This is a genomic window from Shewanella sp. 10B (assembly GCF_023475885.1).
GTDB classification, from domain to species: Bacteria; Pseudomonadota; Gammaproteobacteria; order Enterobacterales; family Shewanellaceae; genus Shewanella; species Shewanella mangrovisoli.
On sequence record NZ_JAMDJO010000002.1, the window covers coordinates 173,015 to 288,357 of the forward strand.

Genomic DNA, 115,343 nt, shown 5'->3' on the forward strand with positions numbered 1-115,343 from the left:
ACCCCTGAACCCGCCGATTTTGATAACTATGGCGTATACCCAGCGATGGATGCCGTAGTTGCTCTGTCTACCTTACTCGGTGCGATTCAAACCGATCTTGAAGAAGATATCACCAATATAAGCAAGTTATCCTCAAGCACTGTGGCGAACTACATTGAGACCATCAGCGATGTAGATTTAACCGATGATGCCTTAGATGACTATGTCTTCGCCCATGAAGTGATGGAAGAAGAGCGCGAACTGCAAAATACGCTGCTGGAAATCATCGAAGAGAATCCTAAGATCACCGCAGAATTGGTGAAAGGTTTACGCAAAGAGATTATCGAAGCGGGTGTATCGAATATCGGTATTAGCGTCGCGTAAGTGAGCCCTGCTACCTAAGAGTGGTTCACTATTAGGTAGCATCTTATACCAATCGTATTAAATATCTGTTCATTCAGCGGGAGTTAAACGGGCTTTAGACAAGGCGAAGGCTTGAAGGCATAGTGGCGCTCTGTCGAAAGCCTTAAACGCAGTATAAAGCCCGTTCAACCCCGCCCTTCGGGAGCCTCACAGGCGTCTCACTCCCGTGTTACATTGACTTAAAAGGGAATAACCATTTCTTCGTCAATGCGCCTTGGATTGAGACGCCTGTGAGGCTCTGAACTGATTAGATATTTAATGTGATTGGTATTAGCCAAGGGATAACACTGCGAGGGATAGGATTAAGCCAAGTATCCATTCAATATGAAAAAACTAGTTTATCAAGGATTTATCTTAACCAATAGCGAAGGCCGCACCGATACCTGGAAACTCACCATAGGTCATCAAAGCCGTATTGGTTCCTTGTTTGAACTGCGCCGTTTAGTCAATTACTACCTTGAACTGGGTATCGTGCCCGCCACCCGCGCCAGCCTGCAAGAAGCGAAGCAGACCCAAAACTCCATGAGTAAAAATCCGCTAAAGCCTCGCAAACGCTAACAGCTTACGCCATCGAAAACAGCTCGGGCGCCTTAGACTGCATAAACTCGATAAACACCCTCACCTTCTGCGGCTGCTGACTCCGCTGGTGATACAGAATCGATATTCTGCGCTGCTCACCAATCCATTCGGGCAAGAGTACTTTTAACTGCCCCTCTTTAATTTGCTGTTTTACAAATAATTCTGGGCCATAGAGTATGCCACCGTGATCGAGTGTCGCCTGAATCGCCCCGTGCAGATCCGTGAGCGTAAGCTTTGTTGGGCCATTAAAATAAAATGACTCGCCATTAGGGTGCTTTAAGTGCCAATTAAACAGTGGCCACACTTTAATTAACTGGTGGGCTTCAAGATCATCGGGATGGGTTAACTTTGGCGCCGAGGCTAAATATTCCGGCGTCGCAAACAGGCGGTAATCGAGTTCACCTAAGGTGCTCGACACCCAAGAGGAGTCGGGCTGGGCACCGCCCACAATCGCTACATCGATCCCTTTATCAATTAAATCGACTAACTCATTGCTTTGGGAAATATGTAAGCGGATATCGGGATATAAACGCCCAAACTCGTTCAATGCGCGGATAAAGATGATAGAAATAATCGAAATCGGCGCCGCAATCCGCAATGTCCCTTCGGGCTTATCACTGCCGACACCGCTCAGTTCATCAAATTGGGCAATGACGCTCTGATAACGTTGGAATAATGCTAGGCCTTCTTCGGTTAACCGCAGCTTACGGGTGCTACGCATAAACAATTGCTTATCGAGCTTCTCCTCAAGTTTGGCCAGCTTACGGCTCACGGTGGCGATGGGCATATCGAGCTCTTTAGCTGCTTGGGAAAAACTCCCCGCATTCACTAAATGCACAAACAGGTAAATTAACTGCAGCTCGCCGCCTATATCATCAGCCATTTTCAATCCCAATCGTTTATGTGAGTGCCTGCATCCATAACGCGCACTAACTAATTGTGTTTTAAACGTAGAATTATTCACTTCTACGACCATAGCGCAATAGCCTCCAAGGGGAATGCTATGCTATTTTGCCGATAAATTTACTGCGCTAGCGCCGATTATCGTCAATTGGCTGAGAGAATATCCCGAGACTCGTTTACGGGATAAGCAACACAAAAGGATGAGTGAGGGACATGACCATTTTAACCCCTCTGTTTGCCGTCTTCGGGATCATGCTACTGGGCACACTAGTGCAAAAGCTGCGCTTTCTTCCAGTAGAAACAGACCAAGTTCTCAATCAATATGTTTATTATATTGCGTTTCCGGCCATCCTCTTGATAGCACTGGCGCAACAGCCCATTGAAGAGATCCTGCAGTGGGGATTTATCGCCGGGTACAGCGCAGCCATGCTGGTGATTTACCTCGTTTGTATCGGCATCTCCCTGCTGGTGAATCCTAAACAGCCTGCGATAGCCGCCGTGCGCGCCTTAAATGCCACTTTTGGTAATACCGCATTTATCGGTATTCCACTCCTTGTCATCTTATTCCCCCAGCAACAAAGCGCCTTAGTTGCCGCTGCGATTGCCAGTTTATTGTCCGTACTCATGTTTGCCGTGGCCTTGGTCTCGTTAGAACTCGCCACCAATAAACAGCGACAACATCACGCCGCGGTGATCATGCTGTTAGCCGTGGTGAAAAACCCGATTGTGATAGGTTGTTTTATTGGCGTGGCCATTTCGGCATTAGGGATAACCTTACCAGCAGGCTTGGCAATGATGATCCAGCAGATAGGCAATACCTCCAGCCCCTGCGCCCTCTTTGCTGTCGGCATGGTACTGGCGAAAGCCATGCGCTATCAAAAAGATAGCAAGGTATTTAGCCTGACAAACTTTATCGAACTGAGCCTTATCAACCTGTTTAAACTTATCCTGCAACCCGCCTTGGTTTACTTCATGTTAAAAGGCGTAGGTGTCACGGGCGACTACCTCGTTATGGGCGTCATTCTTAGTGCCTTGCCCACGGCGGCAAGCGTCTATCTGTTGGCGCAGCGCTATAACACTCAGGCCTCCACCAGTGCTCAAGGGATACTCTTTGGCACTATAGTGACCTTTTTCAGCTTACCCATTCTGGAGCAGCTCGTTAAAACCTATTCATAAACAAATAATTAGGCTTTAGGCTATCGCGACATGTCGAATATTCACCCAAAGTCACTTTACTGTATATAAATTCAGTATATACTGTTTATCAATACAGTGATTTGGTAAGTTTTTCGACAGGAACTCACTATGCTTTGCCAACTCAGCATCAACAATTTCGCTATCGTACGTTTCCTTGAACTGGACTTTCGCCCCGGTATGACCAGCATTACTGGTGAGACTGGCGCGGGAAAATCCATCGCCATTGACGCGCTAGGCTTATGCCTAGGTAACCGTGCCGATGCCAGCAGTGTTCGCCCTGGCGCGAGCAAAACCGAAGTCAGTGCCCGATTTTCGCTCGAGGATGTGCCTCTGGCAAAACGCTGGCTCGAAGATAACGATCTCGAACTCGATGATGAGTGCATTCTGCGTCGAACCATTGGCAGTGACGGCCGCTCACGCGCCTATATCAATGGCAATCCCGTCCCTTTGACTCAGTTAAAATTACTGGGGCAATTGCTTGTAGGGATCCATGGCCAGCACGCCCACCATGCCATGTTAAAGAGTGAACATCAGCTCACCTTGCTCGATAGCTACGCCAATCACAGACTACTGATAGACACAGTCGCGGCAAGCTATCAGCGCAGTAAACAAATTGAAGCCGAACTCAAACAATTAGAAGCCTCCCAGCAGGAACGTATCGCCCGTAAACAGCTGGTGCAATATCAAGTTGAAGAGTTAGATGAGTTTGATCTCAAGGTCGGTGAATTTGAAGAGATTGAACAGGAACATAAACGCCTCGCTAATGGCACCGAGTTGGTAGATAGCTGCCAAGCCAGCCTGTTTTTGCTCACGGATGGTGAAGAGAGCAATATCGAATCACTGCTGAACAAAGCCGTCGGCCTTGCCGAAAATCTGCAAAGTTATGACCCCGCACTAACCAATGTCAGCACTATGCTGAACGAGGCGCTTATTCAAGTGCAAGAGAGCGCGGGCGAATTGCAGCACTACCTGAGTAAACTTGAGCTCGATCCCGCGCATTTTGCCTATTTAGAGGAAAGGCTCTCTAAAGCCATGCAACTGGCCCGTAAGCACCATGTTAGCCCAGACAAATTAGCCGAGCATCATCTCGCCCTCAGAGCCGAACTCACGACCCTCGATGATGATGAAAATAAGCTAGAAGATATTCAACGCCAAGTGGAGGCCAGTAAAGTCGCCTACCTCGCTAACGCGCAAAAGTTGAGTCAGAGCCGCGCCCGTTATGCAAAAGAGCTGGATAAGTTGGTGACTCAATCCATTCATGAGCTCAACATGCCCAAGGGCAAGTTCACCATTGAAGTGAATTTCAATCCAGAAATCATGTCGATCAACGGCAGCGATAACATAGAGTTTATGGTTACCACCAACCCAGGCCAACCGTTACAACCTATATCAAGGGTTGCCTCAGGCGGCGAATTGTCACGTATTGGCTTAGGTATCCAAGTCATTACCGCGAAAAAGGTTGCTACACCGACACTCATTTTCGACGAGGTGGATGTTGGGATCTCAGGCCCCACTGCAGCCGTGGTTGGACGTATGCTGCGTAGCCTTGGCGAATCGACCCAAGTACTGTGTGTAACCCATTTGCCGCAAGTTGCCGGTAATGGCCATCAACATATGTTTGTGAATAAATTCAACAAGGCTGGAAGCACTGAAACCACTATGACGCCTTTAGATAGAGAACAACGTATCCAAGAACTCGCCAGATTACTCGGTGGCGATACTATTACTACCAACACCTTAGCCAATGCGCGGGAGTTATTGCAGTAGGGAGCTATTGCACTAGGTAATTATTGCAGTAGTCACTCACGCTACCCCGCTGTAAATAAAGACGTACACAAATTAAAGGCTCCAAGGGAGCCTTTAATTTTATTTGCAAGGGATAAACCTAAGCAGAAGCATTCACAATATTAGACATTTTAAGACGTTAGAATATTGATATCCCCAGATACTGACTAGCGGAATGCAAAATAACCGATAACGATAACAATCGCCCTCCGTGAAGGATGAATGAATAATTTTTTATATTAATCGTCATATTTATAAAAAAATAATCAATAGTCCTGTCACCCTTTTCAACAACCTAATGAAATTTAAATATTAATTTCAGTTAGATTATTATTGGCTAGATTGCAAATTTGATAGTGATATTTAATATTATCGAATAACGGCAGCTCTCCTAGACTTAATTACCTCTCTGGTCAATAGGAGTTGATCATGCCTTTCCAGCACATTCTCGCAGCAGTAGATGATTCAGTTCCGCCCAATGCCGTACTCAAAAAGTCCGTTGTCTTGGCTAGAAAATGCCATGCGTCCTTAACCGTTCTCAAGGTAAAACGTACCCACAATTTTAATCTCAATCTTTTATTTCATAGAGATAAATCTAAGCTGATGCCAGATGAAAGACGAAAGCCCATCTTGGCTTATCCAGATAAACAATATCCAATCCACATAAAAGAATGCCTATCCCACTCAATACACAATGCTATCGTCAACGAATGTAATCAGTTTGACTATGATCTCATCATAGTCAGTCACAAATTCTATCCACCTTTCTTCAATGAATTTTTAATTGCAGATGAATGGCAATTGCTACGATTACCCCATATTCCAGTGATGTTTGTGGATCTTGAGGATTGGCATGAGAACGGCCATGTTCTTACCGCATTGGAACTCGACAATGAAAATATGACTCACCTCGAGTTTAATGAAACCCTAATAGAAGAAAGTAAGCGGATAGCGAGCTTGCTCTCAAACGATTTGCATTTAATTAATAGCTACTTACCCGATCCCTTTTACATGAGCTTTAATCATCAGCCACAAGAACCCGTTTCAGAGCGGGAAAAATATAAAGCGAAGCTCACCACAGTGGCACGGCAGCACAATCTCAATACCCGCAACCTACACGTAGAAGAAGGCTTACCCGAAGATACGATTTCCAATGAGGCCCGTAGACTCAACGTCAATATGCTGGTGATGGGCAGCGCCGAACGCAAAGGCATCTTTAGCGCATTCAAAGGTAATGCGGCGCGAAATATTATTAACAAGCTACGAACTGATCTCTTTATTGTTAAACCGCGACATCCGCACTAATCACTAAGCGCTAATCACTCTCCACTCAGCAATCTTACAAATAAAAACAGCCTTTAGAATTCACTAAAGGCTGCTTGAATATCACAAATCGGTTTCGTTAATGAATAAAAGCCGCGAGAGCCTGCACACCAATAAGCGCGAAAATGCCTGCTAATACATCGTCGATCATAATTCCAAAGCCACCTTCGACCTTGGCATCGAGCCAACGGATTGGCCAAGGCTTGATAATGTCAAAGAGACGAAACAGCACAAAACCAACGACTAACCAGAGCACTCCGGCAGGCGCGGCAATCATTGTGATTAATAGGCCTGCCACTTCATCCCAAACGATTGCACCATGATCATGTACACCCATATCCCTAGCAGCTTTATCGCAGATATAAATCCCCGCGAGTACGCATACTAAGGTTACAGCTAAGTACCAACTCAAGGGCAATTGCGCCAATAACAAATAGAGCGGCACAGCCGCCAAGGTGCCAAAGGTGCCGGGCGCCTTAGCCGCTAAACCACTGCCAAAGCCTAATGCTAAAAAATGGACTGGATTTTTAAGAGACAGGCGCGACAGCGCCTGATCTTGGGATAACAACTTCATTAAAAGTGCTCAAAACCATGATATGGCGGCGTAAACGGCTCACCATTGAGTTGCAACTTAAGTTTACTGCCCGCACAGATTTGTCCAACCCGCACAAACTTAGTCCCCGCGTGGCTCAGTGCTGTTTCTAACGCACCTTTTTGCGCCTCAGGCACGGTAAAGAGCAGCTCATAATCCTCGCCCCCCGTTAGCGCATAACCTAAGGCATGCTCTTCGCTCACGGTATCCTGCATGGCGCGGGACAACGGAATCGAGCCTACATCCACAACCGCGCCTACCTGCGATGCTTTGAGGATATGGCCAATGTCCGAGATAAAACCGTCGGATAAGTCGATAGCACTGGATGCTAAAGACCGTAACGACTGACCCGCTAACACTCGAGGTGTTGGACGATAATGGCGATTGATTAAGAACTCTTTATGCTCCGCACGCGCATGCTGCACGCCGCGGATCAAATCCAGCCCTAATGCTGAATCGCCTAGCGTACCGGTCACATAAATCCAGTCACCTGCTTTTGCACCGTGACGCGTCAATGCCTTACCCTGCGGCACTTGTCCATGCACGGTAATGTTAATGGCTCTAGGGCCACGGGTAGTATCGCCGCCAATGAGGGCAATACCATAGTATTCAGCCGCTTCGAAGAGTCCCTCACTAAACCCACTCAGCCAGGCTTCGTTCACCTCAGGTAAGGTAAGCGCAAGCGTCATCCACGCAGGCTCTGCCCCCATAGCAGCTAAATCCGACAGATTCACGGCTAAGGCTTTGTAACCTAAGGCTTGAGGGGGAATATCAGGGAAGAAGTGAACGTTTTCGACTAAGGTATCGCAGGAGATGGCGATCGACTTGTTTTCGGCGGGCTGCACTAGGGCGCAATCGTCGCCAATACTCAGTTTGACATCACGGCGCGTGGGGCCGCGGTGATTGAAATAACATTCAATAAGTTGGAATTCTTTCACTGTACAGTTTGGCGCGACTCACATCGGCCACCTTTGTTAGCAATGAAAAACGGTATCCTAAGATACCGTTTGTCCTTATTACTTACGTGCAACCAGTTTGTCGAGTAATCCATTAACAAACTTATGGCTTTCATCCGCACCGAAAGCTTTAGCCAGTTCAATCGCCTCGTTAATCGCGACTTTGAACGGCACATCTTTACGGAAAGTCAGCTCATAGGCCGCTAAGCGAACTATGGCTTTCTCCACTGGCGACACCTCATCAATGGGGCGGTCTAAGTGTGGAATGAACAACTCATCCAGTTGGGTTTTCTTAGTTGCTACGCCTGCAAATAGCTCACGAAAATAAGCTACATCAACACCGTCGAGGCTCTGTTCAGTTAAAAACTCGTGCTCGACATCGGCAATATTATTCCCGCTTAGTTGCCATGAATAAATGGCTTGTACGGCTAAACGGCGGGCCTTGCGGCGCTCAGAAGGCTTCATTATTTTTCCTACTATTACAACTGTTGTTCTAGCTGTTGCAGAACATTGACCATTTCAAGCAAGCTTAGTGCAGCTTCGCCGCCCTTGTTGCCTGCTTTAGTACCTGAACGCTCAATGGCTTGTTCAATGGTATCTGTCGTCAATACACCGAAGGCAACGGGCAGATCGAACTCTAATGCGATTTGAGCTAGACCTTTGTTACATTCACCTGCAACAAAATCAAAATGAGGGGTACCACCACGGATCACAGCACCAAGTGCGATGATACCGTCAAACTTACCACTTGCGGCAACACGACGTGCAGCCAGCGGTAACTCAACCGCACCAGGTACACGGACGACAGTGATGTTTTCATCACTGACTTGGCCAAAACGTTTCAGCGTGTCAAGTGCACCTTCAAGCAGGCTCTCAACTAAAAAGCTGTTAAAACGCGAAATTACAATCGCAACTTTGGCATTCTTCGCTTCGATATTACCTTGAACTACGTTCATTTTCTTACCTAATTTAGCTAAAGCACCCGGCTTGGGCGAAAAGTGGCGACATGATACCACAGTCAATCGCCCACAGCCCTATGCAAATTATACAAATGATTAATTTTACCTTAGTGCAACGTCTAACAAGCTCAGCCTGTTACTCCGCCACATATTCAGTCACTTCAAGACCAAAGCCCGAGAGCGAATGATAACGCTTAGGCGAGCTCAAGAGGCGCATTTTGGTCACCCCAAGGCTGGCAAGGATTTGCGAGCCCACACCCACGCGCCGTGAAGTACCTTGCCATTTTGCAGAGACAGGCGCTTGACCTTGATCTTCTGCCTCAAAGGCTTTGACTTTAGAGAGGATTTCACAGGGATGCTCTTGATTGCCCAGCAACACCAACACACCACCTTCGGCAGAAATACGCTCCATGGCTTTTTCAAGCGGCCAGCTACGCTGCTGATCGCGCTCTGAGTGGAGTAAATCGTTGAAGGTATTTTGTAAGTGTACGCGTACTAAACAATCTGGCTTCACTTCGCCCTTCACTAAGGCAAAGTGCAGTTGATTGTCGATAGTGTCCCTAAAGGTCACCATGTCGAACTCGCCAAAGCGGGTTGGCAGTTTACACTTGGCTTCGCGCACGACTGTGGTTTCTTTGGTGTTGCGGTATTCGATAAGCGCCGCAATAGTGCCGATTTTAATCCCATGTAATTCAGAGAAAATCTCTAAATCTGGGCGACGAGCCATAGTGCCGTCTTCATTGAGGATCTCCACAATCACGCCCGATGGCTCAAGCCCTGCTAAACGAGCTAAATCACAACCCGCTTCCGTGTGACCTGCGCGGGTTAACACGCCGCCGTCCTGCGCCATTAATGGGAAGATATGACCCGGCTGAACTAAATCCGATGTCTTGGCATCTTTAGCCACGGCTGCTTTTACCGTTACGGCGCGATCGTGGGCCGAAATCCCAGTGGTTACGCCTTCTGCCGCTTCAATCGATACCGTAAAGTTAGTCGAGAACTGCGCATTGTTATTAGTCACCATCAAGGGCAGGTTTAACTGCTGGCAACGGGCCTTAGTCATCGTTTGGCAGATGAGTCCACGACCGTATTTCGCCATAAAGTTAATCGCTTCAGGCGTGACCAGCTCGGCCGCCATAATCAGGTCGCCTTCGTTTTCTCTGTCTTCGTCATCCATCAAAATAACCATTTTGCCTTGACGAATATCCTCGATGATCTCTTCTATACTGTGCAGCGCCATTGTAGGACCTTTATGATTTTACTGTTGTTATGAAATTCTATACCTAAGTGAGCTAAGTGCCAGTGCCCTAACGCACAAAGCCAGCACGGGCTAACATTTCCATAGTCACCCCACCGCCTTGGGTTTCTTTAGTATCAAAGCGCATTAAACGCTCTAAATAGCGGGCGATTAAATCCACTTCAATATTCACCTTATCGCCAGCTTTCAAATCCACCAACGTGGTTTCACCCGCGGTATGGGGCACTATGGTTAATCGGAAACGGTGTCCATCGACTTCGTTTACCGTCAGACTCACGCCATCGATGGTGATAGAACCTTTATGGGCAATATAGCGAGCCAGCTCCGCAGGCGCCGCTAACCAAAATTCGATTGCTTGCCCACGAGCAAGACGCTGCTCTACGGTGGCAATGCCATCCACATGGCCGCTGACCATATGTCCGCCGAGGCGAGTTGTCGGGGTAACGGCTTTTTCAAGATTAACCTTAGTGCCGACTTTATAGTTAGCAAAGCCTGTGAGACTGACTGTTTCAGCCGACACATCCGCCACATAGCCATCGGCTAATTGCTGAACCACAGTCAAACACACACCATTGGTGGCGATACTGTCGCCTAAACGCACATCGCTTAAATCCAGTTTGCCACTGGCAACCGTCAAACGAATATCATCGCCTTTACGTTCAAGCTTTCGCAGCGTGCCAACGGCCTCAATAATCCCAGTAAACATGGTTAACTCACTTATTCGCTAAAGATGGATTGGACGTGAGCCTCAAGGTGAAACGCGTATCCGCGCCTACTTTACGCTCATCGACCAGTTTGATGGTCGGAATATCGGCCATCATTTGATAATCGGGTAATTCGAGTAGATTACGTCCCTGTGCGCCAAGGATTTTCATCGCTTGATACAGCACTAACTCATCGGCTAATCCCGCACCGATAAAGGCGCCGGCTAAGGTCGCGCCCGCTTCGATAAGCACCTGATTACAGCTTTTGCCTAAATAGCTTAAGAGTGCTGGCAGCGAGATTCGACCATCAATCGCCGGTAATTGAAGACAAGTCACATGGGCAGGCAACTGCGCCACAAAGGCTGGCGAGTAAGGCACTGTTGAAACTAATAACATCGGCGATTCAATCGCAAGCAAGGCTGCCGTAATCGGCATCCGGCAACGACTGTCTAATATCACCCGCAGCGGTTGTAAAATCTGCGCTTCACTCAATTGCGAGCTCAGACTGCCAAGCTCTGAGTAACGCACATTAAGCGAAGGGTCATCGGCTAGCACAGTGTCAATCCCTGTCACTAGCGCGCAGGCGCGTAAACGTAAGCGCTGCACATCGCGGCGAGCTTCGGGGCCTGTGATCCATTTGGACACACCGTTTGATAAGGCGGTTTTACCATCGAGGCTCGCGGCAAGCTTTACCGTCACCCAAGGTAGGCCTGATTCCATGCGCTTCATAAAACCAAGATTTAAAGCGTAAGCTTCGTCGCGGTGCAAACCTACATCCACTTGAATGCCCGCATCGCGCAGCATTTGAATACCACGGCCACCGACCTGAGGATTGGGATCTTCAACCGCCACCACCACTCGTTTTACACCTATGTTGATCAACGCCAAGGCACACGGCGGTGTGCGGCCATAATGGCTGCAAGGTTCTAAGGTGACATAGGCGGTCGCGCCACGGGCAAGCTCGCCAGCCATGCGCAGTGCATGCACCTCGGCGTGGGGCTCACCGGCTTTTTGATGATAACCTTCACCGACAATCTGACTATCTTTTACGATAACGCAGCCCACACTAGGATTGGGGCGAGTGGTATAAAATCCTTTGCGAGCCAGTTGTATGGCTCGGCTCATCATCTGGTTATCGAGTTCTGACCAATTCATATAAACCCTATGAAATCTTGAGAAAGCGTACCCGAATGCGGGGCATAACGAGGCGCTAACCTAAGCACTAACCTAAGCACTAACTTAAGATAACCCACATTACTTTTGCAGTTTCGCAATCGCCTCCCCAAATTCGGAGACGTCTTCAAAGGCGCGATAAACCGAGGCAAAACGAATATAGGCAACCTTATCTAGGCTCATTAACTGTTCCATCATCAAGTTACCTATCATCTCGGATGGCACTTCGCGCTCGCCGGTAGCCCGCAGCGTTGACTTGATTTTACTTAAGGCCTGCTCGATTTCATCCATGGACACGGGGCGCTTTTCGACCGCGCGTAACATACCTGCTTGCAGCTTTTCTTCATCGAAGGGTTGGCGCGTGCCATCGCGTTTAATCACCCGTGGCATGACTAATTCAGCCCCTTCGAAGGTAGTAAATCTTTCGTGGCATTCGGTGCATTCTCGGCGACGACGCACTTGATGGCCTTCCGCCACTAATCGGGAATCGATTACTTTAGTATCTGTCGCGCTGCAAAATGGACAATGCATTGAGCCTCCTGCCGTGAATGGAATAAAGCCTATGGCTTTCGCTGTTTCTCGCTTAAACCGAGCGGGTTTAAGTCTAAGATTTTAGCAATAAAAATGGCCGCTTAATGCGGCCATGGGATTTTATCCTATTTATCGGCTGAGGTTAACCACCTGAGAGTAACACCCTAAACAGTTGTGAACTCAGCCTTCATATTCAGATAAATTAACGAATTAACCGTAAACAGGGAAACGGGCGCACAGTGCCAATACTTGGCCTTTTACGCGCTCGATAACCGCAGGGTTGTGGGCATCGTCGAGGATGTCACAGATCCAACCGGTTAACTCTTTCGCTTCAGCTTCTTTAAAGCCACGACGAGTGATCGCAGGCGTACCGATACGCACACCAGAGGTCACGAAAGGTGAACGAGGATCGTTTGGCACAGAGTTTTTGTTTACTGTGATGTTCGCGCTACCTAAAGCAGCATCAGCTTCTTTACCCGTCAGGTCGCGACCGATTAGGTCCACCAGCATTAAGTGGTTGTCAGTACCGCCAGAAACGATCTTGTAACCGCGCTCTAAGAACACTTCAACCATGGCTTTAGCGTTCTTAACCACTTGTTGTTGGTAAGCTTTGAACTCTGGCTCTAAAGCTTCTTTGAAGGCAACCGCTTTACCCGCGATAACGTGCATCAAAGGACCACCTTGACCGCCTGGGAATACCGCAGAGTTCAGCTTTTTGTATAGCTCTTCATCATCGGCAGCAGACAGAATGATACCGCCACGAGGACCGGCTAAGGTCTTGTGAGTGGTTGACGTCACAACGTGCGCGTGTGGCACTGGGTTTGGATACACACCAGCGGCGATAAGACCCGCAACGTGCGCCATGTCGACAAACAGGTAAGCACCGATTTTGTCTGCGATTTCGCGCATTCTTGCCCAGTCAACGATACCTGAGTAAGCAGAGAAACCACCGATCATCATCTTAGGCTTATGTTCAACCGCCAGACGTTCCATTTCGTCATAGTCGATTTTGCCTGATTCATCGATGCCGTAAGGAATGATGTTGTACAGTCTACCGGAGAAGTTTACAGGTGAACCGTGGGTCAAGTGACCACCGTGAGCGAGGTTCATACCTAAAACGGTATCGCCTGGTTTTAACAATGCCATGTAAACGGCGCTGTTTGCTTGAGAACCTGAGTGAGGTTGTACGTTTGCGTAGGTCGCACCAAACAGTTGTTTTGCACGCTCAATCGCTAAGGTTTCAACTACGTCCACATACTCACAACCACCGTAATAACGCTTGCCAGGATAACCTTCGGCGTACTTGTTGGTTAATTGTGAACCTTGCGCTTGCATCACGCGTGGACTGGTGTAGTTTTCAGAAGCAATCAGCTCAATATGCTCTTCTTGACGCAGAGTTTCGTTCTGAATTGCGTTGAACAGTTCCGGATCATAATCTGCGATATTCATATCTTTTTTCAGCATTGCTTACTCCAGCTGCCAATTCTTGTAGGTAGGGTTGCGCGGTATTCTACTCGTAACTAGCCGACAATCCCAGTCTCTGAAACATGAAAATCCTACAGTTTTACCTTGAACTCGCCTCAATGCCGAGTTGAGTTCGGCGCGCAATCGAGTAGAATTAGCCGCATCATTAGTCACTTATAGATGCAGAAAAATGGCTCAGTTTGTTTACAGCATGCTGCGGGTGGGCAAGGTTGTTCCTCCTAAGAAGCAGATCCTTAAAGACATTTCCTTAAGCTTTTTCCCCGGCGCTAAGATCGGTGTGTTAGGTCTTAACGGTTCAGGTAAATCCACCCTACTGCGCATCATGGCCGGTATCGATACCGAGATTGAGGGCGAAGCGCGTCCAATGCCGGGGCTGAAGATTGGTTACCTGCCGCAAGAGCCGAAACTCGACCCAACGCAAACCGTACGTGAGGCGATTGAAGAAGCGGTTTCTGAAGCCAAAAAAGCCCTCAAACGCTTAGACGAAGTCTATGCGGCTTACGCGGATCCCGATGCAGACTTCGACGCGCTTGCCAAAGAGCAAGGCGAACTCGAAGCCATCATTCAGGCACAGGACGCCCACAATCTGGACAACATCCTTGAGCGTGCAGCGAACGCCCTGCGTCTGCCTGATTGGGATGAAAAGATTGAAGTGTTATCGGGTGGTGAGCGCCGCCGTGTGGCGATTTGTCGTCTGCTGCTGGAAAAACCAGAGATGCTGCTGCTCGACGAGCCAACCAACCACTTGGACGCCGAATCAGTCGCTTGGCTCGAACACTTCCTGCAGGAATACTCGGGCACCGTGGTGGCGATTACCCACGACCGTTACTTCCTCGATAATGCCGCTGGCTGGATTTTAGAGCTTGACCGTGGTGAGGGTATCCCATGGGAAGGCAACTACTCTTCATGGCTTGAGCAAAAAGATGCCCGCTTAAAGCAGGAATCTGCCGCAGAAAGCGCGCGTCAAAAGACCATTGCGAAAGAATTAGAATGGGTTCGCCAAGGCGCGAAAGGCCGTCAGTCTAAGGGCAAAGCCCGTATGGCGCGCTTCGAAGAGCTGAACACCTCTGATTACCAAAAACGTAATGAAACCAACGAGCTGTTTATTCCGCCCGGACCACGTTTAGGTGACAAAGTGATTGAGGTTAACAACTTAACCAAATCCTACGGTGACCGCGTGCTGATCGACAACCTGTCGTTCTCCATTCCTAAGGGCGCGATCGTCGGTATTATCGGTGCTAACGGCGCGGGTAAATCGACCCTGTTCCGCATGCTGTCAGGCAGCGAGCAGCCAGATAGCGGCACCATCGAGTTAGGTGAAACCGTACAACTGGCATCGGTTGAACAGTTCCGCGACTCAATGAATGACAAGAACACCATTTGGCAAGAAATTTCCGGTGGTCAAGACATCATGCGCATCAACAACATGGAAATCCCAAGCCGCGCCTATGTGGGCCGCTTCAACTTCCGTGGTGCGGATCAACAGAAAGTTATCGGCACATTGTCGGGTGGTGAGCGCAACCGTGTTCACTTAGCTAAGCTGCTGCAAGCTGGCGGTAACGTACTGCTCCTCGATGAACCTACCAACGACTTAGACGTTGAAACCCTGCGCGCACTGGAGGAAGCCATCCTCGAATTCCCAGGTTGCGCTATGGTGATTTCGCATGACCGTTGGTTCTTAGACCGTATCGCGACCCACATTCTGGACTACCGCGACGAAGGCCAAGTGAACTTCTACGAAGGTAACTACACCGAATACTCTGCGTGGTTGAAGAACACCTATGGTGCCGATGTGGTTGAGCCACACCGCTTAAAATACAAGCGTATGACCAAGTAAGCGCGATGCGTTTATAGCTACATAAAAAGCCCCGCAATTGCGGGGTTTTTCTTTTATGCACAAAAGGTTATGCCGACTAATCCTGTTCCTGAATCGCTTTCACATCACCATCGCGGTCAATCACATCGACCTGAAAGTAACGTACGCGCACGGTCGCCGGTTTTACTTGGCCCGTCTGCGTCAACTCACTCTCCAGTAGTCGTACAAAGCTGGCATCTGGTTTTTTAATGCCGCCAACGGTGACCCGCACTATCCATTGACTCGCCTCTTCCTCAATCCCAACTTTAATCAACCGCATATTGGGGAACTTGAGTAGCTGCTCGCTCACAATGCGAGTCACTTTGCTCTCATACAATTGCCTTGCCACCACATTATGCAGATTCACGCTGAGGGCAATGACTAAAATAACCAGCAGTATCAATGTAATGAAGTTGCGTTTCAGCAACTCCCACAGTGAGCTTTTTTGCCAAAAATAAAATCCATGAAAAACGTTCAACCAGAGCACTACGGAGGACACAAATTGGATGGCGACTATGTTGGTAAACGTCAGTAAGAAGGCTCCTCGGGCGAGTTCAAAATTCCCATGGCCTAGCAATATCGCCGAGGCACACAGGGGCGGCACTAATGCGGTGGCAATCGCCACCCCCACAAAGGAAGTACTTAACCGCGGCGAAATAGTCGCATAGGCGCCCGCCGCACCGCCCGCAAACGCGACCATTAAATCGAGAAAGTTTGGCGCCGTTCTTGCCATGATCTCCGGCGTGATAGGAATATCGGAATGCAGAAAGCCAATTAAAAAAGCGGTGAAATAAACCAGAATACTCCCCACGATTAAACTCTTAATAGCATGGCGAACTAAGAGTTTTTCCCCTTCGACCAGCCCTAATGCCAAGCCTAAAATGGGGGAAAACAGCATAGCGACAATCATGGCGCCGATGACCACGGCGGCGCTGTTGGCCAAGAGTCCGTAGCTGGCGATGATAGCCGCTAGGGTGTTCATCGCCAAAAAGGGCACATCGAGCTGGGCATTGACGCGAATATTCGCGCGGGTGATTTCTTTGTGATCTTTAATATCTTCGCTCATATCGTCTGCTCAGCAAGGGAGGTGGGAACCTAAGTTGCACATTTAAAACAAAAATATCCCAACCAATATAGCTGAACAGAAAATTGCCGCAATGGGGTTTAAGCGTCTGATGCAAAATATAAATCGAAGGAAGGAGTTGAGGCTGAATAGCCGTTTCGAAGCGACTTTATCTTGGCGCTGAGTCGTGCAAGATCACGCCCTTAAATTGTCCCGTTAAAATGCTCCACTAACATATCCATCATCACCCTTAATGCGGGCTGCATATGCTTGCGGGATTGATACACCCCGTACACGCCTAAGGATTGAGGTTTAAACTCCCGCAGCAATGGCACTAACGCCCCAGAATCGAGGTGTGGTTTTGCCGCCCACAGAGGCTGCATGGCAATTCCCTCCCCCGCCAAGGTGGCGTTTAACACCACCATAGAGTCATTGGCACTTAGGTTGCCCTTCACGGGAATATTGAATATCTGCCCAGCTTCCTGCGTTAGCGTCGCCCTCGCGGTGGCAGGCGTTTGAGTGAATCGCCACATCACATCGCCAAAATAAGAATAGGTCAGGCAGTTATGCCGGGTTAAATCCTCGGGATGCGTGATGGCCGAATGGCTGGCAAGATAACTCGGTGCAGCGCACACCACAGACTCACACTCGCCTAAACGTCTTGCGATAAGCGTAGGATCGAGTTCGTTGGTGATACGAATGGCAAGATCGATTCGTTCAGCCACTAAATCAACGGTTTGACTCGTCACATGAAAATTCACACTCGCCTGTGGGTATTGGGCCAAATATGGACGCACGACGGTGGGAAGGAGCAAATGCGCCATAAATTGCGAGCAACTGATCCGCAGTAGCCCTCGGGGCTGGGCACTCTGAGCATGACTGACAGCAGGGACTTCCTGCGCCAGCTCAAGCAAGCGCTGACAATAATCGAGCACTTGCTCACCCGCACTGGTCAAGCTCAAACGTCTCGTCGAGCGGTGCAATAAACGGGCGCCCGACCATTCTTCCATCTCAGCCAAATAACGGGTCACCATGGAGCGTGACATATCTAACGCCTCGGCGGCGCCAATCAGGCTCCCCCGCTCGACAATAGTCACAAACACCTTTGCCGCTTCGAGTCTATCCATGGTTATTCTCCCTTGTGGATTAGCTTGCACTAGATATTGGGCTTTTAACGCCAATTCAACCGAATTATGCAACAAATAAGCGCAATTTTCCGTGTTTATCTAACGTTTTTTGCAACCTAAACTAAGCTCACTTTTGCAGCAGTGCAAATCACCGAATGCCTATTTGAATGAATAAGTGAGAACTGAAATGACACTATTGAATAACCTAAGCTTGGCCAGCTTCAAACCCCAATTAGCCGCTGCAATGCTGGTGGCGGGAATGGCTACGGCGCAAGCCGCACCTTTGCAAGTGAGCCATTTTAATCCGGGTGAAAACAGCATCTTTGCCGTGTCTTCCAGCTTTATCAGTGGCGAGCATGAAATGATGTTGGTCGATGCTCAGTTCCAAAAAAATGATGCCCAGACCCTAGTGAATACCATTAAGGCCAGCGGTAAAAAACTCACCTTGGTTTATATCAGCCACAGCGATCCAGACTTTTACTTTGGATTGGATGTGATTAAGCAAAACTTCCCCGAGGTAGAAATCGTCGCTACCCAAACCACGGTCGATGATATTAAAGCCTCGATGGAAGGTAAACTCGCCTACTGGGGACCGATTTTAAAGGACAATGCGCCGAGCCAATTAGTGCTGCCAAAGGTGGTGACAACCAATAGCTTTAGTATCGACGGTGAACAAGTGCTGATTGAAGGTCTAGAGGATACTCACCCTAAGCATACCTTCCTGTGGGTACCTTCGGCGAAGACCATCACTGGCGGCGTTGAAGTATTTGATAACACGCACGTTTGGATAGCTGATACCCAGAGTATCGAGTCTCGCCAGGCTTGGTTAGCCCATTTGGATAAAATGAGCGCCCTCTCCCCCGAAACGGTGATCCCAGGACATTATCTTGGCAGGGCGAGATTTGATCAGCGCGCGATTAGCTTTACCCGCGACTATATTCATGCCTTTGAAAATGCGGCTAAAACAGCAAAAAATTCTGCGGACTTAATCGCCAAGATGCTCGCACTCTACCCGCAAATCCCTAGCGATGTGGGCCTTGAGATCAGCGCTAAAGTGATTATGGGTGAAATGCGCTGGCCCATGTAAGCGCATCGGGGCATGGTACTCCTTGCCCCATTCATTCTGATGTAAGCCTCGGTTAGCACTCAAGCAAAAACCAAAGTTCAGTTCAGCTCGTTTTATAGGAAGTCCCATGAATACCACTGAAAATCCACCGGCCGTTTTACATGCCATTATCGACCCTCTGTGCGGTTGGTGTTATGCGGCCGCACCGCTGTTTGATGCCGCAGCCGCTGCCGGATTTAGCATCAAACTCCACGCGGGCGGCATACTCACAGGCCCAAGACGCAAACAGATTGATAATCAATGGCGCGACTATGTAATGCCCCATGATCAACGTATTGCCGCGCTAACCGGACAAGCCTTTGGTGAAAATTACTATGAAGGCCTATTGCGTGACACCAGTATCCTATTGGATTCGGCGCCGCCCATCAGGGCGTTACTCGCTGTGGCCGCCTTAGGTGGCGATGATTTAGCCTACTTACATGCGGTGCAGCTCGCCCATTATCGCGATGGCAAGTGCGCGAGCGATGAAAACAACCTGCATCTTTTAGCGGAAAAATTGGGAATAGATGGCGCCGCCTTCGCCCGAGAATACGCAGCAAATGAAGAAGCCCTTTATCAACATATCGTCGCTTCGCGGGCATTAATGAATCAGCTCGGCGCCCAAGGATTTCCCTCCGTGGCGCTAGAGACCAGTGAAGGCCACTTAAAGCTTATCAATCACAGCCGCTTTTACGGTCAACCTTCTGAGTGGCTTGAACATCTGAATAAGCAGCTATCCTAATCGGCAGCGTTCTTATCAAGTTGGTGATTAAAAGCATACGCCTTAGGAAGTTTACTACCTAAGGCGTCATATTTTAGTCCTGAGCACAAAGCAATTATCTAAGTCTTTTTAAAGACTTAGCTAATCGGTTAACCTTGATTTTCAGGAGCAAGCTCGGCTTGCTTGGCCTCTTCGAGGGTAAAACTCTCCGTCTTTTTCACACATTCCAGCACCGTCTTAACATAGAGCGCTATCGGCTTATCCTGCGGTAAACGGGGCAATTTTGTTCCGGGTAAAGACAGCTGATACTGCTCGACTTTAGATTCAAACCAGGAGAAACGCATCAATTTAACTCCTTGATTCGTTTCTAAATAGCATTTGTAATCCTGTCGTTTCTCTTTTTCTGCCGCCATCGCAGGCCATTGAAGCCCCCACAACAGTAACAGACAAATGGCACCATATTTCATCATCAAGCTATCACTCATATTGATTTATTAAGGCTTTGCATCATTGATCTACGTAGTAGTAAATCTTGTTTGCCTTAGGACCACTGCCAATACACTTAGGATTACCACTCTCACAGGTCGCTTCCTCGGGCACCGCCTTACCAATCCCAATCAAAAACATATCTGGAGTGGGAGCCTTAGCATTGGGGTCATCGGGCTGCGCAGCTGGGGGGATAACCAATTGCGGCGTATCCAAAACCAGTTCACCGGCATACAAGAAATCGGTTCTGTAGCCATTTGTGCCCTTGTGTAAGTTCTTTTTATAGAGGTAGCCCTTACCCGAACTCAAACATTGGTTCACCGAAGCATCACTGCCTGGCACAAAACTGGTGAAATACACCTCGCCCTGTACTATGGTCGCGGAGGATAGACTCTTTTCACCTTTGCGGGAGAAGTTATAGTACCAGCCTCGCTTTTGACCAAAAGCGATTTCGCTGGCTTTATCGTTTGGCGCCGCCGTAGTCACATCGTATAAGTCACTTAAGGTTAAGGCGCTCGGCACTGGCTTTTGATTAGGTTTACCTTGGAACGATTGAGTCACTATGTTCCTATCTTGCAAGGCAAAAAACATATCCGAACGGGACGCATCGCTAGGCTTCGCCCTGTGACCGCTGCCTACAACCACTGCATCGTATGGAATATTCTGCTTAGTCACCGTCTTGGTCGATTTCCCATTCACCACCTGAGTCAACTCGAAAGTATTGGTGACCATGGTCTGTGCAACTGTCGGTCCAGAGAAGAATCGCCGATCCCCAGCCACCGAACTCCTGTCCCCTAATGCGGCAAATTTAAATCCAGACCAAGTCGAAGTATTTGCCGAAGGCATGTCCATTCGCCACACATTCCCTTGGGTGTCTGTGGCATAGATCCTATCCGTTCTACCATCGCCATTACCGTCTAACACGGCAACACTGCTCGGAATACTGTTCGCAATCCCCGGCAATTGGGTATTTGCGCCACTGCCACCAAATTGATGAATTAATGCGCCCGTTTCGGCATCGACAATAAACACACCTCGGCCTTGGCTATCGTCACTGCCAATCTCGGCGCCATCCTTAGTCGCAGGGGTATATCCTGCACCGAAGATCAGCACAGGTTTATCGCCAGTGGAACTCGGAATCGTGGTGACGACAGGCGTCGACCAGGATTGACCTAACTCACCCATTCCCGGTGAGCTGGCATCAATCCTCCACATAAAACTAGGATTATCGGGGGAGGTGATATCGAGGGCATAATAAGCATTTCCCCCACGGCGCATCCCCACAAACACCCACGCTTTTTCAATACGTTTACCCTGCATTTTGGTGTAGGCGACTGGCGAGCCATCAATACCGTATACCGAGTGCACGCCCGTTGGCGCGTTCGCCTTCAAATCGCGAAAATTCGGCAGCAACTCATAGGGGATAAAACCCCAAGTCTCAGACACGCTATCGCCTTCATCCTTGAACATATGCAGGAACCCATGGTTAGTCCCCACGATAATCCGAATGTCGGGCTTGTCTTCAGAGCCAAAATTGAGTGCTAAGGGTTTGGAATGTAAAGCATCCCCCATAATATCGGCGCGCCAATTGGGGGTTGCGCCACTATCGCCACTAGCGGCACTGAGGTCCTGATTCTTATCGTTATCGACATCGATTCCCTTGGCCCAATCAAAATGCTCGCTAAGCTCAGTTTCATCGACCCCCATATACAAGGCCAAACGTACATCGCCCCCCGCTTTGCGAGAAGCATTCGACTGGGTAAACGGGCTTAATCCCGAGCCTAAATTACTGTACAAGGTGCGACTACTCGCCTGCTGCATTGCACCTAGCACGCCCCCCCGCTTCACATCGTTACCATCACCACTCGCACCACACTCTTCGGCCGAGGTCCAATAGGAGCAGGCCTCGGCTTTGATGTTGCCATCTTCGCCTATCGCATTGTTACCTTTGCTATCGACAACATCACCACTGCTGGTCACCTTAAATTTCTTGATATTGCCTAACCATCTCGGCCCTTTGTTCGGCAAGAACATAGAGTAATAAGCAGAATCAAAGGTTTGCGTTCGGTTAAAGTTATTACTTGCTACCGAGGGCGAGGTAAAGCTGGAATTTTTTTCGAGGATATTGTTTAAAGCCGTTTGTAATGAAGAGCGTAATTTACTGGCATCGGTCGCATCGAAATACTTACCTCCGCCATTTTCGGCGGTCTGCTTCAGCAAATGTTCGGCACTGGCCGCACCTTCACTAAAGCCGATGGTAAAGGTTCTAACGGTTTGTTTACCCGCAGAATTAGGATTGACGTCTTCGTTTCTCATCCAGCCCGACAGCGCACTAAGGTAACTGACGGGGCTTGAGGTATGTTTTCCCACACCTTTAGTTAACTGTTCAACCAAACCATCGGCCGCATTATCCAAGGTGGGTTCACCGTCGGTGATATAGATGATATAGGCTTCGTTTTGGCAACGTTTGAAGGGCGAGTTATAGTTATTGGTCCCCACGACTAATGCTTCGGGATCGGTAAAAGGGTTTCTTTTCGCTTGGTAAGTCCCTTGATAGCGCCCCCACTGATCGTAATAATGGTAATCGCTATCGTCGTCACCAAAATACTGACTCTGCCCGCCAAAATAGCGGTACGCCTCATAGAGGGTTTCGCATAAGGGGGTATTTTGAGCGTAGTTAATATCATTGATCCCTTTGAGCAAATCAATTTTAGCTGCAGCGGACATCGGCTTAATCCCAGAGATAATCCGTCCACCATCACGCTGGCCATCATAGGGGCCATTCATATTAAAAATCGCTAGGCCAAAATCCACACCCGGCGTGGTTAGAATCACACTTTCAATCGCATCTTTAGCCAAGGCTAGGCGTGTTTTATTGACCTTAGTTTTCGGGCCATGCAGCCAGTTTAAGTAATCTTCGGTATAGACGGTAACCACTTTACCAGTACCAAACGCGGTTTTTTCGGCCTTGGCCTTAGCCGCAGACTTTGCACTGTCTGACGAGCTAGTACTGGCCTTTGTGTAACGAACCGGTTTGCTTGCCGTCCCTAGGCTATCCACGGGTAAACCTTGAGCTTCACCTACTGCGTTACCGAACTTGTTTTCCTGAATATCCTCAAAACAATCGACAGCGGAAATGGAACTGCCGTTAAGCTCTGAAAACTCTCTCCAAGACCCCGAGCTTCCCGAAAAACCATATTCCCTAAAGAACCCCGTAAAGGTGCCGTAACGATTCAGATATTCCCATGAGCTTTCGCAGCCATTGAGCGCCCCTTTGAACTTACGTTTTTCCCTCCGAGAATTAGGATTGGGCGCTGCCGCGTTTTCCGATGAGCCTCGGCGATAGAATAAATTTCCCGATTGGGCATAGTTTACTGCGCGCTTATTCTCGTAGGGCGCCTCGACATCATAGGCAAGACTGCTCATGCTGCCCGAGTTATCGAAAATAATCAGCACCTGCGGACGTGAGCCATTACGGGCCGACGCCTCGAAAACATAAAGCTCAGTATCATCGGCGTGAGTCGGCGCCATAAATAAGCTGGCCGCACTCACAATTACACTCGACAGAATAAGAGAAATGACGGACGTTAACGTATGGCGAACGTTTTGAGGTCGAGTGTTAAGGGATATCAGTGAAGAAGCACGAGCAATAGAGGATACCAACCGATTATGTGGCTGGCATTTAAATAAAAACGGAATCATACGGTATGCATATCTGTTATTTAGATAAAAATAAAAACACTTTCACCTAGGATTTAATAATTTAAATCGCACTATTTAAAATAGAAAAGCAAAAATTACCGAATGAAGCACAGTAAAATCATACCATTAGGTGATACTCGTAACTTTTACCACTATCAACACTTATTTGGCAATAAATAAACAAAAATATTTAAACCTCAACACAAATATCCACATATCAGCGTTAATCAAACATTGTCACTCAATCAAATAAGTGAAATAACGCGGTATAAACAGATTTAAAAATAACCGTATACAGCACGATTAAAATAACGATATAAATTTAAATAGAATACTTATTTAAATGGTTTGATAAAAATAAATTCACTCTCATTTTAAACGCAGTATTCAATATAAACTCTCAAGTTATGTATGAGATAAGCATGACTTTCAATCGCTTGCCCATCAACAGATCCCCTCTTGATGACTCTTGCCGCATTCAATTATTAACATTATGCTAACCAGCCCTAAATAGGTGACGTAAAACAATAATAAGGAACATCGAATGCGCATACTCTTCGAATCAGGCCTATCCCATGCCAACAGCCCATCGCGGGATGCGTGTTCGTCCGTATTAACCCCAAAGCGCCGCACGCTCGCCGCTCAGGGAGTTTTATTCTCACTGCTCAGTTTATTTTCCGTTGCCAGTTACAGTGCACAACCAATCCTTACGGAATCGTCCGTCACCGATGGCCCCTATGTGTTTCTCGACCAAGGAAAAGAAAACACTGCCTACTGGATCTGCCAGAGTGAGTTAAAACAGACACCTATCGCAAACAATCAATTGGCTCGCCCAAACGATTGCGGCAACTTGCCACAGCCTGTACGCCATAACGCAGCGCCTCAAGTTGAAGCCGATACTTACACCCATGCGGGTAAAATTGTGGCCTTAAGCGATGTGCATGGCCAATTTGACGTGATGATTAATTTACTTAAAGCCCACAAGATTATTGATGAAAATAATCATTGGGCCTTTGGTGATGGCCATATGGTGATGACAGGCGATATGTTCGACCGCGGTCACCAAGTCAACGAAGTTCTGTGGTTTTTATATGAGTTAGATAAGGAGGCGCAAGCCGCGGGTGGCCGTTTACATTTACTTATGGGCAACCACGAGCAAATGGTGTTTCGCGGCGACTTACGCTATATCAATGAGCGTTACAAAACCTCAGCCGAATTGCTTAATCGCAGCTATGATGCACTCTACAATAAAGACACCGAAATTGGCCGTTGGCTTCGCAGTAAAAACACGCTAGTGAAGATCAACAATCTGCTATTTATGCACGGTGGAATAAGCCCTGAGTGGGTCGAACGTAAACTCAATATCAGCGATGCCAACCAGTTATTTCGCCAACATTTAGACGATAAAAAAGAAGAGCTAAAACAAAACGATCTGCTGAACTTTCTGTTTTTCACCAACGGCCCGACTTGGTACCGAGGCTACTTTAAAGACGCACTTAGCGAGCAAGAGATTGACCAGATCCTTAACTACTTTAAGGTTGACCACATCATAGTCGGCCACACCTCGCAGGATCGGGTTCTTGGGCTTTACCATAATAAAATCATTGCGATAGATAGCAGCATTAAGAATGGTCAATCTGGCGAGCTATTGCTGATAGACAAAGATAAACTTACCCGCGGCCTCTATCGGGGTGAGCAAGTACAACTTTAAGCCATGGGTAAACATTAAAGGATTAAGGGCTTATGGCATTTTCCCATAAGCCCTATTTTTTCGAGGCGATGATTCGACTAGATATCCATTTTTCGCTGTAGTTATAGATAGGTGTCACCATAGTTATCGCCACTGCCGTTGTCATAGCTCTCACCACAATAACAACCACACAAAATTCCCACTCAAGGTTCAAACAGCCCCTATACTCAGCAAAGTGACGCTTTATTTTAAGGGACGAGTATGAACCTCAAGTCGCTAATCAAGATTAGCCTTGTATTGCAGCTCTTAGGATTCTCCGCACCCAGTTTAGCGGGACGAGAGTTAACACTGGTCGCGACTAACTACCCTCCCTTTTATACCAGTGAGTTACCCGACCAAGGCGGCGTCGCACTTGTGGTCAAAGAAGCCTTTAAACGTCGCGGCTACCATGCCAGTGTCAAATTCTATCCCTTCGCGCGGGCAGCATTGCTTGTTAAAACCGGCCAAGCCGATGGCATTATTGGCCTTTGGTATCGCAAAGAACGTGAGCAATGGGCACACTATTCCGATCCCATCCAGGCAGTCCAAATTGTGTTCTATAAACGCAAGGATAATCCGTTAAGTTTTAGTCAATTAACTGAACTAAAGCCCTTCACCATAGGCATTGGCCGCGGCTATGCCAATCCGCCCGAGATAGCTGGTGCGGGACTCACGACAGAGGAAGGTAATTCAGATGAGATGAATCTTAAGAAATTATTTCTAAAACGCATCGACTTAGTCTTAATAGGTCACAACCTTGCTGAGTATTTAATCAAACAACATGGCGATGAATATACCGATGCCTTCGAGCAGGTTGGCGAGCCTATCGCGACTGAAGTATTTCATTTAGGGATTTCCTTGGCCGTTAGCGATCAAACAACCTTAGTGGCAGAGTTTAACAAAGGCCTTGAATCAATGAAGAAAGATGGCCGTTTAGCCGCGATTTTAAGCCGATTCCCCCAACTTCTATCTACTTCAGATCCGATAGAAAAAATACGAACACAAGCACATCCTTAGCCCGATAACTAGGCTATTTTAGCCACGCCCACACAGCCTGAAAAAATTGTTGGCCGTCTTTTCGACAAAAACACAATTTCTTTCACTTTCGTGCGCTTAACTTTACAAAGTTTTACTCACCTGATGACGGTTATTCACTAGAATAGCGCCATTAGTGCGATCGCCTCTTAACCGTCTTTGTGCGAGATAATTATTCCAATGAAAAAAACCATAATAGCCATTGCCTTAATTGCTGCGGTTGCCACCGCTGTGAGTTTTAGTGATGTACTGCAGGCGGCCAAACCCGAAAGCGCGCCCCATTTAATGCGCACTGTACCTGTGGTCACAGGAGAAGTGGTTGAACATCCGCTGGCACAATCGATTTCACTCATAGGTAAACTCGCCGCCGATCGCGCCGTGGTTATCGCGCCGCAAGTCACTGGTAAAATTAAGCAAATCGCCGTTACCTCGAATCAGGCGGTCAAAAAAGGCCAACTGCTGATCGAACTCGATGATATGAAAGCCCAAGCCGCGGTAGCCGAAGCCAATGCCTTTTTAAATGATGAAACCCGTAAACTCAGGGAATTTGAAAAACTCATCAGCCGCAACGCCATCACCCAAACCGAAATCGATGCGCAAAAGGCCAGCGTCGATATCGCCAGAGCCAGACTCGCCTCAGCGCAGGCAGATTTACATTACCATTCGCTAATCGCTCCCTTTGCTGGCAAAACCGGCTTGATTAACTTCAGCGAAGGTAAAATGGTGAGTATTGGCACAGAGCTGATGACCTTGGATGACTTATCCAGCATGCGACTCGACCTACAGGTGCCCGAACATTTTCTGTCACAGCTCAGCATTGGCATGCCCGTCTCGGCGACCAGCCGCGCCTGGCCGGGGGAAACCTTTATCGGCAAAGTGGTCGCCATCGATCCCCGCGTCAATGAAGAAACCTTAAACCTGAAGATCCGCGTGCAATTTGAAAACGCGAAAAACCGTTTAAAGCCCGGTATGATGATGTCATCGACCATCACCTTCCCGCCGATTTCCGCCCCGATTGTGCCAGTACAGGCCTTAGAATATTCAGGCACTAAACGCTATGTGTATGTGGTGGGTGAGGACCATATCGCCCATCGCACCGAAGTGATTTTAGGCGCCCGCGTGGGTGACCAAGTGCTTATCGATTCAGGCCTTAAGATTGGCGACAAAGTGGTAGTGCAAGGGCTAGTGAATATGCGCGATGGCTTAAAGATCAATGAAGTGGTGCTCGAAGCCAAGAACGATGCTAACCGTCCAGCAGCCAAGTCAGACGTCAACACTGCGGAGACGAAATAATGTGGCTGTCCGATGTATCCGTTAAGCGCCCCGTCGTCGCGATCGTTTTAAGCTTATTGCTGTGCGTCTTTGGTTTAGTGTCCTTCACTAAACTGTCGGTGCGGGAAATGCCCGATGTCGAAAGCCCTGTAGTGACCGTCAGTACCAGCTACTCCGGCGCTTCCGCCGCGATTATGGAAAGCCAGATCACTAAGACCCTCGAAGATGAACTCACGGGGATCAGCGGCATCGATGAAATCACCTCAACCACCCGTAATGGCAGCTCGCGGATCACAGTGAAATTCCTGCTCGGTTGGAACCTAACCGAAGGCGTGAGTGATGTGCGTGACGCCGTGGCCCGCGCCCAGCGCCGCCTGCCCGAAGATGCAAACGATCCTGTGGTCTCTAAGGACAATGGCTCTGGCGAGCCGTCCGTCTATGTCAACTTAAGCTCCAGCGTGATGGACAGAACTCAGCTGACCGATTACGCCCAGCGCGTATTAGAAGACAGATTCAGCCTGATCAGCGGCGTGAGTTCCATCAGCATCTCGGGCGGTCTGTACAAGGTGATGTACGTTAAGCTCAGACCCGAGCAAATGGCGGGACGCAATGTCACAGTCACCGACATTATTAACGCACTGCGTAAAGAAAACGTCGAAACCCCGGGCGGTCAAGTACGTAACGATACCACTGTGATGTCGGTGCGCACCAAGCGACTCTATTACACCCCGAAGGACTTTGACTATTTAGTGGTTCGCACCGCCAGCGATGGCACGCCTATTTATCTGAAGGATGTGGCGGATGTGGCCGTTGGCGCCCAGAACGAAAACTCCACCTTTAAGAGCGATGGTATCGTTAACTTAAGCTTGGGCGTTATCACTCAGTCCGATGCAAACCCTTTGATTGTGGCGCAGGAAGTCCATAAAGAAGTCGATAGAATTCAAGACTTTCTCCCCGAAGGCACAAGCCTAGTGGTGGACTTTGACTCGACCGTCTTTATCGACCGCTCAATTAACGAGGTATACAACACCCTCTATGTCACCGGCGCCCTTGTAGTATTAGTGCTGTATATCTTTATCGGCCAAGCTAGAGCGACCCTCATCCCAGCAGTTACAGTACCTGTGTCGTTGATCTCGGCCTTTATTGCCGCCAATATGTTTGGCTATTCGATTAACCTATTGACTCTGATGGCATTAATTCTCGCCATCGGTCTTGTCGTCGACGATGCCATCGTCGTGGTAGAGAACATCTTCCACCATATTGAGCGCGGCGAAGAGCCACTACTCGCCGCTTACAAGGGCACGCGGGAAGTAGGCTTTGCGGTTGTGGCCACCACCGCCGTGTTAGTCATGGTGTTCCTGCCGATTTCCTTTATGGAAGGTATGGTCGGTTTACTCTTTACCGAGTTCTCCGTGATGTTGGCAGTATCCGTGCTGTTTTCATCACTTATTGCACTCACCCTCACGCCAGTACTGAGTAGCAAACTGCTCAAGGCCAATGTTAAACCGAACCGTTTCAATCGTTTTGTCGACAGTGGTTTTGCCCGCATGGAAAAGGTTTACCGTGTTGGCGTGACTCAGGCGATCCGTTTTAAATGGTTGGCGCCACTGGTGATCCTCGCCTGCGTTGGCGGCAGTGCCTGGTTAATGCAACAAGTGCCCTCACAGTTAGCACCACAGGAAGACCGCGGCGTACTGTTCGCCTTCGTAAAAGGCGCCGAAGGCACCAGCTATAACCGTATGACGGCAAACATGGACATAGTCGAAGACCGACTAATGCCCCTGCTCGGTCAAGGTGTGTTACGTTCTTTTAGCGTGCAAGCCCCCGCCTTCGGTGGCCGCGCTGGCGATCAAACCGGCTTTGTGATCATGCAGTTAGAGGACTGGGAGCATCGCCATGTCACGGCGCAGCAAGCCCTTGGCATTATCAGTAACGCCTTAAAAGACATTCCCGACGTGATGGTTCGCCCTATGATGCCAGGCTTTAGGGGTCAATCGAGTGAGCCAGTACAATTCGTGCTGGGCGGCTCAGATTATGCTGAGCTGTTTAAATGGGCGCAGGTATTAAAAGAAGAAGCTAACGCCAGCCCTATGATGGAAGGGGCGGATTTAGACTATGCCGAAACCACGCCTGAGCTTATCGTTACCGTCGATAAAGAGCGGGCAGCAGAGCTTGGGATCAGTGTCGATGAAGTCTCGCAAACCTTAGAAGTGATGCTCGGCGGTCGTAAAGAAACCACCTATGTCGACCGAGGCGAAGAGTACGATGTGTATCTGCGCGGCGATGAAAACAGCTTTAACAACGTCGGCGATCTGAGCCAAATCTATATGCGCTCGGCCAAGGGCGAATTAGTGACGCTCGATACCCTAACCCATATAGAAGAAGTCGCATCGGCACAAAAACTTAGCCATACCAATAAACAAAAATCCATCACCCTTAAGGCCAACATCAGTAAAGGCTACACTTTGGGCGAAGCCTTGAAGTTTTTGGACAATAAGGCCATTGAGTTATTACCTAAGGATATTTCCATCGGTTATACCGGCGAATCTAAGGACTTTAAAGAAAACCAGAGCAGCATCTTAATCGTGTTCGGTTTAGCACTCCTAGTGGCTTATCTGGTACTGGCGGCGCAATTTGAAAGTTTTATCAATCCCTTAGTGGTGATGTTTACCGTGCCTATGGGGGTATTCGGTGGCTTCCTCGGCCTGTTGGTCACCAGTCAAGGCATTAACATCTATAGCCAGATTGGGATGATCATGTTGATTGGTATGGTGACTAAAAACGGTATCTTAATCGTCGAGTTTGCCAACCAATTGCGTGACCGAGGTTTAGCCCTAGACAAAGCCATTATCGACGCCTCGACTCGTCGCTTACGCCCAATTCTGATGACAGCCTTCACTACCTTAGTGGGTGCTGTGCCGCTGATCTTCTCATCGGGAGCGGGCTCTGAGAGTCGGATTGCCGTGGGTACTGTGGTGTTCTTCGGCATGGCCTTCGCCACCTTTGTGACCCTGTTCGTGATCCCGGCTATGTACCGTTTAATCTCGGCCGCAACCCATTCACCGGGTTATGTTGAGGCGAAACTCGAAGCGGCCATCAAAGCTCAAGAATTAGCGGCTCAAGAATTAGCAGCGCAAGAGGCGGCCAAACAACAGGAACACACTGCCAAAGCCTAGCACGAGACAGTAAAGCGAAACGGCATAAGGTTTGTTAAAACCATAAAGCCAAGGGAATCACCCTTGGCTTTTTATTTACGCTCGAGACGACTTCCCTCTTAGCACTGTCCTGCCTGCCAAACCCGCATATCCAAGCCCAACACATAGCAGCGCCGCGAAGGTAATAACGCCCCCAAGATGGCTTACCATGCCCGCAGCGCCTAAACCTAGCCCCAACAGAATGTAATAAAACAGTCCAAACAGCGCCCCCGCGGAACCTGCATAAGCGCGGTAGTTTGCCAGCGCCGAGCTCAGGATATTAGGAATCGCGATCCCATAAGCAATCACAATCAACAGCATGGGTAGTAAGAAATAAACATTATTCAAGCCAATATTAGTCGATTGGAACAGCCAAATACCGAGTCCTCCGAATAGTGCCATAAGGCTTGCTAACCGCACTAATAGCGCACAGGAATAGCCTCTACCCAGCAATAGTTTATTAAAATAACTGCCAAGGAATGCGCCAAAGCCTAATAACAACCCACTGGCACCGAAGGCAAGCGTCGACAATCCTCGCGCCTCAAACATAAATGGCGCCAGCGAAAAGTAGCTAAACCACATCAAGTTAAATGAGGCCACCAGCAAAGTATTTTTAATTATCCCAATGTCGGTAAGCATCTTGATAGCTAATTCAACTATCGCGATTTTTTGAGTGTGTTCAGGCTTGGTTTCGGGCAAAGATTTTACCGACAAAAACAACAACACAATGGCAGAAACCATCAGGGCGACAAATACCCCTTGATATCCCCAATAAGCACTGAGGATGCTCCCCAATAGCAATCCGATAATGGGACTAATCCCGAGAGACATGCCCATCACCGAAAAGACTTTCGCGAGTTCCTCCCCGCTGTAACTGTCACGCATCATGGTTTGAGTGATGACAGAACCCACTGCTGCACCAAAGGCCGATAATACCCGAGCGAACAACAACAGGGTAAAGTCGCTAATCATCAACGCGCATGCGGAACCAATGGCATAACAGAGTAAGCCCGCAAGCATGGCATTGCGGCGACCAATGATGTCGGCTAAACGACCCCAGCAAAATACGCCTACAGCAAAAGCGATAAAGTACACAGATAAAGTCTGCGAGGCGCTGGTAACAGACACCGCAAAGTTTTCTGCAATATTAGGCAACGCCGGGCTATAGATGGTTTCCATAATTTGCGGAAACATCATCAAGAGTACGCACAGCCAGAGTGGTGGTTTTATTTTCATGATTTTTATCTACGTTTTAGCTTTCAGGGTTAACCGATAAACCAAAACGGCGCTCCATACTTGTCAAAGAGGGCGCAGTATAGATAGGATCCCCAAGTGACAATTAACGACACTTAGACAAAAAACATCAAAAATAAGACAACATGGCCTTTATTCAACCCGAGCAGCAATTTAATCCCGATGCCTTAGACAACCTAGTGATAGGCATTGCCGCCGAAATGGGCGAGCATGACTCAGGCGTACATCAGCATCGCAAGGCTCAGCTGCTCTACTCATCGGCGGGATGTATGCGGTTTAACTTAGCCGACACTCAAGTCGTGTTGCCACCAACCCGTGCTGCTTGGCTGCCTGCAGGCGTGGTACACCAAGTCACAATGCGCAATGTTGTAGCCTATCGTTCACTCTACTTTGAGCCTGAAACCGTGGCGTCTTTGCCGGATAACGTTACGATTTTCCATGTGGATCCGTTACTCAAGGCGTTAATCGACACTATGTCCTTCTGGCCTTGGGACAAGCCCAGACACAGCCAGCACAATGCCTTTGCCCTGCTGATTGAAGAATTAGTCAATGCGGATGCAGAGAATTTAAGCTTACCCCTGCCCAAGGACAAACGGCTACAGAGCTGGCTTAAGCAATTGCAGCAACAGCAAAAAATCCCCGCCAGCTTGCAGGATATGGCCATTGAAATCGGCGCCAGCGAACGCACCATCAGCCGTATCTTTAGCAACGAAACGGGCATGGCTTATCAGGCGTGGCGGCAGCAATGGCGCTTACTATCAGCTATTGAGCAGTTAGCCGCGGGCGCCTCGGTGGCGCAGGTAGGATTTAACTTACAGTTTTCCAGTGACAGCGCCTTTATCAGCTTTTTTAAACAATATACCGGCACCACACCAGCGCAATATTTTAGATAATCAATCCTTTAACCTAACTAAATCCGTTAAGTGCAGCGACACACGGCAACTCCCTTTTAGACCCATTGCCGTTTTGTCTGCCCGCGCCATTAGCCGCCTTGCTGTGCTATAGTGCGAACAGTCTTCCAGCTGATAGCCATAACTTATCCCTTGAAAAGAATCGCCCTCTTTGTCGACGTGCAAAACATCTACTACACCTGCCGCGAGGCTTATCAGCGCCAGTTTAACTATCGCAAACTCTGGCAACAGTTAAGCGCGCAGGGTGAGATTGTCAGCGCCATTGCCTACGCCATTCATCGCGGGGACGATGGCCAGTTAAAGTTTCAAGATGCGCTCAGACATATAGGTTTTGAGCTAAAGCTTAAGCCCTTTATTCAGCGCAGTGATGGTTCGGCGAAGGGTGATTGGGATGTGGGCATCACCATAGATGTTCTGGAAATGGCGCCCGAGGTGGATACTGTAATACTGCTGTCTGGCGATGGGGACTTTGCGCTCTTGCTCGATAAGATAAGGCAAAAATACGCCGTCGAGGCAGAGGTCTATGGCGTGCCCTCCCTCACGGCCAAATCCTTGATGGATGCTGCCACAAGGTTTACACCAATCACTCCCGATTTGCTGCTCTAACCTTTTACGCTAGTGAGCCACTAAGCCTCATACTCTTGTGTCGATAGTTGGTAAAAATTATCGGCATCGGCTAGCAACACATCATAAACGTTCGAGTCCAACTTACCTTGTTGAACCATAGGCAACATAATCTCCAGCACCTCACTTAAGGACATTGAACCTCGATAAGGCCGCTTTTGGGTTAAGGCTTGAAACACATCGACGAGTGCAAGGATCCGCGAAGGTAAATCTAATTGTTCTGGTCCTTTTCTAAAGGGGTAGCCCGAACCATCGAGACGCTCATGGTGGTTTGAGGCCCACTCACCAATCACAGACTTAGGAAAAAAGCTCTTTAAGGTGTGGTCGGTATCGACGGTGTGGCGCTTCATAATTGAGTATTCCTCCCTAGTCAGCTTGCCTTCCTTATGGAGTAATAAATCAGGGGTTTTGAGCTTACCAACATCGTGTAATAGCCCGGCCACATACAATAACTCGGCATCGGTATCCGATATGCCACAATCCTTAGCGACCAGTTTTGCCAGCAGTGCGACCTTGTCCGAATGATGAAAAGTAAAGGGACTTTTGGCATCGACAATCCGCGCCAGAAATCTTGATATCTGCTTAACGCCTTCGAGATCCAGCTGTTTGTCGTATAGTTGATTCGCTTCAAACTCGAGGGCCATTTGCTCTATATGGGCAGCCTCCATGTTGTACCAAAAACCGTCTTTGCTGACTAATTGGCACATGGCCGCCACCATATTCGGCTCAAACAGCACGCCACTGTGGGCTAGCAAATTATCCGCCACTAATCCCTCGTGGAGGGTGATTAGCTCTTGATGACAACCATGGGTATAGCGTGCCCGCAGAAAATCGGTCCGATCGGCCAGAAACACCAATGCAGCAAGGTCACGATCAAACTCTGAGATTGCCGTGGTTTGCAACTCTAGCCAAGGGGTATGGTGATAAAGCACTGTGAGGGCAAAGACATCTAAGATAGGACACTTCATTAATGCCTCATACCCACGGCGGCTGTGGGAAGTGGCATCTTCTGGCTGCATTAATTTGAGTAGGCGGAGATGTTCCTCTGAGGAAGACACGCCGCAGTCATGGATAAGCCCAGCAAAATAGGCAAACTGCTTCTTTTCATCTGACCAACCCAGCACATTAGCGCATTCGTAGGCCATATAGGCCACTCTATGACCGTGGTGTAAATCATCCACACCAACAAAATCCAATGCCGTCGCCACGGCTAACAGCGCATGCCGCACATCAATTTTGATGCTGATTTCCTGGGGCTGAAAAGCATTCATCGCATTTTCCTAATTTAACGCACTGATCTAACTATAGTTACTTCGTCGATATTTACCCGCAAAAATAAAAAAAGACCTGCATTTGCAGGTCTTTTAAGGAGATAACAGATTGAACTGGCTTAATTATTGTGCCGTTAGCGCTTCCGCTTTACGGCGACCGCGTTTAGCGAGGGCATAGTAAAATAGCGGCGTCAGGATTAACCCAAACAGTGTCACCCCTATCATGCCGGCAAATACCGCAACCCCCATGGCCTGGCGCATCTCGGCGCCCGCGCCCGTTGAAAACACCATGGGTACCACCCCCATGATAAAGGCGATAGAGGTCATCAAGATGGGGCGTAAGCGTAAGCGTGCCGCCTCAAGAATCGACTCCATGACTTCCATGCCATGGTCTTGTTTTTCTTTGGCAAATTCGACAATCAGAATCGCGTTCTTGGTCGCTAAGCCCACGAGGACGATAAGACCAATCTGGGTGAAAATATTATTATCGCCGCCATAGATAAGCACACCACTGAGCGCTGAGAGTAAGGTCATTGGGATAATTAAAATAATCGCCAATGGTAAACTCAAACTCTCGTACTGCGCCGCCAGCACCATAAACACCAGCAGGATCACCAGAGGGAACACTAACAAGCCTGTGTTACCGGCGAGGATCTGCTGATAGGTCAGCTCTGTCCACTCGTAGGTCATGCCTATCGGCAAAGTCTCGGCGAGGATTTTCTCAATCGCTGCCTGCGCTTGGCCCGAACTTACACCGGGTGCTGGGCCACCGTTAATCTCAGCCGTGGTGAAACCGTTATAGTGCATTACACGATCGGGCCCCGCGCTCTGACTCACATTAATAAAGGAGCCGAGTGGGATCATATCACCATTCACATTAGGCACTTTTAGCTGGCTAATTTGCTGCGGGCTTTGACGGAATGCTTCGTCTGCCTGCATATTCACCTGATAGGTTCGACCGAAACGATTGAAGTCGTTGACATAGGTCGAGCCCATATAGGTTTGTAATGTCTGGAAAATTTGATCGAGCGACACTGCCTGCTGTTTCGCTTTAGTCCGATCGATATCCAGTTCAAGTTGTGGCACGTTCACTTGATAGCTAGAGAAAATCCCCGCTAATTGTGGATCGGCCCACGCCTTGTACATCACTTGTTGGGTCACCTGATACAAGGCCTCATAACCAAGGTTGGCTCTGTCTTGAATTTGCAGACGGAACCCTCCAATAGTGCCGAGGCCTTGCACAGGTGGCGGCGGGAAGATGGCAATAAACGCATCCTGAATACCAGCAAATTGCTGATTTAATTGGCCGGCAATCGCATTCGCCGACAGTTCAGGACTCTTACGTAACTCAAAATCATCTAGGGCAACAAACACCACGCCCGAGTTAGGACTATTGGTAAAACCGTTGATACTCAGACCGGGGAAGGCAATAGAGTGCGCCACACCGGGGTGATTCAAGGCGATGTCGGACATTTTCTTGATCACCGCATCGGTACGCTCGAGTGAGGCCGCATCCGGTAATTGGGCAAATGCCACTAAATACTGCTTATCCTGCCCTGGCACATAGCCCGTTGGGGTATTTACAAATTGCACGCCCGTCAGCGCAACCATACCCAGATACACCAGTCCGATTATGCCGCCAAAACGGATCACCTTACGCACTAAATAGCCATAACCTTCTGATGCACGGTTGAATAAGCGATTGAATGGCGTAAATAACCAGCCACCAAACAGCCTATCCATTAACCGAGTGAGCGCATCTTTAGGCGCATCATGGCCCTTGAGCAACAGTGCCGATAACGCAGGGCTCAAAGTGAGCGAGTTAATGGCCGAAATAAAGGTCGAAATCGTGATAGTCAGCGCGAACTGCTTATAAAACTGCCCCGTTAATCCGCTCATAAAGGCGGTCGGAATAAACACCGCGGCCAACACTAAGGTGGTTGCCACAATCGGCCCAGTCACTTCCTTCATGGCTTTTTGTGTTGCAGCAATGGGGCTTAAACCCGAAGCGATATTTCGCTCCACGTTTTCTACCACTACGATGGCATCGTCCACCACAATCCCGATGGCCAGCACCAGACCAAACAGTGACAGCGCATTGAGCGAGAAGCCCATCAAGTGCATAAAGGCGAAGGTGCCCACCAAAGACACCGGCACGGCCACCAGCGGAATGATCGAGGCGCGCCAAGTCTGCAGGAACAGCACCACCACGAGCACCACTAAGAGCACGGCTTCGAGCAGGGTTTTCACCACCGCATGGATAGAGCCACGCACAAACACAGTCGGGTCGTAGACAATCTCGTATTGCAGCCCTTCTGGGAAAGACTTCGCCAGTCTTGCCATTTCGGCGCGCACATCATCGGAGATTTGAATCGCATTCGAGCCTGATGCTTGGAACACTGGAATAGCTACCGCGTCCTTGTTATCCAGCAATGAACGCAGCGCATAGCTCGTTGCACCGAGTTCGACACGTGCCACATCCTTAAGACGGATCACCTCACCGTTTTGACCAACCTTGATGATAATGTCTTCGAATTCTGACAGTTCAGTCAGACGACCCTTAACGTTGATCAAGAGTTGAAAGTCGGCATTACCACTAGGCTGCGCCCCTAAACTGCCCGCTGCCGCTTGCTGATTTTGCTCACGTACCGCGGCGATAATTTCAGCTGGTGACATGCCAAGCGCCGAGACTTTATTGGGGTCAAGCCAGATCCGCAGACTATATTCGCCCGCACCGAATAAACGCACCGCGCCCACGCCTTTGATACGCGCTAACTCATCTTTTACGTTGAGCGCCGCGTAGTTAGACAAATACAGCATGTCATAACGGTTATCCGGCGACAGTAAATGCACCACCATGGTTAAATCGGGTGAGGACTTTTCGGTCACAATCCCGAGGCGTTGCACCTCCTGCGGCAAACGTGGCATAGCACGGTCAACCCGGCTCTGCACTTGAGTTTGCGCCCTGTCCACATCGGTGCCAATGGCAAAGGTGATGGTCAAGGTCATGCGTCCATCGGATGTCGCCTGCGATGACATATACAGCATGTCTTCGACGCCGTTGATTTCCTGCTCTAAGGGCGAGGCAACCGTTTCGGCAATGACTTTAGGGTTCGCGCCAGGGTAGTTGGCGGTCACCACGACTGTCGGTGGCACCACTTCAGGGTATTCGGTAATAGGTAATTGCCAGACGGCAATCGCCCCTGTGATAAAAAATAGCAGCGAGAGTACGGCTGCAAATATCGGTCTTTTAATAAAAAACTGCGACAACATTCTGTTGGATTCCTTAACCGCGGCTCGCTACTTCAACGTCTGGGGTGGTGATATTTTCTTGATGTTTATCAAGCAGTAATTGAGCTTGACGAAGCGCATCTAGCTGCTCGCTATCGGCCATATCGACTATATGTGGCTCAATTTGCATCTTAGGACGAACCCTTTGCATACCATTGACGACGATTTTGTCGTTTGCCGCTAAACCTTGCTTAACAATGCGTAAACCTTGAACTTTTTCACCTAGGGTGACGCCGCGATACTCCACAGTGCCATCGTTTGCCACCACTAAGACGAACTTATTGTTCAGATCCGTGCCCACTGCTTTATCGTCGATTAAGATGCCGTCGTAGGCGCCGCTACCAGCGGTGCGTAATCTGGCGAATAGACCTGGGAGCAAACTGTTGTCTTCATTGCTAAAAGTGGCACGTACTCGAATAGTGCCCGTCTGTCTGTCCATCGAATTATCGACAAAATCCACTAGGCCTATGTGTTGGTATTCGCGCTCGTTAGCCAGCGCCATATACACGGGATTGTCGCCAGCACGAGGGTCTTTACGCTTTTTCTCGGCGGTTAACTTGACGTATTTCAGATAGGTTTGCTCATCCACATCGAAGTAGGCATACATGCTGGCGGTCGACACTAAGCTAGTTAATACACTCTGTCCCGCAGACACATAGTTACCCGCAGTGACATTGGCGTAGGAGGCACGACCATCAATCGGCGCGCGCACTTGGGTGTAATCTAAGTCCAGCTCGGCGCGCAGCAACGCCGCTTTCACAGAGGCTACGGCCGCCGTGGTTTGGCGTTTGTTAGACTCGCGGGTATCGAGTAATTCTGCCGATACCGCCTTTTGGGCAAAGAGTTTGCGGGCACGTTCTAAGTCGTTAGTGGCCAGTTGCTCAGCAGAAAGCGCGCTAGCAAGATCTGCTCTTAACCGGGCCACTTCCGCTTCGAACACACTCGCATCGATATGGAATAGCACATCGCCTTTTTTCACTAAGGCGCCTTCTTTAAAGTTTACCGACGCGATATAGCCAGACACGCGTGGCACCAAGGTCACACTCTCTGGCGCCTGCAAACGACCAGTAAATTCATCCCACTCGGTAACGCGCTCATGCAATACCTGCGCAACATCGACCTTAGGTGCACCCGGTGCTTGCCCCTGCTGGGCTTCGGGTTCACCACAGGCAGAAAGGACAAAAGCCGCCACGGCAGTCAACATCAATATCCGTAAAGGTTGGTTACTTTTCATCTTACAATCCTCATGTGGCAGGCATTTATCTCGTTTAAGACAGAATCAGTGATGGGCACTCGATCAAAACCAATAAATACCGACTGGTAAAAAATATTATGTACTGGACGGTAATATATAGTGTAAAATGACCCTGTCAACAGATTTTTGTACCGATGAGTATTTAATTTTTTGTGACAGCATGATAAACATGTAGTTAAGCCTTTGAGGTAATTAGCCACGGCGAACGTGCTATGTGGGCTTGAATGGACGATATATTTTGGTGAGTTACTCACCTAACCCGCAGACAGCAGGCAAGAGTGGCTGGACATGAACTAAACCCATGTCTATCCTAGGGGCAATTGAGAATTGAGGAGCCTAATGATGTCAACCGTCACCCAGACGCCCTGCGTAGGTCGCCCACGAGCCTTCGACGCCGACGATGCATTGGCCAAAGCCTTGGAAGTCTTCTGGCAAAAAGGTTTTGAAGGTACATCGTTAACCGATCTAACTCAGGCAATGGGCATCAACAAACCCAGCCTTTATGCCGCCTTTGGTAATAAAGAGCAGCTGTTTCTAAAAGCGATCGAGTTATACGAGCAGCGCCCCTGTGCGTTTTTCTATCCTTCGCTTGAAAAAGAAACCGCCTATCAAGTGGTTGAGGCCATGCTCTATGGTGCTGCATCCTCCTTAGTGGATGAGAGTCACCCCCAAGGTTGCTTGATAGTACAAGGCGCCCTCGCCTGTAGCGAAGCCGGACAAGCGATTAAAGATACTCTGATTACCCGCCGTCGTGATGGTGAGCAGGCTTTATGCGAACGTCTACAAAGGGCAAAGGATGAAGGCGATCTTCCCGCAGATGCCGATCCACTGCTGCTGTCCCGATACATAGGCACAGTGCTGCAAGGCATGGCTGTGCAAGCCACTAATGGCATTTGTCCGGGAGAGCTTCGTAAAGTCGCCGAGCTAGTGCTGGCCAACTTCCCGAAAAATAACGCCTGATAGGCAATTAGCATATGACCATTAACATAAACCCCAGCAAAAACTGGGGTTTATGCTTTTAAGCCGCCCTAAAATCCAGATGAGAATCGAGATGAATATTGTGATTAATGCTGAACTTGGTGGGTGACTAAACTTGGACGCAGCAGATTGTCGTGGACGGGGCAACGGTTACACACTGTATCTAAAAACTCGTTCTTTTCTGCGTCGGTTAAGCCGGCGTCTATGCTGGCGTTGATGGCAATTTCCTTAAAGCCTACAGGATCGTCCGAGGGCTGACCTAATAATCCCGCCGAATTCATCACAGCCCTCACATGTACATCAAACTGGCGAATGGTGATATTACGTTCACGCGCAACCATCTTGGCAATCGCCGAAATACAGCCACCAAGCGAAAATAAGAACGTTTCTAAAGGGTTAGCTCCCTCATTACTGGCACTGGGTTGGTCGATGACCAGCAAATGCTCACGTACCTGCGCCGTAACCTTCCAACCGCTTCCCATATGTGTGGTGATCTCAACGACTTTATCCGCCATGACTTACTCCATTAGTTTTTTTTCAATCAGATTATTCTAATAATTAAAAAACCAAAAGTCACAACTTAAGATCACAGTTTTATGGCCTAACTCGTTTTGTCATAAACAATCTCGGCCACATCACAAATCGCAAAATCATTAGGTTCGTTATAGGCACTTATGATATAAATTTCCGATTAGGAATAGGATGATACGGAAATAAGATGCGTGTTTGCAGCCCAACAAGGAATGAATTTCAGCGAGTAATAAATAACCCGCTGACGTTGTTGACTGCGGCTTGCTTATTTTTATTCTCTGCCACAACCCACTCCTCCTTTGCTCAAGACAGCCAAAGTAGCCCACAAGCCGCAGGCCATAGCATCACCTTAGCCGCCGAAGACAGCTGGCCACCATTTGCCAATCAGTTTGGCCAAGGGATCTCCCATCGTCTTATCGCGGCGGCATTCAAACAATCTCAAGTGGAAGTCAACAGCCTAGTCGTGCCCTATAGCCGCGCCCTTATGATGGCCGAAAAAGGTGCCGTCGATGGAGTCTTTAACGTGACCCGCGAGGCGAGTACCGAGCAACGGTTTGTGTTTGGTAACACGCCGCTATTTGTGGCGAAAGCCTCTTTTTATCAACGCAAACAACGCCCGCTCATCGCCGCCAATAAATGGGAAATTCCCAAAGGCAGCATAGTCGGGGTCATAAAAAGTTATGAGTATGGCGATGAGTTTCCCGAACTGGTGAAACAGCGCCAACTGAATGTCATCACGGTCGCTAACCAACAGCAACTGATTAATCTGTTGATGATTGGCCGAGTCGATGCGGCGGTCATGTTCGATTTAGTCGCACAGGAAAACCTGCAAAAAATGGGCGTCAGTGACGATGTGATCCCCGCCTTTAACAACCACAGCAGCGAGATTTATCTGGCCTTTTCGAAGGAAAACCCCAAAGCCGCACAACTCGCTAAAGAGCTAGATCTGGGCTTAACCCAGTTAAAAGCCAATGGACAGTATCAACAATTGCTTAGCACTAAGTAACCTTTCAAACCGCCATTAGCTGCCTTGAGTACGGATAATCTCTTGATTCACCCAATGTAGCAGCTGCTTAATCGCTTTCGAGAGGATCTGATTCTGCCGCACTATGTAACCCAAACTGGTGCTCGGGAACTGTGGTAATGGCGTGACTTTACTCTTTAAATGCGTCTTAGTGTAAATCGAGAACTCAGGCACAATCGCCACCCCAAAGCCCGCCTCGGCCCAATCGATTTGCGCATCCACACTGCCGACTTCCATGATCCGATAACGGGGTAAATTTAAGGTCGGTAATGCGGGATCGAGCAACTCGCGGGTACGAGTATCATGCCCGAGCAGAATCAAAGTCGGCCGCTCCGCATGGGGCATATCATGGCTGGCTTGGCTTTGCTGCCACAGCTGCAAATTATCCCCAAGGGCACACCATTTGATTTGCTGTAACTCGGTAAAATGCAGCGGTTGACTCTCCTTTTGCGCGATCACAAAGCCTAAATCCGCCTCGGCATTAGTCACCAATTCTGAGGCTTGGGAAGACGTGGTATTGAGCAGGGAAAAATCAATCCCGGGGAATTCCGCTTTAAATAACTGAAATGGCTGAATAAGCAGCAAACGCGAAATGATATCGCTGGCCGCTATGGTCAAGGTACCTTGACTGAGATCGTTGATGGCATTGAGATCCGCCTGACACACTTGCAGTTCCATCAAGGTCTTCTGGCTGCTCTCGAGCAAACGAAACCCCGCCTGAGTTAGCCTAAACGGATTGCGCTCAATCAACTTAACTCGAGTATTCTGCTCCAGTTGTTTGATGTGCAAGCTGACATTAGGCTGCGTCATATGCAGCGCCGCTGCCGCCTTTCCGAAGTGCTTACACTCGGCTAAGGTCACGAAGGTCTTTAACCAATGAAGTTCGAGCATCGCATTCATCTCCATCCATTCAGCTCGCCCTATGATATATGATTTTCTTATCACGACGATAACTATAATTAATTTCTCTTATTCATTAAGCAGGTCTAGCATAATCGCTTAATTCCTGTGGAGATGATGTTATGCCGTCTATCGTAGTTGTTGGTGCAAATTGGGGTGATGAAGGCAAAGGCCGAATCGTAGATTATTTAGCCGCAGATGCTGCAGCGAGTGTCCGCTTCCAAGGCGGTAACAACGCAGGCCATACGGTCGTTAACGACTTTGGCACCTTTAAATTACACCAATTACCTAGCGGTATTTTCAATCCAAACTGCGTTGCAGTACTTGGCCCTGGCATGGTGATCAGCCCAGAAAAACTCAGTGTTGAAATCGACGAAGTCGAAGCGGCAGGCATTGAAGTTAAACTGTGCATTTCTGACCGTGCGACCCTGTGCTTACCTATCCATGCACTCGAAGATACCTTAGAAGAACAACGTTTAGGCGATCTGGCCTATGGTTCAACCCGTCAAGGGATTGCCCCAGCCTATGGCGACCGCGTAATGAAGAAAGGTATTCTGGTTGGCTGGTTAAACCAACCCGAAGTGCTGCAAGAACGCATACAATTTATGCTCGACTGGAAACTGCCCCAGTTAAAAGCACTGTACCCAAGCTGTGACTTTAGCCAAACGGCCGCCGAAATGACCCAATGGTTGTTGGATGTGACCGCCCCATGGCGTCCATTTATTTGCAACGTGACAGAGCCATTAAAAGCCTTACAAAAACAAGATGCTAACTTGTTATTTGAAGCGCAATTAGGCGCGGGTCGTGACTTGATTTACGGTGAGTATCCCTACACTACCTCTTCTAACGTGACGGCGGCTTTCGCAGGTCTGGGTAGTGGTTTACCAGCACTGCGCCCAGAGCGTGTGATTGCGGTAGCGAAAGCCTTCAGCTCATCTGTCGGTACTGGCACCTTAGTGACTGCAATGGAAGAGCAGGATGATTTCCGTAAAAACGCCAACGAGTTTGGTGCAACTACGGGTCGTCCACGTGATATGGGTTACTTCGATGCGGTTGCAACGCGTAACGGTGTTGAACTGCAAGCAGCGACTGAAATCGCCCTGACTAAGATTGACTGCCTGACTGGCATGAAAGATCTTAAGATTTGTGTAGCCTACGAAGGCGAGCACACTGAAAACCCAATTTGGCCACAGACGGCGGCATTAAGCCCAGTGTATGAGCAAATGGAAAGCTGGAGCGAAGACATCACTGGCTGTCGCACCTTCGAAAGCCTGCCAAAGGCAGCACAACATTATGTTGAGCGCATCGAAGCCCTGATGGGCGTACGTGTGAGCATGGTGTCAGTAGGACCTGAACGCGATCAGATGATCATTCGCTAAGCGATACTCGCTTAAGCCACCGATTACCCTACAAAAAAGCCATATCCGTTTCGGCGGATATGGCTTTTTACTTATATCACCTTGAACATCTCAACCCTAACCATCGTATTTACCCACATCTTGGGTTTTGTTTAGCCCGATAAACCGCTAGACTGCGCTCAACCCAAATACTCCATCTCGAAAACGCCATGCCGCAATTTAGCCCAAGTTATTCTTTCCCTGTGCAAATTTATTATGAAGATACGGATTTTTCTGGCGTGGTGTATCACCCGAACTTTTTGAAATACTTCGAGCGCGCCCGTGAGCATGTGATTGGCGCCGAGCGCTTACGCGACCTCTGGCAACAACAGCAATTGGGTTTTGCGGTGTATCGCAGCGACATGTTGTGCCATGAAGGAGTGGAGTTTGCCGATATCATCGATATCCGCACTAAGTTCTACTTTGAGAGTAAATATCGCACCGTCTGGCATCAGGAAATTTGGCGCCCCAACGGCAAAAAACCTGCGGTCACCGCCACCATTGAAATGGTGTGTATGAATCAGGCGCGGCAACTCGCGCCCATGCCTGCGGACCTAATTGCCCAATTAAGCCTAGGGATGTGAAGCCAAGCCTCAGGATGTAAAGATAAGTCTAGGGATGTGAGCCATTAACGCAGAGCATCTCTGGCGTTGGCCGCAGATGATTCCAGTTCATTTCAAGCTCTGCCGCCCGCATAGGTTTGGCATAAACCATCCCTTGAATACGATCGACGCCCATATTCACCAACATATCATGGACTTCGACAGTTTCTACGCCTTCGACCGTCACCTCATAGCCGAGCTTTTTGGCGATATTAATACTGGCCTCAAGGATATATTCCGAAGGTTTATTCGGCTCAAGATCCCGAAGAAAGGCTTTATCGATTTTGACTTCATTGGCGGGTAAATGCTTTAAATACGCCAGTGATGAATGGCCAGTACCAAAATCATCGATTGCCAATTTAATCCCTAAACGGCGGATTTTCTCTAGGGTATCCACGGCCTTATTTAAATCGGCCATCAGAGTGCTCTCGGTGATCTCAATCATTAAGCATTCTGGGGGTAACTTATAATGCTCAAGGCGAGCGGCAATATCCTGAGGCAAGGTTTCACTGTCGAGATCTCGAGTCGAAAGATTAAGCGCCACACACACAGACACCCCGGCCGTGCGCCATTTAACTTGCTGCTGCAACACTTGCTCTAGCGCCCAATGGCTGACTAAATCGATCATCCCCGCATATTCTGCCAGCGGGATAAACTCACCCGGTGAAATAAAGCCTAATTCTTCATGCTCCCAACGGATCAAAGCCTCTACCTGAGTACAAGCGCCCGTGTGAATATCCTGCTTAGGCTGATACACCATATACAGATGATTCCGCTGTAAGCCACTTGGGAGACTGTCGATAATCTTAAGCTCCCTCAATTGGCGGATATCATCATTCTCGCTATAACAGGCGATGGCACTGCGAGTCGCACGGGCTTTTTTAAGGGCAAGATCTAGCCTTCTGAGCATATTGCTAACATCGGCATGGTGCTTAGCAAGTTGCAGGCAACCAATCTGCATCCGCACACTGACAGGGGTATCTTTAATCTTAAAGGGTACTTGTAGTCGGCCGCGTAAATGCAGCAATTGCTCTTCTGACAGACTTTGCTCGTAATAGAGGAAAAACTCATCACCGTTTAGGCGCGCTATCAACTTAGGTTTAAGGCTTAAGCTAGTTAGGCGGTCGGCAAATTGTTTAAGCAGAATATCGCCAAACACAAAGCCAAAGAGATCATTCACATAGCGAAAGCGATAAATATCGATAAGCACTAAAGTGCCTTGGGTGATGGGCATTAATGCGGCGAGTGAACGTTTAAGCCCGACACGATTATTTAGCCCTGTGAGTTTGTCCTTGCCCATGCCAGCGGGCAGCGCCGCGAGCATCTCGTTTAAGGAATGGTAAAGCGGCGCAAACTCCTGCGGCACAATGGGAATATTAAGGGGACGGCGTTCAATCTTTTGTTGATCAAGCTGCGGGCATAATTGCGCCAAAAATCGCTGCTGTAACCGCAGCGCTTGGTATCTTGCCAGTAAAATATACAGCACGGCTATCAAGACGATAACCAGTGCTAAACCGATAAACCCCAAAATAATCATATTCAGGCCTCAATCTTACCACGTAAGCTTAACCACCATTCTTTCCTAAGTCAGGGCAAGAATGGCTTCCCTCTAGGCCTGACGACTACTGGTAACTTTCTTTGATTGAATGGAATTTATCCATAAATTCATCACTAGCTAAATCATTTGCCGAGACGGGTAAGCCACGACCAACAAAGACGTCCATCCGTTGCTCGAAATCGGCACCGGCACGGAGCTCACCAGTGTAGAAAGCAGCGGCACGGATAAAGTCTAAGTAGGTCACATGGTCTGGCAGATAAGGTAAATCCGCCCAACGCTCAACGACTTCCATCACCTCTGGCGCAAAATCCCAACTCTTCAATACCGCGCGCCCTAATGGGCCTTGCATTTTACGAACTAAGGAGCGCAATTGATCAATACTGGTGAATAACTCAGGATGGGCTTCGGCCTCGGTCAAAACTGGTAACGCACCGATATTATGGACTAATCCTGCCAATGTTAGCGTATCTAAATTGAGCTGACCGGGACGACGCTTATTGTACATCTGCAGCATAGCGCAGGCCGCGGCTGTCACATCGATAGAAGTGCGCCACACTTCATCCATCACTTCCCACACCATTTCATTGGTGGAAATAAATAGCTGCTCCATGGCAACAGAGGTCGCAATACTCTTGATTTGGATGAGGCCAATTCGAGACACAGCACTACTAATACTCTCGGCGGGAATACCACGGCTATATAAGGCACTGTTGGCCACTTTAATGATACGCGCCGAGATTGCGGCGTCTTGACCTATCACTTCACCCACTTGCTTTAGGCTCGCATCGGAGCGACTCACCACTTCCTGCACTCGCATGGCCACTTCAGGCAGGGTTGGCAACACTAAGGCATCATCTTTTAATTTTTTGAGTAATCCGACTAACAGTAGATGTTCAGTAGACATCTTCGCTCCCATCAATCTGCAAACATAAATCTTCAATAGTTGGAGTATATCAGTTGGCTATCATTTGATGGGCAGAAAAAAGCAACAGACGTTAATTATTTGTATGACACTGTTATCAATTTCATCTTAAACGCGCCAACTTATTGCTTTAACGCTTAAGCCATTGTCGACTAAAAACCATCAAAATAAATCCGGCTAGATAGCATAAACAAACCATACCCCCCGAGGTAAGAACCTGCGCCATCATAAGGCTTCTAGGTATATTCGTAAAATGCGAACTATACCTAATCTTAGACGAGGTGATTTGCATAACCCTACTTTGATTGTGTAAAATGCCGCCCCCGCGCACTGCGCCTCTATCTACCAACCAATTCGAGAGTCATTATGTTTAAACCTGAGTTGTTATCTCCCGCTGGGACGCTGAAAAACATGCGTTACGCTTTTGCCTATGGTGCAGATGCCGTGTATGCCGGCCAGCCGAGATACAGCCTAAGGGTTCGTAATAACGACTTTAAAATGGAAAACCTCGCAACGGGTATCGAAGAAGCCCATGCGCTGGGTAAAAAACTTTATGTGGTGAGTAACATTGCTCCCCACAACGCCAAACTCAAAACCTATATCAAAGATATGGAACCGGTCGTGGCGATGAAGCCCGATGCGCTCATCATGTCAGACCCAGGCCTTATCATGATGGTGCGTGAAGCCTTCCCTGAGCAAGTGGTACATTTATCGGTGCAAGCCAACGCCATTAACTGGGCCTCGGTCAAATTCTGGCAGACCCAAGGCATTAAACGAGTGATTTTATCCCGTGAATTATCCTTGGATGAAATCGAAGAAATCCGTCAGCGTTGCCCCGATATCGAGTTAGAAGTATTTGTTCACGGCGCCCTGTGTATGGCCTACTCGGGCCGTTGTTTGCTGTCGGGTTATATCAATAAGCGCGATCCAAACCAAGGTACTTGCACTAACGCCTGCCGCTGGAAATACGATGTGCACGAAGCGCAGCAAACTGACTCGGGCGATATCATTGCCACCCCAAATGCAGTGCAAATCGAGACGCCAACCTTAGGCACGGGTCCTGCGACCGACCAAATCTTCCTGCTACAAGAAGCTAATCGCCCCGGCGAATATATGCCAGCGTTTGAAGATGAGCATGGCACTTATATCATGAACTCTAAGGATTTACGTGCAATCCAACACGTTGAGCGTTTGGCGAAAATGGGCATCGATTCGCTGAAGATCGAAGGCCGTACTAAGTCGTTCTACTATGTGGCCCGTACTGCCCAGCTATACCGTCAAGCCATCGATGATGCAGCCTCAGGTAAGAGCTTCGACCGCAGCTTGATGAACCAACTCGAAGGCTTAGCGCACCGCGGCTACACCGAAGGTTTCTTACGTCGCCACGTACATGATGAATATCAAAACTACGACTATGGCTACTCGGTCAGCGATACCCAACAATTTGTGGGTGAATTAACCGGTAAACGCAATCTGGCTGGCCTTGCCGAAATCGAAGTGAAGAACAAATTCTCTGTTGGCGATAGCGTTGAATTAATGACGCCACAGGGCAATATCAGCCTCACCATCGAGCAACTCGAGAACCGCAAAGCCGAATCGGTTGAAGCGGGATTAGGTTCGGGCCATACCGTTTACTTGCCCGTGCCGAAAGAGGTTGATCTGAACCACGGCATTTTACTGCGTAACCTGCCCCAAGGCCAGGATACCCGCAACCCACACGAAGCAGGCTAAGGCATGGCATTACTGATCGACGACAGCTGCATCAATTGCGACATGTGTGAACCTGAATGTCCGAATCAGGCCATCACCATGGGGGAAGAAATCTATGAAATCGACCCAGACCGCTGCACCGAATGCGTAGGCCATTACGATAAGCCGACCTGCGTTTCCGTCTGTCCGATTGATTGTATTGACCCCGACCCTAACCGCGTCGAGTCCCACGATGAGCTGTTGGTCAAATTCGCTATACTCACGCAAAAAATTTGAGTGAGCGTCGCGTCCTAGCTAAGCAAAAAGCCCCGCAATGTCAGCGGGGCTTTTATTTATCGGTTGGTTACAGCCAAGATAGCATTAACTCAAGCTTGGGGATTTAGCCAAAATCACCGTCGGTTTTGCCTCAAGCTGCAAACGCACAATGGCATCGGCCAGCTTTTCAACGCTTAAGCGAATGGGTGTCGGCAGGCTGGCAAACTCGATACTCAGCAGAAGGTTTTTCACCTCAAGCCCTAACTCGGTATCGCCTTCGATGCTCAGTTTGCGTTGGAAAAACAGGGTATCAGGGTCTTCTTTTGCCGCTGCGACCAATAATAGCTCGGCGGAATTGGCACTAAAGCTGACCTGGGCATCGGTCAGCTCACGCACCTGCCAGCGGCCATCGAAACTCACTTCAAAATACAGATTTAAATCTTCAACCCGAATCGCAACCCACTTACCCACCAAGAATGCTAACTCGCCATCTTCGGCCTGCGGCGCTAGCAGCTGCGTTAGGAGTTGGCTAAGCACCTTAGCCTTGAGGCTAAAGGGCACTTTGGAGAGTGGCAAGCGGATCAGCTTTGGGGTGAGTTCAAGCAGTTGTTTTGCGAGGTTTGCTGAAAAAACAGCGGACATAATCAGTTACCTAAGGATAAAAAACACTATATCTCCCAGTTTACCGAGATTTTATGATCTTAAACCTGTTTTAAATCAATTCACCGCCAATCAATCTTCCCTACACTCTGCCCCTGTTATTTTATCGGGAGCACCATTATGGAGTTGTTGTGTCCAGCAGGAAACCTGGCCTCGCTAAAGTCGGCGCTGCAGGCCGGAGCCGATGCTGTCTACCTTGGGTTAAAGGATGATACCAATGCACGTTCATTCGCGGGCTTGAACTTCACCCCCGCAAAATTACAGGAAGCCGCCGAACTGACCCATCAGCGGGGCAAGAAAATCTTCCTCACCTTGAATACCTTTCCTAAGCCGAATGAGGAACACCGCTGGTATCAAGCCATCGACTTGGCGGCCAGCATTGGCGTCGATGCCTTAATCGTCGCCGATCTGTCACTGCTCGACTATGCCCACAGGCAATATCCGCATATTCCGCTGCATTTATCGGTACAGGCGAGCGCCACCAACTTGGGCGCACTGAGCTTTTATAAAGAAGCTTTTAATATCGCGCGGGTGGTGTTACCCAGAGTGCTGTCTATGAAACAAGTGCGCGATTTAGCTAAGGTCAGCCCAGTCGATTTAGAGGTCTTTGCCTTTGGTAGTCTGTGCATCATGGCCGAAGGCCGCTGCCACTTATCCTCCTATGTTACCGGCCAATCGCCAAACACTGGCGGCTCTTGCTCCCCGGCGAAACACGTGCGCTGGCAGGAACAGGGCCAAGACAGGCTGACTCGCCTCAACGAGGTGTTAATTGATAAGTCAGGGCTCGATGAACAAATGGGTTACCCAGTGGTCTGTAAAGGCCGTTATCTCACCCAAGACGATGATAAACCGCAATATCTGCTCGAGTCCCCCACCAGTTTAAATACCCTTAGCTTGCTGCCTGAGCTTGCCAAGGCGGGCATAGTGTCACTTAAGATTGAAGGGCGGCAGCGCAGCCCAGCCTATGTGGAGCAAGTGACCAAGGTGTGGCGTCAAGCGATTGATACTTATCTTAATCAGCCAGATAAATTCCAGACACAGGCCCATTGGGAGCAAGCCCTCGCCAAAGTCTCCGAAGGGCAAATTACCACCTTAGGCGCCTACGAGCGTGATTGGCAATAACCCTAGCGATAACCACGAAGAAGAAACGATTATGAAAATTTCCCTCGGCCCACTGCTCTATTGCTGGGAAAAACAGCAGGTCATCGACTTTTATCAGCAGGTGGCCAACAACCAGATCCCGTTAGTTTATCTGGGTGAAGCCGTTTGTAGCCGTCGACGCGAGCTCAAGTTTGGCGACTATCTCGAACTGGCCAAAATGCTTAAATCTGCGGGTAAAGAGGTGGTGCTGTCGACGCTCGCCCTTATCGAAGCGCCCTCAGAATACACAGAGCTTAAACGTCAGGTCGACAATGGCGAATTTAGCATTGAGGCCAACGACATGGCGGCCGTGTATCTCGCTAAGGAGCACAAGCTGCCCTTTGTCTGCGGTGCCAGCATCAACAACTACAACCGCGCCAGTTTAGATATTTTGCAGCGCTTTGGTATGCATCGCTTTGTGATGCCTGTAGAACTGTCTAAGACTTGGCTAAACCAAGTAATAGAGAGCAAGCCCGTATTCGAAGTCGAAGTGCTTGGCCATGGCTACTTGCCACTCGCCCACTCGGCGCGCTGCTTTACCGCTAGGCATCAACACTTGTCGAAGGACAGCTGCGAAACCGTTTGCCGCCAATACAGCAAGGGCTTACTGGCACAGACGCAAGAGGCGCAACCTTTGCTCAGGTTAAACGGCATCCAAACCCAGTCGGCCAGCTGTGTCGATTTACGCAGTGAACTCAATGAAATGCTAAAGATGGGCGTCGATGTGTTTCGGGTTTCGCCCAGCAGCTTAGCCTGTATCACTAAGGCCGATGCGCTGGTCGAGGCGTTAAAGACTGGGGCAACGGACGCTCAGTACCCTCTTAGCGATGAGCACTGTAATGGTTATTGGTTTGGCGAGGCGGGACTGAAATCCTTAAGCTGATAGCTTTATGTGTTAATCACTAAAATCACTCACTCGGGAGCTTGCTCCTGAGCGAGTGATTGTGGGGTAAGCAGCAATGCTGCCGTCCAACTTAATAAACTCCCAAGCGCAATCCACTCCAACAATGCTGGCCACCATAAATCGGGCCTAGGCAGTTGCAACACCATTTCTTGATAGAAAGGCCTGTCCCCCTCAGTTAAGCCCAGCTCTAATAAGGGCGCGTAGAGAAAGGTCATCATACTCAGTAATACCACCAGCGCTAACAATAGCGTCCAAGGTTGTCGCCTTTGTGAATTAAGCCCAGCCCACAGCAGATAGCAGATGGCACTCGAACTGCCGAAGTAGAAAAACCATTTCAGGGCGAGAATATGCAGGTGATACACATTGACCGGAAACAAACCGACGCAGGCCAAGGCTAAAAACGTCAGCGCCAGCGCGCAGTAGAAGGGATAGCCCCAAAAACCACTTACGGTTTGCAAGGATGAAAGGCAATAAAACACAATGCTTAAACTGCCAAAAAACAAGCCGCCATTGAGCACCACTGCAAGAGCGGAATGCCCATAGGTTCCCAATTCACTCAAGGTATGATTCAAAAAGTTGAAGGCTCGAGTCTCGGTCTGATCGAAGCCTAACACGGCCACGCCTATCCCGAGCAATAATCCAAAAATACCAAGAAAACCAAACTTAGTGGCGAGCGAAAAACCTCTTGTCGCGACATTCATTTTTGTAACAGTCATGGATAATTTAGCTAAACAAAAGTAGTACTAACTTACATGGAATTGAAAAGAATTAAAGCGGCGTTCATCCTCTTTAGGAGAAATATTTTATTTCACCACTATTTACGCTTATTTAGTCACTCGCGCGCAGCGCCCGTCCTTAGTCAATATTCAATTTAAAATATGCAAATACCGAGTAAAAACCGCATAAAAATGCACAACTCATTCAGAAACGCTGAGCTTATTGTCGGCGATAACCTCGCTATTACAATTCGCGTTAACTGCTTCACATTGTATGGAGAGCGGCAGAAGAACTAATCGTATTAACGGATAAAAAAACCGCAAAAGCGGAATATTCGAAGAATCTAAGGGAAAATTTTGTACAAAAGCCCCCATGGCCACTAACAATATCAAGAATAAAACAACTCGATAAACCCGCTGCAACACCAAGATTTAATTGCATGATTTAGTTATTAAAACATCTAGCTTACGCTAAATATCCACCAAGATAAGCATTCAGAAATGGCCCAAATAACTATGCTATTTTGCTGCTTATCTCAAACAAATTTCCGAATCGTTTTACATAGCGCCGCTAAGCGAGTAATCTTCCCCCTTCTCGATTTTGAGTTGAATGAAAATGCACCTAACATCCGCCTAACATGCGGCTTTGAGGGGCAATTTGTTCAAGTTTATTTGTGCGACTCGTACTTTTAAGGTGTACACCATTGGCTACTGAACATAAAAACCGCAACATTAAGACGATACTCACCTTTATCGTCCCTTCGCTGATCGGTCTGCTGCTGTTTATGACTCCTATCAGCTACAACGATGCGATTACTATTCCCATCGCAATCATCTCTAAAGCACTGCAAAGCGTGTTAAGCGATGTATTAACCTTAATCGTGACTGTGATTGTTGTCGCCATGGCCTTGGCCTCTGTGCTGACTAAGTTACTCAAACCTAAATTTGTGCTGAACAATCACTTCCTCAATGGTTTACTCAACATCAGCCCGCTATGGCTTGCGACGCGCGTCGTCGGCGCCGTCTTTATTGTGCTGACCTACTTTGGCATTGGCCCCGAAGCCATTAACTCTTCAAGCACTGGTGCCTTAGTACTGAACGATTTGTTACCTGTACTCTTCTCGGTGTTTATCTTCGCCGGTATGTTACTGCCGCTGCTGTTAAACTTCGGTCTATTAGAGCTCTTTGGCACCCTGCTGACCAAGGTAATGCGCCCCGTGTTTAACCTGCCAGGTCGCAGCGCCATCGACTGTATGGCCTCTTGGTTAGGTGATGGTAGCGTTGGGATTTTGCTGACCAGCAAGCAATACGAAGCGCGTTTTTACACCCAAAGGGAAGCCGCGGTTATCGGTACTACCTTCTCGGCGGTGTCAATTACCTTCAGCTTAGTGGTGATCTCACAGGTGAAGTTGGAGCAAATGTTTGTCCCCTTCTACCTGACCGTATGTTTAGCGGGTTTTGCGGCGGCCGTGATTGTGCCTAAGCTGCCACCACTCTCGTGGAAAAAAGATAACTATATCGACGATACGCCACGTCAACCCGACGATGAGATGATCCCCGCAGGACACGGCGCACTCTCATGGGGCTTTGATAAAGCACTCGAGAAAGCCGCCAGTGCTGGTGGTGTCAAAGCCGTTTTAAATGAAGGGATTAAAAACGTTATCGATATGGTATTTGGCATTATCCCAGTGGTAATGGCCATTGGTACCACCGCGCTGATCATCGCCGAGCATACGCCTATCTTCAATTACTTAGGTATGCCATTCATTCCGTTACTGGAACTGCTGCATATCCCTGAAGCGACCGAAGCCTCTAAAACCATCGTTGTTGGCTTTGCTGATATGTTTATCCCGTCGATTTTAGCCAGCTCTATCGAATCGGATATGACCCGCTTTGTGATTGCCGCCTTATCCGTAACCCAGCTGATTTACATGAGCGAAGTGGGCGCGCTGCTGATTGGCAGTAAGATCCCAGTGAATTTTGTTGAGCTATTTGTCGTGTTCGTACTGCGCACCTTAGTGACTCTGCCAGTCATTGCCGGGGTGGCTCACCTGCTGTTCTAAGCGCAACATCACCTTAAATATCAAGGGGAGCCAGATTAACTGACTCCCCTTTTTTATACTGATTCAAACACGAACTCATACACAAACAAGCAGTTTTGATTACTTCGTTGAGTGTGGGTTAGCCGCACAAACTCCACTCATCATCACATAACTCAGTTGGGACAAAAGAACGTTCAATATAAAAGGGCGACCCATGGTATTTGCTCGACGACACGCAGCGAGTCCATCCGTGGATGCTCGACCGCCCCGTCCATGGGGCGGACGGTCGTCTCGCAAACCTCCATGGCTCACCTATTTAGCGTTGGCGTAATCTGTAAGTTTTAAAAAGAAATACGCAGCATGTTTTGGGACAAAAGCATGTTAGGACGTCGGCTGCATCAGGTGAATTTCGGATAAAAATTTATATGGCGATAACGCTGCACTCTGCGGAAATTTGCGAGCGCTAGCGAGTAAATTTTCCGTAGCAGTGCTTTGTTATGTGCCACTCTAATAGTCTTCATCGTAATCTGGCTCGATAGTACCGAAGTTAATTGATCCGATCGTACTCACTACTTCAACATCATCAACCGTCAATTCATCGATTGGTCCGTTTAAGTCGCCAGATATTGTAATTAAGATTTCTGATTCAAATTCTTCAGTAGCAGTAGCAGTGATCCCACCCATATAAACATGATCTCTGTCGATTGAGTCATAAACCGAAAGAGAGAACTCGCCTTCTGCTTCAACAGTAATTTTGGCCATAGCCTCCAAGACAATCCAATCATCATCTTTATCAACTATTCTGAATTCATTCTCAAGTAGCTCAAATTCTTTGAACCAAGCATGACACCCCTCTGGCTCCCAATAGAGATGTGAATCAGCTTCTTGATCCGGCGTTATTCCATTTAATGCGGATTCCAACCCTGCACCAACTTCTGAAAGAAAGTGTTCCGCATTATTCTCATGCAACGCTCTTTCCAAGTTAACTAGCAATGCATAAGGTCCATTGGTTCTATTAAAGGCAGCAAGTCCATTCGAGAGATCTTCGATATAGTCAATGCGTTTAGATTTTGTGCAATAACTTTCCCAATCTCCATCTTTTGCGATAGCTAGAACATTTAAATTATTTTGATCAGCCCAAGTCTCGACGGCCATTAGAACAATTGCGTCTGGAAACTCACTCTTTTTCTTTCCAGTTTCCGCAAATGGCGGGTTGTTAGAAAAGTATCCTGCAAGAAGATCAGATACAGACACATAGTCCCCGCAATCTAAAACCAGAGCGTCGGTTGCCTCTATAAAATTATCTACCCTACTATCGGCTAAACCTTCGATCTCTTTGCTGCCTACTAATGTCTGTTTGGCATCGTTTAACTCGCTGCCTTCAAAAAAAAGGTGGTCTCCAGCATCATTTAGCGCTTTTTCTAACGCAGCTCTTGAAATTTTGATTTTGCTTTCCAGATGTCTTAAGACCTCGTTTTTAATCACATCTGGAAAGAGGAATACGATTGGGCTTTGTTTGAACTGAGACAGCTTACCAAGTAGCCCTTTTTCAAGACGGAGACCATTGCCATCAAAAATTGATGTGTCTATTAAGATTGCTCCGTATTCCTTTACTTCTTCATCTGTCATTGATGGCTCCATGGCACATAACATTTTATTCATGCGCATGCGCGTTTACCTCGTTGGACCAGTGAAAACGCGCACGGTTAACTATCTGTATGCAAAGAACTTATCAGCTTTTTGTTTAATACACCATCTGGAAAAACGCGCATGCGCGTTTTCCAAACCTATTAACTAAAACTCAGCCTCTATAGTCAATTGATTTTATAGCGTTTTATTTATTGCAAATGGAATTAGTGCGCACTGATTTTGTCTTAAAATCATACCAAAATACCTAAATTTAAATACGACTGTATACCCATACATTGTTAGTCGATTTCTGGTAAGGCCAAACATAGGCAAATAGATAAGAATATTTATGGCTGCATGTGTGGGAATTTTCGGTTGAGCTAACGAGCCGAAACAAGGAATGGGGCAAAATGAGTTAACTCAATCTATCGACAGTCAATGCACCCAGAACGGAATCTTGTTGGGTTAACTCCAGCCCAATCGCCCTTGCTGTCATCTGCATGTCACTTAAGCTTCATCATTCAGTCAAAGCCCGTCACTAATCTCTAAGGCAGTCAACAGCCGCATAGGGTGAATATGAGATGACTGGAGCTAATTACAGGGGACTTGATCGCACGCTTATCGACGCACTCAAGACTCCCCGCAACTCTTCCCGTAACACTCCTTCCAACTCTTCCGACAATGCTCCATCCAGTGTTTACGACACTTCCTTCTCAACCCCACATATTGCCAACGCCAGCAACGCCGCAAATAACCAAACCATCACAGTCAACGCCCTCTGGCTATCGGATATCCATCTCGGCTGTAAGGATTGCAAAGCCGACTATCTGTTAAGCCTATTAAATAGCGTGCGTTGTCAGCACTTGTATCTGGTCGGTGATATTGTGGATTTATGGGCGCTCAAACGCCGCCTGCACTGGCCCGAGAGCCACAATAAGGTATTGCAAAAGCTGATTGAACTGGCACAAAACGGCACTCAGGTGATGTATCTGCCGGGTAACCACGATGAGCTAATCAAGCCCTATGCCGAGCTTACGCTGTTGAATATCAAGATAGCTCGCCAACATATTCATCAAGGGATTGGCGGCCACAAACTATTAATGCTGCATGGCGATCAGTTCGATGCCGATGTTTGCGTTGGCCGCTTCTACGCCATCTTGGGCGATCATCTCTACGACTTGTTGCTATTTCTCAACCGCAATCTCCATCGTCTGCGAGAGCGTTTAGGCTACCCGTATTGGTCACTCGCCAGCTATATCAAATCCCGCGTGGGCAAGGCGCAGACGGCTATCGCCCGTTTTCGCCAGGCCGTAGTGAATTATGCGCAGCACTATGATGTGGATGGCGTCATCTGCGGCCATATCCACCAGCCAGAGTTATCGGTTCACGCTCGAGATAACCAATACAGCACGCCGGATAAGTGCCAGATAATCTATGCCAATGATGGCGACTGGGTCGAAAACTGCAGCCTGATCACCGAAACCTTAAACGGTGAATTACAGCTCTGCCGCTGGAACGAGCAAAGCGTAAACCTCGATATTCTGAGCAGTATTGTGCTGGCGCAAACGCCGCCCGCTGCACCTGTTAACGCCCCAAAACCTATTCCACAAACGGCCACACACAGCCCCAAACAAGCAGAAATCCAACCAAGGGATGTTGCCTAATCATGAACCCATTAACACCTCATACGCCAAACGCTGATTTATTAAGCCCTAACACATTAAGCGCCAACGCATTAACGCAGGACGCAGCCATGCCACTGCCCGCCTTAAAAGCCAGTTCGATGATCTTTACCGTCGATAATGTGGTGGAACAAAACCTGCCCGCGCTCAAGGACAAACCTTGGTTAGCCAAGCCGACTAAGGCCATGCTGCGTTACCTGTTGAATGAAAAACAATGTAACGACATAGCCAACCAATTTGCCTATCTGCAAGGGGTCGATTTTGTCGAGCAAGTGCTCGCCAGCTTCGATTTTAGCTTTACCGTGCCCGCCAACGAGGTCGAAAATATTCCCTGTGAGGGCCGCGTGGTGATCTTCGCCAATCATCCGATTGGCTCCCTCGATGCCCTCGCCCTGATTAAACTGGTCAGCGAAATTCGCCCCGATATCAAGGTTGTGGCGAACGAGCTCCTGATGGCGCTCGAGCCTTTGCATTCTATCCTGCTGCCAGTGCGCAATATGACGGGCGGCACGCCGAAACAGCACCTCGAAAAAATCCACCAGCATCTGCGTAATGAAGGCGCGGTACTGATTTTCCCGTCGGGGGAAGTCTCTCGCCTGCGTCCGAGCGGCGTGCGTGATACCCAGTGGCACTCGGGCTTTTTGAAGATGGCGATTTCCTGTAATGCGCCGCTGCTGCCGATTTTTTTGGATGCTAAAAACTCGGCCACCTTCTACGGCGCCTCGATGATTTACAAACCCTTAGCCACACTGCTACTGGTTAAGGAGATGTTTAAACAGGCCAAACGCAATATGCCGATCCGCATTGGCGAGCTTATCCCGAACGAAGCTGTGCGTTCGATGGATTTCCCGCTAAAGACCAAAATAAAACTGCTTAAAAATCATCTGTATCGCATCGGCAAAGATAAAGACCCACTGTTTATCACCCAAAGCGCCATAGCCCACCCGGAGTCGCGCCGAGAGCTACAGGCGGCGCTGCAACAATGTGAACTCCTCGGCGAAACCCAAGATAACAAGCTGATTTATTTGTATCAGCATCAGGACAGCAACCCCATCATGCGCGAAATTGGGCGCCTGCGGGAAATCGCCTTTCGCGCCGTCGGCGAAGGCACAGGCAAACGCCGCGATATCGATAAATACGATTCCTACTACCAACATCTGGTGTTGTGGGATAAAGAGCAGTTTGAAATTGTCGGCGCCTATCGTTTCGCCAGCGGCGAGCAAGTGCTAAATCGCTACGGCGACAACGCCCTCTACAGCCAATCCCTGTTCCAATATGCCGATGGTTTTATGCCCTTTGTAAAACAAGGCTTAGAACTTGGCCGCAGCTTTGTGCAGCCCAAATATTGGGGCAAGCGCAGTCTCGACTACCTCTGGTTTGGTATTGGCGCCTTCCTCGCTAAACATCCCGAATACCGCTACCTGTTTGGCCCTGTTTCCATCAGTAATCAACTGCCTGGCAGCGCGCGGGAAATGTTAGTGCATTTCTACTCCAAGGAGTTTGCGCCAGCAGAGCAGCTGGCGGTGTCGATGTCGCCCTTTGGGCTATCCAAGCAGCGCAAGTTGCAGTTGGATGAACTCTATTCGGGTGAGGATTACCAAAGCCACTTTAAACAACTCAAACAAATGCTGGCGAGTATGGGCGCCGCGGTGCCAACCCTATACAAGCAGTATGGCGAGCTGTGTAAGCAGGATGGGGTGAAGTTTCTCGCCTTTGGGATCGATGCCGATTTTGGCGACTGTGTCGATGGCTTAGTCTTGGTCGATACCCATAAACTGAAGGGGAAAAAGTACCAGCGTTATATCGGCGCCCATTTACCCGAAGACTTACGCAACCCCTTGATGGCAGAGGACGAAACCGACGAGCAGGATTAGGCCTGTTCATGTCTAAGATATTGGCTAAATAAACATCGGTCTGTTATAAGTATCTGTAATACAGTGCATTAACGATACACGTCCTAGGAAGGGGTTTATCATGCCGATCATTATCGCCGATATTATGCGTACCCGAGTCGTCACGGTCGAAATGGACGATCGCTTAACCGTGGCGAAGGATATTTTCGATCAGGCAAACTTCCACCATCTGCTGGTGGTGGATGAATATAAACTCGAAGGGGTATTGTCGGAGCGCGACTTACTGCGTGCCATCAGCCCGAATCTGGGCAGCAGCGCCGAAACCGCTAAGGATCTCGAAACCCTACAAAAACGCGTCCATCAGGTGATGACCCGTAATCCTGTTACCGTTGCGCCACATGTGTCGCTCGATGCTGCGACGCACACCCTGCTGGAACACAATATTGGCTGTTTGCCCGTGCTCGATAATGGCGATCTGGTCGGGATAGTGACTTGGAAGGATTTACTGCGAGCCTATTGTGAACACAATGAGGTCAATGAAAGCGAGTGCTAACGGCACTCGCTTTCAACTTTATAAACTAGATCGCCCAGCCGCCCATATAGAAGGCCACAAGACCCAGCGTAATGGCGAGCACGCCTAACTTAAGCTGACGGATTTCACCGCTAAAAATGCGGCCAACCACTAAGGTCACAAAGCCAAGCATAATACCAGTCACAATGTTACAGCTGAGGATGATGAATACGGCGCAGGTTAATCCCGCCATCGCATCGACCTTGTCGTTAAAGTCCAGCTTAGTCACATTGCTGAGCATCAACAGCCCCACATACATCAGCGCAGGCGCCGTAGCATAGGCAGGCACTAAATAGCTAAGCGGCGCTAAAAACACCATCAGCAGGAATAATCCACCGACTATAGTCGCGGTTAAACCCGTCTTACCGCCCGCCGCCGTACCCGCCGCCGATTCGATATACACGGCCGCAGGAGCGCCGCCAACGATACCCGCAAACATGCTGCTGACCGAATCCGAGGTCAGCGCCTTGCCACCGCCGACGATATTATCGTCTTTATCCAGCAGATTGGCTTGCCCCGCGACCGCGCGAATGGTGCCCGTGGCATCAAAAATCGCCGTCATCACCAACGCCAGCACAATCGGTAATACCACAGGATTCAAGGCGCCCATAATATCCATTTGACCAATCAGCGAGTGCTCAGAGGTAAAATCAGGCACGGCGAAGAAGCCTTGGAATTTCACGCTTGGATCAAACACTAAACCGAACAGGGATAGGCCGATAATCACCAGTAAAATCCCGCCGGGTACACCGCGACGCTCTAAACCGATAGTGGCCGCTAAGCCTAGTACGGTAGCGATAACGGGCAGGCTGTTAATGTCGCCTAACTTCACTGGCAGACCCGCGTCATTGGCCACAATCAACTGCACACTGTTAGTGGCAATTAAGAGTAAAAACAAGCCAATACCTATACCTGTACCATGGGCAATCCCCTTGGGTAGGTTAGCCAGCACCCATTGACGCACGCCCGTGACACTTACGACGGTAAAAATCACGCCCATCCAAAAGATGGCGCCTAAGGTCACAGGGATACTCATGCCCTGACCTAGCACTAAACCGAAGGCGGTAAAGGCGGTGAGTGAAATCGCACAACCAATGGCCATGGGGAGATTAGCCCAGAGTCCCATCAGCAGCGAGCCAAAGGAGGCAATTAAACAGGTAGCGACGAACACGGCGCCGGGATCGAATCCCGCTTTGCCTAACATATTGGGTACCACAATCACTGAGTACACCATAGCGAGGAAGGTGGTTAACCCTGCAATCACTTCTTGGCGAACTGTGCTACCACGTTGTTGAATTGAAAAAAAACGGTCCAGAAACGAACCTGCGGGTACGGCTGTTGAACTCAATTGCTCAGACATATCTTGTTATACCTTGTGATCTCTTAAAATAGGGTCGATACCAATTGGCTTAACCATTGGCGACGCTGGCTGCGGCAGATTAGAGCCCCAAATCCAATGACTTGGGTGAGAGATCCACATCATTCTCCTACATCGGGAAAAATCCATGATCTGCAAGCAGTGACGCTTTGTATCGTTAAAATGGCTTCAACGACACAAACGCAGCCTTTGTTGGGCGCGGATAATACTGTAAACGCCGCCAGATAGCTAAGACCTCGCCTGCACTTCAGTAAATAATTAGCGAAAAAATTCAAAATCAGTGTTTAAAAAAACGCCTAAACCGCACAAAAAACTGCCGAGTTCGATCACAGAAATACAATTAACTCTCTGTCAGTAAAACAAAAAGTCATCGGCTTTTTAAAATTTTCATAATTTTTCATATATTGTCAAAGCCCATTCATCCCAGCAGGCAAGTCCATTCACATCTCCCCTTTATAGTGCTCCCATCAAAAATCGCTTTCGAACGGAGCTCTTCCCAATGACAAAGCCCACCATGCAAACATCGGATAAGTCCACACGCAGCAATGAGTTAAAGGCGCTGGGATTCATCATTTTCATACTCTTTCCCGCACTGACGGTCGCGGGGATCAGTCTCTACGGTTTCATCATTTGGATGATCCAAGCCTTCGGCGGCGTTGTCGGCCACTAATTCACTGATACTTTGAGGACGCTATTATGAAGTGGTTAATCAACCTCTGGCGCACACTAAACAAACCCACAAAAGCTCTCACCTTAGGCGCTGTCAGCATCAGTGCTTTTATCATGGGCATCATCTTCTGGGGCGGATTTAACACCGCACTGGAAGCCACCAATACCGAAGCCTTCTGTATTAGCTGCCACAGTATGGAAAGCAAGCCTTACCAAGAGCTGCAGGAGACTGTACATTGGTCGAATCACTCTGGTGTGCGCGCTACCTGCCCCGACTGCCACGTGCCCCACAACTGGAGCCGTAAGATTGCCCGTAAGATGGAAGCTTCCCACGATGTTTGGGGTTGGTTATTCAACACGGTCAACACCCCTGAAAAATTTGAAGCTAAGCGCCTCGAAATGGCGAGCCGAGAATGGAAACGTTTCGATCGCGACAATTCACTGGCCTGTAAAAACTGCCACAACTACAACTCGATGAAGTGGGAAAGCATGTCTCCACTGGCGCAAAAACAGATGAAACGCGCCGCCGAAATCGACCAAAGCTGTATCGATTGCCACAAAGGCATTGCCCACCACTTACCTGAAATGGGCACGGCCCGGGCACCCGAACTCATCGCCGAAGTGGGCGCAGGTGTCAGCTCAGTCGAAACCAACCAAACCTACTACAGCGCCCTAACTAAGCCACTGTTCTTTAGTGAAAAAGGTGACGTTGAAGCCGGTACCTTAAACGTCGCGACTAAAGTCAAAGTGCTCGAAACCCAAGGTAAGCGTATCAAAATTGGTATCGATGGCTGGCGTAAGAAAATCGGCGCAGGCCGCGTGATCTACATGGACTTTGGCGTAAACATTCTGTCGGCGCAGTTAAGCAAAGATGCGGCTGAAACCGAAGGTGTTATCCAAACCTTTGAAGAGAAAGAAGACCCAATGACAGGTCTGAAATGGCAACGGGTAGAAGCGCAAATCTGGACCGATAAGGATTACCTGCTTACCGAGCTGCAACCACTCTGGGGCTATGCCCGCGACACGTTCCGCTCAAGCTGTAGTGTGTGCCACACCCAGCCAGATGAAGCGCATTTTGACGCCAATACCTGGCCTGGCATGTTCCAAGGCATGTTGGCCTTCGTGAACATGGACCAAGACACCCAAGCGCTGGTGCAGAAATACCTGCAGGAACATTCGTCAACCTTCGTGAAAAAAGAGCACTAATTCGGGAGTAATACCATGAACAGAAGAGACTTTTTAAAAGGCTTAGCCTCAACCTCTTTCGTTGCTTTAGGTGGCAGCTCAGTGTTAGCGCCCTTAAACGCGCTGGCCAGCACGGGCTTAAATGAAGACGAATGGCTGACCACGGGCTCGCACTTCGGCGCCTTTAAAATCAAACGTAAAAACGGTGTAATTGCCGAGGTCAAAGCTTTCGATTTAGATAAATATCCAACGGATATGATTAACGGTATCCGCGGCATGGTCTACAACCCATCTCGCGTGCGTTACCCTATGGTTCGCTTAGACTTTTTACTTAAAGGCCATAAGAGCAATACCCAGCAACGGGGGGATTTCCGCTTCGTTCGCGTGACCTGGGATAAAGCATTAAAACTGTTTAAACACTCACTCGATGAAATCCAAACCAAGTACGGTCCATCGGGCTTACACGCCGGACAAACAGGCTGGCGCGCAACCGGGCAACTGCATTCCAGCACCAGCCATATGCAGCGTGCGGTGGGAATGCACGGCAACTATGTGAAGAAAATCGGTGACTACTCCACCGGTGCCGGCCAAACCATTCTTCCCTATGTGTTAGGTTCAACCGAAGTCTATGCCCAAGGCACCTCTTGGCCGCTGATTTTAGAAAACAGCAACACTATCGTGCTGTGGTCGAACGATCCTTACAAAAACCTGCAAGTGGGTTGGAACGCCGAAACCCATGAGGCCTTCGCTTACCTCGCGCAGCTAAAAGAGAAGGTTAAACAGGGCAAGATACGCGTGATCAGTATCGACCCAGTGGTCACCAAAACCCAGGCCTACCTTGGCTGTGAACAGTTATATGTGAACCCACAGACTGACGTGACGCTGATGCTGGCCATCGCCCATGAGATGATCACCCAAAAGCTTTACGATGATAAATTCATCCAAGGCTACAGCTTAGGTTTCGAAGAGTTTGTGCCCTACGTGATGGGCACTAAAGATGGTATCGCCAAAACTCCAGAGTGGGCGGCGCCTATCTGTGGGGTTGAGCCACACATCATTCGCGATCTGGCGAAAACCTTAGTTAAGGGCCGCACCCAAATCATGATGGGTTGGTGTATTCAGCGCCAACAACACGGTGAACAACCTTACTGGATGGCCGCAGTACTCGCGACCATGATAGGCCAAATCGGCTTGCCCGGCGGTGGCATCAGCTATGGTCACCACTACTCCAGCATTGGTGTGCCTGCAACAAACGCAGCGGCGCCAGGCGCCTTCCCGCGTAACTTAGACGAGAACCAAAAACCCCTGTTCGACAGCACCGACTTTAAAGGCGCGAGCAGCACCATTCCCGTCGCCCGTTGGATTGATGCGATCCTCGAGCCCGGCAAAACCATTGATGCCAACGGGTCAAAAGTGGTGTATCCCGATATTAAGATGATGATTTTCTCGGGCAATAACCCATGGAACCACCATCAAGACCGTAACCGCATGAAGCAAGCCTTCCATAAGTTGGAATGCGTGGTCACTATCGATGTGAACTGGACGGCGACGTGCCGCTTCTCCGACATAGTGCTACCCGCCTGCACCACCTATGAGCGCAACGATATCGACGTATACGGTGCCTATGCAAACCGCGGTATTTTGGCGATGCAGAAGATGGTCGAGCCGCTGTTTGAGAGCTTGTCAGACTTTGAGATCTTTACTCGCTTTGCCGCGCTGATGGGTAAAGAGAAAGAATACACCCGCAATATGAGCGAGATGGAGTGGATAGAAACCCTCTATAACGAGTGTAAAGCCGCAAACGCGGGTAAGTATGAGATGCCAGATTTTGCCACCTTCTGGAAGCAAGGTTATGTGCACTTTGGTGATGGCGAGCTGTGGACACGCCACGCCGACTTTAGAAACGATCCTGAAATCAACCCGCTAGGTACGCCTTCTGGCTTGATTGAAATCTTCAGCCGTAAGATTGAACAGTTCGGTTATGACGACTGCCAAGGCCACCCAATTTGGATGGAAAAAGCCGAGCGTAGCCATGGTGGCCCGGGTTCAGACAAATATCCTGTGTGGCTACAATCTTGCCATCCGGATAAACGTCTGCACTCACAGATGTGTGAGTCAAAGGAATACCGCGAAACTTACACAGTCAACGGCCGCGAACCCATCTATATCAGCCCTGTGGATGCCAAAGCGCGCGGCATTAAAGATGGCGACATAGTGCGCGTCTTTAACGACCGTGGCCAACTGTTAGCGGGCGCAGTGGTATCGGATCGCTTCCCTAAAGGTGTAGTGCGAATTCATGAAGGCGCATGGTATGGCCCAGTGGGTAAAGATGGCAGCGTCGAAGGCGGCGCCGAAATCGGTGCCCTGTGCAGCTATGGCGACCCGAATACTCTGACCTTAGACATTGGCACCTCGAAGTTGGCTCAAGCCTGCTCAGCCTATACTTGTCTGGTCGAGTTTGAGAAATACCAAGGCAAAGTCCCTAAGGTCAGCTCCTTCGATGGCCCTATCGAAGTCGAAATCTAACCGAGCCCATAAGGCGATGCGCCTAGTCAACTAGGCGCATTCCACTGTTAATCTTGAGGAACATGCGATGAGCAACGTCGATATCAATCATGCCAGAGCCTTAGTGTATCAGCTGCTGTCTTCTCTGTTTGCCCGTGAAATTGATGAGCAGCGCCTTAAGCAACTCACCAGTGAGCAAGCGCAGCAATTCTGGACACAACTGAGTTATGCACCCGAGTTTAGTGCGCCAGTCGCCAGCATACAGAAGGTACTGAATGGCTTAACGAGCGATGAAGCCTTGCTCGAACTTGCCGCCGATTATTGCGGTTTATTCCTCGTAGGCACAAAGCACAGCGCCTCGCCCTATGCCAGCCTGTACTTGAGCCCCGAGGAAGAACCCTTACTCTTTGGGCAGCAACATCAACAAATGAGCGAGTTTTTACACCAGAGTAAACTGCAAGTGCAGAGTCACTTCCCTGAACCTGCCGATCACTTAGCCGTGATCCTCGCCTATATGGGACACTTAACTTGCCACAGTGAAGATGCTGCCCAGTTAAGCTTCATAAATGCCTGTATAGACTCTTGGTTAGCCAAGTTTGTCGCTAAGGTCGTTGAGTGCGATAGCAAGCACAGCAATGGCTTTTACAGCGCCCTAGCCACGCTCACCCAAGCTTGGGTGCAGCAAGATAAACAGCAGTTAGAACAGGCAATGCATTAATCGCCACGAGCCTAAAGCCCGAGTAGCGTTAAACCTAAGTAGCGTTAAACCTAAGTAGCGTTAAACCTAAGTAGCGTTAAACCCAAGTAGCGTTAAACCTGAGTCGCATTAAGACTCAAGTTGATGGCTCATGTCTTGTCCTAGAATAAATGAACAAATGCGGCTCCCATGGGAGCCGCTTTTTTATTCCTCGATTTGCATTGATTAGGCAGAAATACGTGCTGCTTAACTACTACTCAGGACGACTCACTCCTAATGCAAACTTCCTGTCGCTAACCCTTTACTGCTAGCCGTTTGTTGCTAAAATTTTGCTGCTAGCCCTGTGTTGTGAGCCAGTGCTCTAGCGCTGTTATCGACGCCTGCCAGCAGGCGGTTAATTCAGTGACGGCTTTGCTATCCAATGCATTTTCCCCTGTGGTGTTGAGTGTTTTCTCCCACTGCTGACAACACTGGGTCAGTGCTTTTAGCCCCATGCTAGCACTGCTGCCCTTAAGCGCGTGCAATAGTTTTGCGCCCTCGCTGAAATGCGCCACAGAGGTTAACGCCGAAAGTCGCTCTATTTGCTCGGCACTGGAGGTTCGATAGAGCGTCAACATATCACTAACGGCTTTCACACCTAAGACCTCAAGATCTTGCTGTAACTGCTTAAGATCTAACAAGGTTTCAGCTTGATGGCTCTGGCTGGTAGGTTCTGCCTGATTCGACGATTGAAGCGATTGTGGCGAGTGCGGCGATGACTCACCTAGTGAAGCAGGTATTGAAGCTGGCATTGAAGCTGGCACACGCGCAACACCTAACCATTCTGTCAGGGTTTGCAGGCTCAAGGGTTTAGCTAACACAGTATCAAACCCCGCCTCCCGATACAGGCTAAGATCCTCCGTCTGCATCTGCGCGGTAAAGGCGGCAAATTTCACCTTGCCATTGGCGAATAACGCCTTTAACTGGGGTAATAGGGTGAGCCCTGAGCCATCACTCAGCTGAATATCGAGCATCACGGCATCGAATGCCTTATCACCACTCACATGCGCCAGCGCCTGCTGACAACTGACGACCAAGCTGGAACTGTGGCCTAAATGCGCCAAAAACCCCTGCGCGACCATGGCATTGACCTTGTTGTCTTCAATCACTAACACCCGTTGGGAATTAACCTGTTTTTGCACCTGAGTTTGCGTATCTAATGCCTTATCACATTGGGTAAAGCTCAGCTCAAAACCAAACTCACTGCCCTTGCATGGCTCGCTCTTGACCCAAATGCCCTGCCCCTCGGGATCCATCAGTTCAACTAACTGTTTGCAGATGGCAAGCCCCAAACCTGTCCCACGGCTGCGCCCCTGATTAGGCAATACGCAGTAAGGCATAAATAATTGCTCACGCACCTCGGGCGCAATCCCCACGCCAGTATCGGCCACCACAAAGGCCAACTTATCGCCTTGCACGCTGACATTGAGACTCACGCCGCCTTCTGGGGTGAATTTAATGCCGTTACCAATCAAGTTAAACAGCACTTGCCTCAGCTTAGGGCCATCGATCTGAATACACGCGGGTAACTGGGGACGATTCAGCCTTAAGCTCAATCCCGCCAAATTGGCGCCCGCCACCATAATCGCCAGCACTTCATCGAGCAGGGCATTGATATCCGTTGGCCGCGGTTCATTGGTTAAATTACCCTGCTCGAGGCGAGAGAAATCGAGAATATCGTTGAGCACGGTTTGCAGCAGCGTGCCGCTGTATTGTGACAATGCGAGCATCTGTTGCTGCGCTGGCGGCAGCTGACTATGGCCGAGTAAGGTAAGTGTCCCGAGTAAGCCGTTGAGCGGGGTGCGAATCTCATGGCTCATGGTCGCCAAGAATTGGGATTTTGCCTGACTCGCCTCCTCGGCAACGATTCTTGCCTTAGCGTGGCCTTTGGCCTCCGCATCGAGTCGCAGGTTGGCTTCGGCCAATTCCTGTGTGCGCGTAGCCACGGTTTGTTCGAGGGCTTTTTTATGCTCGGTCAGCTCATCGGCGACCTGACGTAAATCCGTCTGTAATTTCAGGTTATGGGCGGTTTTTCGCTTAAATGCCTCGATGGCATTGGCCATGGCAGTCAACTCATCGTCGCCGTGGGCATCGAGGCTCACATTGGTGTCCCCTAAACTTAAGCGCGACATAGCTTCAGTTGCCTGATTTAACCTCAAGGCAATGCCGCGATAGATCACCCGATAAACCACGACCGCCATGATAACCAACATTAATATACCCGTGCCCCACAGCCCCAAACGGGCGTAAGACAACTGCATTAAGTAATCACTTCGCGCCAGCTCCGCCCGCAGCTGCTGTTGATTAAGCGCACTGTCCACCCGCGTATTGAGGCTATAGAGTTTTTCCGCTAACTCCTGCTGCTGACGCTGTTGGCGCTGCAGGCTTTGGCTCAGTTCTCGCTGTAATTTAATGATTTTTGGGGTATGGAGAAGAATAGCCAGCTCCGCCTTTAGGGCATTGAGCCTGCCGGGGTCGCGGATAAGCTCAGCCACTGTGGTGAGTGCCATTAAATCGATACCCACCTCTGCAGCTGGCGCCTCAGTGGTCGCCAGCTCGATAGCCGTTCCTTGCTTTGGATGATCTGGATGATTCTGTGCCATGGGGTGCGCTGGTGCCGTGCTGGCAAAGGTTGCCAATAAACGGGGAACACTCAATTGCAGCTCAGACTGTAATTCGGATGCCTCAAATAACTGACTGAGCAGCGCAATTTGATGTACTAACTTGAGCGCACGGTTGAGCTGCTCCTGCACATCTAACTCTCGCTCAATCACATCATCGAGCAATTGGCCACTGCGCTTATTCCCCGCAATATCCGGATAGGCTTGGCTGAGTTTTGCCAAAATCGCCGAGTCGACAACCGCCAATTCGGATTGCAATAGCTCTGAGGCTCGGCCTGCGGCAACCGATAATTCGCGGGCCCTGAGCTGTAACTCATCGCCTAAGGTAATGCGCTGGCCCACACTCTTACCCAGTAAGGTTAATTGCTCGATGATTTGCCCAGCTAATACGGATAAATGATTATCCTCGTTCACATCCAGTGTCAGTAACACTTTGATGCTATTTAACATTGTAGCGCTTTCAAGGCTGAGCTTACGGCCGATAAATTCCCGCTGCCGCTCATCCTCTACTTGGCCTAACTGGGTCACGCCATCGGATAAGGCATTAGAGGCCTGCACTAATTGGCGCGCGGCTTGAGAGGCGGGTAAGGATTCTTCATACAGATAACTGTCGGCCTGTTTGAGCCAATGCAAACTCAGGCTACCTAAGCTAACCAGTAGCAACAGCAATACCCCAAGCACGCCGAAGGCGAGCATAAGTCTGCCGGTTAAACTACTTCGCGATAAAGATAAAGGCGCCACACTTGTTCCTTCTGTTACAATGCCTTCGAGATAATCACTGTGGATGATACAAGACAATGGGAAAATTTTGGCAAGCTTTGCTCACACTCACCACTTTTGGCCTGTTATGTTTATCGTCTGCCAATGCCAACAGCCAAACTTGGCCATTGGAGCAACGCCATCCCTTTAATGCCAACATTCAGCAGGCGCAGGCACTTGATTATCATCCCCTGAGTAAAGCACAACAGGCTTGGCGCATTTGTGCCTTAGTGCCCCATCTTAAGGACGCCTATTGGATTGGCATCGACTACGGCCTGATCCAACAGGCTAAACACCTCGGTGTGTCGCTGGACCTGTTCGAAGCAGGCAGCTACTACCATCAAGATAAACAGCTCGAGCAATTAAGCGCATGTATGAAGGGAGATTACGATGCAATTTTGCTTGGCGCCGTGAGTCCCAATCTGCTCGAACATTTCTCCGAGCCATTAACCAAACCTGTGCTCGCCCTAGTGAATAAACTCAATGCTGAGCAAGTGCAGACCCATATCGGTGTTAACTGGTATCAAATGGGGCTAAGCGCGGGCAATTTTATTAAGGCAGATGCCAAGGCGCATTCGCCCAGCCAGCCGACCACCTTGGCCCTCTTAGCCGGTCCCGAAAACCTAGGCGGCACAGATTTAGTCGAACAAGGCATTCGCCATGCCCTCGAGGGCAGCAATGTCAGCATCAGTGCGATTCAGCATGCTGATAACAATCGCAATCTCTACCGCGACCAATTACAGATACTGCTTAAGGCTCAGCGCCCCGACTATATTCTCGGCAGTGCGGTGGCAATAGAAGCCGCCGTCAGTACCCTCAAACAAAAACAACTGACACAAGACATCAAGCTGGTGAGCAGTTACTTATCTCCAGCAATTCTGCGCGGCTTGAAGCGACAAAAAGTGGTATACAGCAATGATGACTTAGTCGTGTTACAGGGCAAACTCGCCATCGATGTCACAGTAAAACAGCTCGAAGGCGCCGCACCTTTTGGCGATATAGGTCCCGCTATCGTTGAGCGCACGACCTCACCAAATACCCTATCGGATCTTAGTGTTAGCCTCGCCGAAGCGGATTTTTATCCCTTGTATCAAGTGCGCCCCTGAGCGCTTTACATCGCGATTAACTCAGCGCTCAACACAAGATTTTAGTTAGAGATTAGTCATCCACCTTTGCGGCAAACAAATAGCCCTCACCATGGACTGTGACAAAGAGTTCGGGATTGAGCTTATTACGCAGGCGGCGGATGATGACATCTATGGTTCTGTCATTCACATCCTGATTACGATGACTGGTTTGCTGCATTAAGCGCTCACGGGAAAGTACCTGCTGCGGATGCAAAGCAAAGGCGGTTAATAACTCAAACTCTGCCTTAGTGAGCTTGATAAGCTCCTCCCCTTTGCGCAGCTTACGGCTGTTTAATTCAAGCCGATAGCCTTCAAAACTCATCACATCATCGGGCTCGGATAATTCCTGCACCAGCGCTTGTTCGGCTTGTTTTACCAGAGAAATCCGCCACATTAGGTTTTTAACCCTAACCAATAGCTCCCGCAGCTCGAAGGGCTTAGTCACATAATCATCGGCGCCCATCTCGAGACCAACGATTTTATCAATTGATTCATCACGGCCCGAGACTAAGATAATCCCCACATGGGAGCGGCTACGTAACTCACGGGTTAAGCTTAAGCCATCCACCCCGGGCAGGTTAATGTCTAACATAATTAAATCAATATGTTGACGATTAAACTCGTGCCACATCTGCTCGCCATCGGCCGCCTCGACAACGCGGTAACCTTCTTTTTCAAAATACCCTTTCAATCGAGCACGAATCACCGCTTCATCATCGACAACGAGCACACTATAGGCCATGTTCTACATCTCTTATTTTGCTTAACTGAATTATTCATACTTTTTCATATTTGCATATGAGGAAAAGGTAAAATATGCGATCTCCGTTACTTTCTGGCACAAAAAACTGCCGAACTTTTACAGTAACATCAATATGACATATGCTTAGGCATATTGATTGGGGTGAGCACTAACAAACTATGAACAATAAAGAAGTCGTGATTGATGAAAGACGAAAGTTCTCGCGGATCCTCTTTGCCGCTAGCGCATCGATACACCAAGGTGATAAACAGTGGCAAACCACCATACTCGACCTCAGCCTAAATGGCGCACTGGTGGACGAACCTGCCGGATTTAGCCATACGGATGCGCCTATCACCCTCAGTTTTACCCTACCGGGCTCGGATATTGAGCTGCAAATGGAAACCGAGTTAGTGCATCAACGCAACCAACAGCTGGGTCTCAAGTGTAAATTTATCGATGTCGACAGCATCAGCCACCTCAAACGCATCGTTGAGCTGAATCTCGGCGATGCGTCGATACTGAATCGTGAATTGGCGCTATTTATCGAGAAACACAACAGCGCCGATTGAGCGGAAAAGTTGAGTGTGACACAGGCTGCACCGCCGAAAAACCCATAAAAAAACAGCGCCATTGGGCGCTGTTTTTGTTTTGATGATTATATCGCTTCGAGGGCTTCGGATAATTTTGCCACGCCCACCACTTCCATACCTGCGGGCGGCTTTTTTGGCACATTGGCACGGGGCACAATCGCCCGCTTAAAGCCATGTTTGGCGGCTTCGACGAGGCGTTCTTGACCATTGGGCACGGGACGAATTTCCCCGGATAACCCCACCTCACCAAACACCACTAAATCGCTCGGTAAAATATCGCCACGGAAACTCGACACCATGGCCAGCAGCAAGGTTAAGTCGGCACTGGTTTCCGTCACTTTAACCCCGCCAACGACGTTCACAAACACGTCCTGATCCGACATTTGTAAACCACCATGGCGATGCATCACCGCCAGTAACATGGCTAAACGGTTTGCATCCATCCCCACAGCGACGCGGCGCGGGTTCGACATGGCCGAATTGTCCACCAGCACCTGAAGTTCTACCAGCAGCGGACGCGTGCCTTCCCACACCACCATGACTAAGGAGCCCGAGGATTCCTCTTCACCGCGGGAAAGGAAAATCGCCGAAGGGTTAGCCACTTCCTTCAAACCACGCTCAGTCATGGCGAATACGCCTAACTCGTTAATCGCCCCGAAACGGTTCTTGTGGGAACGCAAGGTGCGATAACGGCTGTCGCTATCCCCTTCAAACATCACAGAACAATCGATACAGTGCTCGAGCACTTTAGGTCCGGCGAGGCTGCCGTCTTTAGTCACATGGCCGACCATGATCACGGCAATGCCGTTTTGCTTGGCAAAGCGAGTTAAATAGGAGGCCGATTCACGCACCTGCGACACACTGCCGGGGCTCGATGCCACATCGCTCATGTGCATAACTTGAATAGAATCGACAACGATGACTTTTGGCGATTCTTGCAGGGCGACTTCGCAGATCTGCTCCACACTGGTCTCGGATAACATTCGCAGTTTATTGGTCGGCAGCCCTAATCGATGGGCGCGCATAGCGACTTGCTGCAGGGACTCTTCACCCGTCACATAGAGCGCAGGCATTTGCTCGGCTAAATGGCACAGGGTTTGAAGTAACAGCGTACTCTTACCAGCACCGGGATGACCGCCAATCAGAATCGCAGAGCCTGGCACTATGCCGCCCCCGAGCACACGGTCGAGCTCGCCAAAATGGCTCACAATCCGTGGTAAAGCATTAAGGTCAATTTGGTCTAAGGTTTTGACTTCGCTACTGCCCGCACCGGCATAACCCGCAAACTTAGTTCCCCGTCCGGGCGAGGCGGCGCCTAAACGCACTTCGGTTATCGTATTCCACTCCTGACAAGCACTGCATTGCCCTTGCCAGCGTGGAAAATCCTGTCCACACTCATTGCACACGTACGCGGTTTTATTCTTTGCCATAACTTATTAAAATCTGTATAAAATCAATTTAAGTAACTGTGAATACTGCCGACATTAGACTAACACAGCACGGCATAAAATCAGCATTAGAAAAGACCCTACATGAGTTTAGATAACCATAATGCACTCATAGAACAGCTCAAGCCGCTACTCATGGAACCGAATTTCCAAGAGATTTTTCAGCAGCTGACTGCCGATGAAAACAATTCGACCCGTTTTCTGTTGAAAATGGAGTTGAATCGTTTGGCTTCGCCCTGCACTCGGATTATCGATCTTAGGGATAAGTCTGAGTTGCCCTGCACCGAAGTCATGCTCGGCCAGCAACGCCATTTTCTCGATGAGCCCGCCAAGCATAGTCTGCAAGCGGCTATGTCTTTATACCGCAATAAGTATACCTTAGGGGTGTATGAATACGTCATCAATGCCCATCAACAGCGGCGCCAAAAACTGCGTCAGGTGACACAACAACCGGATGGCGTCGAACCCGAACCTTTTATGGTGCCCGGTGTGGTGCTCGGCAGTTATTTTAACCGCGCCGAAGAACGGATGAATTACAGTATCCGCATTGCGGTGTCGCAACCCGGGCGAACCGAAATGCCGGGGATCACCGTCGATTTATCGGTTGGCGGTGCGCGCATTCGCTTGGCGGCGAATCATCCCTTCGACCTCGACAAGCCCCTCAAGGTCAAACTGCTCGAGCTTAGTGAAGAATATTACTACCCCGATTTGCAACTCGGGGTCGATTATCAGATTGTCGACAGCCAAACCAATGGTGAATTCATTTGGTTACGCTTACGCCGGATTGGTGGTACCGATGCCCTAGGTGAAATGCTGGGCAACTTAATCCGAGGCTACAAGCTCCGTTATAAGCTGGACGTGAATGATGTCTTAGTGACGGCCTCGGGTCTGGGATTCGAGCGCCATTACCTACCGCATCTGCCGCATTTGCCTCTGTTTCTCAGTCAGCAGTCCCAATCCATCAGCCATATGCTGCTGAGCCGCGACAATCAGCAGATAGTGCATTATTTTCAGGATGAGAATGATATCAGCCAATTGCCCGCCATGCTGACGCCAGCAAGGCTCTCGGCGCTGGTCAATCATCCCGAAAATCCCGATTACGGATTGTTTTTTAGCTTTACCTACAACGCCCAAGGCTCACTGTATTTTTACTCGGCCACCTTAGCCGAATTAAAAGCCAAGGGCATGACGTCATTATTCTTAGGTTTTGCCTCAACGAAACCGAGCTGGCGTATTTTCAAGCTTATCCCAGATAAGATTTACCATGCGAAAGGTTATCGCCGTGCGACCTTACCGGGGGATGATGCTAAGTACAGCCCACTGGTGGAGCAGCAATTATCCCAGTTCAGCCATATGCTGCAACTAATAGACCTTACCAATGAGGATGAAAGGGCTAGCTACAAGGCCTGGCAGGACGATAGCAATGCCAATGCGCTCAAAGCCTTTGGCCAACAGCGCCTAACGGCACACCAAATCAAGCCGGTTTCGATGCAATTTAGTGAGCGTCGACAGGAAGCGCGTTTTGCCTTCAAAACCTTAGTCAATGTATCGCAGGGAGCCTTAAAAGCGACGGGGATAAGCTTAGATATTTCTGGTCGAGGCATGCAGCTGACTCTGGATAATCCGACTGAGTTTGCCACCAACAAGCCAATAATGATCAGTTTGCCTAAGTTGCAGACCATTGCCGGTAAAACCCAACTGGATAATTTACCCTATCGTCTAGTGCGTACCCGTAAAAATGGCGTGACACTGCATTTAGCCGCAGTCATGGGCCATACGCCCCACGTTGGCGTGGAGTTTTTAAATAAACTGATCGCCCATAACCGTGAAAAACTCGAACAGCTAACCGAGAACAACAGCGAGATAAAAGAGCTGGCCGATGGTTTGAAAAACATTCTATTACGCGAGCTGCATTCGGTACCCTACTTTGTTGAAAAAACAACAAAATCGGCACAGGTCGCCTGTTTAGGGGTCAGCACTGAGCATGATGAGATCAGCGATATTTTTGCCGCCGGCTCCTCGGATACCCTGCAATATAATCTCGCGCCGCTACTAAAAGATGGATTCTTTAAACGGGATATTCTCGATCCTATCCGCCAAATGAAGCCGCAGCAGGATATGGATTTTATTGAGGTATTTATCCAATTGACCCGCCAGTCCCGCGGTCAATTCCATTTAAAATGTGTTCCCGCCACCGAGCTTGGGGATGCACAGGCCAAAATCGCCTTTATCAACCAAAGTAAATTGGCGGGGCGCTTTATGGCGCTGCGGATTTACCGTGGTGCGACCGAGAAACCGGATATGGGTTATCTGCGCCGCGAATTGGAATACATCAATATCCACGCCAACCACAGGGCGAAACAACTCGAGGAACAACTCTGGCGGATTATCGGTGTCGGAGAGCTACTCGATATCACCCAAGAGGTGGAGCTGCGCTACCCTGCGCTGCAAAAATAAGCGAGGGCGCATCGCCCTAGTCTTTTAACACTGCCAATTCAAACCCGAGATACCAATCGCGGATCATGGGAAAATGGTCACCCATTGCATCCAGATGGGTCAGCATATCCGCATGGCCATAATCGTGTTTAAAGCCGTTAGCCTTTGAGAGCAGAGTGTATTTTACTTGGCGAAAACCACACTCAGAGATCATATCGGCGACATCTTCGGGATGCCCAAGCACAGTATCGTTTTGCCCGGCAATAAACCACGCGACGGGCCAGTTAGCCGCCTTCGCCGCCTTGCCATAATCGAAGCCATCATCATGGTCGAGCCACTCTCCACGCACCCAATCTATGCTTTGAGTTAACGAGGCGCGGCTCTCGTTATCCATACCGACACGCAGCTTATCGGCGGCGAGATACCCCTGCCCCACGGCTAAACTTGGGGCGAGGCGATTCCAAAACACATCGACCATCAACCATTTTTTAAAGGACTTCACTCGAATCGTGCGTTTACTGCCAAAAGTGAGCAGCGACCGCACACTCTGCTGCAGTTCGGGATAACGCGCTAAGGCGCTCGCCATCAAGACGCCGCCCCAAGAATGCGCACACCAATGCAGCTGCGATGGCGCTGGCTTACCCAGCTCCTGACAAAGCTGTTGATGCATATTCAAAATATGCTGCTGCACTAATGGCAGCTGCTCGCGGATCACCTCCCCTTGCCCCAGAGTAAAGCCACGCGCAATTTTGGGTAGACTCCCCCCCCTGCCCGCCGTATCCAGCACATACACCACAAAGCCCGCCTGAGCGAGAAAACATCCTAAGCCTCGACCACTTTGGCTGTAAAATACCCGGCCATTGGACATGGCACCATGCAACATAAGGATCGGTGGCTTCGAAAAATCCGCATTGGCAGGCAACAACTGACGCAGATGCAGCTGTCCATCTCGGTACGGAATATAGAAGGAAGTTTGTGCAGGCGTTGGCGCCGAGTGTTGGGATGAAGAGGAAGTCAAAGTCAGTCGCTGGTAGTCCATTAATGAACACTAAACTACCAGCTAAGCGTCAAAAAACAAGAGTCATTACTCTAATGTTAACGACTCGGATACAGAGGATGAATTAAAACTGCAGCAGATAAGGCAATACCCGCAGATCTAAACTGCGGATCCGCGCATCCGCCGCCGCCGCAAGTTTAGGCTTAGCATGGAAGGCAATCCCAAAGTCCGCCGCCTGCACCATAGGGATATCGTTGGCACCGTCACCGATGGCAACACGTTGCCCAGCAGGGATCTGCCAATCTTGGCTACAACGGTTAACTACATAGGCCTTAAACTGGGCATCGACAACTTTCCCCGTGACGGTTCCCGCAAGCTTACCGTCCACAATAACTAATTCATTGGCAAAGGCCGCGTCTAAATTCAGCAGCTGTTTTAAGTGACCTACAAACGGCGTGAAACCACCTGACGCGACAACCAAACGCCAATGGTGTGACTTAAGCTCAGTCAGCATGGCCTCGAGGCCTGGCATCAGTGGCAAAGTATCACACAAGGTTTGAATAATCTTGGCATCGGCACCCTCGAGCTGGGCAACCCTTTGGCGCAAACTCTGCTCGAAATCCAGCTCGCCCTGCATCGCGCGCTCGGTGATCGCCGCCACTTGCTCGCCGACTCCTGCCATCGCGGCAAGTTCATCAATACATTCAATTTGGATCGCGGTAGAATCCATGTCCATCACCAGTAAACCGGGCTCGCTCAGTTTAGGTAATGGGCCACGAATAAGGTGTAACTCTACCTGTGATGGACAGGTGGCTAACAGCTCAGCACTCGGCTCAACGGGAAGGGCTAATTCAACACAATGCAGCGACACTTGACGGCGAATAGGTGCGATGGAGAGCGAGGTTAATTTGAGGCTTTTAGCTAGAGAAACAATCCAAGCCGCTAATGAGTCTTCAATGCTTAAATCTTCGTAAATCAGACGCATAGCAAATCCGCTCTGGGATGGCCGCGTAGACGATTCCTGATAAGCCTCGAAACTGAGCCCCTGATATTCAAAGCGAGGTGAAGGGCTAGCAGCTAACCATACAAACAGCGCATTTTGGTTCAAGCTTTCCATAGGACTCGTATTCTCCAACTATCGGGCTCACTCAGAATCAATTATGATTAGGCAAGCGCTCTAACTATTAAGGGTCAAAGTGTTATATCTTAAAGGGCTAAAGAAAAGCCATAAAATCAGTAGACTGCTCCAAATCGCCATCGCCCTGACCTTGATGGTCGGCTTAGTGCAATTGTGGCAGACAAGCCTACTACAAGGTCAGCTGCTTCTAAAGTCCCAAACGCAAAAGATGGCTAGATTACTGGTACAACAAACGGCCTACAGCGCGGCGCCCGCCCTACAATTGCAAAACGATGAACAACTCCAATGGCTGGCCAGTGCCTTAGTCGAAGATCCTAAGGTAATGTCGGCGGCCATTTTCAGCGACCAAGGTATACGCTTAGCCTTCGCCCAAAGCCTGACCAATGAAGCCTTAGATCCCGAATCGGAAGACATGAGTTTGCTCCTGAGCAAATATCCGCCCTATGTCGAACCCGTGATCCAAGATGGAAAAAATTTAGGCTATGTCGAGGTTAGACTCGATACCAAACTATTTTTTAATGAAATCAAAGAAGCGCATAACCTAAATATGGAGCAGCAGCAAATGATGCTGCTGGTTGCTGGCCTTATCGGTATGTTGTTATCCCGCGCCTTGTCCTTTAAGCGCGCCGATTTTGACCGCCGTCGAACCCGCGCCAAATTGCGTAAAAACCCTAAGAAGAATAAAGCCATAAAAGCCCCCGAAGCGGCCGAGGAAGCTAAACCATCGGATAATAAAGACACCCATATCTCAAGTGACACTGAAGCTGTGCAAAAGCCGGCAGAAGCTAAAAAGGCCAAAGAAAGCAAAGCAGAACAGGATCTCGACACTCCGCTCTTGGAGAAATCGGCTGTAAGCAAGGCGCAGAATGAAGACAGCAATCAAGCCATTGCCGAATCTAAAGCGAAGAAAGCCAAAACAAGCGCAGAAACAAAAGCTGCACTTGCGCCAGAACCAGTATCAGAGCAAGCAGCAGAGAAAGCGCTTGATGCGAAGCCAGAGCTTAAACCAGAGATAAAACCAGAGAAAGAGACAAAGGATGAGTCATCATCTGAGCCAACGCCTCAGTCTCAGTCTCAGTCTAAAACGGATACCAAAGAACAGCCGACCCAAGCTTCAGTCACCGATGCGCCAAGCTCAACACCCTCGCCGAATAAACCTAAGGTTAAATCGGTGCGCCGAGTGAAAACCAATGCAGCGAAATCTACCGCAGAGAAAGCCCCCGCTCAACCGAGCGATTTAGATACCGATTCTACGGGTTAATCGAGGCATCTCTGCTCAAATTGAAGCATCTTGGGTTTAGCGCCGCCTTGCAAAATTATCCATCCAAGAGCCAGCAACACGGCTAAACCGATTGAACTTGAAGATAACGAGGCAATAAAAAAGGGTTCGCAGTGCGAACCCTTTTCTTATAACGAAATTAGCGACACATTACAGCGTAATTGCAGCGTCTAATGTCATCACGATCATATCGTTGAACGTGGTTTGACGCTCGTCGGAAGTGGTTTTTTCGCCAGTACGGATATGGTCAGATACAGTTACCACACACAGTGCACGGGCACCGAATTCATGGGCAACACCGTATAAACCAGCGGCTTCCATCTCTACGCCTAACACGCCCATTTTTTCCATCACGTCAAACATTTGTGGATCAGGAGTGTAGAACAGGTCGGCAGAGAAAACGTTACCAACACGGATCTTAGTGCCTTTCACTTTGGCAGATTCGATCACGGCATTCATCAGCTCGTAGTTCGCGATAGCAGCGAAATCTTGGCCTTTGAAACGCAAACGGTTAACTTGAGAATCGGTACAAGCACCCATGCCGATGATCACATCGCGCACTTTAACGTCAGTGCTGATCGCGCCACAAGTACCCACGCGGATCAGGTTCTTAACGCCGTAGTCTTTAATTAATTCAGTTGCATAGATTGAGCATGAAGGAATACCCATGCCTGAACCCATAACAGAAATACGTTTACCTTTGTAAGTACCGGTAAAACCTAGCATGTTTCGAACGTCAGTCACTTGCTCAACATTTTCTAAGAATGTTTCAGCAATATATTTTGCACGTAATGGATCGCCTGGAAACAGAACTGTCTCAGCGAATGCGCCCTCTACAGCATTAATGTGTGGTGTTGCCATCGAAATAACCCCTGTTTATTTTATTAAGACTTAAGTCTTTGTTTACTGGCGGCTCAATGTTGGCCGCCAAATCGAGATCTTGCACGTTTACTTAAATAAACGACTCACCGTATTCCATCGGCTCAAGCTTGAAGTAGCTTGCGATAGATTGGCCGATATCGGCAAAACTGTTACGGCGACCGAGTGAACCGGCTTTCAGCCCTGCGCCATAGGCCAATACAGGCACATATTCACGAGTATGGTCAGTACCTTGCCATGTTGGGTCGCAACCATGGTCAGCAGTGAGGATTAACAGATCGTCCTCATCCAGCAGCGCGAGCATTTCAGGTAAACGCGAGTCGAAATACTCCAGCCCTTTCGCATAACCTGCCACATCACGGCGGTGACCATAGTGGGAGTCAAAATCAACAAAGTTAGTGAATACAATAGTATTTTCACCCGCTGATTTCACTTCGGCTAAAGTCGCATCAAATAGCGCTTCTAAACCGTTTGCCTTCACCTTTTTGGTGATGCCACAGTAAGCGTAAATATCGGCAATCTTGCCCACACTCACGACTTCACCACCCGCGGCTTTTAACTTATCTAATACTGTCTTCGCTGGCGGCTCGAGGGAGTAATCCTTACGGTTACCAGTACGAGCAAAGTCGCTTGGGCCTGTGCCATCGAATGGACGCGCAATCACGCGACCAATGTTGTAAGGCTCTAACTCTTCACGGGCGATTTCGCAAAGACGATATAAATTTTCTAAACCAAATGTGCCTTCATGGCAGGCAATCTGGAATACCGAATCCGCCGAAGTGTAAAAAATCGGCTTGCCAGAGCGCATGTGCTCTTCGCCTAATTCTTCCAGAATCGTGGTACCAGAAGCATGGCAGTTACCTAAAAAGCCATCGAGTCCGGCACGGGCGAGAATCTTATCTGTCAGCTCTTTAGGGAACGAGTTTTGGTGCTCGCTGAAATAGCCCCAGTCGAATAATACGGGCACGCCCGCCATTTCCCAGTGACCGCTCGGAGTATCTTTACCCGAACTTAATTCCTGAGCGTGGCCATAGGCACCAATCAGCTCAACATTGTCCGCAAAGCCTGGAGCAAACGCCCCCGTGCTTTCCATCGCCGCATGGGCTAAACCTAAACGCGCCAAGTTTGGCAGCGTTAACGGGCCTTCACGGCCGATATCCGCTTTACCTTCGGCACACGCTTTAGCGATATGGCCAAAAGTATCAGAACCTAGATCCCCAAACTTGGCGGCATCGCCAGCGGCGCCCACGCCAAAGGAATCCAACATCATTATAACTGTACGTTTCATAATTCTTCCTTAAAGATCCGCAGCTCGGATATAAGCATAGATCTCAGGTGTTTTTTCTGGAGCGACTTCATCAATACGAATCGCTTTTTTCACGGCTTCTTCCGCCTGAGCAAAGGCATCTTCAGATTGCGCGTGGATCACGGCAATCGGCGTTGAAGCATCAATCTTATCGCCAAGGGTACAGACTTGCGTCAAACCAACACTGTAGTCGAGTGCATCACCAGGCTTGCGACGACCACCACCTAAGGTAACCACGGCTAAACCGAGTTCGCGGGTGTCCATGCTGTGGGCATAGCCTTGGGTATCCGCAAAGACTGGACGAATAATTTGCGATTGCGGTAAGTACTTACTGTAGTTTTCGACAAAATCGACTGGACCACCGAGGCCTGAAACCATCTTGCCAAAGATCTCGGCAGCGCGGCCGTTATCTAATACGCGGTTTAACTTGGCACGGGCATCCGCTTCATCGGTCGCGAGGCCACCTAGGAGTAACATCTCGGCACAAAGACCCATAGTCACAGCGTACAGACGAGGATTACGGTAAGCACCGGTTAAGAAGTCGATGGCTTCTTTCACTTCAACCGCATTACCCGCACATGAGGCTAACACTTGGTTCATGTCAGTGAGTAAGGCCGTTGTTTTAGTACCTGCGCCATTGGCTACTGCTGCAATACTGCGAGCAAGTTCTTCAGAGGCTTCGTAGGTTGGCATAAATGCGCCGCTACCGACTTTGACGTCCATCGCCAATGCATCGAGACTACAAGCTAATTTCTTAGAGAGAATTGAGGCAGTAATGAGGGAGATGGATTCGACGGTCGCAGTGTTGTCACGGATGGAATAAAAACGTTTATCGGCGGGAACCAGATCGCCAGTTTGGCCGATAATCGCCACACCAACGTCTTTAACTACTTTGCGGAACAATTCACTCGAAGGTTCGGTTTGATAACCGGGAATAGCGTCGAACTTATCGAGCGTACCGCCTGTGTGTCCGAGTCCGCGACCCGAAATCATCGGCACATAACCACCGCAAGCCGCAGCCATGGGGCCGAGCATGAGACTAATCACATCACCGACACCACCTGTACTGTGTTTATCGATGACTGGGCCATTAAGACCAAGTGATTGCCAATTGAGTACAGTGCCAGAATCGCGCATTGCCGTAGTCAAAGCGATTCTTTCATCCATATTCATGTCATTAAAATACACAGCCATGCCTAATGCGGCGATCTGACCTTCCGACACTGCATTAGTGGTTATGCCCTTAACGAAGAACTGGATCTCTTCGGTGCTTAATGCTAACCCATTGCGTTTCTTACGTATAATTTCCTGAGCTAGAAACATGATACTGCCTCCAAGCTAAATACTAATACAACATATCCGTTATTTAGCTTTGCAATGAAACATCAAAACTGTAGTAATATTACAATTACATGCTATCGAAGTTTTGATGTTTCCAACTAGATTTAGGTCACACTTAATTAGTTTCGATATACAATTTTGGTATTAATCGAGATGCAATGTTCGATTAATAACCTTGAGTCGGCTTAGGCGCATCGGCTAATTCTAATGTGTGTAACAAGCTGTTGAGTAAGCTTGAAGCACCAAATCTAAAGGTACGTGGAGAGACCCAATCCGCACCGAGAATACGCTCAGCCACACCTAAAAACTCTGCAGCTTGAGCAGCATCACGTACGCCGCCAGCAGGCTTAAAGCCCACTTTGGTGTTCTTTTCACTGATCACAGTCAGCATGATTTCGGCCGCTTCAAGGGTCGCGTTGACAGGTACTTTACCGGTAGAGGTCTTGATAAAATCAGCACCCGCATCGATAGACAGTTCAGAGGCGCGGCGGATAAGCGCAGGATCGGCTAATACACCTGATTCGATAATCACTTTCAGTAATACATCGCCACAGGCTTCTTTACAGGCTTTGACTAACTCGTAACCGACACTTTCGTTACCTTCCATCAGCGCGCGGTATGGGAATACCACGTCAACTTCATCGGCACCATAGGCAACGGCGGCACGGGTTTCTAATACAGCAATAGCAATATCATCGTTACCGTGTGGGAAGTTGGTTACTGTTGCGATTTGAATGTCTTCTGCGCCCAGCTCATCGAGGGTCTTACGTGCGATAGGAATGAAGCGAGGATAGATACAGATGGCAGCAGTATTACCCGCTGGTGTCACGGCTTTGTGACACAGGTCGATCACTTTCTGATCGGTATCGTCATCGTTTAAGGTGGTTAAATCCATAAGTTCGATGGCGCGTTGTGCTGCTTTTTTTAAATCAGTCATAATAGCTCTCCAAAATAAAAAACAAATAAATAGAAATCAGTCGCTTATACGCAACGCTCAGAGCTGGCATTATTTTGATTATTTTTATATGGCCGGGCCTTCAGGCGATGCCGAGTAATTTGTGTAGGGCAAATTACATTTTTATTAGGTATTCAATCTTGCCTATGCATAACACATACGCATCCTGACACTTAAATGAACTATAAGTGATCACGACTTGAATCCTTGAAGACCGGAAGAGAGGATACGAATAATGTCTTGTTCCTACTTTTCCGCGAAAAATCCGTTTTAGCGCGAGAAAAACACAAACCTTTATATAAACGCACTGCTCAAATTATAAATGGGTTTAGATAAAGATTCATGACACATAAAAGATGGAGCCGCCATCGCGGCTCCAACGGCTCTTACAAGAAATTAGAACTTGTAAGTAGCTGACAGGTAGTGAGACCAACCTGTTGATTCTAGGCCAACTAAACCACCTTTATCTTCTAACAAATAAACGTCTTTGAAGCCTTTCAAACCATAGCCCAGAGCGTAACGATCTGAGTGCCAGTATAGACCGAAGAAGATGTTACCACCGTTAGAGGTTTTAGGTACGTACAAGTCATCAGTTGCGTCAGCACCGAATTGGTAATCGATGTAACCTTGGAATGACAGGAAGCTCTTGTTGTCGAAGAAGTAGAAAGGCTTGAACCAGTTAGCAGAGAATTGGTAACCGTTCCACTCTTTCGCGTTCATGTCATAGTAAGCGTACAGGTTCATACCTGTTTTGCCTAACCAAGGCACGTTTACGTCAGCACCAACACCCCAGAAAGTAGAGTTAACACCAACATTTTGGCCGTTAGCATCGCCACCGATTAATCCGTCCCAATTGAACAGAGTAGAGAAGTAAACTTCTTGTACTGGGCCGAAAGATAAGTCTTTGCCAGTTAATGCATCAATAGAAACACGCGGTGCAAACTTCATAAACAGCTTGCTTTTACCTGTACCAGGATTCTTGTCGCCATGGTTTGAGCTTTCATTCGCCAAGTTGAACACGTCAACATAGCCATAGAGATCGAAAATACCAGAGCGGCCGCCGAACTCCATTTCTAAGTAGTTGTGTTGGTCGCCAGACGCTGGGTTCTCAGGTTTTTCACCGATAGAGTACATAGCATTGAACTGCATCCACTTGTAGTCAGAACCGTGAAGGTCTGAACGGTCTGCAGCAAATGCGTTACCAGACATTGCAGCTACTGCTGTAGCAGCTAAAGCTAAAGTTTTAACGTTTTTCATCATCAACCCCATTATTTTGTTTGCTACCGTCAAGGGTAGCGTTCTTTTTGTGGCGCTCGCATTCTACCTCGATTAAAAAAAATCTCAATAATCTGGCGTAAAATCACGAACACAAAATTCTTAATTGTGAACAAAGTCGCGACTTGTTGTTTACGATTAATTAACTTAACCGTACGTCACGACTGTTAAGACAGCATCACAGCTAAAGTCTAGTTGTAATCTGGCCTATACAATCGGAGAAACTATTCACTACAGGAATCACTACTGGAAAATGGTTGAATTAACTTAGGTCCCGCCCTGCATGGTCAGGACCCAGTTAGTGGGGAGCGTCTCCCCTACACGTCTATGCTTAGATAGCTAAGAACAGACCTGCAATTGTTGCACTCATTAAGTTAGCTAAAGAACCGGCGATAACAGCACGGATACCTAACTTAGCTAAATCGTGACGACGGTTAGGAGCCATAGCACCTAAACCACCTAGCAGAATCGCAATAGAAGACAAGTTAGCGAAACCACACAGTGCAAACGAAATAATCGCTTTGGTTCTGTCAGTCATTGCTAAACCAGTGTCAGCAACAATCATACCGCCATCAGCGATGTCTTTTAGGTATGGAGCAAAGTTCAGGTAAGCTACGAATTCGTTAACAACGATCTTCTGACCGATGAAAGAACCAGCAACCAGTGCTTCGTTCCAAGGTACACCGATTAAGAAAGCTAAAGGCATGAAGATGTAACCAAGGATCAGTTCCAGTGTTAAACCTTCAACACCGAACCAACCACCTACACCACCGATGATGCCGTTGATCATTGCGATCAAACCAACGAAGGCTAACAGCATTGCACCAACGTTTAACGCTAAGTGCATACCAGATGAAGCACCCGCAGCAGCAGCGTCTAATACGTTAGCTGGCTTATCAGGATCTTCTGGTAATTCATCCATGTCGTTTTTAGCAACTTCAGTCTCTGGGTGCATCAGTTTAGCCATTAATAGACCACCTGGTGCCGCCATGAATGACGCAGCAACTAAGTACTCAATAGGCACGCCCATTTGTGCGTAACCAGCCAGTACTGAACCTGCGATAGAAGCTAAACCACCCACCATGATCGCAAACAGTTCTGATTGAGTCATAGTTGGGATGAATGGACGAACCACTAACGGCGCTTCAGTTTGACCAACGAAGATGTTAGCAGTCGCTGACATAGATTCAGTACGGCTTGTGCCTAATGCTTTTTGCAGACCACCACCGATGATACGGATGATCCACTGCATGATGCCTAAGTAGTACAGAACGGCGATCAGAGAAGAGAAGAACACGATAACGGCAACACGTTTACCGCGAAGATAAAGCCAAGTTTGAAGTTAGCTAAATCACCGAACAGGAAGCCGATACCGTTTTGTGCATAACCGATAACGCTAGAAACCGCGTCAGATACACTTTTCAGGATATCTTTACCGACAGGAACGTACAGTACAAAACCACCGAAGGCGGCCTGGATGGCTAATGCACCACCCACAGTACGCAAGTTAATTGCTTTTTTGTTATTCGATAGGAGGAAACCTATCGCAAGTAGGACGACCACCCCTACTAAGCTCATCAATATATTCATTAACCATCACCCTATTGTTAACACTTTTTAATTATGTTGTTAATCAACCTATTTCCGAGTCAGATTATACCCGAGAGAAAGTCGAAAATCGTCGTTTTGATCAAAATTTTGGAGTTTAATTTCAATCGCTTAGAGTAAAATGCTATTGCGACCTACACCTGTTTAACCAAAAACAACTAAAGGTCAAACAGTTGCATTGCATTCGACACCAAGTGTTCTGATATTAGAACACTAGATTTTTTTTGCAAAGTTGCAATTTTGTCTATAAAAAGTACAGCGTTAGCGGGTTGATTCCGTTTTTCTGTAACATTTTGCGGGGTCATGGCAGGAGAATCAGTCTCAAGTAGGAAGCTGTCTAGGGGCAATTCGCTGACGGTTTTGAGCAGTTTTTTCGCATTGGGATTCATCACTAAACCCCCAATACCTAGCTTAAAACCCAACTTAATATATTCAGCAGCTATATCGGGACTGCCAGAAAAGGCGTGTATTACGCCACCTTTTGGGAGTTTGTGGCGCTTTAAATGGGACAATACCTCTTGGTGAGCTTTGACTGCATGGACGATAACCGGCAAGTTCAGCTCATTGGCGAGAGTTAGCTGCGCATCGAAAAATGCTAACTGTTTAATCCAATTATCAGCATAAAGTTTGTCTAATCCGCATTCACCAATAGCAACAAAACGGGGACATTCTCGTAACTGAGAAACTTGAAATGTTAATGCTGCAATAGCCTTATCAACATCTTCGGGGCAAAACCAAGGATGGATGCCTAAGGCAAAATAGCACTGATATTGCTCAGCAATCGCCAATTGTTTTCCCCAATGCAGCGGGGAAACCCCCGGAATGATCAGATTATCGATGCCCGCTTGTCGCATACGCTGCACGACCTGTTCGCGGTCACTATCAAACTCTGCGAAATCGAGGTGTGCGTGGGTATCTAGCATCATCTATCTGTTACTCCGATTTTGTTTCTCCTTGGGGTGCAGGCGCCTTTTCTTGGCAATTCGGATTATTGCGGGCTAATGGCGGGTCCTCCAATCGAGGCATACAACAGCGGCGATTTTCAGGCGTCAGCCCCATCTTGTCACACCAACGAATATAGGCACGCCACGCCTGAGTTATCCAATGAATCATGTGTCATCCCCAAATTGTAGATACAAAAAAGGCGGTGAATCACCGCCTTTTAACCTAGAGTCACTTACCTATTAGTGTTCGCGTGTTTTAGCAAACTCGATATCAGGGTATCTTTCCATCGAAAGATTTAAGTTAACCATAGTCGGCGCAATATAAGTTAAGTTATCACCACCATCGAGCGCCAAGTTTTGGCTACATTTGCGGCGGAACTCTTCTAGCTTACGCTCATCTTTACAATAAACCCAGCGTGCGGTTGAAACGCTAATACCTTCGTAAATCGCTTCAACGTTGTACTCGCTCTTTAAGCGGCCGACAACTACTTCAAACTGCAGCACACCCACAGCACCAACGATTAAATCGTTCGAGTCTAATGGACGGAACACCTGCACTGCGCCTTCTTCAGACAACTGCACTAAGCCCTTAAGCAATTGTTTTTGCTTGAGCGGATCGCGCAGACGAATACGGCGGAACATTTCAGGTGCAAAGTTTGGTACACCGGTAAAGCGGAACTTTTCACCTTGGGTGAAAGTATCACCGATACGAATGGTCCCGTGGTTATGTAAACCAATAATATCACCTGGATACGCCACTTCGGCGCGCTCACGGTCACCCGCCATAAAGGTCAAGGCATCGCTGACGTTAACATCTTTTCCGATACGCACGTGGTGCATCTTCATGCCTTGCTCATAGCGACCCGAGCAAACACGCATAAAGGCTACACGGTCACGGTGTTTTGGATCCATGTTGGCTTGGATTTTAAACACAAAACCAGTGAATTTTTCTTCGTCAGGCATGATCATCCGCGCATCGCTTTCACGAGGTAACGGCTTTGGTGCCCACTCCACAATACCATCGAGGATATGGTCAACACCGAAGTTACCCAAAGCGGTACCAAAGAAGACTGGCGTAAGCTCGCCCTTCAAGAAGGCTTGGTGATCAAATTCGTTGGATGCACCGCGAACCAGCTCCATTTCATCACGCAAATCAGCAGCATAACTACCAATCGCTTTATCCAGCTCTGGGTTATCGATGCCTTCAATCACGCGGCGTTCTTGAATCGTGTGTCCCATACCGCTCTGGTACAGCACCACTTCATCACGCAGAATATGGTAAACACCCTTAAACTCTTTACCGCTACCAATAGGCCAAGTGATAGGCGCACAGGCGATATTGAGTACATCCTCAACCTCATCCATCAATTCGATAGGATCGCGAATATCGCGGTCGAGTTTGTTCATAAAGGTGACGATAGGCGTATCGCGCAGACGCGTCACTTCCATCAATTTGATGGTACGGTCTTCTACACCCTTTGCCGAGTCGATAACCATCAGGCAAGAGTCAACCGCCGTTAAGGTGCGGTAAGTATCTTCCGAGAAGTCTTCGTGGCCGGGAGTGTCGAGTAGGTTAACGAGCGCACCGCCATAGGGGAACTGCATGACAGACGTAGTAATCGAAATACCACGGTCTTTTTCCATTTCCATCCAGTCAGACTTAGCGTGCTGACCCGATTTTTTGCCCTTAACGGTACCCGCTTTCTGCAGCGCGTTTCCGAATAACAGCACTTTTTCGGTAATGGTGGTTTTACCCGCGTCGGGGTGCGATATAATCGCGAAGGTGCGACGTTTATCGACCTCTACTTTATTGTCTGACATTTAACCTATGCACTCGTATCGCTAAAAAAGGCGCAAATTATAGCGCCTCAGTGCGTACTTGGCTAGGTAAAGCCCAAGATGAGCCTCGGGCGATATGGCTTATTTTGTGCCTTCGAGCAAACCTTTAACTTTTGCTAGCTCAATTCGCGCGTATCTGTGCTCAACAAAGTCATAAATATTGGTCGCGAGGGCAAGACGGAAATAATTCGCCGCCTCTTGGTATTGATTCTTGGCGATTTCGATTTTGGCGAGATAGAAATACGCTTCACATAAACGCTCTGCATATTCTTTCGGATGAGTCAGGCCTAACTTGGCATCGGCAAAAACCTGATCACGACTCTTAACGCCAAGATAATAATCAACAATCACGGTTGACCAGGCATCGGCTTCCAGCCCCTTGCGGTGCTCTAGTAACTGACGTTTGGCCTCTTCAGCGTTATCTTTCGACTGGATAAGATATAACCACAGGGCGCGGTAACCATCTTTATTATCGCCGGCATAAAACGCCTGCATATCTTTTAAGGCGAGATCGTTGCGATCGCCATAATAAAGCGCGATACCGCGATTTAAGTAGGCATAATCATAGTTTGGCGACAGCTCTAATACACCATCAAACGCCTCATAGGCGCTATCGTATTCACCCTCTTGGGTGTAATAAATACCAAGGAAATTATAGGCATCGGCTAAATCGGGTTGCAGTTTAAGTGCCTGCATAAAATCGATGCGCGCCATTAAGCGTAAACCGACACTGTCGTAAATCACGCCGCGATCATAATGAAAACGTGCACGCTGCTCGTTGGTTAGCTCTACCGCCGATAAAATCTCATTCAGCTTGGCAAGGGTGACTTCGACTTTATAGTCAGGCATCACGGGGGCGATGACTAACTTACCTTCAACGTCATTTTGGTTGTCTAAGGGAGACTTAGTGGTCGCACATCCAGCCAACATCAAGCTGGCACCCGCCAGCACAGCAACAACAGCGGTTCTAATTTTAAGACTCATCCATTTCTACCTTTTTAGGTTCCCAACTAACGCAGAAGAATGTTCATGATAGCAATCCCACTTCAGGACTGCTATTGAGGAATAGCATTAAACGCAATTTTATTAAACCTAAACAAAGAAAAAGGAGATCAATTGATCTCCTTTTGGTCACGTCATGTCGAAACTGACGCCGATAATGTCAGTAAAGACGATTATTCAGCAGCAGGTTCTTTAGTCTGTGCTTCTTTGATTGACAGACGTACACGGCCTTGACGATCCACTTCCATGACCTTAACAGTCACTTCTTGGTTCAGTTCAAGGTGGTCAGAGACGTTAGCAACACGCTCATCGCTGATTTGCGAAATGTGCACTAAACCATCTTTACCTGGCAGAATGTTCACGAAGGCACCGAAGTCTACGATACGGATAACTTTACCGTTGTAGATACGACCCACTTCAACTTCGGAAGTGATTTCTTCGATACGACGGATGGCTTCACGGGTTGCATCGCCATTTGACGAAGCAATCTTCACAGTACCGTCATCTTCCAGTTCGATAGTGGTGCCAGTTTCTTCGGTCAGAGCACGAATTACCGCGCCGCCTTTACCGATAACATCACGGATCTTCTCTGGGTTGATCTTGATAGTGGTGATACGTGGAGCGTGGTCAGAGATATCATCACGGTGTGAACCAATCGCTTGGTCCATTACGTTCAGGATATGTACACGTGCGCCGTAGGCTTGTTGCAGTGCAATTTCCATGATTTCTTTGGTGATACCTTCGATCTTGATGTCCATCTGCAGTGCAGTCACACCATCACGGGTACCGGCTACTTTGAAGTCCATGTCACCTAAGTGGTCTTCATCACCTAAGATGTCAGACAGAACAACGAAGTCATCGCCTTCTTTAACTAGACCCATAGCGATACCCGCTACAGAAGTCTTGATGGGTACACCCGCATCCATCAGCGCCAGAGACGTACCACATACTGAAGCCATAGAGCTTGAACCGTTAGATTCAGTGATTTCAGAAACCACGCGAACGCTGTATGGGAATTCTTCAGCCGTTGGCATAACCGCGTTGATACCGCGCCATGCTAACTTGCCGTGGCCGATTTCGCGGCGCTTTGGTGAACCCACCATACCTGTCTCACCCACAGAGTAAGGAGGGAAGTTGTAGTGCAGCATAAAGCGGTTAGTACGCTCGCCCATGATGCTATCAATCTTCTGTGCATCACGTTCAGTACCTAAAGTACAAGTTACCAGTGCTTGAGTTTCGCCACGGGTAAACAGTGCACTACCGTGAGTACGTGGTAATACGCCAGCTAATACGCTTAATGCGCGAACCATGTCTGGCTCACGACCGTCGATGCGCGGCTCACCACGGATGATTCGACCACGAACCACTTTCTTCTCTAAGCTACCGAGCAGACCGTCAACTTCACGTAAATCCACTTCTGGGTTTGCAGCCAGCAGTGCTTCTTTAGCAGCGGCTTTAACCACAGCAACTTGAGCATAACGCTCTTGTTTAACTTGAATTTGATACGCTTCAACAAAACCTGCTTCAGCTAATTCTTTAACTTGAGCAACTAAGGCTTCGTTCGCCACAGGTGCAGTCCAGTTCCACACTGGTTTGCCTGCTTCTGCTTTGAATTCGTTGATGGCTTTGACCACAACTTGTTGTTGGTCATGACCGTAAACCACAGAGCCTAACATTACTTCTTCCGGTAAGGCTTGAGCTTCTGACTCAACCATCAGTACTGCGCTTTCAGTACCAGCAACAACCAGGTTTAATTGGCTAGTCGCTAACTGTTCAACAGTTGGGTTCAGTACGTATTCGCCATTGATATAACCCACACGAGCCGCACCTAATGGACCGCTGAATGGGATACCCGAAATAGCAAGCGCAGCCGAAGTACCGATCATTGAAATAATATCCGGCTCGATTTGTGGATCGACAGATACAACAGTAATGATCACTTGAACTTCGTTTGTGAAGCCATTAGGGAAAAGAGGACGAATAGGACGGTCGATCAGGCGAGCGATTAATGTCTCATCTTCTGAAGGACGACCTTCACGCTTAAAGAAACCACCAGGAATTTTACCTGCTGCGTAGGTCTTTTCTTGATAGTTAACAGTCAGAGGAAAGAAGTCACGGCCTGCTTCAGCTTCTTTTTTACCAACAACAGTGACTAACACTGTCGTGTCACCCATGCTAGCTAAAACGGCAGCGTCTGCTTGACGTGCTATGACACCTGTTTCCAGGGTGACTGTATGTTGACCATACTCAAAACTCTTTACAATTGGATTCACGTGACCCATTCCTTAATTAATGACCTTGAATTACGCGCGTAAGTATACTGCAATTAGGAACAATAGATAAAGAGCAGATAATGATGACAAAGGTCTATCTTTTCACTAAAGTGGGTAAACGAACAAAGAGTTATGTTGTAACTTAATGTAGCAATATCCCCTATAGCGAAAACAATAATAAAGGATGAGCTGAATGACGGGTCGCTTTAAATCCCTAACTTGGAAACAAACGAATCTCGTCGTTTTTACAGCGCTTTTTTTCGCTATCGCCATCTTTATTGTTGAAATCGCCCTCGTTGTCGTCTCCACCAAGCAGCAACTCACTACCACGCAACAGGAATTACTGGATTCTGTAGAACAACCCGCCGCCAACGCCGTCTGGGCATTAGACGACAACCTAGCAAGGCAAACCCTTGAGGGAGCGATTAAAGTAGAGCATGTGGGCTCTGCGGTAATCGAACTCGATGACGGCTCGATGTTTGTTTCCGTGAGCAATAATAAGAAAAACAACTCACAAACCTTTATCAGCCTTAGCAACAAACTCTTTGATGACTTAAAAGAAATTTCGCGGCCCTTGTATCGGCCCTTTTACTTTGAAGGCACACAAAAACAGCAGCTTATCGGCACGCTAACCATTTTTTACGACACGCAAGAACTCACCAACACCCTCTTTAGCCAGTTACGCTTCAGCTTTTTTGCTACCTTAGCCCGCGCGTTGCTACTTACCTTAGTGCTATCAGTGGTATTCCACCGCTTCTTAACTCAGCCGATTGCCAGGATCAGTGAAGCCATAGATAAGATTTCCCCCGATTCGCCCGATGAAAACCTGCTGCCTATGTCCAATGCCCATAAGGATGACGAATTAGGCCTAGTGACATCGAAGTTTAACCAGATCCTTATTCAATTCAGTCAAACCCAATCCAAACTGCGTAAGATGGCTACCCGTGACCCATTAACAGGCCTGCCCAATCGCACCCTGTTACTCGAAACTATTGCCGTGACAATTCAGCGCTCACGGGTTCATAAAAGTAGTTTTGCTTTGATGTTTATTGACTTAGATCGTTTCAAAAATATCAATGACTCCCTAGGACACGCCCTTGGCGATCAATTCCTCGCCCGTATAGCTCGTATTCTTGAGCGTGTAGTCGGTGATAAAGGTTCAGTATCACGCCTAGGTGGCGACGAATTCGTGATTTTAGCCGACTCGGTCCACTCCCCCGATCAAGCCGCCGACTTTGTCGATAAGCTGTTAGTGCAGCTCAATGTGCCGATTCAACTGAATGAACATGCGATTCACCCGGCGGCATCGATTGGGATTTCCATCTATCCAGAAGATGGCAACAGCGCCGAAGATCTTATCCGCCATGCCGATATCGCCATGTACAGCGCAAAGGCTGCTGGTTCGAATCAATGGGCCTTCTTTAAGCAACAGATGACCGAGCGCGCGGCCGTTCGTCTCCGCACCGAAGCATCACTGCATGATGCCTTGAAAAACAATGAATTTTTGCTCTACTTTCAACCCAAGTTGGATTTACAAACCGGCAAAATCACCGCTTGTGAAGCCCTGATCCGTTGGCAAAAAGATGGCCGCTTAATCAGCCCGATCTCTTTTATTCCAGTGGCGGAAGAAACCGGCATTATCATTCCCATCGGACGTTGGGTTATCGAGCAAAGCTGCCGTGTGCTGCGTGACTGGCAGAAGAAATATAACTTTGCGATACCGATTGCCATTAACGTCGCATCACAGCAATTTGCCGATGCCAGCTTAGTGTCGGACATCAAACAGATGGCGCTGCGTTATCAAATCCAACCGGAATTGCTCGAAATTGAAATCACCGAAACCTCGTTAATGAATGATATTGAGCTGGCGATCAACAAGTTAGAGCAGCTCAAATCGGCAGGTTTTGGTATTGCCGTCGATGATTTTGGTACAGGCTACTCTTCCCTGTCTTACCTGCGCCATTTGCCGATCACCACCATGAAAATCGACCGCTGCTTCGTGTCGGACTTACCGGGAGACAGCGCCATTGCCTCGACCATTTTAATGCTAGGCAAACAGTTAAATCTGACGATTGTGGCCGAAGGGATTGAAAACGAGATGCAACTCGACTGGCTCAAACAAAATCAATGTCAAATTGGTCAAGGCTTCTACTTTAGCCAGCCCTTACCACAGGCAGAATTTGAGGCGTTGTATATTGCCAATCAAACCGCAACCATTAGCAATATTGATGGATTACGTGGCGCTTAATACGTCGAAGAAGATAGTATAGAACACTGAATTTGAGGCAATAAAAAAGGAGGCTTAGCCTCCTTTTTTACGTCAGTAAACGCGTGATTAACGACGTAAACCTAACTTTTGGATCAGCTCATTGTAACGCGCTGCTTCAGTACGCTTCAGGTAAGCTAATAACTTACGACGAGCGCTAACCATGCGTAACAGACCACGACGTGAGTGGTGATCGTGGATGTGCTCTTTGAAGTGATCTTGCAAATGGTTGATTTGAGCAGTTAACAGCGCAACTTGAACTTCAGTTGAACCAGTGTCGTTTGCGCCACGGCCAAATTCAGCCAGGATCTTTGCTTTCGCTTCAGTACTTAGTGACATGTGTCTCTCCAAATATAAAATGTGAATCTCTAGCCGATCACTAACTCAGCCAGAGGGCGCGCTATTCTACCCATAATCCTTGGCGCGCGCAATAAATGCGATGGATTAATAACCCAAGATAATCAATTAAGATGCTTTAGCTTGGTCGTGGATCACGACTAAACGCTTAGGCGCCAGTAAACCATCTTCATTCATCTCGCCAATGCCGACGAAACGACGCTCGCTTCCTAAGGTAATACGTACCAGTGTATCTGCAACTAGGCCAGAGACTCGTACCGCCTGACCTTGCATTAGGTAAGCTGCGCTCGCATCTGGCACATTGACCTCAGGAAAGTCGGCCACCGCTGTATCCATAGGGAGCAGCAGCGAGTCCAGTAAGCTGCTTGGGTCAAGCTGCTCCTCCTGCGCCTTAGCAACTAAGGCTTCGAGCTGCTCAAGAGTGACCATTTTGTCGTAGGGATAATGGGCAACTTGAGTACGACGCAACATAATCACATGGGCACCACAACCAAGCATCTCACCTAAATCATCGATGATAGTGCGAATATACGTGCCCTTAGAGCAATGAATGTCTAAGGTCAGCTCATCGCCTTCTAGACTGATGAAGTTCAGCTCAAATACTGTGATTGGACGCGCCTCGCGCGGTACTTCAATCCCCTCGCGGGCATACTTATACAAAGGCTGGCCTTGGTATTTCAGCGCCGAATACATGGAGGGCACTTGCTGGGTATCGCCACGGAAATGTTCTAAGGCGGACATTAACTGCGCCTCACTGAACTCGAGCGGGCGAGTCTGCACCACTTCACCGTCAGAGTCGCTAGTATCTGTGCGTTGTCCCAGTTTTGCGGTAACCAGATAACGCTTATCCGAATCTAGCAAATGCTGCGAAAACTTAGTCGCTTCACCTAAACACACAGGCAGCATACCCGTTGCCAAGGGATCGAGTGCTCCCGTGTGTCCTGCTTTGTTGGCATTAAAAAAGCGCTTTACCCGTTGTAATGCGAAGTTGGAGCTCATGCCAGTGGCCTTATCCAACAACACAATACCGTCGATAAAGCGGCCCTTCGAACGTCTCGCCATTACGCTTTACCTTCGGTGTCATCGGCTTCGTCGATGTCATTATCAGTCACATCGTCGGCGCTACCAAACTGTTGCTGCTTGGCTTTATCGCTGTTGATCACTTGGCTGACGAGGTTAGACATACGCATACCTTCAACCAATGAGCTGTCATACACGAAACGGATTTCAGGCATGACTCTCAGCTTCATGCGGCCCGCAACTAAAGTACGGATATAAGGTGCGGCAGTAATCAAGGCATTGAGCTTTTCTTGCACAAGCTCTTTGTCTTCTTCGAAGAAAGTCACAAACACTTTGGCGTAACTTAAATCGCGGGACACATCGACATCATTAACGGTTACAAAACCAATACGGGGATCTTTCATGTCGCGTTGTAACACAACAGCCAGCTCTTGCTGCAACTGCTGGGCTATGCGACGTGTACGACTGAATTCTTTTGCCATAATAGAGTTACCATAGCTAATGTATTAAATTGAAAGGGCGGCTAATGCCGCCCTCTTTATCGTTACAGTGTACGTGCCACTTCGACGGTTTCGAATACTTCGATTTGGTCACCCACGCGGACATCGTTGTAGTTCTTAACACCGATACCACATTCCATGCCGTTGCGAACTTCGTTAACGTCGTCTTTAAAGCGACGTAGCGATTCGAGTTCACCTTCGAAGATCACCACGTTATCACGCAGTACGCGGATTGGCGCGCTGCGCTTGATGGTACCTTCAGTCACCATACAACCGGCGATTGCGCCCAGTTTTGGTGACTTGAACACGTCACGTACTTCAGCCAGACCGATAATCTGTTGCTTGAATTCTGGTGACAACATACCCGTCATCGCCGCTTTCACTTCATCAATCAGATTATAGATAACGCTGTAGTAACGCAGGTCAACACTTTCGCTTTCGATAGTCTTACGCGCCTGTGCATCGGCACGGACGTTAAAGCCAACCATGATCGCGTTAGAAGCCGCAGCTAAGGTCGCGTCGGTTTCAGTCAGAGCGCCTACACCGCGAGCGATGATGTTCACTTTCACTTCGTCGGTAGACAGACCCATTAAGGAGTCGGTAATCGCTTCGAGTGAACCTTGAACGTCTGCCTTCAGAACGATGTTCAGTTCCTTCACTTCGCCTTCGGTCATGTTCGCGAACATGTTTTCCAGCTTAGACTTCTGCTGACGTGCTAATTTCACGTCACGGAACTTACCTTGACGGTACAGTGCTACTTCACGGGCTTTACGCTCGTCGCGAACCACAGTTGCTTCATCACCGGCAGATGGCACACCTGAAAGACCTAAGATCTCAACAGGGATAGATGGGCCCGCTTCAGTGATTGAACGACCGTTCTCATCTTTCATCGCACGGATTTTACCGTACTCTAAACCACACAGAACGATGTCGCCTTGGCGCAGAGTACCTTCTTGAACCAGAATCGTTGCCACAGGGCCGCGACCTTTGTCCAGTTGTGATTCGATAACCACACCCGCTGCCATACCGTCACGTACCGCTTTAAGCTCTAATACTTCAGCTTGCAGCAGAATGCCTTCGAGTAGGTCGTCAACGCCAGCACCTGTCTTAGCAGATACGAAGGCGAACATGTTGTCACCGCCCCAATCTTCAGACATGACGCCGTGCTGCGCTAATTCGCTCTTCACGCGGTCGATATCGGCTTCTGGTTTGTCCATCTTGTTGACGGCAACAATCAATGGCACGTTACCGGCTTTAGCGTGTTGAATCGCTTCGATGGTTTGTGGCATTACGCCGTCATCGGCAGCAACAACCAGTACAACGATGTCAGTCGCTTTAGCACCACGGGCACGCATTGCGGTAAACGCGGCGTGACCAGGGGTGTCTAAGAAAGTGATCATGCCGTTTTCGGTCTCAACATGGTATGCACCGATATGTTGAGTAATACCACCGGCCTCACCCGCTGCCACTTTCGCGCGGCGGATATAGTCGAGCAGAGACGTTTTACCGTGGTCAACGTGACCCATGATGGTCACAACTGGCGCACGAGGCTCAAGCTTAACGCCGCCCTCTTCGTCACGCTCAGACAGTACTTGTTGCTCTAATTCGTTTTCACGGATCAGTACCACTTTGTGGCCCATTTCTTCGGCAACTAACTGGGCGGTTTCTTGATCTAACACTTGGTTGATCGTCACCATTGAGCCCATCTTCATCATTTGTTTGATGATTTCAGTCGCTTTAACCGCCATTAAGTGGGCAAGTTCTGCAACAGTCACGGTTTCACCGATACGCACATCGCGGGTCACAGCAGCCACAGGCTTGTTAAAGCCGTGCGCCATTGACTCTGGCGCAGTGCTGCGGTTACGCATGTGTTTTTCGCGGCCGTCACGGGCATCTTTACCACCACGTTTCGTCTTGGCGGTATTTTTGTTACGGGCACGACGACCACGTTTTTCTTCATCCATATCCGATGAATCTTCAGCGGCACGGGCCACTTTAGAGGTAGTGATATGGTGATCGCTATAACGTTCAGCCTCTTTACGTTGACGCTCTTCTTCGTCCCAACGCTTAGAGTTCTCTTCCGCTAACAGACGCGCTTTTTCAGCGGCTTTAGCTGCTTCTTCGTCTTGCTTACGCTTAGTCGCTTCCGCTTGAACCGCTTTTAAACGCTCAGCTTCAATGCGTGCTGCTTCCGCTTCTGGCGAAGTGTCTTTTGCAGGTTTCGCATCCGTTGCCGCTTTAGCCTTAGCTTTTGCTTCGGCATCCGCTTTCGCCTTGGCTTCCGCTTTTGCTTCAGCATCAGCTTTCGCCTTAGCTTCTGCTTCCGCTTTGGCCTTGGCTTCCGCTTCGGCTTCGGCTTTCGCCTTAGCTTCTGCTTCCGCTTTGGCTTTCGCTTCTTCTTCAGCTTTCAGAGCCGCTTCGCTAACATCGCGTTTAACGAAAGTACGGGTTTTACGTACTTCCACTTTAACGTCTTTAGATTGACCACCATTACCGGCCACACTCAGGGTCGATACGGTTTTACGTTGCAGTGTCATTTTGGTCGGTGCGCTTTCACCGCCATGCTGCTTCTTCAGATAATCCAGTAACTGTTGCTTCTCAGCTTCAGACACGTTATCAGTTTGGCCTTTCTTAATTCCGGCCTGAGAGAATTGCTCAATCAGACGTTCAACACTTTTACCCACTTCCGTGGCCAATTTCTCTACGGTAGTATCTGCCATCAGTTAAATCCCCCTGTTGATCGACTTATGCTTCTTCGCCAAACCAACAGATGTTGCGGGCAGCCATGATCAGCGCACCTGCTTTTTCTTCTGTCAATTCTTCAATTTCGATCAAATCATCAATGCCTTGTTCAGCCAAGTCTTCTAGAGTCACGATACCTTTGCTTGCTAAAACATAGGCTAAGTGTCTTTCAACACCTTCAAGTGCTAATAACTCTTCACTTGGCTCCACACCATCTAGTGCTTCTTCAGAGGCGAGAGCTCGAGTTGAGATCGCCGCTTTTGCACGCTCACGTAATGCTTCAACGATATCTTCATCGAAGCCATCAATTGCTAATAATTCAGATACCGGCACGTAAGCCACTTCTTCGAGAGAAGTAAAGCCTTCGTCAGCCAGTACTTGAGCAAAATCTTCATCTACATCCAGTGCTTCCATAAATAAGCTCTTCACCTTAGCGCTCTCGGCTTGGTGCTTCTTGTTCATGTCTTCCACTGTCATCACGTTCAGTTCCCAACCGGTTAGTTGAGTCGCTAAACGCACGTTTTGACCGTTACGGCCAATGGCTTGTGCCAGACTTTCCGCTTCAACGGCGATATCCATTGAGTGGTTGTCTTCATCAACGATGATAGAAGCCACATCGGCAGGTGCCATTGCGTTGATCACATATTGTGCTGGATTATCATCCCACAACACGATATCGACACGCTCGCCACCCAGTTCATTCGATACCGCTTGTACACGTGCACCACGCATACCCACGCAAGCACCGATTGGGTCGATACGACGGTCGTTTGATTTCACAGCAATCTTAGCGCGAGCACCTGGATCACGGGCAGCGCCCATCACTTCAATAAGCTCATCGGCAATTTCCGGTACTTCAACACGGAACAGCTCAATCAGCATGTCTGGCTTAGTGCGGGTTAAGAATAACTGTGCGCCGCGGGCTTCTGGACGTACTGAATACAGCAGAGCACGTACGCGGTCACCAGGACGGAAAGATTCGCGTGAAATTAAATCTTCACGGAACAATACGCCATCAGCGTTGTTACCTAAGTCAACTACCACGCTTTCACGGGTCGCTTTTTTCACCACACCAGTGATCAGCTCGCCTTCTTTATCTTGGAACTGTTCAACGACTTGCGCACGCTCGGCTTCACGTACTTTTTGTACGATCACTTGCTTAGCGGTTTGGGTAGTAATACGGTCGAAGGCCACAGATTCGATCTGATCTTCGATGTAATCGCCAGGTTGGATTTCTGGGTTTTCGTAACGCGCAGCTTCCAAGGTGATTTCGCGGTATGGGTTTTCTAACGCAACACCGTTATCGTCGATAACCATCCAGCGGCGGAAAGTTTCATAGGCGCCAGTTTTACGGTCGATAGAAACACGAACGTCAATATCGCCTTCGTATTTTTTCTTGGTTGCAGTTGCCAGCGCAGTTTCTAGCGCTTCAAAAATTTTCTCGCGTGGAACGGCCTTTTCATTTGAAACCGCCTCAGCGACTAGCAGAATCTCTTTATTCATTTCGTCTTGCCTCGTTCACCTTGAAACCATCAAAACTTAGCGATGATGTTGCCTTTACGGATATTATCCAAGGCGACAACCAGCTCTTTACCATTCACATTGAGTGACAGCATTTGGCCGTCAACCTGTGTAATGGCGCCTTTTAAATTACGACTGCCCGCGACAGGCATAGTCAGTTGAAGCTTGACATCCTCACCGACATAGGCCGCATATTGTTCAGCAGTGAACAGCGGTCTATCTACACCAGGTGAAGAAACCTCTAAGGTATATTCGGTCGAAATAGGGTCTTCAACATCGAGTACAGCGCTGACTTGGCGACTTACGTTGGCACAATCTTCGATATTGATACCATTCTCACCATCAATGAACACGCGCAGGATTGAATGTTTACCCGCTTGTACATATTCAATGCCCCAAAGTTGGAAGCCTAATGCCTCCACAGGCACTTTGAGCATGTCTGCCAGTCTGGATTCTAATGTTGCCAAAATTGACCCCCGGAAAAAACAAAAAAGGGCTTAATAGCCCTAGTAAAGCGTCGTATCGAATACGACAAATTTAAAAGTCCCAGATAACAAAAAACCCCGTAATGACGAGGTTATTAGCTTCAAGAACCTGTAAACCATAACGAATTCAAACACAATTCGTTACTAGGAGCTGGTTGCGGGGGCCGGATTTGAACCGACGACCTTCGGGTTATGAGCCCGACGAGCTACCAAGCTGCTCCACCCCGCGTCAACTGTGTGCAAGTATATTGACTATCGTCTTTGCTTGCAATAACTAAGTCAGCGCTTACTTCGTCTCACTTAGCTATATTATGGTGCCGAGAGCGGGACTTGAACCCGCACGTCCGTTAGGACACAGCCACCTCAAGGCTGCGCGTCTACCAATTTCACCACCTCGGCGACACCTTTTACTAGTCAGGAATTTTCGTTTCTGACTTTTCGGTTGCTTGATCAACTGGTTGAGTAACCTGTTCATCAGAACCTAAATTTTTCCATGCATCTTCATTTTTTGCGTGGTTTGCACTTAAGTTGCCAATCAGCAGACTTAACGTGAAAAACGCAATGGCCAGAATCGCCGTTGTACGTGTCAGAAAGTTACCTGAACCGCTTGAACCGAATAAGGTACCTGATGCACCGGCGCCAAATGAGGCCCCCATGTCAGCTCCTTTGCCTTGCTGGATTAAGATCAGGCCAATTAAACCTAATGCAACCAACAAGTAAACAACTACTAAAACTTCATACATATTATGCGCTCATCGCTATGGTACACAGACTTAAAAACTCGGTAGAGTTTAAACTGGCACCGCCAATCAGTCCACCATCAACATCAGGTTGGGCAAATAAATCTGCCGCATTACTCGGTGTCACACTGCCACCGTACAAAATCCTGATATTTTCTCCGATAAACGGAGACACTTCAGAGAGACGCTTGCGTATAAACGCATGTACTTCCTGTGCCTGCTCTGGTGTCGCGCTCTTACCAGTCCCTACAGCCCATAACGGCTCGTAAGCGATAATGGCGTTATCAAAAGCCATAGTGCCATTTTTCTGGATCACTATATCCAACTCTTCCGCAATCACCTCGAAGGTACGTCTTGCTTCACGTGCTGGACCCGACTCACCCACACATAAGATGGGGGTTAAACCGTGCTTTTGTGCAGCGGCGAATTTCTCCGCTACGATATTACTCGTCTCTCCGTACATACGGCGACGTTCTGAATGCCCGATAATGACATATCGACATCCGCAATCTTTAAGCATCTGGCCCGAAACTTCTCCGGTATAAGCGCCAAAGTCATGTTGACTTAAATTCTGAGCGCCCATCCTAACAAGTGAACCGTCTAACGCTTCCTTGTTTGCTTCTAGCAGTTGCCTGACGCTTTCTAGATAGATAGAAGGCGGGCATAAAACCACTTCAGCTGAATCATTTTGGAGCTTTGAGGCAAATTTCTTGAACAACTCTTGGGCTAATGCCGCGCTGCCGTTCATCTTCCAATTGCCAGCTACCATAGGACGTCTGAGTGCCATCACTGTCTCCTCTGAAAGCGGCGTGAATAATAGCGAACCACTTATTAAGTTACAATAGCTAAATTCGAAATTTTTCAGATATTAGGTTGGAATGCTTACTTTTTACACGCCAAACCCTATTCTTGCTCATTAATGCAGCTAACACCTTCATTTTTAATCGGTATCAGCTGCACTCGACTAAAGATTAGTTTGATTAGCTCGCCGATTTTACCGCATCTGCAATCAAATTGGCGTGCGCTAACACAGTATTGTGATCATCACCTTCAACCATCACACGAATTAACGGTTCAGTACCGGATTTACGTAGCAATACGCGACCTCGGGCACCTAGTTGTGACTCAACCTGAGCCTGAGCGGCTTTAACTTTATCTGAGCTTAATGGGTCGTGTTCGCCCTCAAAGCGCACATTCACTAACACCTGTGGCAGCATTTCCATCGGGGCAGTAAGTTGCTCTAGTGTGGCATTTTGTCGACGCATTGCCGCCAGCACTAAGATACCCGCCACAATACCATCACCCGTCGTACCATGGTCGAGGTTAAGGATATGGCCCGAGTTTTCACCGCCAATGCGCCAATCGAGTTCTTTCAGTAACTCCATTACATAACGGTCACCCACTTTAGAGCGGGCAAAGGGAATATCTAAGGCTTGCAAGGCTAAATCGAGACCTAAGTTAGACATAAGTGTGCCGACAACGCCACCACGCAGCACGCCACGGGCTTTAGCATCACAGGCTAGAATATAGAGAATTTGGTCGCCATCGATGACCTCACCGCGGCTGTTGACCATCATGATACGGTCGCCGTCACCATCCAGCGCAATCCCTAAATCGGCGCCTTCGGTCAATACGGTTTCGCAAATTTTCGCCATGGACGTGGCGCCCACTTTGTCATTAATGTTGACGCCATTGGGCTTATCACCAATGGTAATTACCTCAGCGCCTAACTCACGAAATACCGCAGGTGCAATGTGATAGGTCGCACCATGAGCACAGTCCACCACAATTTTTAACCCTGTGAGGGTTTGATCCGCTGGGAAGTTGCCCTTGCAGTATTCGATATAACGGCCACGCGCATCTTCAATACGTGACACTTTGCCCAATAGATGTGACTCAACACACTCTAAGGGCTTTTCTAATTCGGCTTCAATTTCCAGCTCTAGGTTATCGTCGAGCTTACTGCCATCGGTTGAGAAAAATTTAATGCCGTTATCATAGTATGGATTGTGGGATGCACTGATCACCACCCCCGCTTCGGCGCGGAAAGTGCGAGTGAGATAAGCCACAGCAGGTGTTGGCATTGGCCCCATCAACATCACATTGAGACCCGCAGCCGATAAACCCGCCTCTAAGGCAGACTCAAACATATAACCCGAAATACGGGTATCTTTACCAATAATCACTTTTTTGGTGCCGCTGCGGGATAACACCCGCCCTGCTGCCCAACCCAACTTTAATGCCAGCTCGGGAGTCATCTGGCCTGAACCTACCTTGCCACGAATACCATCGGTTCCAAAAAATTTACGTTCGCTCATATTGCCCCACAAACTTCAATGTGTCCCTTCGGTTGGGATCATAATATTAATGAAATACTTAACAAAAATAGCCTTTATAGATATGCCTGTGTCGCTTGTAACACTTTCAGCATATCGACAGTTTCAGGGACATCATGGACACGAATGATATGTGCCCCTTTCTGGGCCGCTATCATGGCGCCAGCAAGGCTCCCCGCTAGACGCTCGGAGGTCGGTCTAGCAAGGAGGTTTCCTATCATGCTCTTACGGGATAAACCTATCAATATCGGCAGTTCAAACTGCTCAAAACGATCTAACTTCGCCAGCAGTTCATAGTTATGTTCTAAGGTTTTACCAAAGCCAAAACCCGGGTCGATTAGCAATCGCTCCCGCGGGATCCCCGCATCGATACAGGCTTGAATACGCTCACGCAAAAACTCATAAACATCAGCAACAAGGTCTTGATATTCGGGCGCCGTTTGCATACTACGCGGCGCGCCCTGCATGTGCATCAAACAGATGGGTACATTTAGCTGCGCCGCAGTCTCTAATGCCCTAGGCTCCAACAAGGCTCGCACATCGTTGATTAAATGCGCACCAGCATTCACCGCTTGTCGCATCACTTCGGGTTTACTGGTATCGACCGAAATCCACACATCATGGTGTTTCGCGACATATTCCACCAAAGGGATAACACGGGCGAGTTCATCCTCAACCGTCACATCGGCCGCACCCGGCCTTGTCGACTCGCCGCCGATATCGATGATAAGCGCCCCTTGGGCGACCATCTCATCAGCATGTTGGCAAGCTAATTCAAAGGAAGAGAACTTTCCACCGTCGGAAAAAGAATCGGGAGTAACATTCAGAATGCCCATCACGACGGGCGAGGCTAAGGATAAGCGTTTGGTTCCAGCAATTAATTCAAACACGCATTGACTCCATTTGGGACAGCTTGCTAGCGCGTTTCATCCGTTTTCTGCGCGGTTCACTCATGTGACTGATTTATATTGAATGACAGCGCAGTCAATTTTCTAGCAAGATAAAACAAGAAAACCCCTTAACGGGGTTCTCTTTCAATTAACAACCGCTACTTAACGGGTGACTCATCGGCATCTTTCAGCTCTGCCTCAACGGGAGCAGTTTTTACCACTTCGTCGACTTTAACGGCAGGTTCACCTTTGCCATTGCCTTTGTCGTTTGAACCATTGTCATCCGCTTGCCAATCGGCAGGCTGACGCACTTCACGACGGTTCATCAAATCGTCAATTTGCAGTGAGTCAATGGTTTCATACTTCATCAGCGCGTCTTTCATCGAATGTAGAATATCGATGTTATCCAGCAGAATTTGCTTAGCGCGGCCATAGTTTTTATCGATAAAGGCTTTCACCTCGGCATCGATAACCGTCGCGGTTTCATCGGACATCGCCTTAGCTTTACCCATGCTGCGACCTAAGAACACTTCACCTTCTTCCTCGGCATAGAGTAATGGACCGAGTTTGTCGGAGAAGCCCCACTGGGTCACCATGTTACGGGCAATCGACGTCGCATATTTAATGTCTTGCGAAGCGCCTGTAGACACTTTTTCGCTGCCGTAGATCAGCTCTTCGGCTAAACGACCACCATAGGCAACCGAAATCTGGCTTTCTAACTTACGACGGCTTTGGCTAATCGCATCGGCCTCAGGTAAGAAGAAGGTCACACCCAACGCACGACCACGCGGGATAATGGTAACTTTGTGCACAGGATCATGCTCTGGCACTAAACAGCCCACAATCGCGTGACCCGCTTCGTGGTATGCCGTCATTTCTTTCTCGGCTTCTGACATCACCATAGAGCGGCGCTCAGCACCCATCATGATCTTGTCTTTTGCACGCTCGAATTCTTCCATACCGACAACACGGCGGTTACCGCGCGCCGCAAACAGAGCAGCTTCGTTGACTAAGTTGGCTAAATCGGCACCAGAGAAACCTGGGGTACCGCGGGCAATTACGCTTGCTTTCACATCTTCAGAAAGTGGCACTTTACGCATATGCACTTTAAGGATTTGCTCACGACCGCGAACGTCCGGTAAACCCACAACCACTTGACGGTCGAAACGACCTGGACGCAGCAGCGCAGAGTCCAATACGTCAGGGCGGTTGGTCGCCGCAATCACGATAATCCCTTCGTTACCTTCGAAGCCGTCCATCTCAACCAGCATTTGGTTAAGGGTTTGCTCACGCTCATCATGACCGCCACCTAAGCCTGCGCCACGTTGACGACCTACAGCATCGATTTCGTCGATGAAGATAATACAAGGGGCTGATTTTTTCGCTTGTTCGAACATGTCACGCACACGAGATGCACCGACACCGACGAACATTTCTACGAAGTCAGAACCTGAAATGGTAAAGAAAGGTACCTTTGACTCGCCCGCAATCGCTTTAGCCAGTAAGGTTTTACCTGTTCCTGGAGGGCCAACCATGAGCACGCCCGTTGGAATACGGCCACCCAATTTTTGGAATTTGGTTGGGTCACGCAGATAATCGACCAGCTCTTTCACTTCTTCTTTGGCTTCATCACAGCCAGCAACGTCAGCAAAAGTGGTCTTGATTTGATCTTCGCTCATCAGCTTGGCTTTGCTCTTGCCAAAGGACATAGCGCCTTTGCCACCGCCGCCCTGCATCTGGCGCATAAAGAAAATCCATACCCCAATCAGCAGCAACATCGGGAACCAAGAAATAAAGATCTGGGTTAAGAACCCCGACTCTTCGGCTTCTTGGCCTTTCATGGTGATGCCTTTACGGTCAAGATCATTAATTAAATCTTGGTCATACAGTGGCATGATGGTCGTGAATTTTTCGCCCGTGCGCTTAGAACCTTCGATAGTACGTTGGTCACTTTTCACTTCAACACTGGCGACTTGTCCATCACGAACATTGTCTAGGAACGTAGAATAATCCATCTTCTGCGATGACGAAGAAGAGGGGGAGTAACCCTGAAACACTGACATCAGCACAACGGCGATGACAACCCAGAGTATTAGATTTTTTGCCATGTCACTCAAATTACTAGACCTCATAAAGTCTTGCGATGATTAACGCTAGGGTACTACAACTTGTACCCTGTCGCCACAAGATAGACTTCACGGGAGCGTGCCCGCGACGAGTCCGGTTTACGTGTTTTTACTACTTTGAATGCGTCTTTTACCGCCTTCATATATTCGTCAAACCCCTCCCCCTGAAAGACTTTGACCGCAAAACTGCCGTTAGGCGCCAATACTTGATGACACATATCTAACGCCAGTTCGACTAAATACATGGCGCGCGGTTGATCGACACCATCGGAACCACTCATGTTGGGCGCCATATCAGACAATACAACGTCAACCTTATCCGCACCGACGCGAGTTAGCAATGCTTCAAGCACTTTCTCTTCACGAAAGTCCCCTTGCAAGAAATCCACGCCGACGATGGGATCCATTGGCAAAATATCACAGGCGATCACTTTACCTTTATCTCCGGTCAGCTTGACGGCTATTTGAGACCAACCACCAGGAGCCGCACCTAAGTCCACCACAGTCATACCTGGGCGGATCAATTGGTCCTTCTCCTGGAGCTCCTCAAGCTTGAACGCAGCGCGAGAACGCAATCCCCGTTTCTGTGCTAGTTTGACATAATGATCATCAAAGTGTTCCTGCATCCAACGGGTGGAACTGGCCGTACGTTTTTTACCTGACATTTAAAATCCGCAACAATTGAGAGTTACACAAGGGCTATATAAGGGTAGAATAGCGGTTTTTCAACAGTAACTCAGCAAAAGTTGGTAGAAATGAACTTAACAACCAAACAAAAACAGCATTTAAAAGGTCTGGCGCACAATTTAAAGCCAGTGGTGCTGCTTGGTGCCAATGGATTGACTGAAGGTGTACTCGCTGAAATTGAAAGCGCACTCGCTTATCATGAACTGATTAAAGTGAAAGTAGCCTCTACCGATAGAGAGCTAAAAAATGCCATCGTTGATGCCATAGTACGTGAAACTCAATCTGCAAAAGTGCAACTTATTGGTCATATTCTGGTGATTTATCGTCAATCGCCTGAAATGAAAATTGCCCTGCCAAGAGCTAAGTAATTTTCCAGCCTGAAACAAAACGGCCACTCAAGCGAGTGGCCGTTTTGTTTTTAGCACTTATGGCGTATCTGTGATGACTTGCACTTTATAATGCTCTGGTGTTAATCCCAAAAATTCGGGCAATGAAGTCCCGACCGATATTGATGAGAATGTGCCAGTTAAAATGCCGATAAACATGGCAATCGAGAATCCTTCCAACGGCCCGCCACCCATAATCCATAACGCTCCCACCGTCATTAAGGTGGTGCCCGAGGTTACCATGGTACGGGAAAATGTCGCGACAATCGCTTGGTTGTTAATCTCTTGGATAGCAAGCTTTGGCTTAGCAATCAATAACTCCCGGATCCGGTCGGCAATAATGATCGAATCGTTGAGCGAATAGCCTAAAATCGCCAGCACGGCGGCGAGCACGGTTAAATTAAACTCCATTTGGGTTAATGAGAAAAAGGCGAGCACGAAAATCACGTCGTGCACCAGTGCAAACAACGCACCGGAGGCGAGACGCCATTCGAAGCGATAACTCAAATAACCTAAGATACACAGCATGGCCACCAACAAAGCAAGACCGCCCTGCTCGGCTAATTCTTTACCCACTTGTGGGCCGACAATACTGGTGTTCAGTACTTGCACTTCACCCAGTGGCGCTAAGGTTTCTTGAATATCGACATTACTTTGTGCCGTATCAGCATAGCGCAATACCCAACGTCCGGGTTCACTGGCCGAAATCACAGTCACCTCTTGCTGATAAGCCGCGTTCAATAGCGGTTGCAGCTCGCTGCTGGTGATCCGCCTATCGAGCTGCACCTCGGTCACCACACCGCCTGTAAAGTCTAAGCCCCAGTTAAAGCCTTTCATACCAATAATGGTGAGAGAGGCCAACATTAAAAAGATAGAGATAGCGCTCGACATATAACGCCATTTGGTCAGATTGAGATTCTTCATAGTTATACCCTCACATGGCGGCGCGCATCACGCCCATACACTAGGTTGATTAAGGCTCTTGAGGCAAAAATACCGGTAAACATACTGGTCAACAGACCTAAACCTAAGGTCAAGGCAAAGCCTTGGATGGGACCATTACCGATGGAATAGAGCACAACTGCGGTGATCATAGTGGTGAAGTTAGCGTCGAAAATGGTTGAGAACGCACTGTCAAAGCCAGTGTCAATCGCTAGGGCGAAGCTGCGCCCCTCTTTCAACTTGTCTTTAATCCGCTCGAAGATCAGTACGTTGGTATCGACCGCCATGCCGACTGTTAACACCAGACCAGCAATGCCGGGTAAGGTCAATACCGCGCCGGGGATCAGCGCCAACAAACCAAAGAGGATCACCATGTTAGCAATCAAAGCCACATTGGCCACCCAACCGAGACGGCGATACCAGAGCGCCATAAACAGCAAGGTAATTCCCATACCAAGGCCGAGCGCAGCAAAGCCGTTTTGGATGTTCTCGGCGCCAAGGGTTGGGCCAATGGTGCGCTCTTCAACAATGGTCACGGGCGCCGTCATTGAGCCCGCGCGTAGCAGCAGCGCTAATTGCTGCGCCTCTTGATAGGTGCCTGCGCCCGTAATTCTAAAGCGATCTCCGAGCTGTGATTGAATGGTTGCGACACTGATGATCTCTTGGGTTTGCTTAGCTTTGCCCTGCTCATCCCGGCTATATTCGCTGTAGGATGTTGCCATCGGCTTACCGATATTAGCGCGGGAGAACTCCGACATTTTTTGACCGCCGATACGGTCGAGGTGAATGTTCACTTCGGCCATGCCCATTTCGCCAATATTGGCGCGGGCATCGACAATATGATCGCCGCCCAATACGGGCGTGCGGGCCACATAAACAGGATTGCCAGATTTATCCTTCAGCACCTGCGCATTCACTGAACCCGATTCTTTAACTTCAAAAAAGGCTAGGCTTGCGGTTGCGCCTATCACGTTTTTCGCAGCGGCCGGGTCTTGGACACCGGGCAGCTCGATACGAATACGATGTTCGCCCTGACGTTGTACTAGAGCCTCAGTGATGCCCAGCTCTTCAATCCGGCTACGCATAATTTGCAGGTTTTGCTGCACGGTTAAATTACGTAACTTGATTTGCTCTTCTTGAGCAAGTTTTACCACTAAGCCATTATCCGCATTGGTTAATTGCCAAGTCGGGTAGCTTTGCTGCATAAACTGGCGAATAGCTGAGCGCGCGTTATTGGCAGATTGAGCCGTGTCATTAAATGCAATTGCAATTTGCAACCCTGCATCATCGCGCGTGCTGTCAATACGCACACTGGCGCCGCGAATTTGCTGTTCACGCAAAAACTGTCGAAGGGACTCCACTAATGCATCTGCTTGGGCTTGATAGACGGGCTGCACATCCACATCCAGCAAAAATTGCACTCCGCCGCGTAAATCGAGCCCGAGTTTAATCGGTTCAAAGCCCATATTTTGCAGCCAACTCGGCGCAGCACTCACCAGTGCCAGCGTGAGCTCTTTCGGCTCACTCACCATGGACGACACTAAGGTCTTCACCAAGGTTTGCTCGCTGTCATCATTGAGCACGATAAGGGTTTGCCCACCTTCGGAGGTATTGGCACCGCCATGTTGGGCATGCTTAACTTCGATACGTTTAACCTCAACGCCCTGCGCCTTTAATTTATCCCGCAGTTCAATGGGGGTTAAATTAAGCCCCGCTTTAGCGCCCACCTGCACGGCGGCGTCTTCTCCATACCAAGTCGGTAATGCACTGAATAACATCACGATAATGGTAACGATAAGCACAAGGTATTTCCAAGCTGAATAATGATTTAGCAGCTTTTTACTCTGAAATTTATCCATAGATATCACTCGCATGATATTGCCCTCTCTGATAGCCAAATGCTGCGCAAGTAGCGCTAATAACCATGAGCGAACAATCACTGTATGTACGGTGAAACCTGTAAATACCTATCCCACAAGGAGTGCGCTAAGCGCTTGCAAACTCAGTGGTGATAACCAGTTAAATTCGTCTAAACCGAATGGATTTAAATCTAAGGCGATTTAGTCGCACCTTCGGCAATCACTCCGCAGGCTTTGACGCTAGGTTATCGGGTACAGGTTTCGGATGACAAAATGCAAAGTTAATCAAAGGTATCCGTAGAAGCGTATCGTTCAGGTGACGAACTCAAACGGTATCGTGATGGATAAGCCTTGCTAACTTGCGACAGAGAAGTGAGTTAAGCAGCTTGCTGACTAAAGCGATATTGGAGGTTGGAGACTTTCCAGCCGGAGATCCGCGCGGGTGAAGATTCGGCTAAGAGAGTCCAATCCGGGCGAGCATCGAGGCGAATATTTTCCCCTAATGCGGGCGCTGACTCGGGTACAAACTCAAAGGCCAACAGGTAAACAGGCTTCACCTCACGCATATCATGCTGAACAAGATTGATAAAACGCTGGGAGTTAACCGGAGCAAAATTAAAATCATCCGAGTGACTGACTAATTCAGGCTCGGAGCAATCGGTGGTTTGTGCCTTATCAACAGCAGCACAGACCGCTTTGCTATCGCTCGCCGTCGATGGTGCCGTTGAGTGATGTGATGCAGTGCTCTCTTGCACTGTAAGTGATGGCGTATCCGCGGTAGGCGCAGTTGTTACTACCGTTTTAGGCGCCAGATGCTGTTGCTGGGCGGTTAAGCTGCGCGGCGCATAGCCACCCGCATGGGCGATCAAGATGATCGACACGCAGAGTAACATTAATCCTTGGCGCCAGTGCTTAATCAAACTCAGTTCCTAAAAGGTACACGCAACCATTTACGTGATGAAATATTTGCAGAAGAAACCACGCTTTCTTGGATAGCTTTCGTAAAGAACCTTGATGAATGCATAGAAAGCTCCAAGCTTGCAGCTTAGGTAACGGCCGCTTTAGAGGCAAGTTAAACTTTATCCATCTTGCGAATTTGTGCGCTGAAGATGCTGTTCTTGCAGTGTTTTAGGTATAAAAAGGGCATAAAAAAAGCCGCGCTAGGCGGCTTTTTATCGGTAAACAATCGAGTCTGACGTACTAAGACTTAGATGTATTGCACCGAAATAATTTCGTAATCGGTCAAACCACCTGGGGTTGCGATCGACACTTCATCACCTTCATTCTTGCCCACTAAACCACGGGCAATCGGAGAGTTAACTGAAATCAGGTTTTCTTTGATGTTAGCTTCATCGTCGCCCACGATACGGTAAGTCACTTCCGCATCGGTATCCAGATTGAGGATAGTCACAGTGGTGCCAAAAATGATACGACCATTGTTCGCCATCTTAGTCACGTCGATAATCTGCGCGTTAGAAAGTTTGCCTTCAATGTCACGGATACGCGCTTCACAGATCCCTTGCTCTTCACGGGCTGCATGATATTCCGCGTTTTCCTTCAGATCGCCTAACTCTCTCGCTGAGGCAATCGCTTCAGTGATTTTCGGGCGACGTTCAAACTTGAGCATATCTAACTCTTTACGCAGCTGTTCTGCACCGACAACTGTCATAGGAACCTTAGTCATAACTTCTTTCGTCTCCTTTAAAACAAAAGCAACCCGTGCCGACGCTAAAGGTCAACACAGTAAAATCAGGGTGGAATTGCGCTATTCTAATCGTTATGCGCTTGGGATGCATCAAGAACTATGCACCAGTGCAGCTTACTGAAGCTCAGGCTCAGATGCTAGTGCCAAAGTATAATAGTGCGAACTTAAGTAGGATAAAACAAAATGCCCACAAACGAACTTGTGGGCATTGCTAAGGAGGAGCATTAAAGCCTGCGCTTATTCAAGCCCAGCTTCGAAGGTCAAAAAGATTTCGCTAACTGTTTTATCGGCAAGCGATTTATCTGGGCTTGGACGTTCGATTGAAGCATGCAGCAGATAACGACCAGCTGCGGGCAGCGTCATCGCCACTTTACCTTCTTTATCCGAAGTTAAACTGATTTCTTCCGGCTTGTTACGGTACAGGCTACCATCCTTCATGATCGCCACACTCACACCTTCGACAGGCTTACCATCGTAAACAAACTGCAGTGTTGCTGGTTCATTTTCAACGATATCAGCGGGATGGGTAATAGGGACCAATTCCAAGTATTCACCTTTCGGCGCTAATACCTTATCGGTGGGTTTGTTGCGGGTAACATAGGTTTCGACCCGCGCCACATTTAATGAGCCTTTTAGCTCATAGGCATCCTTTGGCATCACGGCTGCTGTCGCTTTTTTATCGAGTCGACTGCGTACCATGCCTTCTTTACCTTTGATTTGGTAAACAGAAAAGTATCTCGGCGTGACTTCTTTCTCGAACTTATAGGTACCGTCTTGCAGTAATTGCACATCGAACACCGATTTACGACCGCCAGTGTAGCTTGAGCTTGGGGAGCTTGACTTACCATCGGGTAAGTACACACGCACATCGCTGGCGGTGACCGGTTTATCGTACATAAACACTTGGTTACTGGCGGACACATCAGATGT

At 48.6% G+C, this 115,343-nt stretch carries 93 protein-coding genes, 2 tRNA genes and 2 pseudogenes (2 of these 97 running past the window's edge); 36 read left to right on the forward strand and 61 right to left on the reverse strand.

Annotated features, from left to right (window positions below; translation table 11 throughout):
* Nucleotides 1-363, forward strand: the 3' portion of a protein-coding gene (locus tag M0415_RS08245; RefSeq protein ID WP_011716210.1) for a YjaG family protein. Its footprint begins 237 nt before the window's first position; only the last 363 of its 600 coding nucleotides appear in the window; its start codon lies beyond the left edge, outside the window; it ends in the stop codon at nucleotides 361-363.
* Nucleotides 364-726: 363 nt separating this feature from the next.
* Entirely contained in the window at nucleotides 727-960 is a 234-nt protein-coding gene (locus M0415_RS08250) for a DUF3319 domain-containing protein (protein WP_249554402.1), read from the forward strand.
* Nucleotides 961-964: 4 nt separating this feature from the next.
* Here M0415_RS08250 and lldR read toward each other — a convergent pair whose 3' ends face one another.
* Nucleotides 965-1,864: a LysR family transcriptional regulator LldR gene (gene lldR / locus M0415_RS08255; RefSeq protein ID WP_086903143.1), complete on the reverse strand. Its 900-nt coding sequence runs from the start codon at nucleotides 1,862-1,864 to the stop codon at nucleotides 965-967.
* A 233-nt stretch (nucleotides 1,865-2,097) separates the two neighbouring features.
* Here lldR and M0415_RS08260 point away from each other — a divergent pair, with 233 nt between their 5' ends.
* The 3 genes from M0415_RS08260 to M0415_RS08270 all read left to right on the forward strand — a co-directional run bounded on the left by M0415_RS08260 (nucleotide 2,098) and on the right by M0415_RS08270 (nucleotide 6,171).
* Nucleotides 2,098-3,060 (forward strand): AEC family transporter, encoded by a 963-nt coding sequence (locus tag M0415_RS08260; protein WP_248967376.1) that lies wholly within the window; start codon nucleotides 2,098-2,100, stop codon nucleotides 3,058-3,060.
* A gap of 129 nt (nucleotides 3,061-3,189) precedes the next feature.
* A complete protein-coding gene (gene recN, locus M0415_RS08265; protein WP_249554400.1) occupies nucleotides 3,190-4,848 on the forward strand; it encodes a DNA repair protein RecN in 1,659 nt (552 codons plus the stop codon).
* Nucleotides 4,849-5,295: 447 nt separating this feature from the next.
* Complete coding sequence (locus M0415_RS08270) at nucleotides 5,296-6,171, forward strand: universal stress protein (protein ID WP_249554398.1); 876 nt, start codon at nucleotides 5,296-5,298, stop codon at nucleotides 6,169-6,171.
* A gap of 97 nt (nucleotides 6,172-6,268) precedes the next feature.
* Here M0415_RS08270 and M0415_RS08275 read toward each other — a convergent pair whose 3' ends face one another.
* The 9 genes from M0415_RS08275 to glyA all read right to left on the reverse strand — a co-directional run bounded on the left by M0415_RS08275 (nucleotide 6,269) and on the right by glyA (nucleotide 13,826).
* Complete coding sequence (locus tag M0415_RS08275) at nucleotides 6,269-6,763, reverse strand: phosphatidylglycerophosphatase A family protein (RefSeq protein WP_248967379.1); 495 nt, start codon at nucleotides 6,761-6,763, stop codon at nucleotides 6,269-6,271.
* Nucleotides 6,763-7,719 (reverse strand): thiamine-phosphate kinase, encoded by a 957-nt coding sequence (gene thiL, locus M0415_RS08280; protein ID WP_249554396.1) that lies wholly within the window; start codon nucleotides 7,717-7,719, stop codon nucleotides 6,763-6,765. Before thiL ends, M0415_RS08275 begins: the two co-directional genes overlap by 1 nt.
* A 78-nt stretch (nucleotides 7,720-7,797) precedes the next feature.
* On the reverse strand, nucleotides 7,798-8,202 hold the full coding sequence (gene nusB / locus M0415_RS08285) for a transcription antitermination factor NusB (RefSeq protein ID WP_011621889.1): 405 nt from the start codon (nucleotides 8,200-8,202) through the stop codon (nucleotides 7,798-7,800).
* A gap of 14 nt (nucleotides 8,203-8,216) precedes the next feature.
* Nucleotides 8,217-8,693 (reverse strand): 6,7-dimethyl-8-ribityllumazine synthase, encoded by a 477-nt coding sequence (ribH, locus tag M0415_RS08290; RefSeq protein WP_011073313.1) that lies wholly within the window; start codon nucleotides 8,691-8,693, stop codon nucleotides 8,217-8,219.
* A 139-nt stretch (nucleotides 8,694-8,832) separates the two neighbouring features.
* Nucleotides 8,833-9,936, reverse strand: a complete 1,104-nt coding sequence (ribBA, locus tag M0415_RS08295; RefSeq protein WP_249554394.1) for a bifunctional 3,4-dihydroxy-2-butanone-4-phosphate synthase/GTP cyclohydrolase II — start codon at nucleotides 9,934-9,936, stop codon at nucleotides 8,833-8,835.
* A gap of 67 nt (nucleotides 9,937-10,003) precedes the next feature.
* Nucleotides 10,004-10,660, reverse strand: coding sequence for a riboflavin synthase (locus M0415_RS08300; RefSeq protein WP_011621887.1), 657 nt, complete (start codon nucleotides 10,658-10,660; stop codon nucleotides 10,004-10,006).
* 7 nt (nucleotides 10,661-10,667) lie between these two features.
* Nucleotides 10,668-11,813 (reverse strand): bifunctional diaminohydroxyphosphoribosylaminopyrimidine deaminase/5-amino-6-(5-phosphoribosylamino)uracil reductase RibD, encoded by a 1,146-nt coding sequence (gene ribD / locus M0415_RS08305; protein ID WP_249554392.1) that lies wholly within the window; start codon nucleotides 11,811-11,813, stop codon nucleotides 10,668-10,670.
* 99 nt (nucleotides 11,814-11,912) lie between these two features.
* Complete coding sequence (nrdR, locus tag M0415_RS08310; RefSeq protein ID WP_011073317.1) at nucleotides 11,913-12,362, reverse strand: transcriptional regulator NrdR; 450 nt, start codon at nucleotides 12,360-12,362, stop codon at nucleotides 11,913-11,915.
* A gap of 210 nt (nucleotides 12,363-12,572) precedes the next feature.
* Nucleotides 12,573-13,826, reverse strand: coding sequence for a serine hydroxymethyltransferase (gene glyA, locus M0415_RS08315; protein ID WP_011625551.1), 1,254 nt, complete (start codon nucleotides 13,824-13,826; stop codon nucleotides 12,573-12,575).
* A gap of 190 nt (nucleotides 13,827-14,016) precedes the next feature.
* On the opposite strand from glyA, the gene ettA reads away from it, so the two are divergent.
* Complete coding sequence (gene ettA / locus M0415_RS08320; protein WP_249554390.1) at nucleotides 14,017-15,684, forward strand: energy-dependent translational throttle protein EttA; 1,668 nt, start codon at nucleotides 14,017-14,019, stop codon at nucleotides 15,682-15,684.
* A 76-nt stretch (nucleotides 15,685-15,760) separates the two neighbouring features.
* Here the strand turns inward: ettA and M0415_RS08325 are convergent, their stop codons facing one another.
* Both M0415_RS08325 and M0415_RS08330 read right to left on the reverse strand, forming a co-directional pair.
* Nucleotides 15,761-16,768: a TIGR00341 family protein gene (locus M0415_RS08325; RefSeq protein WP_249554388.1), complete on the reverse strand. Its 1,008-nt coding sequence runs from the start codon at nucleotides 16,766-16,768 to the stop codon at nucleotides 15,761-15,763.
* 200 nt (nucleotides 16,769-16,968) lie between these two features.
* Entirely contained in the window at nucleotides 16,969-17,892 is a 924-nt protein-coding gene (locus tag M0415_RS08330) for a LysR family transcriptional regulator (RefSeq protein ID WP_249554386.1), read from the reverse strand.
* A gap of 187 nt (nucleotides 17,893-18,079) precedes the next feature.
* Between M0415_RS08330 and M0415_RS08335 the strand changes: the two genes are divergently transcribed.
* Nucleotides 18,080-18,979: an MBL fold metallo-hydrolase gene (locus tag M0415_RS08335; protein ID WP_249554384.1), complete on the forward strand. Its 900-nt coding sequence runs from the start codon at nucleotides 18,080-18,082 to the stop codon at nucleotides 18,977-18,979.
* Nucleotides 18,980-19,085: 106 nt separating this feature from the next.
* Nucleotides 19,086-19,739: a DsbA family protein gene (locus M0415_RS08340; protein WP_249554382.1), complete on the forward strand. Its 654-nt coding sequence runs from the start codon at nucleotides 19,086-19,088 to the stop codon at nucleotides 19,737-19,739.
* A 128-nt stretch (nucleotides 19,740-19,867) separates the two neighbouring features.
* Here M0415_RS08340 and M0415_RS08345 read toward each other — a convergent pair whose 3' ends face one another.
* Together M0415_RS08345 and M0415_RS08350 are read right to left on the reverse strand one after the other, a co-directional pair.
* On the reverse strand, nucleotides 19,868-20,188 hold the full coding sequence (locus tag M0415_RS08345) for a TapY2 family type IVa secretion system protein (protein WP_249554380.1): 321 nt from the start codon (nucleotides 20,186-20,188) through the stop codon (nucleotides 19,868-19,870).
* Nucleotides 20,189-20,225: 37 nt separating this feature from the next.
* Nucleotides 20,226-23,906: a PilC/PilY family type IV pilus protein gene (locus M0415_RS08350; RefSeq protein WP_249554378.1), complete on the reverse strand. Its 3,681-nt coding sequence runs from the start codon at nucleotides 23,904-23,906 to the stop codon at nucleotides 20,226-20,228.
* Nucleotides 23,907-24,450: 544 nt separating this feature from the next.
* Between M0415_RS08350 and M0415_RS08355 the strand changes: the two genes are divergently transcribed.
* The 4 genes from M0415_RS08355 (at nucleotide 24,451) to M0415_RS08370 (ending at nucleotide 31,118) form a co-directional block, all read left to right on the forward strand.
* Nucleotides 24,451-25,617, forward strand: a complete 1,167-nt coding sequence (locus M0415_RS08355; protein WP_249554376.1) for a metallophosphoesterase — start codon at nucleotides 24,451-24,453, stop codon at nucleotides 25,615-25,617.
* 240 nt (nucleotides 25,618-25,857) lie between these two features.
* Nucleotides 25,858-26,652, forward strand: a complete 795-nt coding sequence (locus M0415_RS08360; protein WP_249554374.1) for a substrate-binding periplasmic protein — start codon at nucleotides 25,858-25,860, stop codon at nucleotides 26,650-26,652.
* A gap of 198 nt (nucleotides 26,653-26,850) precedes the next feature.
* Nucleotides 26,851-27,963 carry an efflux RND transporter periplasmic adaptor subunit gene (locus M0415_RS08365; protein ID WP_023267575.1) on the forward strand — a complete coding sequence of 371 codons (1,113 nt, stop codon included), beginning with the start codon at nucleotides 26,851-26,853 and terminating at the stop codon, nucleotides 27,961-27,963.
* Nucleotides 27,963-31,118, forward strand: a complete 3,156-nt coding sequence (locus M0415_RS08370) for a multidrug efflux RND transporter permease subunit (protein ID WP_011716189.1) — start codon at nucleotides 27,963-27,965, stop codon at nucleotides 31,116-31,118. The genes M0415_RS08365 and M0415_RS08370 overlap by 1 nt, the downstream gene beginning before the upstream one ends.
* Nucleotides 31,119-31,193: 75 nt before the next feature.
* Here M0415_RS08370 and M0415_RS08375 read toward each other — a convergent pair whose 3' ends face one another.
* A complete protein-coding gene (locus M0415_RS08375) occupies nucleotides 31,194-32,372 on the reverse strand; it encodes a multidrug effflux MFS transporter (RefSeq protein WP_249554373.1) in 1,179 nt (392 codons plus the stop codon).
* Nucleotides 32,373-32,515: 143 nt separating this feature from the next.
* Between M0415_RS08375 and M0415_RS08380 the strand changes: the two genes are divergently transcribed.
* Together M0415_RS08380 and M0415_RS08385 are read left to right on the forward strand one after the other, a co-directional pair.
* Nucleotides 32,516-33,283, forward strand: a complete 768-nt coding sequence (locus tag M0415_RS08380) for an AraC family transcriptional regulator (RefSeq protein WP_249554371.1) — start codon at nucleotides 32,516-32,518, stop codon at nucleotides 33,281-33,283.
* Nucleotides 33,284-33,433: 150 nt separating this feature from the next.
* Nucleotides 33,434-33,907, forward strand: coding sequence for a LabA-like NYN domain-containing protein (locus M0415_RS08385; protein WP_249554370.1), 474 nt, complete (start codon nucleotides 33,434-33,436; stop codon nucleotides 33,905-33,907).
* A gap of 20 nt (nucleotides 33,908-33,927) precedes the next feature.
* On the opposite strand, the gene M0415_RS08390 is transcribed toward M0415_RS08385, so the two are convergent.
* The 3 genes from M0415_RS08390 to M0415_RS08400 form a co-directional block, all read right to left on the reverse strand.
* Entirely contained in the window at nucleotides 33,928-35,196 is a 1,269-nt protein-coding gene (locus tag M0415_RS08390) for an HD-GYP domain-containing protein (protein ID WP_249554362.1), read from the reverse strand.
* 123 nt (nucleotides 35,197-35,319) lie between these two features.
* Nucleotides 35,320-38,469 (reverse strand): efflux RND transporter permease subunit, encoded by a 3,150-nt coding sequence (locus tag M0415_RS08395; RefSeq protein ID WP_249554360.1) that lies wholly within the window; start codon nucleotides 38,467-38,469, stop codon nucleotides 35,320-35,322.
* 13 nt (nucleotides 38,470-38,482) lie between these two features.
* The gene (locus M0415_RS08400; RefSeq protein WP_249554358.1) at nucleotides 38,483-39,721 is read right to left on the reverse strand and encodes an efflux RND transporter periplasmic adaptor subunit; all 1,239 of its coding nucleotides are present in this window, start codon (nucleotides 39,719-39,721) and stop codon (nucleotides 38,483-38,485) included.
* A 360-nt stretch (nucleotides 39,722-40,081) separates the two neighbouring features.
* On the opposite strand from M0415_RS08400, the gene M0415_RS08405 reads away from it, so the two are divergent.
* Complete coding sequence (locus tag M0415_RS08405) at nucleotides 40,082-40,702, forward strand: TetR/AcrR family transcriptional regulator (RefSeq protein WP_088210845.1); 621 nt, start codon at nucleotides 40,082-40,084, stop codon at nucleotides 40,700-40,702.
* 104 nt (nucleotides 40,703-40,806) lie between these two features.
* Here M0415_RS08405 and M0415_RS08410 read toward each other — a convergent pair whose 3' ends face one another.
* Nucleotides 40,807-41,235, reverse strand: a complete 429-nt coding sequence (locus M0415_RS08410) for an OsmC family protein (RefSeq protein WP_249554356.1) — start codon at nucleotides 41,233-41,235, stop codon at nucleotides 40,807-40,809.
* Nucleotides 41,236-41,438: 203 nt separating this feature from the next.
* Here M0415_RS08410 and M0415_RS08415 point away from each other — a divergent pair, with 203 nt between their 5' ends.
* Nucleotides 41,439-42,257, forward strand: coding sequence for a substrate-binding periplasmic protein (locus tag M0415_RS08415; protein WP_249554354.1), 819 nt, complete (start codon nucleotides 41,439-41,441; stop codon nucleotides 42,255-42,257).
* Nucleotides 42,258-42,272: 15 nt separating this feature from the next.
* Here M0415_RS08415 and M0415_RS08420 read toward each other — a convergent pair whose 3' ends face one another.
* Nucleotides 42,273-43,166, reverse strand: a complete 894-nt coding sequence (locus M0415_RS08420; RefSeq protein ID WP_041408992.1) for a LysR family transcriptional regulator — start codon at nucleotides 43,164-43,166, stop codon at nucleotides 42,273-42,275.
* A 131-nt stretch (nucleotides 43,167-43,297) separates the two neighbouring features.
* Here M0415_RS08420 and M0415_RS08425 point away from each other — a divergent pair, with 131 nt between their 5' ends.
* Both M0415_RS08425 and M0415_RS08430 read left to right on the forward strand, forming a co-directional pair.
* Nucleotides 43,298-44,554: an adenylosuccinate synthase gene (locus tag M0415_RS08425; RefSeq protein ID WP_249554352.1), complete on the forward strand. Its 1,257-nt coding sequence runs from the start codon at nucleotides 43,298-43,300 to the stop codon at nucleotides 44,552-44,554.
* A 188-nt stretch (nucleotides 44,555-44,742) separates the two neighbouring features.
* Nucleotides 44,743-45,156, forward strand: a complete 414-nt coding sequence (locus M0415_RS08430; RefSeq protein WP_011625531.1) for a thioesterase family protein — start codon at nucleotides 44,743-44,745, stop codon at nucleotides 45,154-45,156.
* A 28-nt stretch (nucleotides 45,157-45,184) separates the two neighbouring features.
* Here M0415_RS08430 and M0415_RS08435 read toward each other — a convergent pair whose 3' ends face one another.
* Entirely contained in the window at nucleotides 45,185-46,711 is a 1,527-nt protein-coding gene (locus M0415_RS08435) for a putative bifunctional diguanylate cyclase/phosphodiesterase (protein ID WP_249554350.1), read from the reverse strand.
* An 85-nt stretch (nucleotides 46,712-46,796) separates the two neighbouring features.
* Nucleotides 46,797-47,636 carry an HDOD domain-containing protein gene (locus M0415_RS08440; RefSeq protein WP_088210850.1) on the reverse strand — a complete coding sequence of 280 codons (840 nt, stop codon included), beginning with the start codon at nucleotides 47,634-47,636 and terminating at the stop codon, nucleotides 46,797-46,799.
* Between the two features lie 384 nt (nucleotides 47,637-48,020).
* Here M0415_RS08440 and trhP point away from each other — a divergent pair, with 384 nt between their 5' ends.
* Together trhP and M0415_RS08450 are read left to right on the forward strand one after the other, a co-directional pair.
* Nucleotides 48,021-49,385 (forward strand): prephenate-dependent tRNA uridine(34) hydroxylase TrhP, encoded by a 1,365-nt coding sequence (trhP, locus tag M0415_RS08445; RefSeq protein ID WP_011621855.1) that lies wholly within the window; start codon nucleotides 48,021-48,023, stop codon nucleotides 49,383-49,385.
* 3 nt (nucleotides 49,386-49,388) lie between these two features.
* The gene (locus M0415_RS08450; protein ID WP_011621854.1) at nucleotides 49,389-49,640 is read left to right on the forward strand and encodes a YfhL family 4Fe-4S dicluster ferredoxin; all 252 of its coding nucleotides are present in this window, start codon (nucleotides 49,389-49,391) and stop codon (nucleotides 49,638-49,640) included.
* 84 nt (nucleotides 49,641-49,724) lie between these two features.
* On the opposite strand, the gene ubiT is transcribed toward M0415_RS08450, so the two are convergent.
* The gene (ubiT, locus tag M0415_RS08455) at nucleotides 49,725-50,261 is read right to left on the reverse strand and encodes a ubiquinone anaerobic biosynthesis accessory factor UbiT (protein ID WP_249554348.1); all 537 of its coding nucleotides are present in this window, start codon (nucleotides 50,259-50,261) and stop codon (nucleotides 49,725-49,727) included.
* Nucleotides 50,262-50,399: 138 nt separating this feature from the next.
* Between ubiT and ubiU the strand changes: the two genes are divergently transcribed.
* Nucleotides 50,400-51,401: a ubiquinone anaerobic biosynthesis protein UbiU gene (gene ubiU, locus M0415_RS08460; RefSeq protein WP_249554346.1), complete on the forward strand. Its 1,002-nt coding sequence runs from the start codon at nucleotides 50,400-50,402 to the stop codon at nucleotides 51,399-51,401.
* 31 nt (nucleotides 51,402-51,432) lie between these two features.
* Entirely contained in the window at nucleotides 51,433-52,302 is an 870-nt protein-coding gene (locus M0415_RS08465) for a U32 family peptidase (protein WP_249554343.1), read from the forward strand.
* Nucleotides 52,303-52,331: 29 nt separating this feature from the next.
* On the opposite strand, the gene M0415_RS08470 is transcribed toward M0415_RS08465, so the two are convergent.
* Entirely contained in the window at nucleotides 52,332-53,039 is a 708-nt protein-coding gene (locus tag M0415_RS08470; RefSeq protein WP_249554341.1) for a hypothetical protein, read from the reverse strand.
* Between the two features lie 704 nt (nucleotides 53,040-53,743).
* Here M0415_RS08470 and M0415_RS08475 point away from each other — a divergent pair.
* Nucleotides 53,744-55,102 (forward strand): YjiH family protein, encoded by a 1,359-nt coding sequence (locus tag M0415_RS08475; RefSeq protein ID WP_249554339.1) that lies wholly within the window; start codon nucleotides 53,744-53,746, stop codon nucleotides 55,100-55,102.
* A 486-nt stretch (nucleotides 55,103-55,588) separates the two neighbouring features.
* Here M0415_RS08475 and M0415_RS08480 read toward each other — a convergent pair whose 3' ends face one another.
* Entirely contained in the window at nucleotides 55,589-56,710 is a 1,122-nt protein-coding gene (locus tag M0415_RS08480) for a PIN domain-containing protein (RefSeq protein ID WP_249554337.1), read from the reverse strand.
* Nucleotides 56,711-57,291: 581 nt separating this feature from the next.
* Here M0415_RS08480 and M0415_RS08485 point away from each other — a divergent pair.
* The 3 genes from M0415_RS08485 to M0415_RS08495 all read left to right on the forward strand — a co-directional run bounded on the left by M0415_RS08485 (nucleotide 57,292) and on the right by M0415_RS08495 (nucleotide 60,798).
* Complete coding sequence (locus M0415_RS08485; protein WP_249554335.1) at nucleotides 57,292-58,374, forward strand: UDP-2,3-diacylglucosamine diphosphatase; 1,083 nt, start codon at nucleotides 57,292-57,294, stop codon at nucleotides 58,372-58,374.
* A 119-nt stretch (nucleotides 58,375-58,493) separates the two neighbouring features.
* Nucleotides 58,494-60,266, forward strand: a complete 1,773-nt coding sequence (gene olsF, locus M0415_RS08490; RefSeq protein ID WP_502957198.1) for a bifunctional ornithine lipid synthase OlsF — start codon at nucleotides 58,494-58,496, stop codon at nucleotides 60,264-60,266.
* 100 nt (nucleotides 60,267-60,366) lie between these two features.
* Nucleotides 60,367-60,798, forward strand: a complete 432-nt coding sequence (locus M0415_RS08495) for a CBS domain-containing protein (RefSeq protein WP_011621846.1) — start codon at nucleotides 60,367-60,369, stop codon at nucleotides 60,796-60,798.
* Between the two features lie 25 nt (nucleotides 60,799-60,823).
* Here M0415_RS08495 and M0415_RS08500 read toward each other — a convergent pair whose 3' ends face one another.
* The gene (locus M0415_RS08500; protein WP_249554333.1) at nucleotides 60,824-62,176 is read right to left on the reverse strand and encodes an NCS2 family permease; all 1,353 of its coding nucleotides are present in this window, start codon (nucleotides 62,174-62,176) and stop codon (nucleotides 60,824-60,826) included.
* Nucleotides 62,177-62,693: 517 nt separating this feature from the next.
* Between M0415_RS08500 and torE the strand changes: the two genes are divergently transcribed.
* The 4 genes from torE to torD all read left to right on the forward strand — a co-directional run bounded on the left by torE (nucleotide 62,694) and on the right by torD (nucleotide 67,271).
* Complete coding sequence (gene torE, locus M0415_RS08505; protein WP_011716165.1) at nucleotides 62,694-62,864, forward strand: trimethylamine N-oxide reductase system protein TorE; 171 nt, start codon at nucleotides 62,694-62,696, stop codon at nucleotides 62,862-62,864.
* Between the two features lie 26 nt (nucleotides 62,865-62,890).
* A complete protein-coding gene (gene torC / locus M0415_RS08510) occupies nucleotides 62,891-64,069 on the forward strand; it encodes a pentaheme c-type cytochrome TorC (protein WP_011621843.1) in 1,179 nt (392 codons plus the stop codon).
* A gap of 15 nt (nucleotides 64,070-64,084) precedes the next feature.
* Nucleotides 64,085-66,574 carry a trimethylamine-N-oxide reductase TorA gene (torA, locus tag M0415_RS08515; protein ID WP_249554331.1) on the forward strand — a complete coding sequence of 830 codons (2,490 nt, stop codon included), beginning with the start codon at nucleotides 64,085-64,087 and terminating at the stop codon, nucleotides 66,572-66,574.
* A gap of 67 nt (nucleotides 66,575-66,641) precedes the next feature.
* A complete protein-coding gene (torD, locus tag M0415_RS08520) occupies nucleotides 66,642-67,271 on the forward strand; it encodes a molecular chaperone TorD (RefSeq protein WP_249554329.1) in 630 nt (209 codons plus the stop codon).
* Nucleotides 67,272-67,585: 314 nt separating this feature from the next.
* On the opposite strand, the gene torS is transcribed toward torD, so the two are convergent.
* Nucleotides 67,586-70,651: a TMAO reductase system sensor histidine kinase/response regulator TorS gene (gene torS / locus M0415_RS08525; protein ID WP_249554326.1), complete on the reverse strand. Its 3,066-nt coding sequence runs from the start codon at nucleotides 70,649-70,651 to the stop codon at nucleotides 67,586-67,588.
* Between the two features lie 56 nt (nucleotides 70,652-70,707).
* Between torS and torT the strand changes: the two genes are divergently transcribed.
* Nucleotides 70,708-71,775: a TMAO reductase system periplasmic protein TorT gene (torT, locus tag M0415_RS08530; protein ID WP_220054924.1), complete on the forward strand. Its 1,068-nt coding sequence runs from the start codon at nucleotides 70,708-70,710 to the stop codon at nucleotides 71,773-71,775.
* A gap of 52 nt (nucleotides 71,776-71,827) precedes the next feature.
* Here torT and torR read toward each other — a convergent pair whose 3' ends face one another.
* Nucleotides 71,828-72,538, reverse strand: coding sequence for a two-component system response regulator TorR (torR, locus tag M0415_RS08535; protein ID WP_249554325.1), 711 nt, complete (start codon nucleotides 72,536-72,538; stop codon nucleotides 71,828-71,830).
* Between the two features lie 200 nt (nucleotides 72,539-72,738).
* Here torR and M0415_RS08540 point away from each other — a divergent pair, with 200 nt between their 5' ends.
* Nucleotides 72,739-73,110: a PilZ domain-containing protein gene (locus tag M0415_RS08540; protein ID WP_249556584.1), complete on the forward strand. Its 372-nt coding sequence runs from the start codon at nucleotides 72,739-72,741 to the stop codon at nucleotides 73,108-73,110.
* Between the two features lie 86 nt (nucleotides 73,111-73,196).
* Here M0415_RS08540 and radA read toward each other — a convergent pair whose 3' ends face one another.
* Nucleotides 73,197-74,561: a DNA repair protein RadA gene (radA, locus tag M0415_RS08545; protein ID WP_011621836.1), complete on the reverse strand. Its 1,365-nt coding sequence runs from the start codon at nucleotides 74,559-74,561 to the stop codon at nucleotides 73,197-73,199.
* Between the two features lie 102 nt (nucleotides 74,562-74,663).
* On the opposite strand from radA, the gene M0415_RS08550 reads away from it, so the two are divergent.
* The gene (locus tag M0415_RS08550) at nucleotides 74,664-77,036 is read left to right on the forward strand and encodes a PilZ domain-containing protein (protein WP_249554323.1); all 2,373 of its coding nucleotides are present in this window, start codon (nucleotides 74,664-74,666) and stop codon (nucleotides 77,034-77,036) included.
* Nucleotides 77,037-77,052: 16 nt separating this feature from the next.
* Here M0415_RS08550 and M0415_RS08555 read toward each other — a convergent pair whose 3' ends face one another.
* Both M0415_RS08555 and serB read right to left on the reverse strand, forming a co-directional pair.
* Nucleotides 77,053-78,054, reverse strand: a complete 1,002-nt coding sequence (locus M0415_RS08555; RefSeq protein WP_249554321.1) for an alpha/beta fold hydrolase — start codon at nucleotides 78,052-78,054, stop codon at nucleotides 77,053-77,055.
* A gap of 82 nt (nucleotides 78,055-78,136) precedes the next feature.
* Nucleotides 78,137-79,129 (reverse strand): phosphoserine phosphatase SerB, encoded by a 993-nt coding sequence (gene serB, locus M0415_RS08560; protein ID WP_249554320.1) that lies wholly within the window; start codon nucleotides 79,127-79,129, stop codon nucleotides 78,137-78,139.
* A gap of 79 nt (nucleotides 79,130-79,208) precedes the next feature.
* Here serB and M0415_RS08565 point away from each other — a divergent pair, with 79 nt between their 5' ends.
* Nucleotides 79,209-80,411: a YtjB family periplasmic protein gene (locus M0415_RS08565; protein WP_249554318.1), complete on the forward strand. Its 1,203-nt coding sequence runs from the start codon at nucleotides 79,209-79,211 to the stop codon at nucleotides 80,409-80,411.
* A 168-nt stretch (nucleotides 80,412-80,579) separates the two neighbouring features.
* Here the strand turns inward: M0415_RS08565 and deoD are convergent, their stop codons facing one another.
* The 11 genes and pseudogenes from deoD to pnp form a co-directional block, all read right to left on the reverse strand.
* Complete coding sequence (gene deoD / locus M0415_RS08570) at nucleotides 80,580-81,290, reverse strand: purine-nucleoside phosphorylase (RefSeq protein ID WP_011621831.1); 711 nt, start codon at nucleotides 81,288-81,290, stop codon at nucleotides 80,580-80,582.
* A gap of 91 nt (nucleotides 81,291-81,381) precedes the next feature.
* Nucleotides 81,382-82,596 carry a phosphopentomutase gene (locus tag M0415_RS08575; protein WP_055647280.1) on the reverse strand — a complete coding sequence of 405 codons (1,215 nt, stop codon included), beginning with the start codon at nucleotides 82,594-82,596 and terminating at the stop codon, nucleotides 81,382-81,384.
* A 9-nt stretch (nucleotides 82,597-82,605) separates the two neighbouring features.
* Nucleotides 82,606-83,937: a thymidine phosphorylase gene (deoA, locus tag M0415_RS08580; protein ID WP_249554316.1), complete on the reverse strand. Its 1,332-nt coding sequence runs from the start codon at nucleotides 83,935-83,937 to the stop codon at nucleotides 82,606-82,608.
* Nucleotides 83,938-84,121: 184 nt separating this feature from the next.
* Nucleotides 84,122-84,892, reverse strand: a complete 771-nt coding sequence (gene deoC / locus M0415_RS08585) for a deoxyribose-phosphate aldolase (RefSeq protein WP_011716152.1) — start codon at nucleotides 84,890-84,892, stop codon at nucleotides 84,122-84,124.
* Nucleotides 84,893-85,306: 414 nt separating this feature from the next.
* Nucleotides 85,307-86,167 (reverse strand): nucleoside-specific channel-forming Tsx family protein, encoded by an 861-nt coding sequence (locus M0415_RS08590; RefSeq protein WP_249554314.1) that lies wholly within the window; start codon nucleotides 86,165-86,167, stop codon nucleotides 85,307-85,309.
* Between the two features lie 349 nt (nucleotides 86,168-86,516).
* Nucleotides 86,517-87,775 (reverse strand): annotated as a pseudogene (locus tag M0415_RS08595) (NupC/NupG family nucleoside CNT transporter).
* 176 nt (nucleotides 87,776-87,951) lie between these two features.
* The gene (locus M0415_RS08600) at nucleotides 87,952-88,716 is read right to left on the reverse strand and encodes a TatD family hydrolase (protein ID WP_249556583.1); all 765 of its coding nucleotides are present in this window, start codon (nucleotides 88,714-88,716) and stop codon (nucleotides 87,952-87,954) included.
* A gap of 10 nt (nucleotides 88,717-88,726) precedes the next feature.
* The gene (locus M0415_RS08605; protein ID WP_249560467.1) at nucleotides 88,727-88,906 is read right to left on the reverse strand and encodes a DUF5363 family protein; all 180 of its coding nucleotides are present in this window, start codon (nucleotides 88,904-88,906) and stop codon (nucleotides 88,727-88,729) included.
* 71 nt (nucleotides 88,907-88,977) lie between these two features.
* Nucleotides 88,978-90,558, reverse strand: coding sequence for a peptide chain release factor 3 (prfC, locus tag M0415_RS08610; RefSeq protein ID WP_011716148.1), 1,581 nt, complete (start codon nucleotides 90,556-90,558; stop codon nucleotides 88,978-88,980).
* A 99-nt stretch (nucleotides 90,559-90,657) separates the two neighbouring features.
* Nucleotides 90,658-91,560: a lipoprotein NlpI gene (gene nlpI / locus M0415_RS08615; RefSeq protein ID WP_220054915.1), complete on the reverse strand. Its 903-nt coding sequence runs from the start codon at nucleotides 91,558-91,560 to the stop codon at nucleotides 90,658-90,660.
* A gap of 191 nt (nucleotides 91,561-91,751) precedes the next feature.
* A complete protein-coding gene (gene pnp, locus M0415_RS08620; protein WP_088210873.1) occupies nucleotides 91,752-93,851 on the reverse strand; it encodes a polyribonucleotide nucleotidyltransferase in 2,100 nt (699 codons plus the stop codon).
* Between the two features lie 193 nt (nucleotides 93,852-94,044).
* Between pnp and M0415_RS08625 the strand changes: the two genes are divergently transcribed.
* Nucleotides 94,045-96,099, forward strand: a complete 2,055-nt coding sequence (locus M0415_RS08625; RefSeq protein WP_249554312.1) for a putative bifunctional diguanylate cyclase/phosphodiesterase — start codon at nucleotides 94,045-94,047, stop codon at nucleotides 96,097-96,099.
* Nucleotides 96,100-96,186: 87 nt separating this feature from the next.
* Here the strand turns inward: M0415_RS08625 and rpsO are convergent, their stop codons facing one another.
* From rpsO to rlmE, 14 genes are all read right to left on the reverse strand, one after another.
* On the reverse strand, nucleotides 96,187-96,456 hold the full coding sequence (gene rpsO / locus M0415_RS08630; protein WP_011621820.1) for a 30S ribosomal protein S15: 270 nt from the start codon (nucleotides 96,454-96,456) through the stop codon (nucleotides 96,187-96,189).
* 126 nt (nucleotides 96,457-96,582) lie between these two features.
* Complete coding sequence (gene truB / locus M0415_RS08635; RefSeq protein ID WP_249554310.1) at nucleotides 96,583-97,536, reverse strand: tRNA pseudouridine(55) synthase TruB; 954 nt, start codon at nucleotides 97,534-97,536, stop codon at nucleotides 96,583-96,585.
* Nucleotides 97,536-97,976: a 30S ribosome-binding factor RbfA gene (rbfA, locus tag M0415_RS08640; protein ID WP_088210876.1), complete on the reverse strand. Its 441-nt coding sequence runs from the start codon at nucleotides 97,974-97,976 to the stop codon at nucleotides 97,536-97,538. Before rbfA ends, truB begins: the two co-directional genes overlap by 1 nt.
* Before the next feature lie 62 nt (nucleotides 97,977-98,038).
* On the reverse strand, nucleotides 98,039-100,714 hold the full coding sequence (infB, locus tag M0415_RS08645; RefSeq protein ID WP_249554308.1) for a translation initiation factor IF-2: 2,676 nt from the start codon (nucleotides 100,712-100,714) through the stop codon (nucleotides 98,039-98,041).
* A gap of 25 nt (nucleotides 100,715-100,739) precedes the next feature.
* Nucleotides 100,740-102,239, reverse strand: coding sequence for a transcription termination factor NusA (gene nusA / locus M0415_RS08650; protein ID WP_088210878.1), 1,500 nt, complete (start codon nucleotides 102,237-102,239; stop codon nucleotides 100,740-100,742).
* Between the two features lie 29 nt (nucleotides 102,240-102,268).
* The gene (gene rimP, locus M0415_RS08655; RefSeq protein WP_011716141.1) at nucleotides 102,269-102,724 is read right to left on the reverse strand and encodes a ribosome maturation factor RimP; all 456 of its coding nucleotides are present in this window, start codon (nucleotides 102,722-102,724) and stop codon (nucleotides 102,269-102,271) included.
* Nucleotides 102,725-102,894: 170 nt separating this feature from the next.
* Nucleotides 102,895-102,971, reverse strand: a tRNA-Met gene (locus M0415_RS08660).
* A gap of 83 nt (nucleotides 102,972-103,054) precedes the next feature.
* Nucleotides 103,055-103,141: transfer RNA gene (locus tag M0415_RS08665), tRNA-Leu, on the reverse strand.
* Nucleotides 103,142-103,152: 11 nt separating this feature from the next.
* A complete protein-coding gene (secG, locus tag M0415_RS08670; RefSeq protein ID WP_011625494.1) occupies nucleotides 103,153-103,485 on the reverse strand; it encodes a preprotein translocase subunit SecG in 333 nt (110 codons plus the stop codon).
* Between the two features lies 1 nt (nucleotide 103,486).
* Nucleotides 103,487-104,269, reverse strand: a complete 783-nt coding sequence (gene tpiA, locus M0415_RS08675) for a triose-phosphate isomerase (RefSeq protein WP_011071430.1) — start codon at nucleotides 104,267-104,269, stop codon at nucleotides 103,487-103,489.
* A 193-nt stretch (nucleotides 104,270-104,462) separates the two neighbouring features.
* Nucleotides 104,463-105,800, reverse strand: a complete 1,338-nt coding sequence (glmM, locus tag M0415_RS08680; RefSeq protein ID WP_023268278.1) for a phosphoglucosamine mutase — start codon at nucleotides 105,798-105,800, stop codon at nucleotides 104,463-104,465.
* A 74-nt stretch (nucleotides 105,801-105,874) separates the two neighbouring features.
* Complete coding sequence (folP, locus tag M0415_RS08685; RefSeq protein WP_249554306.1) at nucleotides 105,875-106,708, reverse strand: dihydropteroate synthase; 834 nt, start codon at nucleotides 106,706-106,708, stop codon at nucleotides 105,875-105,877.
* Between the two features lie 158 nt (nucleotides 106,709-106,866).
* The gene (gene ftsH, locus M0415_RS08690; protein ID WP_164717925.1) at nucleotides 106,867-108,840 is read right to left on the reverse strand and encodes an ATP-dependent zinc metalloprotease FtsH; all 1,974 of its coding nucleotides are present in this window, start codon (nucleotides 108,838-108,840) and stop codon (nucleotides 106,867-106,869) included.
* A gap of 29 nt (nucleotides 108,841-108,869) precedes the next feature.
* Nucleotides 108,870-109,499, reverse strand: a complete 630-nt coding sequence (rlmE, locus tag M0415_RS08695) for a 23S rRNA (uridine(2552)-2'-O)-methyltransferase RlmE (RefSeq protein ID WP_011621809.1) — start codon at nucleotides 109,497-109,499, stop codon at nucleotides 108,870-108,872.
* Nucleotides 109,500-109,589: 90 nt separating this feature from the next.
* On the opposite strand from rlmE, the gene yhbY reads away from it, so the two are divergent.
* Nucleotides 109,590-109,889 (forward strand): ribosome assembly RNA-binding protein YhbY, encoded by a 300-nt coding sequence (gene yhbY, locus M0415_RS08700; protein ID WP_011716136.1) that lies wholly within the window; start codon nucleotides 109,590-109,592, stop codon nucleotides 109,887-109,889.
* Between the two features lie 57 nt (nucleotides 109,890-109,946).
* Here the strand turns inward: yhbY and secF are convergent, their stop codons facing one another.
* The 5 genes and pseudogenes from secF to M0415_RS08725 all read right to left on the reverse strand — a co-directional run.
* Entirely contained in the window at nucleotides 109,947-110,831 is an 885-nt protein-coding gene (secF, locus tag M0415_RS08705) for a protein translocase subunit SecF (RefSeq protein ID WP_249554304.1), read from the reverse strand.
* 2 nt (nucleotides 110,832-110,833) lie between these two features.
* Nucleotides 110,834-112,708, reverse strand: coding sequence for a protein translocase subunit SecD (gene secD, locus M0415_RS08710; protein ID WP_249554302.1), 1,875 nt, complete (start codon nucleotides 112,706-112,708; stop codon nucleotides 110,834-110,836).
* 377 nt (nucleotides 112,709-113,085) lie between these two features.
* A complete protein-coding gene (locus M0415_RS08715) occupies nucleotides 113,086-113,601 on the reverse strand; it encodes a hypothetical protein (protein ID WP_249556582.1) in 516 nt (171 codons plus the stop codon).
* A gap of 314 nt (nucleotides 113,602-113,915) precedes the next feature.
* Nucleotides 113,916-114,392 (reverse strand): transcription elongation factor GreA, encoded by a 477-nt coding sequence (gene greA / locus M0415_RS08720; RefSeq protein ID WP_011621805.1) that lies wholly within the window; start codon nucleotides 114,390-114,392, stop codon nucleotides 113,916-113,918.
* Nucleotides 114,393-114,650: 258 nt separating this feature from the next.
* A pseudogene (locus M0415_RS08725) lies at nucleotides 114,651-115,343 on the reverse strand (DUF4198 domain-containing protein) (it continues 125 nt past the right edge of the window).

Coding starts and splice junctions, on each gene's coding strand:
- M0415_RS08250 (WP_249554402.1), top strand. CDS start 727: ATGAAAAAACTAGTTTATCAAGGATTTATCTTAACCAATAGCGAAGGC.
- lldR (WP_086903143.1), bottom strand. CDS start 1,864: ATGGCTGATGATATAGGCGGCGAGCTGCAGTTAATTTACCTGTTTGTG.
- M0415_RS08260 (WP_248967376.1), top strand. CDS start 2,098: ATGACCATTTTAACCCCTCTGTTTGCCGTCTTCGGGATCATGCTACTG.
- recN (WP_249554400.1), top strand. CDS start 3,190: ATGCTTTGCCAACTCAGCATCAACAATTTCGCTATCGTACGTTTCCTT.
- M0415_RS08270 (WP_249554398.1), top strand. CDS start 5,296: ATGCCTTTCCAGCACATTCTCGCAGCAGTAGATGATTCAGTTCCGCCC.
- M0415_RS08275 (WP_248967379.1), bottom strand. CDS start 6,763: ATGAAGTTGTTATCCCAAGATCAGGCGCTGTCGCGCCTGTCTCTTAAA.
- nusB (WP_011621889.1), bottom strand. CDS start 8,202: ATGAAGCCTTCTGAGCGCCGCAAGGCCCGCCGTTTAGCCGTACAAGCC.
- ribH (WP_011073313.1), bottom strand. CDS start 8,693: ATGAACGTAGTTCAAGGTAATATCGAAGCGAAGAATGCCAAAGTTGCG.
- ribBA (WP_249554394.1), bottom strand. CDS start 9,936: ATGGCGCTGCACAGTATAGAAGAGATCATCGAGGATATTCGTCAAGGC.
- M0415_RS08300 (WP_011621887.1), bottom strand. CDS start 10,660: ATGTTTACTGGGATTATTGAGGCCGTTGGCACGCTGCGAAAGCTTGAA.
- ribD (WP_249554392.1), bottom strand. CDS start 11,813: ATGAATTGGTCAGAACTCGATAACCAGATGATGAGCCGAGCCATACAA.
- nrdR (WP_011073317.1), bottom strand. CDS start 12,362: ATGCATTGTCCATTTTGCAGCGCGACAGATACTAAAGTAATCGATTCC.
- glyA (WP_011625551.1), bottom strand. CDS start 13,826: ATGCTGAAAAAAGATATGAATATCGCAGATTATGATCCGGAACTGTTC.
- ettA (WP_249554390.1), top strand. CDS start 14,017: ATGGCTCAGTTTGTTTACAGCATGCTGCGGGTGGGCAAGGTTGTTCCT.
- M0415_RS08325 (WP_249554388.1), bottom strand. CDS start 16,768: ATGAGCGAAGATATTAAAGATCACAAAGAAATCACCCGCGCGAATATT.
- M0415_RS08330 (WP_249554386.1), bottom strand. CDS start 17,892: ATGGATAGACTCGAAGCGGCAAAGGTGTTTGTGACTATTGTCGAGCGG.
- M0415_RS08335 (WP_249554384.1), top strand. CDS start 18,080: ATGACACTATTGAATAACCTAAGCTTGGCCAGCTTCAAACCCCAATTA.
- M0415_RS08340 (WP_249554382.1), top strand. CDS start 19,086: ATGAATACCACTGAAAATCCACCGGCCGTTTTACATGCCATTATCGAC.
- M0415_RS08345 (WP_249554380.1), bottom strand. CDS start 20,188: ATGATGAAATATGGTGCCATTTGTCTGTTACTGTTGTGGGGGCTTCAA.
- M0415_RS08350 (WP_249554378.1), bottom strand. CDS start 23,906: ATGATTCCGTTTTTATTTAAATGCCAGCCACATAATCGGTTGGTATCC.
- M0415_RS08355 (WP_249554376.1), top strand. CDS start 24,451: ATGCGCATACTCTTCGAATCAGGCCTATCCCATGCCAACAGCCCATCG.
- M0415_RS08360 (WP_249554374.1), top strand. CDS start 25,858: ATGAACCTCAAGTCGCTAATCAAGATTAGCCTTGTATTGCAGCTCTTA.
- M0415_RS08365 (WP_023267575.1), top strand. CDS start 26,851: ATGAAAAAAACCATAATAGCCATTGCCTTAATTGCTGCGGTTGCCACC.
- M0415_RS08370 (WP_011716189.1), top strand. CDS start 27,963: ATGTGGCTGTCCGATGTATCCGTTAAGCGCCCCGTCGTCGCGATCGTT.
- M0415_RS08375 (WP_249554373.1), bottom strand. CDS start 32,372: ATGAAAATAAAACCACCACTCTGGCTGTGCGTACTCTTGATGATGTTT.
- M0415_RS08380 (WP_249554371.1), top strand. CDS start 32,516: ATGGCCTTTATTCAACCCGAGCAGCAATTTAATCCCGATGCCTTAGAC.
- M0415_RS08390 (WP_249554362.1), bottom strand. CDS start 35,196: ATGAATGCTTTTCAGCCCCAGGAAATCAGCATCAAAATTGATGTGCGG.
- M0415_RS08395 (WP_249554360.1), bottom strand. CDS start 38,469: ATGTTGTCGCAGTTTTTTATTAAAAGACCGATATTTGCAGCCGTACTC.
- M0415_RS08400 (WP_249554358.1), bottom strand. CDS start 39,721: ATGAAAAGTAACCAACCTTTACGGATATTGATGTTGACTGCCGTGGCG.
- M0415_RS08405 (WP_088210845.1), top strand. CDS start 40,082: ATGATGTCAACCGTCACCCAGACGCCCTGCGTAGGTCGCCCACGAGCC.
- M0415_RS08410 (WP_249554356.1), bottom strand. CDS start 41,235: ATGGCGGATAAAGTCGTTGAGATCACCACACATATGGGAAGCGGTTGG.
- M0415_RS08415 (WP_249554354.1), top strand. CDS start 41,439: ATGCGTGTTTGCAGCCCAACAAGGAATGAATTTCAGCGAGTAATAAAT.
- M0415_RS08420 (WP_041408992.1), bottom strand. CDS start 43,166: ATGCTCGAACTTCATTGGTTAAAGACCTTCGTGACCTTAGCCGAGTGT.
- M0415_RS08425 (WP_249554352.1), top strand. CDS start 43,298: ATGCCGTCTATCGTAGTTGTTGGTGCAAATTGGGGTGATGAAGGCAAA.
- M0415_RS08430 (WP_011625531.1), top strand. CDS start 44,743: ATGCCGCAATTTAGCCCAAGTTATTCTTTCCCTGTGCAAATTTATTAT.
- M0415_RS08435 (WP_249554350.1), bottom strand. CDS start 46,711: ATGATTATTTTGGGGTTTATCGGTTTAGCACTGGTTATCGTCTTGATA.
- M0415_RS08440 (WP_088210850.1), bottom strand. CDS start 47,636: ATGTCTACTGAACATCTACTGTTAGTCGGATTACTCAAAAAATTAAAA.
- trhP (WP_011621855.1), top strand. CDS start 48,021: ATGTTTAAACCTGAGTTGTTATCTCCCGCTGGGACGCTGAAAAACATG.
- M0415_RS08450 (WP_011621854.1), top strand. CDS start 49,389: ATGGCATTACTGATCGACGACAGCTGCATCAATTGCGACATGTGTGAA.
- ubiT (WP_249554348.1), bottom strand. CDS start 50,261: ATGTCCGCTGTTTTTTCAGCAAACCTCGCAAAACAACTGCTTGAACTC.
- ubiU (WP_249554346.1), top strand. CDS start 50,400: ATGGAGTTGTTGTGTCCAGCAGGAAACCTGGCCTCGCTAAAGTCGGCG.
- M0415_RS08465 (WP_249554343.1), top strand. CDS start 51,433: ATGAAAATTTCCCTCGGCCCACTGCTCTATTGCTGGGAAAAACAGCAG.
- M0415_RS08470 (WP_249554341.1), bottom strand. CDS start 53,039: ATGACTGTTACAAAAATGAATGTCGCGACAAGAGGTTTTTCGCTCGCC.
- M0415_RS08480 (WP_249554337.1), bottom strand. CDS start 56,710: ATGACAGATGAAGAAGTAAAGGAATACGGAGCAATCTTAATAGACACA.
- M0415_RS08485 (WP_249554335.1), top strand. CDS start 57,292: ATGACTGGAGCTAATTACAGGGGACTTGATCGCACGCTTATCGACGCA.
- olsF (WP_502957198.1), top strand. CDS start 58,494: ATGATCTTTACCGTCGATAATGTGGTGGAACAAAACCTGCCCGCGCTC.
- M0415_RS08495 (WP_011621846.1), top strand. CDS start 60,367: ATGCCGATCATTATCGCCGATATTATGCGTACCCGAGTCGTCACGGTC.
- M0415_RS08500 (WP_249554333.1), bottom strand. CDS start 62,176: ATGTCTGAGCAATTGAGTTCAACAGCCGTACCCGCAGGTTCGTTTCTG.
- torE (WP_011716165.1), top strand. CDS start 62,694: ATGACAAAGCCCACCATGCAAACATCGGATAAGTCCACACGCAGCAAT.
- torC (WP_011621843.1), top strand. CDS start 62,891: ATGAAGTGGTTAATCAACCTCTGGCGCACACTAAACAAACCCACAAAA.
- torA (WP_249554331.1), top strand. CDS start 64,085: ATGAACAGAAGAGACTTTTTAAAAGGCTTAGCCTCAACCTCTTTCGTT.
- torD (WP_249554329.1), top strand. CDS start 66,642: ATGAGCAACGTCGATATCAATCATGCCAGAGCCTTAGTGTATCAGCTG.
- torT (WP_220054924.1), top strand. CDS start 70,708: ATGGGAAAATTTTGGCAAGCTTTGCTCACACTCACCACTTTTGGCCTG.
- torR (WP_249554325.1), bottom strand. CDS start 72,538: ATGGCCTATAGTGTGCTCGTTGTCGATGATGAAGCGGTGATTCGTGCT.
- radA (WP_011621836.1), bottom strand. CDS start 74,561: ATGGCAAAGAATAAAACCGCGTACGTGTGCAATGAGTGTGGACAGGAT.
- M0415_RS08550 (WP_249554323.1), top strand. CDS start 74,664: ATGAGTTTAGATAACCATAATGCACTCATAGAACAGCTCAAGCCGCTA.
- M0415_RS08555 (WP_249554321.1), bottom strand. CDS start 78,054: ATGGACTACCAGCGACTGACTTTGACTTCCTCTTCATCCCAACACTCG.
- serB (WP_249554320.1), bottom strand. CDS start 79,129: ATGGAAAGCTTGAACCAAAATGCGCTGTTTGTATGGTTAGCTGCTAGC.
- deoD (WP_011621831.1), bottom strand. CDS start 81,290: ATGGCAACACCACACATTAATGCTGTAGAGGGCGCATTCGCTGAGACA.
- M0415_RS08575 (WP_055647280.1), bottom strand. CDS start 82,596: ATGAAACGTACAGTTATAATGATGTTGGATTCCTTTGGCGTGGGCGCC.
- deoA (WP_249554316.1), bottom strand. CDS start 83,937: ATGTTTCTAGCTCAGGAAATTATACGTAAGAAACGCAATGGGTTAGCA.
- deoC (WP_011716152.1), bottom strand. CDS start 84,892: ATGACTGATTTAAAAAAAGCAGCACAACGCGCCATCGAACTTATGGAT.
- M0415_RS08590 (WP_249554314.1), bottom strand. CDS start 86,167: ATGAAAAACGTTAAAACTTTAGCTTTAGCTGCTACAGCAGTAGCTGCA.
- M0415_RS08600 (WP_249556583.1), bottom strand. CDS start 88,716: ATGCTAGATACCCACGCACACCTCGATTTCGCAGAGTTTGATAGTGAC.
- M0415_RS08605 (WP_249560467.1), bottom strand. CDS start 88,906: ATGATTCATTGGATAACTCAGGCGTGGCGTGCCTATATTCGTTGGTGT.
- prfC (WP_011716148.1), bottom strand. CDS start 90,558: ATGTCAGACAATAAAGTAGAGGTCGATAAACGTCGCACCTTCGCGATT.
- nlpI (WP_220054915.1), bottom strand. CDS start 91,560: ATGAGTCTTAAAATTAGAACCGCTGTTGTTGCTGTGCTGGCGGGTGCC.
- M0415_RS08625 (WP_249554312.1), top strand. CDS start 94,045: ATGACGGGTCGCTTTAAATCCCTAACTTGGAAACAAACGAATCTCGTC.
- rpsO (WP_011621820.1), bottom strand. CDS start 96,456: ATGTCACTAAGTACTGAAGCGAAAGCAAAGATCCTGGCTGAATTTGGC.
- truB (WP_249554310.1), bottom strand. CDS start 97,536: ATGGCGAGACGTTCGAAGGGCCGCTTTATCGACGGTATTGTGTTGTTG.
- rbfA (WP_088210876.1), bottom strand. CDS start 97,976: ATGGCAAAAGAATTCAGTCGTACACGTCGCATAGCCCAGCAGTTGCAG.
- infB (WP_249554308.1), bottom strand. CDS start 100,714: ATGGCAGATACTACCGTAGAGAAATTGGCCACGGAAGTGGGTAAAAGT.
- nusA (WP_088210878.1), bottom strand. CDS start 102,239: ATGAATAAAGAGATTCTGCTAGTCGCTGAGGCGGTTTCAAATGAAAAG.
- secG (WP_011625494.1), bottom strand. CDS start 103,485: ATGTATGAAGTTTTAGTAGTTGTTTACTTGTTGGTTGCATTAGGTTTA.
- tpiA (WP_011071430.1), bottom strand. CDS start 104,269: ATGGCACTCAGACGTCCTATGGTAGCTGGCAATTGGAAGATGAACGGC.
- glmM (WP_023268278.1), bottom strand. CDS start 105,800: ATGAGCGAACGTAAATTTTTTGGAACCGATGGTATTCGTGGCAAGGTA.
- ftsH (WP_164717925.1), bottom strand. CDS start 108,840: ATGAGGTCTAGTAATTTGAGTGACATGGCAAAAAATCTAATACTCTGG.
- rlmE (WP_011621809.1), bottom strand. CDS start 109,499: ATGTCAGGTAAAAAACGTACGGCCAGTTCCACCCGTTGGATGCAGGAA.
- yhbY (WP_011716136.1), top strand. CDS start 109,590: ATGAACTTAACAACCAAACAAAAACAGCATTTAAAAGGTCTGGCGCAC.
- secF (WP_249554304.1), bottom strand. CDS start 110,831: ATGAAGAATCTCAATCTGACCAAATGGCGTTATATGTCGAGCGCTATC.
- secD (WP_249554302.1), bottom strand. CDS start 112,708: ATGGATAAATTTCAGAGTAAAAAGCTGCTAAATCATTATTCAGCTTGG.
- M0415_RS08715 (WP_249556582.1), bottom strand. CDS start 113,601: ATGTTACTCTGCGTGTCGATCATCTTGATCGCCCATGCGGGTGGCTAT.
- greA (WP_011621805.1), bottom strand. CDS start 114,392: ATGACTAAGGTTCCTATGACAGTTGTCGGTGCAGAACAGCTGCGTAAA.